Source organism: Terribacillus aidingensis, from assembly GCF_040703035.1.
Classification (GTDB): Bacteria; Bacillota; Bacilli; order Bacillales; family Amphibacillaceae; genus Terribacillus.
On the sequence record NZ_CP159996.1, the window covers coordinates 803,112 to 917,855 of the forward strand.

General features: G+C 42.8%; 109 protein-coding genes, 27 tRNA genes, 4 rRNA genes, 1 pseudogene and 3 riboswitches (2 of these 144 running past the window's edge). Of the genes and pseudogenes, 109 read left to right on the plus strand and 32 right to left on the minus strand.

Annotated elements, in window-relative coordinates; translation table 11 throughout:
- A protein-coding gene (locus ABXS78_RS04340; RefSeq protein WP_366249088.1) for a glycosyltransferase family 8 protein crosses the window boundary here: on the minus strand, positions 1-131 show its beginning. It extends 721 nt beyond the left edge of the window; the window shows 131 of its 852 coding nt (coding positions 1-131); it begins with the start codon at positions 129-131; the stop codon falls past the left edge of the window.
- Between the two features lie 91 nt (positions 132-222).
- Positions 223-804, minus strand: a complete 582-nt coding sequence (locus tag ABXS78_RS04345; RefSeq protein WP_366249089.1) for a GNAT family protein — start codon at positions 802-804, stop codon at positions 223-225.
- A 126-nt stretch (positions 805-930) separates the two neighbouring features.
- On the opposite strand from ABXS78_RS04345, the gene ABXS78_RS04350 reads away from it, so the two are divergent.
- A complete protein-coding gene (locus ABXS78_RS04350) occupies positions 931-1,824 on the plus strand; it encodes a ComEC/Rec2 family competence protein (protein WP_366249090.1) in 894 nt (297 codons plus the stop codon).
- Positions 1,825-1,858: 34 nt separating this feature from the next.
- Here ABXS78_RS04350 and ABXS78_RS04355 read toward each other — a convergent pair whose 3' ends face one another.
- From ABXS78_RS04355 to ABXS78_RS04365, 3 genes are all read right to left on the minus strand, one after another.
- Positions 1,859-2,167, minus strand: a complete 309-nt coding sequence (locus ABXS78_RS04355) for a DUF3243 domain-containing protein (RefSeq protein WP_366249091.1) — start codon at positions 2,165-2,167, stop codon at positions 1,859-1,861.
- A gap of 101 nt (positions 2,168-2,268) precedes the next feature.
- Positions 2,269-2,661 carry a GNAT family N-acetyltransferase gene (locus tag ABXS78_RS04360; RefSeq protein WP_366249092.1) on the minus strand — a complete coding sequence of 131 codons (393 nt, stop codon included), beginning with the start codon at positions 2,659-2,661 and terminating at the stop codon, positions 2,269-2,271.
- On the minus strand, positions 2,658-2,837 hold the full coding sequence (locus ABXS78_RS04365) for a hypothetical protein (protein WP_366249093.1): 180 nt from the start codon (positions 2,835-2,837) through the stop codon (positions 2,658-2,660). The genes ABXS78_RS04360 and ABXS78_RS04365 overlap by 4 nt, the downstream gene beginning before the upstream one ends.
- 138 nt (positions 2,838-2,975) lie before the next feature.
- Here ABXS78_RS04365 and ABXS78_RS04370 point away from each other — a divergent pair, with 138 nt between their 5' ends.
- The 3 genes from ABXS78_RS04370 (at position 2,976) to ABXS78_RS04380 (ending at position 5,430) form a co-directional block, all read left to right on the plus strand.
- Entirely contained in the window at positions 2,976-4,400 is a 1,425-nt protein-coding gene (locus tag ABXS78_RS04370; protein WP_366249094.1) for an alanine/glycine:cation symporter family protein, read from the plus strand.
- 112 nt (positions 4,401-4,512) lie between these two features.
- Positions 4,513-4,743: a DUF4190 domain-containing protein gene (locus ABXS78_RS04375; RefSeq protein ID WP_366249095.1), complete on the plus strand. Its 231-nt coding sequence runs from the start codon at positions 4,513-4,515 to the stop codon at positions 4,741-4,743.
- A 102-nt stretch (positions 4,744-4,845) separates the two neighbouring features.
- Positions 4,846-5,430, plus strand: coding sequence for an NAD(P)H-dependent oxidoreductase (locus tag ABXS78_RS04380; RefSeq protein WP_366249096.1), 585 nt, complete (start codon positions 4,846-4,848; stop codon positions 5,428-5,430).
- Here the strand turns inward: ABXS78_RS04380 and ABXS78_RS04385 are convergent.
- Positions 5,423-5,683: a hypothetical protein gene (locus ABXS78_RS04385; protein WP_366249097.1), complete on the minus strand. Its 261-nt coding sequence runs from the start codon at positions 5,681-5,683 to the stop codon at positions 5,423-5,425. The genes ABXS78_RS04380 and ABXS78_RS04385 overlap by 8 nt on opposite strands.
- Positions 5,684-5,769: 86 nt before the next feature.
- Here ABXS78_RS04385 and ABXS78_RS04390 point away from each other — a divergent pair, with 86 nt between their 5' ends.
- From ABXS78_RS04390 to ABXS78_RS04415, 6 genes are all read left to right on the plus strand, one after another.
- Complete coding sequence (locus ABXS78_RS04390; protein ID WP_095223568.1) at positions 5,770-6,006, plus strand: hypothetical protein; 237 nt, start codon at positions 5,770-5,772, stop codon at positions 6,004-6,006.
- Between the two features lie 114 nt (positions 6,007-6,120).
- Positions 6,121-6,897, plus strand: coding sequence for an NUDIX hydrolase (locus ABXS78_RS04395; protein ID WP_366249098.1), 777 nt, complete (start codon positions 6,121-6,123; stop codon positions 6,895-6,897).
- Between the two features lie 18 nt (positions 6,898-6,915).
- Entirely contained in the window at positions 6,916-7,476 is a 561-nt protein-coding gene (locus tag ABXS78_RS04400) for an isochorismatase family cysteine hydrolase (RefSeq protein ID WP_366249099.1), read from the plus strand.
- Positions 7,476-8,936, plus strand: a complete 1,461-nt coding sequence (locus ABXS78_RS04405; protein WP_366249873.1) for a nicotinate phosphoribosyltransferase — start codon at positions 7,476-7,478, stop codon at positions 8,934-8,936. Before ABXS78_RS04400 ends, ABXS78_RS04405 begins: the two co-directional genes overlap by 1 nt.
- A 1-nt stretch (position 8,937) precedes the next feature.
- Positions 8,938-9,552, plus strand: a complete 615-nt coding sequence (gene nadD / locus ABXS78_RS04410; RefSeq protein WP_366249101.1) for a nicotinate (nicotinamide) nucleotide adenylyltransferase — start codon at positions 8,938-8,940, stop codon at positions 9,550-9,552.
- Positions 9,553-9,699: 147 nt separating this feature from the next.
- Entirely contained in the window at positions 9,700-12,231 is a 2,532-nt protein-coding gene (locus tag ABXS78_RS04415) for a hypothetical protein (RefSeq protein ID WP_366249102.1), read from the plus strand.
- Positions 12,232-12,263: 32 nt separating this feature from the next.
- On the opposite strand, the gene ABXS78_RS04420 is transcribed toward ABXS78_RS04415, so the two are convergent.
- A tRNA-Ala gene (locus ABXS78_RS04420) sits at positions 12,264-12,336 on the minus strand.
- A 140-nt stretch (positions 12,337-12,476) separates the two neighbouring features.
- Between ABXS78_RS04420 and ABXS78_RS04425 the strand changes: the two genes are divergently transcribed.
- The 4 genes from ABXS78_RS04425 to ABXS78_RS04440 all read left to right on the plus strand — a co-directional run bounded on the left by ABXS78_RS04425 (position 12,477) and on the right by ABXS78_RS04440 (position 15,790).
- The gene (locus ABXS78_RS04425) at positions 12,477-13,364 is read left to right on the plus strand and encodes an exonuclease domain-containing protein (RefSeq protein ID WP_366249103.1); all 888 of its coding nucleotides are present in this window, start codon (positions 12,477-12,479) and stop codon (positions 13,362-13,364) included.
- A gap of 44 nt (positions 13,365-13,408) precedes the next feature.
- Positions 13,409-13,648 (plus strand): hypothetical protein, encoded by a 240-nt coding sequence (locus ABXS78_RS04430; RefSeq protein WP_366249104.1) that lies wholly within the window; start codon positions 13,409-13,411, stop codon positions 13,646-13,648.
- Positions 13,649-13,839: 191 nt separating this feature from the next.
- On the plus strand, positions 13,840-15,597 hold the full coding sequence (locus tag ABXS78_RS04435; protein WP_366249105.1) for an ABC transporter ATP-binding protein: 1,758 nt from the start codon (positions 13,840-13,842) through the stop codon (positions 15,595-15,597).
- A gap of 43 nt (positions 15,598-15,640) precedes the next feature.
- Positions 15,641-15,790: a hypothetical protein gene (locus ABXS78_RS04440; protein ID WP_176465768.1), complete on the plus strand. Its 150-nt coding sequence runs from the start codon at positions 15,641-15,643 to the stop codon at positions 15,788-15,790.
- 41 nt (positions 15,791-15,831) lie between these two features.
- Here the strand turns inward: ABXS78_RS04440 and ABXS78_RS04445 are convergent, their stop codons facing one another.
- The 4 genes from ABXS78_RS04445 to ABXS78_RS04460 all read right to left on the minus strand — a co-directional run bounded on the left by ABXS78_RS04445 (position 15,832) and on the right by ABXS78_RS04460 (position 19,761).
- The gene (locus ABXS78_RS04445) at positions 15,832-16,773 is read right to left on the minus strand and encodes an AEC family transporter (RefSeq protein WP_366249106.1); all 942 of its coding nucleotides are present in this window, start codon (positions 16,771-16,773) and stop codon (positions 15,832-15,834) included.
- Between the two features lie 195 nt (positions 16,774-16,968).
- Entirely contained in the window at positions 16,969-18,900 is a 1,932-nt protein-coding gene (locus ABXS78_RS04450) for an LTA synthase family protein (RefSeq protein WP_366249107.1), read from the minus strand.
- Positions 18,901-19,101: 201 nt separating this feature from the next.
- Positions 19,102-19,515 carry a YkvA family protein gene (locus ABXS78_RS04455; protein ID WP_366249108.1) on the minus strand — a complete coding sequence of 138 codons (414 nt, stop codon included), beginning with the start codon at positions 19,513-19,515 and terminating at the stop codon, positions 19,102-19,104.
- 72 nt (positions 19,516-19,587) lie between these two features.
- Positions 19,588-19,761, minus strand: a complete 174-nt coding sequence (locus ABXS78_RS04460; RefSeq protein ID WP_366249109.1) for a hypothetical protein — start codon at positions 19,759-19,761, stop codon at positions 19,588-19,590.
- A gap of 426 nt (positions 19,762-20,187) precedes the next feature.
- On the opposite strand from ABXS78_RS04460, the gene ABXS78_RS04465 reads away from it, so the two are divergent.
- Complete coding sequence (locus ABXS78_RS04465; protein ID WP_366249110.1) at positions 20,188-21,327, plus strand: alcohol dehydrogenase catalytic domain-containing protein; 1,140 nt, start codon at positions 20,188-20,190, stop codon at positions 21,325-21,327.
- A gap of 32 nt (positions 21,328-21,359) precedes the next feature.
- Here the strand turns inward: ABXS78_RS04465 and ABXS78_RS04470 are convergent, their stop codons facing one another.
- Complete coding sequence (locus ABXS78_RS04470; RefSeq protein ID WP_366249111.1) at positions 21,360-22,511, minus strand: AI-2E family transporter; 1,152 nt, start codon at positions 22,509-22,511, stop codon at positions 21,360-21,362.
- Positions 22,512-22,803: 292 nt separating this feature from the next.
- Positions 22,804-23,700, minus strand: coding sequence for a TIGR01777 family oxidoreductase (locus ABXS78_RS04475; RefSeq protein ID WP_366249112.1), 897 nt, complete (start codon positions 23,698-23,700; stop codon positions 22,804-22,806).
- Between the two features lie 86 nt (positions 23,701-23,786).
- On the opposite strand from ABXS78_RS04475, the gene recX reads away from it, so the two are divergent.
- Both recX and ABXS78_RS04485 read left to right on the plus strand, forming a co-directional pair.
- Positions 23,787-24,614, plus strand: a complete 828-nt coding sequence (gene recX, locus ABXS78_RS04480; protein ID WP_095223583.1) for a recombination regulator RecX — start codon at positions 23,787-23,789, stop codon at positions 24,612-24,614.
- A 19-nt stretch (positions 24,615-24,633) separates the two neighbouring features.
- Positions 24,634-24,963 carry a YfhH family protein gene (locus ABXS78_RS04485; RefSeq protein WP_095223584.1) on the plus strand — a complete coding sequence of 110 codons (330 nt, stop codon included), beginning with the start codon at positions 24,634-24,636 and terminating at the stop codon, positions 24,961-24,963.
- Positions 24,964-24,992: 29 nt separating this feature from the next.
- On the opposite strand, the gene ABXS78_RS04490 is transcribed toward ABXS78_RS04485, so the two are convergent.
- Positions 24,993-25,157: a YpzG family protein gene (locus ABXS78_RS04490; protein ID WP_095230634.1), complete on the minus strand. Its 165-nt coding sequence runs from the start codon at positions 25,155-25,157 to the stop codon at positions 24,993-24,995.
- 104 nt (positions 25,158-25,261) lie between these two features.
- Between ABXS78_RS04490 and ABXS78_RS04495 the strand changes: the two genes are divergently transcribed.
- Positions 25,262-25,525, plus strand: a complete 264-nt coding sequence (locus ABXS78_RS04495; RefSeq protein WP_366249113.1) for a YfhJ family protein — start codon at positions 25,262-25,264, stop codon at positions 25,523-25,525.
- Between the two features lie 28 nt (positions 25,526-25,553).
- Here ABXS78_RS04495 and ABXS78_RS04500 read toward each other — a convergent pair whose 3' ends face one another.
- Positions 25,554-26,549, minus strand: coding sequence for a metal-dependent hydrolase (locus ABXS78_RS04500; protein ID WP_366249114.1), 996 nt, complete (start codon positions 26,547-26,549; stop codon positions 25,554-25,556).
- Positions 26,550-26,621: 72 nt separating this feature from the next.
- Between ABXS78_RS04500 and mutY the strand changes: the two genes are divergently transcribed.
- From mutY to ABXS78_RS04520, 4 genes are all read left to right on the plus strand, one after another.
- Positions 26,622-27,707, plus strand: a complete 1,086-nt coding sequence (mutY, locus tag ABXS78_RS04505) for an A/G-specific adenine glycosylase (RefSeq protein ID WP_366249115.1) — start codon at positions 26,622-26,624, stop codon at positions 27,705-27,707.
- Positions 27,708-27,781: 74 nt separating this feature from the next.
- On the plus strand, positions 27,782-28,036 hold the full coding sequence (locus ABXS78_RS04510) for a gamma-type small acid-soluble spore protein (protein ID WP_095223623.1): 255 nt from the start codon (positions 27,782-27,784) through the stop codon (positions 28,034-28,036).
- A gap of 183 nt (positions 28,037-28,219) precedes the next feature.
- Entirely contained in the window at positions 28,220-28,747 is a 528-nt protein-coding gene (locus ABXS78_RS04515) for a DUF402 domain-containing protein (protein ID WP_366249116.1), read from the plus strand.
- Between the two features lie 73 nt (positions 28,748-28,820).
- Entirely contained in the window at positions 28,821-30,599 is a 1,779-nt protein-coding gene (locus ABXS78_RS04520) for an ABC transporter ATP-binding protein (protein WP_366249117.1), read from the plus strand.
- A 157-nt stretch (positions 30,600-30,756) separates the two neighbouring features.
- On the opposite strand, the gene ABXS78_RS04525 is transcribed toward ABXS78_RS04520, so the two are convergent.
- Both ABXS78_RS04525 and ABXS78_RS04530 read right to left on the minus strand, forming a co-directional pair.
- Positions 30,757-31,824 (minus strand): aromatic acid exporter family protein, encoded by a 1,068-nt coding sequence (locus ABXS78_RS04525; RefSeq protein WP_095223589.1) that lies wholly within the window; start codon positions 31,822-31,824, stop codon positions 30,757-30,759.
- A 143-nt stretch (positions 31,825-31,967) separates the two neighbouring features.
- Positions 31,968-33,257, minus strand: coding sequence for a glutamate-1-semialdehyde 2,1-aminomutase (locus ABXS78_RS04530; RefSeq protein WP_366249118.1), 1,290 nt, complete (start codon positions 33,255-33,257; stop codon positions 31,968-31,970).
- Positions 33,258-33,504: 247 nt separating this feature from the next.
- Here ABXS78_RS04530 and ABXS78_RS04535 point away from each other — a divergent pair, with 247 nt between their 5' ends.
- From ABXS78_RS04535 to ABXS78_RS04750, 44 genes are all read left to right on the plus strand, one after another.
- Positions 33,505-33,930, plus strand: a complete 426-nt coding sequence (locus tag ABXS78_RS04535) for an ion channel (RefSeq protein ID WP_366249119.1) — start codon at positions 33,505-33,507, stop codon at positions 33,928-33,930.
- Positions 33,931-33,992: 62 nt separating this feature from the next.
- Positions 33,993-34,460 (plus strand): thioredoxin-dependent thiol peroxidase, encoded by a 468-nt coding sequence (gene bcp / locus ABXS78_RS04540; protein WP_366249120.1) that lies wholly within the window; start codon positions 33,993-33,995, stop codon positions 34,458-34,460.
- A gap of 74 nt (positions 34,461-34,534) precedes the next feature.
- Positions 34,535-35,632 carry an aminopeptidase gene (locus tag ABXS78_RS04545; protein WP_366249121.1) on the plus strand — a complete coding sequence of 366 codons (1,098 nt, stop codon included), beginning with the start codon at positions 34,535-34,537 and terminating at the stop codon, positions 35,630-35,632.
- Between the two features lie 181 nt (positions 35,633-35,813).
- On the plus strand, positions 35,814-36,770 hold the full coding sequence (locus ABXS78_RS04550; protein ID WP_366249122.1) for a D-2-hydroxyacid dehydrogenase: 957 nt from the start codon (positions 35,814-35,816) through the stop codon (positions 36,768-36,770).
- Positions 36,770-37,315: a cob(I)yrinic acid a,c-diamide adenosyltransferase gene (locus ABXS78_RS04555; RefSeq protein ID WP_366249123.1), complete on the plus strand. Its 546-nt coding sequence runs from the start codon at positions 36,770-36,772 to the stop codon at positions 37,313-37,315. Before ABXS78_RS04550 ends, ABXS78_RS04555 begins: the two co-directional genes overlap by 1 nt.
- 126 nt (positions 37,316-37,441) lie before the next feature.
- Positions 37,442-37,879, plus strand: a complete 438-nt coding sequence (gene perR, locus ABXS78_RS04560) for a peroxide-responsive transcriptional repressor PerR (protein WP_366249124.1) — start codon at positions 37,442-37,444, stop codon at positions 37,877-37,879.
- 142 nt (positions 37,880-38,021) lie between these two features.
- Complete coding sequence (locus ABXS78_RS04565) at positions 38,022-38,894, plus strand: nucleotidyltransferase-like protein (protein WP_366249125.1); 873 nt, start codon at positions 38,022-38,024, stop codon at positions 38,892-38,894.
- Between the two features lie 392 nt (positions 38,895-39,286).
- Positions 39,287-40,848 (plus strand): 16S ribosomal RNA (locus ABXS78_RS04570).
- 178 nt (positions 40,849-41,026) lie between these two features.
- A 23S ribosomal RNA gene (locus ABXS78_RS04575) occupies positions 41,027-43,951 on the plus strand.
- 235 nt (positions 43,952-44,186) lie between these two features.
- A 5S ribosomal RNA gene (gene rrf / locus ABXS78_RS04580) occupies positions 44,187-44,299 on the plus strand.
- The 16S, 23S and 5S rRNA genes sit together here with 13 tRNA genes alongside, the layout of an rRNA operon.
- 12 nt (positions 44,300-44,311) lie before the next feature.
- Positions 44,312-44,386 (plus strand) — tRNA-Asn (locus ABXS78_RS04585).
- A 1-nt stretch (position 44,387) separates the two neighbouring features.
- A tRNA-Ser gene (locus tag ABXS78_RS04590) sits at positions 44,388-44,479 on the plus strand.
- A 21-nt stretch (positions 44,480-44,500) separates the two neighbouring features.
- Positions 44,501-44,575 (plus strand) — tRNA-Glu (locus tag ABXS78_RS04595).
- A 20-nt stretch (positions 44,576-44,595) separates the two neighbouring features.
- Positions 44,596-44,671, plus strand: a tRNA-Val gene (locus ABXS78_RS04600).
- 36 nt (positions 44,672-44,707) lie between these two features.
- Positions 44,708-44,782: transfer RNA gene (locus ABXS78_RS04605), tRNA-Met, on the plus strand.
- 89 nt (positions 44,783-44,871) lie between these two features.
- Positions 44,872-44,948 (plus strand) — tRNA-Asp (locus ABXS78_RS04610).
- Between the two features lie 20 nt (positions 44,949-44,968).
- Positions 44,969-45,041: transfer RNA gene (locus tag ABXS78_RS04615), tRNA-Phe, on the plus strand.
- A gap of 8 nt (positions 45,042-45,049) precedes the next feature.
- Positions 45,050-45,135 (plus strand) — tRNA-Tyr (locus ABXS78_RS04620).
- A 1-nt stretch (position 45,136) separates the two neighbouring features.
- Positions 45,137-45,210, plus strand: a tRNA-Trp gene (locus ABXS78_RS04625).
- Between the two features lie 16 nt (positions 45,211-45,226).
- Positions 45,227-45,299: transfer RNA gene (locus ABXS78_RS04630), tRNA-His, on the plus strand.
- 73 nt (positions 45,300-45,372) lie between these two features.
- Positions 45,373-45,447, plus strand: a tRNA-Gly gene (locus tag ABXS78_RS04635).
- 5 nt (positions 45,448-45,452) lie between these two features.
- A tRNA-Cys gene (locus ABXS78_RS04640) sits at positions 45,453-45,526 on the plus strand.
- A 16-nt stretch (positions 45,527-45,542) separates the two neighbouring features.
- A tRNA-Leu gene (locus ABXS78_RS04645) sits at positions 45,543-45,624 on the plus strand.
- 407 nt (positions 45,625-46,031) lie between these two features.
- Positions 46,032-46,967, plus strand: coding sequence for an NADP-dependent oxidoreductase (locus tag ABXS78_RS04650; protein WP_366249126.1), 936 nt, complete (start codon positions 46,032-46,034; stop codon positions 46,965-46,967).
- Positions 46,968-47,203: 236 nt separating this feature from the next.
- The gene (locus ABXS78_RS04655; RefSeq protein WP_366249127.1) at positions 47,204-47,908 is read left to right on the plus strand and encodes a response regulator transcription factor; all 705 of its coding nucleotides are present in this window, start codon (positions 47,204-47,206) and stop codon (positions 47,906-47,908) included.
- Positions 47,905-48,906 (plus strand): sensor histidine kinase, encoded by a 1,002-nt coding sequence (locus ABXS78_RS04660; RefSeq protein ID WP_366249128.1) that lies wholly within the window; start codon positions 47,905-47,907, stop codon positions 48,904-48,906. The genes ABXS78_RS04655 and ABXS78_RS04660 overlap by 4 nt, the downstream gene beginning before the upstream one ends.
- 81 nt (positions 48,907-48,987) lie before the next feature.
- On the plus strand, positions 48,988-49,752 hold the full coding sequence (locus ABXS78_RS04665; protein ID WP_366249129.1) for an ABC transporter ATP-binding protein: 765 nt from the start codon (positions 48,988-48,990) through the stop codon (positions 49,750-49,752).
- Complete coding sequence (locus ABXS78_RS04670; protein ID WP_366249130.1) at positions 49,727-51,622, plus strand: ABC transporter permease; 1,896 nt, start codon at positions 49,727-49,729, stop codon at positions 51,620-51,622. Before ABXS78_RS04665 ends, ABXS78_RS04670 begins: the two co-directional genes overlap by 26 nt.
- A gap of 144 nt (positions 51,623-51,766) precedes the next feature.
- Positions 51,767-51,895: a hypothetical protein gene (locus ABXS78_RS04675; protein ID WP_366249131.1), complete on the plus strand. Its 129-nt coding sequence runs from the start codon at positions 51,767-51,769 to the stop codon at positions 51,893-51,895.
- A gap of 175 nt (positions 51,896-52,070) precedes the next feature.
- Positions 52,071-52,183: ribosomal RNA gene (rrf, locus tag ABXS78_RS04680) — 5S ribosomal RNA — on the plus strand.
- Between the two features lie 11 nt (positions 52,184-52,194).
- Positions 52,195-52,269: transfer RNA gene (locus ABXS78_RS04685), tRNA-Asn, on the plus strand.
- A 1-nt stretch (position 52,270) separates the two neighbouring features.
- Positions 52,271-52,362: transfer RNA gene (locus ABXS78_RS04690), tRNA-Ser, on the plus strand.
- A 21-nt stretch (positions 52,363-52,383) separates the two neighbouring features.
- Positions 52,384-52,458: transfer RNA gene (locus ABXS78_RS04695), tRNA-Glu, on the plus strand.
- A 20-nt stretch (positions 52,459-52,478) separates the two neighbouring features.
- Positions 52,479-52,554, plus strand: a tRNA-Val gene (locus tag ABXS78_RS04700).
- A 36-nt stretch (positions 52,555-52,590) separates the two neighbouring features.
- Positions 52,591-52,665, plus strand: a tRNA-Met gene (locus ABXS78_RS04705).
- An 89-nt stretch (positions 52,666-52,754) separates the two neighbouring features.
- Positions 52,755-52,831: transfer RNA gene (locus ABXS78_RS04710), tRNA-Asp, on the plus strand.
- 28 nt (positions 52,832-52,859) lie between these two features.
- Positions 52,860-52,932: transfer RNA gene (locus ABXS78_RS04715), tRNA-Phe, on the plus strand.
- Between the two features lie 8 nt (positions 52,933-52,940).
- A tRNA-Tyr gene (locus tag ABXS78_RS04720) sits at positions 52,941-53,026 on the plus strand.
- A 1-nt stretch (position 53,027) separates the two neighbouring features.
- Positions 53,028-53,101, plus strand: a tRNA-Trp gene (locus tag ABXS78_RS04725).
- A 15-nt stretch (positions 53,102-53,116) separates the two neighbouring features.
- Positions 53,117-53,191 (plus strand) — tRNA-His (locus ABXS78_RS04730).
- Between the two features lie 73 nt (positions 53,192-53,264).
- Positions 53,265-53,339: transfer RNA gene (locus ABXS78_RS04735), tRNA-Gly, on the plus strand.
- Between the two features lie 7 nt (positions 53,340-53,346).
- Positions 53,347-53,420: transfer RNA gene (locus ABXS78_RS04740), tRNA-Cys, on the plus strand.
- 16 nt (positions 53,421-53,436) lie between these two features.
- Positions 53,437-53,518 (plus strand) — tRNA-Leu (locus ABXS78_RS04745).
- A 111-nt stretch (positions 53,519-53,629) separates the two neighbouring features.
- Complete coding sequence (locus ABXS78_RS04750) at positions 53,630-54,256, plus strand: hypothetical protein (RefSeq protein WP_366249132.1); 627 nt, start codon at positions 53,630-53,632, stop codon at positions 54,254-54,256.
- 176 nt (positions 54,257-54,432) lie between these two features.
- Here the strand turns inward: ABXS78_RS04750 and ABXS78_RS04755 are convergent, their stop codons facing one another.
- Entirely contained in the window at positions 54,433-55,503 is a 1,071-nt protein-coding gene (locus ABXS78_RS04755) for an aldo/keto reductase (RefSeq protein WP_366249133.1), read from the minus strand.
- A gap of 344 nt (positions 55,504-55,847) precedes the next feature.
- Here ABXS78_RS04755 and ABXS78_RS04760 point away from each other — a divergent pair, with 344 nt between their 5' ends.
- From ABXS78_RS04760 to ABXS78_RS04780, 5 genes are all read left to right on the plus strand, one after another.
- Complete coding sequence (locus ABXS78_RS04760) at positions 55,848-57,041, plus strand: hypothetical protein (protein WP_366249134.1); 1,194 nt, start codon at positions 55,848-55,850, stop codon at positions 57,039-57,041.
- 15 nt (positions 57,042-57,056) lie between these two features.
- The gene (locus tag ABXS78_RS04765) at positions 57,057-58,286 is read left to right on the plus strand and encodes a Zn-dependent hydrolase (RefSeq protein WP_366249135.1); all 1,230 of its coding nucleotides are present in this window, start codon (positions 57,057-57,059) and stop codon (positions 58,284-58,286) included.
- A 206-nt stretch (positions 58,287-58,492) separates the two neighbouring features.
- Complete coding sequence (locus ABXS78_RS04770; protein ID WP_366249136.1) at positions 58,493-60,574, plus strand: 5'-nucleotidase C-terminal domain-containing protein; 2,082 nt, start codon at positions 58,493-58,495, stop codon at positions 60,572-60,574.
- A 389-nt stretch (positions 60,575-60,963) separates the two neighbouring features.
- Entirely contained in the window at positions 60,964-61,989 is a 1,026-nt protein-coding gene (locus ABXS78_RS04775; protein WP_366249137.1) for a helix-turn-helix domain-containing protein, read from the plus strand.
- A 2-nt stretch (positions 61,990-61,991) separates the two neighbouring features.
- Positions 61,992-62,786, plus strand: coding sequence for an SDR family oxidoreductase (locus ABXS78_RS04780; RefSeq protein ID WP_366249138.1), 795 nt, complete (start codon positions 61,992-61,994; stop codon positions 62,784-62,786).
- A 64-nt stretch (positions 62,787-62,850) separates the two neighbouring features.
- On the opposite strand, the gene ABXS78_RS04785 is transcribed toward ABXS78_RS04780, so the two are convergent.
- Together ABXS78_RS04785 and ABXS78_RS04790 are read right to left on the minus strand one after the other, a co-directional pair.
- Entirely contained in the window at positions 62,851-64,035 is a 1,185-nt protein-coding gene (locus tag ABXS78_RS04785) for a DUF4317 domain-containing protein (RefSeq protein ID WP_366249139.1), read from the minus strand.
- A 499-nt stretch (positions 64,036-64,534) separates the two neighbouring features.
- Complete coding sequence (locus ABXS78_RS04790) at positions 64,535-64,789, minus strand: hypothetical protein (protein WP_366249140.1); 255 nt, start codon at positions 64,787-64,789, stop codon at positions 64,535-64,537.
- A 399-nt stretch (positions 64,790-65,188) separates the two neighbouring features.
- On the opposite strand from ABXS78_RS04790, the gene ABXS78_RS04795 reads away from it, so the two are divergent.
- The 11 genes and pseudogenes from ABXS78_RS04795 to ABXS78_RS04845 all read left to right on the plus strand — a co-directional run bounded on the left by ABXS78_RS04795 (position 65,189) and on the right by ABXS78_RS04845 (position 76,318).
- Positions 65,189-65,602: a Fur family transcriptional regulator gene (locus tag ABXS78_RS04795; RefSeq protein ID WP_366249141.1), complete on the plus strand. Its 414-nt coding sequence runs from the start codon at positions 65,189-65,191 to the stop codon at positions 65,600-65,602.
- 478 nt (positions 65,603-66,080) lie between these two features.
- Complete coding sequence (locus tag ABXS78_RS04800; protein WP_366249142.1) at positions 66,081-67,031, plus strand: metal-binding protein ZinT; 951 nt, start codon at positions 66,081-66,083, stop codon at positions 67,029-67,031.
- Between the two features lie 85 nt (positions 67,032-67,116).
- Complete coding sequence (locus tag ABXS78_RS04805; protein ID WP_366249143.1) at positions 67,117-68,643, plus strand: zinc ABC transporter substrate-binding protein; 1,527 nt, start codon at positions 67,117-67,119, stop codon at positions 68,641-68,643.
- Between the two features lie 196 nt (positions 68,644-68,839).
- Entirely contained in the window at positions 68,840-69,556 is a 717-nt protein-coding gene (locus tag ABXS78_RS04810) for a metal ABC transporter ATP-binding protein (protein WP_366249144.1), read from the plus strand.
- Positions 69,493-70,320 (plus strand): metal ABC transporter permease, encoded by an 828-nt coding sequence (locus ABXS78_RS04815; RefSeq protein ID WP_366249145.1) that lies wholly within the window; start codon positions 69,493-69,495, stop codon positions 70,318-70,320. The genes ABXS78_RS04810 and ABXS78_RS04815 overlap by 64 nt, the downstream gene beginning before the upstream one ends.
- 65 nt (positions 70,321-70,385) lie before the next feature.
- A riboswitch (SAM riboswitch) is annotated at positions 70,386-70,490 on the minus strand.
- 127 nt (positions 70,491-70,617) lie between these two features.
- Positions 70,618-72,360: a dihydroxyacetone kinase subunit DhaK gene (dhaK, locus tag ABXS78_RS04820; RefSeq protein ID WP_366249146.1), complete on the plus strand. Its 1,743-nt coding sequence runs from the start codon at positions 70,618-70,620 to the stop codon at positions 72,358-72,360.
- A gap of 214 nt (positions 72,361-72,574) precedes the next feature.
- Entirely contained in the window at positions 72,575-73,378 is an 804-nt protein-coding gene (locus tag ABXS78_RS04825) for a zinc-dependent metalloprotease (protein ID WP_366249147.1), read from the plus strand.
- A gap of 122 nt (positions 73,379-73,500) precedes the next feature.
- A complete protein-coding gene (locus ABXS78_RS04830) occupies positions 73,501-73,983 on the plus strand; it encodes a VOC family protein (protein ID WP_366249148.1) in 483 nt (160 codons plus the stop codon).
- A 16-nt stretch (positions 73,984-73,999) separates the two neighbouring features.
- A complete protein-coding gene (locus ABXS78_RS04835) occupies positions 74,000-75,055 on the plus strand; it encodes a nitronate monooxygenase (protein WP_366249149.1) in 1,056 nt (351 codons plus the stop codon).
- Positions 75,056-75,079: 24 nt separating this feature from the next.
- Positions 75,080-75,700: an NUDIX hydrolase gene (locus tag ABXS78_RS04840; protein ID WP_366249874.1), complete on the plus strand. Its 621-nt coding sequence runs from the start codon at positions 75,080-75,082 to the stop codon at positions 75,698-75,700.
- 51 nt (positions 75,701-75,751) lie between these two features.
- A pseudogene (locus ABXS78_RS04845) lies at positions 75,752-76,318 on the plus strand (histidine phosphatase family protein).
- Between the two features lie 40 nt (positions 76,319-76,358).
- On the opposite strand, the gene ABXS78_RS04850 reads toward ABXS78_RS04845, so the two are convergent.
- The 6 genes from ABXS78_RS04850 to ABXS78_RS04875 all read right to left on the minus strand — a co-directional run bounded on the left by ABXS78_RS04850 (position 76,359) and on the right by ABXS78_RS04875 (position 83,066).
- Positions 76,359-77,360 carry an oligopeptide/dipeptide ABC transporter ATP-binding protein gene (locus tag ABXS78_RS04850; RefSeq protein WP_366249150.1) on the minus strand — a complete coding sequence of 334 codons (1,002 nt, stop codon included), beginning with the start codon at positions 77,358-77,360 and terminating at the stop codon, positions 76,359-76,361.
- Positions 77,357-78,373, minus strand: coding sequence for an ABC transporter ATP-binding protein (locus ABXS78_RS04855; RefSeq protein WP_366249151.1), 1,017 nt, complete (start codon positions 78,371-78,373; stop codon positions 77,357-77,359). The genes ABXS78_RS04850 and ABXS78_RS04855 overlap by 4 nt, the downstream gene beginning before the upstream one ends.
- Before the next feature lie 13 nt (positions 78,374-78,386).
- Entirely contained in the window at positions 78,387-79,235 is an 849-nt protein-coding gene (locus tag ABXS78_RS04860) for an ABC transporter permease (RefSeq protein WP_366249152.1), read from the minus strand.
- A 21-nt stretch (positions 79,236-79,256) separates the two neighbouring features.
- Positions 79,257-80,201: an ABC transporter permease gene (locus tag ABXS78_RS04865; protein ID WP_366249153.1), complete on the minus strand. Its 945-nt coding sequence runs from the start codon at positions 80,199-80,201 to the stop codon at positions 79,257-79,259.
- A gap of 69 nt (positions 80,202-80,270) precedes the next feature.
- Positions 80,271-81,857 (minus strand): ABC transporter substrate-binding protein, encoded by a 1,587-nt coding sequence (locus tag ABXS78_RS04870; protein ID WP_366249154.1) that lies wholly within the window; start codon positions 81,855-81,857, stop codon positions 80,271-80,273.
- Positions 81,858-81,869: 12 nt separating this feature from the next.
- Positions 81,870-83,066, minus strand: coding sequence for a M20 family metallopeptidase (locus ABXS78_RS04875; RefSeq protein ID WP_366249155.1), 1,197 nt, complete (start codon positions 83,064-83,066; stop codon positions 81,870-81,872).
- A 110-nt stretch (positions 83,067-83,176) separates the two neighbouring features.
- Positions 83,177-83,280, minus strand: a riboswitch (SAM riboswitch).
- Between the two features lie 198 nt (positions 83,281-83,478).
- Positions 83,479-83,582: riboswitch (SAM riboswitch) on the plus strand.
- A gap of 80 nt (positions 83,583-83,662) precedes the next feature.
- Between ABXS78_RS04875 and ABXS78_RS04880 the strand changes: the two genes are divergently transcribed.
- The 5 genes from ABXS78_RS04880 to lipA all read left to right on the plus strand — a co-directional run bounded on the left by ABXS78_RS04880 (position 83,663) and on the right by lipA (position 89,020).
- On the plus strand, positions 83,663-84,763 hold the full coding sequence (locus ABXS78_RS04880; RefSeq protein ID WP_366249156.1) for a methionine biosynthesis PLP-dependent protein: 1,101 nt from the start codon (positions 83,663-83,665) through the stop codon (positions 84,761-84,763).
- An 11-nt stretch (positions 84,764-84,774) separates the two neighbouring features.
- Positions 84,775-85,947: an aminotransferase class I/II-fold pyridoxal phosphate-dependent enzyme gene (locus ABXS78_RS04885; protein WP_366249157.1), complete on the plus strand. Its 1,173-nt coding sequence runs from the start codon at positions 84,775-84,777 to the stop codon at positions 85,945-85,947.
- 16 nt (positions 85,948-85,963) lie between these two features.
- Positions 85,964-87,070, plus strand: coding sequence for a 5-methyltetrahydropteroyltriglutamate--homocysteine S-methyltransferase (locus tag ABXS78_RS04890; RefSeq protein WP_366249158.1), 1,107 nt, complete (start codon positions 85,964-85,966; stop codon positions 87,068-87,070).
- A gap of 207 nt (positions 87,071-87,277) precedes the next feature.
- The gene (locus tag ABXS78_RS04895) at positions 87,278-88,087 is read left to right on the plus strand and encodes a biotin/lipoate A/B protein ligase family protein (protein ID WP_366249159.1); all 810 of its coding nucleotides are present in this window, start codon (positions 87,278-87,280) and stop codon (positions 88,085-88,087) included.
- Between the two features lie 12 nt (positions 88,088-88,099).
- A complete protein-coding gene (lipA, locus tag ABXS78_RS04900; RefSeq protein ID WP_366249160.1) occupies positions 88,100-89,020 on the plus strand; it encodes a lipoyl synthase in 921 nt (306 codons plus the stop codon).
- A gap of 787 nt (positions 89,021-89,807) precedes the next feature.
- On the opposite strand, the gene ABXS78_RS04905 is transcribed toward lipA, so the two are convergent.
- Both ABXS78_RS04905 and ABXS78_RS04910 read right to left on the minus strand, forming a co-directional pair.
- The gene (locus ABXS78_RS04905; protein WP_366249161.1) at positions 89,808-90,818 is read right to left on the minus strand and encodes an ABC transporter permease; all 1,011 of its coding nucleotides are present in this window, start codon (positions 90,816-90,818) and stop codon (positions 89,808-89,810) included.
- Complete coding sequence (locus ABXS78_RS04910; protein WP_366249163.1) at positions 90,815-91,516, minus strand: ABC transporter ATP-binding protein; 702 nt, start codon at positions 91,514-91,516, stop codon at positions 90,815-90,817. The genes ABXS78_RS04905 and ABXS78_RS04910 overlap by 4 nt, the downstream gene beginning before the upstream one ends.
- Positions 91,517-91,669: 153 nt before the next feature.
- Between ABXS78_RS04910 and ABXS78_RS04915 the strand changes: the two genes are divergently transcribed.
- The 8 genes from ABXS78_RS04915 to pdxT all read left to right on the plus strand — a co-directional run bounded on the left by ABXS78_RS04915 (position 91,670) and on the right by pdxT (position 100,015).
- The gene (locus ABXS78_RS04915; protein ID WP_366249164.1) at positions 91,670-92,272 is read left to right on the plus strand and encodes a TetR/AcrR family transcriptional regulator C-terminal domain-containing protein; all 603 of its coding nucleotides are present in this window, start codon (positions 91,670-91,672) and stop codon (positions 92,270-92,272) included.
- Between the two features lie 658 nt (positions 92,273-92,930).
- The gene (locus ABXS78_RS04920; protein WP_366249875.1) at positions 92,931-93,281 is read left to right on the plus strand and encodes a GNAT family N-acetyltransferase; all 351 of its coding nucleotides are present in this window, start codon (positions 92,931-92,933) and stop codon (positions 93,279-93,281) included.
- A gap of 45 nt (positions 93,282-93,326) precedes the next feature.
- Positions 93,327-94,229, plus strand: a complete 903-nt coding sequence (locus tag ABXS78_RS04925) for a DMT family transporter (RefSeq protein WP_366249165.1) — start codon at positions 93,327-93,329, stop codon at positions 94,227-94,229.
- 583 nt (positions 94,230-94,812) lie between these two features.
- Positions 94,813-96,273: an aldehyde dehydrogenase gene (gene aldA, locus ABXS78_RS04930; RefSeq protein ID WP_366249166.1), complete on the plus strand. Its 1,461-nt coding sequence runs from the start codon at positions 94,813-94,815 to the stop codon at positions 96,271-96,273.
- A gap of 185 nt (positions 96,274-96,458) precedes the next feature.
- Positions 96,459-97,631: a lactaldehyde reductase gene (gene fucO, locus ABXS78_RS04935; protein ID WP_366249167.1), complete on the plus strand. Its 1,173-nt coding sequence runs from the start codon at positions 96,459-96,461 to the stop codon at positions 97,629-97,631.
- Positions 97,632-97,872: 241 nt separating this feature from the next.
- Positions 97,873-98,226: a hypothetical protein gene (locus tag ABXS78_RS04940; protein WP_366249168.1), complete on the plus strand. Its 354-nt coding sequence runs from the start codon at positions 97,873-97,875 to the stop codon at positions 98,224-98,226.
- 303 nt (positions 98,227-98,529) lie between these two features.
- Positions 98,530-99,414: a pyridoxal 5'-phosphate synthase lyase subunit PdxS gene (gene pdxS, locus ABXS78_RS04945; protein WP_366249169.1), complete on the plus strand. Its 885-nt coding sequence runs from the start codon at positions 98,530-98,532 to the stop codon at positions 99,412-99,414.
- Between the two features lie 19 nt (positions 99,415-99,433).
- A complete protein-coding gene (gene pdxT, locus ABXS78_RS04950) occupies positions 99,434-100,015 on the plus strand; it encodes a pyridoxal 5'-phosphate synthase glutaminase subunit PdxT (RefSeq protein WP_366249170.1) in 582 nt (193 codons plus the stop codon).
- Between the two features lie 214 nt (positions 100,016-100,229).
- On the opposite strand, the gene ABXS78_RS04955 is transcribed toward pdxT, so the two are convergent.
- Positions 100,230-101,690, minus strand: a complete 1,461-nt coding sequence (locus ABXS78_RS04955) for a PLP-dependent aminotransferase family protein (RefSeq protein ID WP_366249171.1) — start codon at positions 101,688-101,690, stop codon at positions 100,230-100,232.
- 101 nt (positions 101,691-101,791) lie between these two features.
- Between ABXS78_RS04955 and ABXS78_RS04960 the strand changes: the two genes are divergently transcribed.
- Positions 101,792-102,316 (plus strand): hypothetical protein, encoded by a 525-nt coding sequence (locus ABXS78_RS04960; RefSeq protein ID WP_366249172.1) that lies wholly within the window; start codon positions 101,792-101,794, stop codon positions 102,314-102,316.
- 232 nt (positions 102,317-102,548) lie between these two features.
- Positions 102,549-102,875 (plus strand): hypothetical protein, encoded by a 327-nt coding sequence (locus tag ABXS78_RS04965; RefSeq protein WP_366249173.1) that lies wholly within the window; start codon positions 102,549-102,551, stop codon positions 102,873-102,875.
- A 70-nt stretch (positions 102,876-102,945) separates the two neighbouring features.
- Here the strand turns inward: ABXS78_RS04965 and ABXS78_RS04970 are convergent, their stop codons facing one another.
- Complete coding sequence (locus tag ABXS78_RS04970; RefSeq protein ID WP_366249174.1) at positions 102,946-103,773, minus strand: dihydrodipicolinate synthase family protein; 828 nt, start codon at positions 103,771-103,773, stop codon at positions 102,946-102,948.
- Positions 103,774-103,926: 153 nt separating this feature from the next.
- On the opposite strand from ABXS78_RS04970, the gene celB reads away from it, so the two are divergent.
- From celB to ABXS78_RS04995, 5 genes are all read left to right on the plus strand, one after another.
- On the plus strand, positions 103,927-105,240 hold the full coding sequence (celB, locus tag ABXS78_RS04975; RefSeq protein ID WP_366249175.1) for a PTS cellobiose transporter subunit IIC: 1,314 nt from the start codon (positions 103,927-103,929) through the stop codon (positions 105,238-105,240).
- Positions 105,241-105,408: 168 nt separating this feature from the next.
- On the plus strand, positions 105,409-105,993 hold the full coding sequence (locus ABXS78_RS04980; protein WP_095223664.1) for a hypothetical protein: 585 nt from the start codon (positions 105,409-105,411) through the stop codon (positions 105,991-105,993).
- An 84-nt stretch (positions 105,994-106,077) separates the two neighbouring features.
- A complete protein-coding gene (locus ABXS78_RS04985; RefSeq protein WP_095223665.1) occupies positions 106,078-106,365 on the plus strand; it encodes a hypothetical protein in 288 nt (95 codons plus the stop codon).
- Between the two features lie 219 nt (positions 106,366-106,584).
- On the plus strand, positions 106,585-106,746 hold the full coding sequence (locus ABXS78_RS04990; RefSeq protein ID WP_366249176.1) for a hypothetical protein: 162 nt from the start codon (positions 106,585-106,587) through the stop codon (positions 106,744-106,746).
- Positions 106,743-107,222, plus strand: a complete 480-nt coding sequence (locus ABXS78_RS04995; RefSeq protein WP_366249177.1) for a GNAT family protein — start codon at positions 106,743-106,745, stop codon at positions 107,220-107,222. Before ABXS78_RS04990 ends, ABXS78_RS04995 begins: the two co-directional genes overlap by 4 nt.
- 18 nt (positions 107,223-107,240) lie before the next feature.
- On the opposite strand, the gene ABXS78_RS05000 is transcribed toward ABXS78_RS04995, so the two are convergent.
- Positions 107,241-108,251, minus strand: a complete 1,011-nt coding sequence (locus ABXS78_RS05000; protein ID WP_366249178.1) for an STAS domain-containing protein — start codon at positions 108,249-108,251, stop codon at positions 107,241-107,243.
- Positions 108,252-108,534: 283 nt separating this feature from the next.
- The gene (locus ABXS78_RS05005) at positions 108,535-109,383 is read right to left on the minus strand and encodes a YitT family protein (RefSeq protein WP_366249179.1); all 849 of its coding nucleotides are present in this window, start codon (positions 109,381-109,383) and stop codon (positions 108,535-108,537) included.
- A 231-nt stretch (positions 109,384-109,614) separates the two neighbouring features.
- Here ABXS78_RS05005 and ABXS78_RS05010 point away from each other — a divergent pair, with 231 nt between their 5' ends.
- The 7 genes from ABXS78_RS05010 to ABXS78_RS05040 form a co-directional block, all read left to right on the plus strand.
- Positions 109,615-110,613, plus strand: coding sequence for an acryloyl-CoA reductase (locus tag ABXS78_RS05010; RefSeq protein WP_366249180.1), 999 nt, complete (start codon positions 109,615-109,617; stop codon positions 110,611-110,613).
- A 116-nt stretch (positions 110,614-110,729) separates the two neighbouring features.
- A complete protein-coding gene (locus ABXS78_RS05015) occupies positions 110,730-110,870 on the plus strand; it encodes a hypothetical protein (RefSeq protein WP_366249181.1) in 141 nt (46 codons plus the stop codon).
- Between the two features lie 143 nt (positions 110,871-111,013).
- On the plus strand, positions 111,014-111,880 hold the full coding sequence (locus ABXS78_RS05020; protein WP_366249182.1) for a GAF domain-containing protein: 867 nt from the start codon (positions 111,014-111,016) through the stop codon (positions 111,878-111,880).
- A 315-nt stretch (positions 111,881-112,195) separates the two neighbouring features.
- Positions 112,196-112,321 (plus strand): hypothetical protein, encoded by a 126-nt coding sequence (locus ABXS78_RS05025; RefSeq protein ID WP_366249183.1) that lies wholly within the window; start codon positions 112,196-112,198, stop codon positions 112,319-112,321.
- Positions 112,318-112,788: a GNAT family N-acetyltransferase gene (locus ABXS78_RS05030; RefSeq protein ID WP_366249184.1), complete on the plus strand. Its 471-nt coding sequence runs from the start codon at positions 112,318-112,320 to the stop codon at positions 112,786-112,788. Before ABXS78_RS05025 ends, ABXS78_RS05030 begins: the two co-directional genes overlap by 4 nt.
- 23 nt (positions 112,789-112,811) lie before the next feature.
- On the plus strand, positions 112,812-113,348 hold the full coding sequence (locus ABXS78_RS05035) for a hypothetical protein (RefSeq protein WP_366249185.1): 537 nt from the start codon (positions 112,812-112,814) through the stop codon (positions 113,346-113,348).
- A 226-nt stretch (positions 113,349-113,574) separates the two neighbouring features.
- On the plus strand, positions 113,575-114,744 hold the 5' portion of the coding sequence (locus tag ABXS78_RS05040; RefSeq protein ID WP_366249186.1) for a cytochrome ubiquinol oxidase subunit I. It continues 231 nt past the right edge of the window; 1,170 of the gene's 1,401 nt are visible here — the first part of the coding sequence; it begins with the start codon at positions 113,575-113,577; its stop codon lies beyond the right edge, outside the window.

Below are 114,744 nucleotides of genomic sequence, written 5' to 3' on the forward strand. Positions count from 1 at the left end.
CCTCCATCGATGATTGAAATGACAAAATCCTCAGGGTTTGAAGTGTTTTCAAGTAGAGAACTCAATGTCATACCCAAGTGCTGTGCGTAGTTGTCATCTGTCGATGATACAATATGCATTTTCTTTTCCATTGTTCTTCTCATCTCCTTAGTGTTTATATAGCCGGTTGGAGACGAGACTAAACGCATGTAATGGAATTGTAATTAATTTGGTAAGAAATGCTTATCCATTTACCTCATCATCGTTTGTCTTACTGTTTTCTTTTGCTTCCCATTCTTCCAAGAGCATACCGTAAACATTGTGATTCACGTAACCATAGACAAGCTTTTCTGCTTGGCGGATTGTTCCTTCATGGGTGAAGTTAAGCTTCTCCGGAATTCTTCTGCTGCGTACATTTCCGATTGCCGAACGGATTTCGACTCTGTTCAATCGAAGTTCAAGGAAGGCATAATCCAAGGATTTGCTGACAGCTTTCTGCATAAGACCAAGACCAGTATACTCTTCTCCCAGCCAATAACCCAAGCTGGTAGAACGATTCTGCCAGTCAATTTTATGGAAGCCGATTACTCCTGCTAAAGCCCCTTGATACCAAATGCCAGCTGTAAATCCATCATTGGCTGCAAACTGCGCCAAAGTATGCTGGATGAATTGTCTGCTATGCTCGACAGTCGTATTCTGATCTACCCAAGGAAGCCATTGGCGCAGGTGCTCGCGGGAACTGTCGATCAGCTGGAACAGTTTATCACTGTCCTGAGGTTCCAAAAGCTTCATATAAGTGGCTGAGTCAATGCGATGTGTAAACATGATTCGTCGCTCCTTTCAATTGCTAATAGTATAGCATGTCCAATCGATTGTTAAAATTAGGAGCTGCATCTTGGTGCATATGAATAGGAAGCGGACTGCATCCTATGGAAAAGGAGGCGGAACGCAATGAAGAAGTGGGTGTTTTTATTTTGTCTCTGCTTGATGCTTGGTTTCCCGATGAATACAGCAGCAGAAAGCGGAAGCGGCATATGGGACTATATTTTTTCACAAACCGACGAATCAGGGAAGCTGCAGGTACATTTTCTTGATGTTGGCCAAGGTGACAGCATACTGATACAAACACCATCTCATTATAATATTCTTGTGGATGGAGGAGACGCGGAATCAGGGGATAAGGTAATATCTGAGCTTTCTGCCAGGGGAGTAAAGAAATTGGATCTGTTAGTTGCTACTCATCCGGATATCGATCATATCGGCGGACTTCTTCCGGTACTCGAGAAATTCAAGGTGAGCCAAGTGCTCGATAGCGGTAAGCTGTATACGACAAGGACATATCAGCGTTACACAGAAATTCTGGCGGAAAAACAAATCCCGGTGACTATCGCCAAAGAAGGTTCCTATATATCGGTAGACCCGCTTTTATCTATTCAAGTATTAAATGCCAATCATCCTAAAGCCACGAATAATCAGGCATCTATCGTACTGAGGCTAACGTATCGGACGGTGGATTTTCTGTTTATGAGTGACGCTGAATCCCAGCAGGAATATAAGATGAAACATAATTATGAAGTGGAATCGGAGGTCTATAAAGTTGCGCACCACGGTTCCCGTACGAGCAATACACTTTCCTTCCTTAAAAAAGTAAAGCCTGATTTTGCAGTCGTTTCCTACGGAAGAGATAATCAGTTAGGACATCCTACCAAGGAAGTCGTTCGAAATCTTAGGAAAGTGGGAGCTGTGCTTTATGCAACAGCCAAGGGAGGTACAATCAGTATTGAAACGAATGGGCTTTCCTGTCAGATCAGCAGTGATAGACCGGAGCCGATCTATAGTAAATAAAAAAAGCGAATCCAATCCGGATCCGCTTTTTTCGTTAGTTTGTTTGATTTGCTAGCTTCACAAGTGTATTCGCAAGGGGCTTCTTGTTTTCCTCATCGGCAGCCAGCCACAGCTGTTTAAGCAAATACTCTTCACGGTTGCGAGGTTCCTCTTTGTCTGCCAAATAGTCAGCAACACGCTTAGCAGCTTTAGTCAAAGCTTCTTCGCTCAAGCCAAGGCGCTCACCTTGTTGTACCTTGTTACCTAAATAATCTTGGAAGTTCTGGAAATTGTTCAGAATCTCGTTCTTATCTTCCTGTGAAAGATTTTCCACAGCATTCTGTGCGCGATCTTCATGTGCCATCTTCATTACCTCCTCTTGTTGAGTTAGTAATGTATTCCCAATATGAACATTAACAAACAATATATCGAAAAAACATATCATATGTACTAGAATGAGAGGCTTTACTCCGCATATGTTTTTCGAAAACCATAAAAAGACCGGAACTTTTTCTGTTCGTAATACGATCTTGATGTACTTGTCGCCAGCATCTCCATCCGTGTCGTAGGAAAGAGGTCATGTACTGCTTGAAGCAGCTTGCCGCCTACTCCTTGTCCGCGCAGTTTTCTGTCGACGAGCAGTTCTGCCACATGAAGGGTAATGACTTGGTCTGTGATACAACGAATATAGCCGCATATTTCTCCGTCACACAGTGCAACGAGAGCAGGATCCGAGCCTTTCATAGCTTGATCGAAACCATCAGGATCAGCTGCGAGGGTAGTCCAGCTTTCTTCTTTCAGCAGTTCCATTATTGCCGAAAGATCTTCTGTCTTGTATGGGCGTATCGTTAGCATCATTTTTTCTCCTTTTTCGTCCCTTTAGGCATTGTACCGAAAACGATGCCTAACATACATCCTGCAGCCAGTCCGACAGTAGGGCTTTGAAAGGCGATTCCAAATAGTATAGCTGTTATGATACCCACCGAGATTGCCAAAGGATAACGGAAGGGCTTTTTCTCATTAGATTGTTTCAATTCATATCCCACCTTGTCTTAGTAAACACCAGTATATCACGGATGATAGGTTGCTATGGAAGGAATAAACATTGCGTATCATGTTAGATTTTGTTACATTAGTTTACATCGTGTATTTTTTTATGGGGAGAGAAAGAGATGGATATATTATTAAAAATAATTCAGTCTACCAGTGATTTTATGTGGACTTATATTATGATGGGACTATTACTCCTAGTCGGTCTTTATTTTACACTGAAACTTAAACTAACTACATTCACGCAAATACCACACATGTTTAAATTAATTGGTGAAAAGACCACTGATGGAAAAGGCGTCAGCTCATTTCAGGCTTTTTGTATCAGTGCCGCGGCACGTGTAGGTACTGGTAACTTGGCTGGTGTAGCACTGGCTATTTCTGTCGGGGGCCCAGGAGCGGTATTCTGGATGTGGCTGATGGCTTTTCTTGGTGCTGCTTCCGGATTTGTTGAAGCAACACTTGCACAGATTTATAAAACACGTGACGGTGAAGCTTCATTCCGAGGTGGTCCAGCTTACTATATGCAGAAAGCATTGGGACAGCGTTGGTTAGGCGTCACTTTTGCAGTTATCATTACTTTGACATTCGGTTTAGCGTTTAACTCTGTACAAGCGAATACAATTGTTAGCGCATTTCATAGTTCTTTTGGTATCAGCAAAGAACTTATGGCAGTTATTATGACAGTGATCAGTGCGCTTATCATCTTTGGCGGAACAAAGGTAATCGTCAAAGTATCTGAAATTATCGTACCAGTGATGGCGGGAGGATATATCCTTTTAGCTATTGGAATTATTATCTTCAACATTTCCGAGATACCCCATGCATTCACTATCATTTTCCAGGATGCATTTGGTATTAAAGAGATTGCCGGCGGAGCTGTTGGTGTCGCGATGATGCAAGGTATTAAACGTGGTATGTTCTCGAATGAAGCAGGTATGGGTAGTGCGCCACAAGCCGCGGCCACTGCTAATGTATCCCACCCGGTTAAACAAGGATTTATCCAATCACTAGGGGTATATGTAGACACATTTGGCGTATGTACAGCTACAGCATTTATCGTTATTCTTTCAGGTCTTTATACAAGTTCAGAATCCGATGGTATCGTCCTTACGCAAAATGCACTTGAATCCCTTGTTGGATCCTGGGCAGGTATATTCATTGCCTTAATCGTATTCCTGTTTGCTTTCTCTTCTGTAGTAGGTAACTATTTCTACGGCGAATCAAATATTAACTTCATCAAGCATAGCAAAACATGGCTGTTTATCTACCGAGTGGCAGTGGTTGCTATGGTAGCCGTTGGGTCTCTGGCAAGCCTTGAATTTGTTTGGGGTATAGCAGATTTATTCATGGCACTTATGGCATTCATCAACTTGATTGCTATCGTGCTGCTTGGAAGAATTGCCTTCCGTGCTCTGAAAGACTATATGGATCAAAAGCGCGCAGGAAAAAATCCACAATTTTATGCAGACAGCGTAGCGGGCATCCCGAATGTCGATGAAGATGTTTGGGCAAAGAAGGCTGTTAATGAAAAGGTATCCTCTTAAGAGGATGCCTTTTTAGTTTAGGATAATATAGTTTAGAAAAGTTAAGAAACGGGACAGCAGGAATATGTAGAGATACAATAGAGTCAGAACTTGGAAGAAGGAGTTGTGATCCATGCAGAAAACAGCACTCATATCGCTCGTATTCGGGGTCATCAGTTTGTTTCTTTCTTTATACGGAATTTTCTTTGGCGTTATCGGATTTGTCCTGGCTTTACATACGATAAGAAAAGCCGATAACCGGGAAAGGACAGGAAAAGGTATGGCAATCGGAGGGTTGGCGACAAGTGTCATTGGAGCCGGCTATCAGATAGTAGCTATACTCATTCTTGTCCTGACAGCTTGAATAGAAGTAAAAAGAATGCTGCATAAATCGCTGCATTCTTTTTTTGTAACCTTATTAATTTCTTTCCGTATAAGTAGATATCTTACGCACAGGAGGAAATCGATGAACGCATTGTTAGTATATGCCCATCCAAATCATGCATCTCTCAACTATGCCTTTTTCCGTGCAGTGCAGGAAGGTATCGAACAAAATCCTGCCATCAGCGGAGTGGAAACAATCGATTTGTATGCCGAAGAGTTTGATCCAGCATTGGTTTTCCATGAAAAAAAGCGTCGTCGTGATATGCATACCGATCCGCATTTTAAAGCGTATCGGGAGAAAATTAAGCGAGCTGATCTGCTTGTGTTCATTTATCCTATTTTCTGGGGAAGGCCGCCGGCTATGCTGCTCGGATTCATCGATCAGAACTTTTCAGCCAATTTTGCTTATCAGCACGAAGGTTTGCTGCCGGAAGGATTGCTGAAAGGCAAGCAAGCGGTTTGTGTTTCCACCATGAAAGGCCCAGGGTTTTACAGCCGCTTTTATTTAGGGAATGCACATAAGATTTTAATGAAGCGAGCGCTGTTCCGATTTGTAGGTATCCGTAAAGTGAAAATCTTCGAGTTCGGCGGCATGGAAAAAAAGAACGGAAAACAGAAAAAGTACCTGAACCGTGTTGAAGCATACTTTCGCCATCGGGTTAAATAGGCAGCTGTTCCAATTCGTAATATTTGTTTCGCACATCCTGTATGTCATTGACAGCTAGACTCTGGCTGATTTGTTTCAGTAAGGAAGCAAATGTGTCATCATCAATACGAACAGCTTGCTGCGCTATGCGGGCAGAACCGGCTTCCAAAACCGCTTCGGAAATGTTACCTATCTCATATATGCGGAAGTATTTCTGGATCTCCCGGATGGCAGTCTCTTTATACGTCACTTGCCATTCATCATAAGTTGGCATAATACATACAACCTTTCTATTCAACAAGGAGCTATGTCCTGTTATACTGTCTATGGTATCATGCGACTTGGAAGGGAAGAAAGCAAATGTTACGTAAAATAAATGCTCTGCTCGCTATCATTGTCATTGCAATTGGTGTCTATCGATATATCGACCGGGATTACGAAGTGAATCCTCAGCTGATGCTGCCACTTTTGTCCATAATGTTTCTGTTATTTTCAGTTGAGTCTATCTTAAATAAGAAAAAGCTCATGACAGGAGTCTATTTGATTGTCTTCGTTATTGCAGCAAGTGCAACCGTCATGATCTTTACACAGACTTAAAAGTCTTCTCCTTATAGGAGGAGGCTTTTTTGTTTATTATTGACATAGAGTGGTAATCTCGCATATAATACAATTAACAATTAACATAATGTTAATTAAAAGGAGATTAACATATTGAAGTCGAATAATAAAAAGATACCTTATGATGTGAGTCGCTACCGGACACCTGATGGGTATACATCGGATATAGCTGTATTTACCATTACCTCCGAAAAGACCAAAGCATATGCTCCGCCAAAAATGAAACTCAAGTTGATGCTCATCAAGCGTGCCGAGAAGGATACGGAAGGAAATCCGAATATCGAAGCAGGGAAGTGGGCATTGCCCGGAGGTTTCGTTACACCGGAAGAAACGGCCATCGAGGCAGCCAGCCGGGAATTGGAAGAGGAGACGGGAATAGCAGGAATACATTTGAAACACTTTGGTGTATACGATGACCCAGGACGTGATCCGCGCGGGTGGATCATCTCGAATGCGCATTATGCTATTGTCCCGGAACACAGATTATTTGAGAGAAAAGCGAATGATGATGCCGCAGAAGTGGAACTGTTCCCTGTACAAGATCTAGAGCAGCATCTTTTAGCATTTGATCACGCCAGTATAATCCGTCATGCTATTACTCATATAACACGAGATTTACTGCAAACTACAGTAGCAAAGCAATTCTTGCCAGAGCTGTTCACTTACTCGGAACTGCAGGCAGTCTTGCTGACGATAACGGATGATAAAGCAATTCAAAATGAGCAAGCTTTTGCACGTAAAATTAAAACATTGCCTTTCATCGTAGCAGTTGAAGGGCAGAAGACACAGCGAACATCCAAGCTGCCAACTCAGCTTTATCGGTTCATTGATGCGGAAGTGAAGCAATCGATTTATACAGCTCGTCATTAATCCAGAGGAGGATGAAAGATGAAAGCATTGATAAATATCGATTATACGAATGACTTTGTAGCAGAAGATGGGGCACTGACTTGCGGGGTGCCAGGACGGGAGATCGAGGAACGGCTTACGGCGATTACCTCTGAATTCATTAAGAACGGTGACTATGTTGTTTTTGCAATTGATAAGCATGAGGAGAAGGATGCATATCATCCAGAAACCAAGCTGTATCCACCGCACAATATAGATGGGACAGAGGGACGTGCACTTTATGGCAAGCTGTCGGATGCATATGAATCTGCCAAGCATGAATTGAATGTCTATTATATGGATAAAACAAGATACAGTGCTTTTGCAGGGACCGATTTGCTGCAGCGGCTAAATGAGCGTGGTATCAAGGAGATTCATGCTGTTGGTGTAGCAACAGATATTTGTGTTTTCCATACACTGGTCGATGCATATAATTATGGCTTCAAAATCGTTGTTCACGCAGATGCTGTTGCTAGTTTCAACCAAGAGGGGCATACATACGCCCTGCATCACTTTAAAAGCGCGTTAGGAGCAGAGATTACAGAAGGAGGAGCGGAATGATGACACATTATCAGGATGATAGCACGGCATTGCACACAGACCTTTATCAAATCAATATGGCACAGACGTATTGGAAGGATGGAAAGCATAATCGCAAAGCAGTATTCGAGCTGTTTTTCCGTAAACAGCCCTTCGGTAATGGATTTGCTGTTTTCGCTGGCTTGGAGCGAGTCATCGATTATTTGAAAGAATTCCGTTTCTCGAATTCAGATCTGGAGTATCTTGAGCAGGAACTGGGATATGAGAAGGAGTTCATCGCCTACCTGCGCGACCTGCGCTTTACTGGGGATTTGTACAGCATGAAGGAAGGAGAGCTTGTCTTCGGTACCGAGCCGATCATCCGGGTAGAAGCTCCGCTTGCTCAAGCACAGCTGATCGAAACAGCACTGCTGAATATCGTGAACTACCAGACACTCATCGCTACAAAGGCTGCTCGTATCATGCATGTATTGGATGAGGGAGATACAGCGATGGAATTCGGCTCCAGGCGGGCCCAGGAGATGGATGCGGCTATTTGGGGGACAAGAGCTGCTTATATCGGCGGCTTTCATGCAACGTCCAATGTGCGGGCAGGCAAAAAGTTCGGCATACCGGTTGCTGGAACCCACGCGCATGCGCTAGTGCAAGCCTATCGTGACGAGTATGAAGCATTTCATAAGTATGCGGAAACTCATGTGGATTGCACGTTTCTCGTCGATACGTACGATACACTGAAGTCTGGTGTACCAAATGCAATCAGGGTCGCAAAAGAAATGGGTGATAAGATCCGTTTTAACGCTATTCGTCTGGACAGCGGCGATTTAGCCTACTTATCCAAGCGGGCACGGGAAATGCTTGATGAAGCAGGCTTTACGGAAACGAAAATTACCGCATCCAACGATTTGGATGAGGAAACGATTGGTGCTCTGAAGGCTCAGGGAGCCAAAATCGACAACTGGGGTATCGGGACGAAGCTTATTACTGCTTTTGATCAGCCAGCATTAGGGGCGGTGTATAAGATAGTTTCCATTGAAGATGACAATGGAAATATGGCCGATACAATCAAAATCAGCGCCAATCCTGAAAAGGTTTCTACCCCTGGTCTTAAACGGGTCTATCGGATTATCAATCGAGCAAACCAAAAATCAGAAGGAGATTATATTGCGCTTGCCCATGAAAATCCGGAGGAAGAACCACGACTCAAAATGTTCCATCCAACCTATCCGTACATTAGTAAATTTGTAACAGATTTTGAAGCGAAGGAGCTTCAGCAGCCTGTTTTTCAAAAGGGTGAACTCGTGTACAAACTGCCATCTTTAGAGGAGACACGGAACTACGTCACACACAGCCTCACATTCTTATGGGATGAATATAAGCGGACTCATAATCCAGAAGCTTATCCTGTCGATTTAAGCACAGCTTGCTGGGATAATAAAATGGAATTGATCGAGCGCATCAAATCACAGCTGGAGGAGAAGTAGCATGGGAAAAATCGGAATTTATGGCTCATCATTCGATCCTGTTACAAATGTCCATTTATGGACTGCCAGTACGGTCGCTCACCGTTGTAAGCTGGATAAGGTCATTTTCCTGCCATGCTCCAGTAAGCGAAAAGACAAACAGCTTCATACGACAGACGAACATCGCTGGCAGATGGTGCAGATGGCAATAAAGGATAATGACTGCTATATTGCAGATGATTATGAGATGAAGCAGGAAGCTTGGAATGTTTATACCGAGCAGACACTAACGCATTTTAAAGAAGTCTATCCCGATGATGAGGTCTACTTCATTATGGGAGCTGACCTGCTAGAGGATATCGGCGCTGGAAAATGGGGGAACAGTGAAGCACTTGTTCGCGATAACCGATTTATAGTCATGGCTCGTAACGATATTGATATGCTGAAGGTAATCAGCCATTCTCCGCTGCTGCGAAATCATGATGACGGACAAACATTCCATTTGATTGATAAAGGACTGGCGATGGAGATCAGCTCCACATATATCCGCGACGAGTTTGCTGTTGGAGGAGAGCCGCGGTATTTGCTTCCAGAAAGCTGTTATCAGTATATTAAGGAGCATCAGATATATAAATAGAACTAATTAAAATATGGATAATCGGTCTTTGAGGACTAATTGTCCATATTTTTGTGGTTATATTTAACAATAGATTAAATATTTTTAACTATGAAAATAAACTATATGTTAACATTAATACTATTAAGTTAAACGGGGGTAAATTCAATGTTAACTAATATAGATGGTTACAAAAAGATTTTTTTCTTAGAAAATCTTTTAAGAGAATACCTGGTAGATTATGTTGATAAAAGTGATTTAAATGTTACATTTGTAGAGAAAATGGAAGCAATGGCAAGTGAAAATGGCGAGATGGAAACTAATCAACTAGATAAGTTGGTTTTATATTCTCATATCGGTGAATTAGCGGATGTCATAAAAAGTAAAGCTTTTATTAGAAAAAAACCGAATCAAATTAGTAAAATAAATGTTCAAATACTAATAAGGCATAGAAATAATATAATGCATTCTCGATCTATATCTTTAGAAGAAATGGAAGAAATTGAACGTGTATGTGATAAAGTTATTGTATATTTAAATGATGTAGATTACCAACAAAAATGGAATGAATTTAAAATAAACGATATTGATAACTTTAAAATACCGGAAGTCTTTATTGAATATCCAATAGGGAAGAATTTTGACCGTCTAATTGGACGAGGAAAAGAACTAAAAGATTTGAAATTCGAAATAACCAAACCTATACCTGTTTCAATTGTAGGTCATGGGGGCTTAGGTAAGACAGCATTAGTTCTTCAGCTTATAGAAGATTATATATATTCACCGAGTCAACCTTTTGAGAACATTTATTTTATGAGTTTTAAAAATTCAGTCTTTGAGAATGGAAAAATCCGTAGACTTGATAAGTCAATAACAAATCATAAAGATCTAATATTAAAACTTGCTTCGTATATGAAATTTGATTTAAGTTCCGATTTAAAGTTATTAGAGGAAAAAGTTTGGACCGAGATATTTAATACAAGGTCTTTACTTATTTTGGATAATTTAGAGACAGAGATAGTAAACTCAAATTTAGGTGAATTTAGAGAAATAGCTAGGGATTTTACAAATAATTTTACAAAGCCATCCAGGTTAATAATCACCAGCAGATATGGATTGGGAGATAGGGAAGCAAAACTCCCCTTATTTCAATTTGATTTAGAAAATACTAAGAAGCTAATGGAAAATTATCTGAATGCAGATCTTTTATTAGAAAAGGATATTCGAGAAGAAGATTGGCGTTGGATCCAAAGTTATACACAGGGTAATCCAGGGCTAATTATAGCCTTTAGTAATACGCTTAAGACAACTGGTAAAAAGCTTTTAGATTTAAGAGTAGAATATGACACAAAATATACTGCTGAATCAAGAGATTTACACAATCAGCTAGAAGAATTCCTGATTTTTTGCTTTGAGAATACTATAGAAAGTATGAATAAAGAGTCACAAATCTTCCTCGCTATTTTATGCTATATCTGTTCAGAAGCAGATATACAAGAAATTAATGAGGGTATGATAACATACCTAAAAGACGAAGTGGGGTTAAAGAAACTTGGTGAAGAAAATCTAAGAGCTCAAATTTTCACTAATATTGGATTTTTACAACCTATTCCTAATTCCAATAAATACTACGTAAACGAATTGTATATTCAGTATTTAGACGGTAATTACTCTGACAATATTTATAATGTCTTTCGATTGAAAGGTTCTGAATGGTATTCCAAATTGGAAGAATTGAAGAATCAAATCAATGAAATTCAGTTTAATGAAGAATTATCGTTAAGTACATTGTTATCAGAACTCTATATGTCCAAATATAAGATTAAAAATGACAGAAAGTATCTTATTAATGCATTCTATTGCGAGCCTACACTAAATAAACTAATACAGATATATCAAAAATCAAGTAAAACTGAAGTGATTGAGAATTTTGTCTTATTAGATAAGCTACAAGTTGAACTTAAAGACAATAGAAAAGTTGATAAACAAAATAGAGTGATTGAGTTAATTTTAAAAGCTTTAACTAATATAAATAGAGAGATATTAAAGAGAAATATAAATACTATAAAACAACGAGATTTACATGAAATTTACAAGCAATTGATGGATAAAATTCCTATCTTAAGGGATGGAACGGTTAGTTTACCAGTGAAGAAATTGGCTTGTCCATTACTGATTACATTTAAAGATTATTCAGAAGTTCAAAAATTAATTAAGAATGAGTCAAAATTGATAACCGAAAGATTTAACCTTTATTTAAAACAATTGGGTGATCTATCGGGTAGTAATAACGAAGAGTGTATTACTTATATTGAGGAGTGTAAGGAAATTATTAAGTTACATCCAGATAAAATTTCATTATTCTTAGTAGCGCAATATAAATTATACTCATCTAGATATTTTAAGAAAAATGATCCTGAAGAAGCTCTAAAAATACTTGAGAATTTTGAAGCGTATTTTGATCAGAATAATATAAAAATGTTTGTATTTTCTTTAGAATCTTTATTGATTAGAATGGAATGTTTACTAAAAGTAAATGGGGATTTTAACAAAGTTAATAGTTTAAAAGGTATTTTTGAGAAATATCAAAGTTTACCGCAGTATAAAAATTTATTTAAAGACAAAAGAGTTAACCTTGAACAAAACTATAGGCGTACAGTACAAAAATATCAAAATAAAATTAAGTATAAAGTGAAATAAACAGCCATCAATGATGGCTGTTTATTTTTTAGTGGAGCATAGCGGGCTCGAACCGCTGACCTCTTCGCTGCCAGCGAAGCGCTCTCCCAGCTGAGCTAATGCCCCGTATGTAGTTTATACGTCACAAAAACATTATAGCGCTTCTCTCAATTACTGGCAACTATTTTTTACAAGCACGATGATCGGACTCTATCGGCTGCTGTGATATAATCTACTTAACAAAAGTCGATTTGGAGGACGATGCAGTGCGGTTTGTAAGTATAGATTTCGAGACGGCGAATCGGTATTGGTCAAGTGCTTGTTCGGTAGGTGTTGCTGTAGCGGATGAGTCAGGTGTGATTGATGAGTGGTATACATTGATCAATCCATTGATGGATTTTGAAGAACAGAATATCCAGGTGCATGGGATTCTTCCGCGGGACGTGGAGGATGCGCCGACGTTCAAGGAAATCTGGCCGAAGTTAAGCAGTTATTTGGCCGGTAATGTCGTAATCGCGCATAATGCGAGTTTTGATATGGGCGTCATTCGTAAGGCGGTAGCACGATACGGATTGGAAATGCCGGATTTTGATTATTTATGTACACGGATCATCGGCAAGAAGGTGTGGCCGGATATGGAGAACCATCGGCTGAATACGTTAGCTGCCAGCAAGGAGATCATGTTCGAGCACCATAATGCCATGGAGGATGCACGAGTTGCAGCAAATATTTTCCTGCATGCGATGGCGGATTCTGGAGTACAGAGTATAGAGGAACTAACAAAAACATTAAAGGTTAGTCGGAAGAGCATCCATGATACAAGTTCTTCGGGAAGCAGATCTAGATACGGTGATATCAAGCCGCAGACAGATCAATTTGATCCTGCACACCCGTTCTACCGGAAACAGGTGATGTTCACGGGGACGATGAAGAGTTTGAAGCGGAAGGATGCAATCCAAAGACTCGTCAATGTAGGCGGCGTGCACACAGATAAAATGGACACGTCTACCCGCTATCTCGTTGTTGGCGCAAGAGACTATGAGAAATTTGCTGCCGGCAAGAAAACGAGTAAGCTAGTCCAAGCGGAACGGATGATCGAGAACGGACGGCCTTTGCATATCATCTCAGAAGAAAAATTCCTCTCATTAGTGTAAGAAGTTCTCGGTAGGAGAACTTCTTTTTTTATGGAGGGCACACGATGTATCAATTAAAGGAAACCGATTTATCTAAAGAGGCGTATAGACAGATGCTGGAGAGATTATTTGATGTTTGTGACACAGTCAGTTTCGCCGTGCTTCCTAAAAAGATGATGGGACAAAAGCAAACGCTGCATAGGTTGCTGCAAGATCTGGAGCCGTATTTGCAGGAAACAGTCCTTGATAATGGTACAAAAGCTAACCTTTTTGATGCCCATATATCTGTATCGAATTATTATTAACGTATTTGTCCAAGATTTAAGCAGGTAATCTTAAAGGCAGCGGATAGTCTTTTCCATTGGCAGCAGCCCGCACTTCCAGAGGATTTATCCTTTTTGAAGAAGGGAGAAGAATATTTAGTGACCAATGCTCATGAAGGTTATGCAATGCTCTTTGCAGAAGATAAACAATTAATAGAACTTGGGGGAACAAAATGGAGCAGAATCGAATAGAAACGAAAAAATTTGATTGGCGATTATTTCTGGCGCTAGTTAAAGGTACTAAACCACCTAAGTTGATGGTCATTGTTGCATTGGTGATGAGTTTATTGACGACAGGAGTCGGGTTCACTGTACCATTGTTCACGAAGAATTTAGTGGATGGCTTCTCTGGGCAATCAATTACTGGCGTCCAAATTGCTATTTTAGTTATCGCTTTTGTCCTGCAAGCATTAGCTAGTGGATTATCCATCTACTTGCTGGCGAAAATCGGCCACCATGTTGTCGCTAAACTGCGCGAACGATTGTGGGATAAGCTTTTGCATCTGCCAATCAGATTTCATCATGATAATGAAACAGGAGAGACGCTCAGCCGAGTGACGAATGACACAGCGGTTGTAAAAGAGCTGATTACGGATCATCTGACCAGCTTCGTTACAGGTATTATCTCCATTGTCGGATCGATTATCATTCTGCTTGTACTTGACTGGAAGATGACGATTGTCATGCTGCTAGCAGTTCCGATTGCAATCGGAATCATCATGATACTTGGGCGCAGGATGTACCGGGTATCTAAAATAATGCAGGAGGAGACAGCGAAGTTCACTGCAGTTTTGAACCAGGTATTGCCGGAAATGAAGCTTGTCAAAGCCTCGAATGCAGAACATGTAGAGCTGGAACGAGGTAACAAAGGTATTCGAACTTTATTTACGTATGGGCTGAAGGAAGCTAAAATTCAAGCGCTGTTGTCGCCGCTCATGCTCTTTATCATGATGCTTTTGCTTGTGACTATTATCGGGTACGGTGGTGTGCGTGTTGCATCAGGAGCATTATCCGCAGGCGACATGGTAGCTTTCATCCTGTATCTGTTCCAGATCATCATGCCGATGACGCAGCTGTCCATGTTCTTTACCCATCTTCAGAAGGCGATGGGAGCAACAGAGCGTATCTATGATGTACTTGGAGAAGATACAGAGGATAGCGATAAAGGAGAAGCGATACATCGCGTGGACGGGGATTTGCATATAAACAATCTTAGTTTTGCTTATCAAGCAGAACAAGTACTGCATGATCTCAGTTTTACAGCGCCCGCTGGGAAGGTAACCGCCATTGCCGGCCCGAGTGGCGGCGGAAAATCCACTCTATTCGGTTTGCTTGAACGGTATTACGAGCCGACTAGCGGTACAATCCAACTGGGTAAGACACCTATCCAAGACTTTAAATTGCATGACTGGCGCCGCCAAATTGGCTACGTGGCACAGGAGACGGCTCTATTATCCGGCACGATTCGTGAAAATATCTGCTATGGCTTGGAAAGGGAAATATCACAGGAAGAACTGGAACGTGTATCTGAAATGGCGTATGCGAAACAGTTCATAGAAGAATTGCCTGACAGATATGAAACGAAGGTTGGCGAACGAGGAGTGAAGCTATCAGGAGGACAGCGGCAGCGTATTGCTATCGCAAGAGCGCTTTTACGTGATCCACAAATCCTGATGCTGGATGAAGCAACCTCAAGTCTTGATAGCAGTTCAGAGATTTACGTTCAGCAAGCACTGCAGAATTTGATGCAGAATCGAACTACCTTCGTGATAGCACACCGGCTATCAACAATTGTGGATGCTGATCAGATTGTATTTATTGAAAAAGGGCGAATCACTGGTATCGGGACGCACGAGGAGTTGTTCGTACGTCACGATCTATACCGGGAATTCGCATCCCAGCAGCAGCTGCTTGCGGGTAAAATGGAATAAATAGAGTCCTTCTTCGCATACTAGGCGAAAAGGGGGTTCTATCATGCCAAAGAAAAAGCCCAATAATGATCATCAATTTAAAGAAAACAAAAATCATGGCGAAAAAAGGAACGGTCGATTGAGCCAGTTCAAGAATAACGTCAATGGACCAGGACAAGCGGAAAACGAATATATTTCCGTTAAGGAAGACTAAAAAAGCTTCTGCCTCATTATATGAGGCAGAAGCTTTTTTTTTCAATTCATCCAATTGACGAGGACGAACAAGATCGGCAAGACAACAATTAACGAAGATGTCGCAACAATCCAATTGGAGTTGGCCAATTCCATGTCGAGATTGTACAGCCGCGGCGGTACGAGAGAAGCAACTGCCGGCGGCATGGCGGACATAATGAGAAGTACCTGTAATAATATACCGTCATACAAGCTGCCAAGACCAAGCAAATAAGCACTGCCAGTAATGACAAGCGGCACAGCAAGGAACTTGATTGGAATCAGCCAGATACTAAGCTTCCAATACTTTTTCACAGAAGCAATACGCATGCTGAATCCGATTGGGATCAGAAGCAGGATGGATGCCAGTGCAACAAGTGTTGAATTGCTTGCTCCCAGCCATTCGAATCTGTCTATTGGTGATAAGTTCAGTACAGCACCAATGATGATAGAACAGAAGGTGATCATGATGAATGGATCCTTGATAATACGCATCACACGCGATCCTGAAGCATTCTCTTCGATTGTACCGTATGATTTTGCGATTGGATAAATGATCGTATAGTAAGTGAATTCCTCAAGCAGGCGGAACATTGCAGCGTACGCGACTGCTTGCTCCCCAATGAAGAGCACACAGAAGAGTAGTCCGAAGCTACCAAGGTTCAGGAATGCGCCAGAAACGAACATGGACCCAATCTGGTCTTTCGGCAGCTTCTGCCATTTGGAAAACAGCAGAGCGAGAATTGCACCGAGAAAGATAGTTGCGATTCCGAAAATTGGTAAGTAGATGAGCCTGGCATTGGTCAAGTCAGCTGACCAAAAGGCACTAATAAGAATAATTGGATTCAGTACAAGCAGGACAACACGAATCAATGCATTCATAAAATAATTGAGGGAGAACCATTCCGGCAGCCGATATTTCTCAGCGACGATCCGGATAGCCCTTCCGATGATAAGTCCGATCAATATAATGGATATAGCATAAATAAAGCTTGCGATAAGGCTGTACCTCCTTCTGCTGACAGCTACATGATGTATTCCCTATTTTCTATTATATACAGCATTCTTAATTGTAACGATATTGCAGGTCATTGTCTAAAAAAATTAATAAAATGGGCTTGCACAAAAAAACACCTGCGGCATTAGGCAGGTGTTCCGAAATTATTCTTCTTCTGATTCTGAACGGTTATTATAGTCATAATCGCTCGCTTTTACCGGTGTCCAGCCTTCCGGATCGTAGAAGCGGAGCAGGTCACCATATAGGATCTTATCGTTGAGGCTTAGCTTCTTAGCTAATTCCTCTTTTTCTTTCTTGATTTCTTCAATCTGGGCTTCATCTTCGATTACTTCGCCAGTGTCAGTGTCATAATACGTATCTCCTAGCACTGTGTAATCTTTACTGATGAAATCACCATTTCGTAATCCGACTACACCGTTGTGCTCCTCGGACAATAGATCTGTACCGAATTGGATATACTTAGATGAATCGATACCAAGCAAGTGTTCAAGTGTCGGCAGGACGTCCAGCTCACCGCCGTACGTGTGGTTCACGCCGCCTTCAAGACCTGGAGCCTTGATCATAAGCGGTACTCGCTGCATTTGTGCATTTTGATAGTCTGTCATTTCTTTGCCGGTAATCTCTTCCATAGCACGGTTATGGTTTGTAGAGATACCATAGTGGTCTCCGTAAAGCAGGATGACAGAGTTATCATACATGCCTGATTCTTTCAGGTCTTTGAAGAACTGTTCCAATGCTTCATCCAGGTAGCGTGCTGTCTGGAAGTAGTTATCCACTGTAGCATCTCCAGTTGTAGCTTTATCGATCGTTGCGTCTTCTGGATCAAGTGTGAACGGATAATGGTTCGTCAGTGTGATCAGATGCGCATAGAATGGCTGATCAAGTGATTCAAGCAATGGCATGGATTCTTCGAAGAAAGGTTTATCTTTCAAACCGTAGTTAACCGAGTTTTCCATGTTGTAATAAGTGGAATCGAAGAAATGATCGACTCCGAATTGCTTGTAAATTTCATCACGGTTCCAGAATGTTTTCTCGTCACCGTGGAATACAGCACTTGTATAGCCTTGCTCCTGATTCAGGATGGCAGGTGCTGCTTGATATGTGTTCGTGCCTTTTACAGAGAAGGCAGATCCTTGTGGCAGGCCGTATAGGGAGTTATCCATTAACAGCTCTGCGTCTGCGGTTTTACCTTGTTCTGTTTGGTGGAAGAAGTTATCAAAGTACGTTATTTGCTTATCATTCACAAGTGAATTCAAGAACGGTGTAACTTCTTCGCCATCCAATTTGTAATTGATCAGAAAGCTCTGGAAGCTTTCCAAATGGATTTTGATGACGTTCATGCCCTCTGCGTTACCAAAGTACTTCTCATTCGGTTCAGCATAGTTTTCCTTCGTGAATTCCGTTACTTCAGATAAGTCACTCGGACTAGCCATAACTCGCTGAGTGGAAGTCTTCGCATTTTGAACTGCGTCATAGATAGTATAGTTGTACGGTCCAAGATACTTTACCAAGTATGTGCGGTCGAATGTACGCTGCAGAAGCTGCGGGCGATCGACTTCAGCCAGTCCAAGGTTTACTGCGAATAGAGCCACACCGGAGATGATGACCATAGCCGTCTTCCGGAAAGCAAGACGTTCGATACTCCAGTTCTTTCTTGTGTAGATATACAAAACGATCAGCAAAATGAAATCCAGGAAGTAGATAAAATCATAGCCTTCCATCAATCCAAAGATGCTGCCGCCCATTCCGGAACTTAAATTATCTGTTTGCTTTAATGTTGGCAAGGTAATAAAGTCATTAAAGAAGCGATAGTACAGGACATTGGCGTAAAGCAGGAAGCTCATTATGAAATCAATGATTAAAAGCCAGATTCCCATCCTTCTGCCCTTTGCCAGGAAAGCGAGTCCTAGGAATACGATGCTCGCACTCAATGGGTTTATTACCAGCAGGAATTCCTGCATGCTATTTGTTATATCCAGGTTGAATTCCTGTTTATAGGAAAAATACGTTTTGGCCCATAAGAAAATAACGGCCAGCGCAAAAAATCCTTTTTTTGAAGCCAGAAGCTTCTTCATTATCTTTCACCTCTTCATTTTCTTATCAGGCGTCATATTGAGTTGAACAACGACATTGATTCTATCAATTTATCATCTAAAAAACAACTAAGACCCAAAACGGAATTTGGGCTCATAATCTATAAATATAACAGATTCTGCTGAAAAAGCAAAATGGGAAATTTCTCCGTAAAAAAAAGAGTGCAAGTTGCACTCTTTTTTTTACGAAGCACCAGTTTCAATCGGCTGATGATGTTTCCATTGTTTATATGCGGCTACATCCTGCTGTATCTGCTTAAAGGTGAAAGCGATGAGAGCAACGTCATCAAGCAATCCGCCAGGAATGAAATCCGGGACAAAGTCGATTGGGCTTAAGAAATATAGGAAGGTTGCTGCAATCATAAGCAGCGACTTTTTCGGCAGCTGGCTGTAAGCACCTTTGCGCCAATCGCGGAGCATGTCCACCATCAGCTGCAAATCTGACCAGATTTCTGCAAGCTTTCCTTTATTGTCCGTTGCTTTAGTTGATACATTAGCTAGGAGCTCCTTCGATTTTTCCTTATCCTGCAGCAATGCTTTTGCTTTTGGGGTGTAAGCATGCCGTTTCTCCAGGAGCTGTGATAGGTTCCATTTCATAAGGTGTGCCTCCTTGTATCCTTCTGATTTCTATTATGAGGAACATTTGCCTGTCATGCAAGAAAGGGGACTTCAGTCGATTTTCTTTACAAGAACTCGGTATCGTTCCGGTAGTGTATCTTTTGCCTTCACATGCTGCATGAAGGATTCTGCTTCTTCGTATGTGTCAAAAGTGTATACTTCTCCGTCCGTTCCGACGAATTCAAGTTTCACTTGGTTTGAGTCGATTGCGATGACTTTGAACATAATGCTCTCCTTTCATATGCTGACAGCACCATGTGGCAGCTGGCAGAAAGAGCTGAGGTTACGCAGGATTTCCAGCTCAGATGACTCAAGATGATATAAATTTACTAGAGGAAAATGAAATATAAAAATAGTTCACTTATCTATTATAGAGAAGTTAAGCGGTGAGAGGAAGCAGTAAGTCAATAAATGGGGAAAAGCAGGCAGCGGGGGCTGCCTGCTTTTCTGTTGTTGTTAGAAATAAGTGTGGTGAGACGAAAGAAATATGTGGGAGGTAATGTTGTTAGAAAACATATTTTATCGTCCTCAGTTATAAAGACGTGTGTCGTTACCTAATGGTTTCATTTTTTTGAGGAAAGTTTAGAAAGGTTTAGGTTCATTTGGCAAAAGGTATAGTCCTTCAACTACTGTATAAGGGAGATTGGTACCATGCAAGCAGTCACTTTTCAAGGTAAGGAAAATATTGAAGTTAAGTCTGTAGAGGCACCCTCGATCGAGAAATCTACCGATATGATCGTAAGAATTACAGCTACTGGTATCTGTGGTTCTGATTTGCATTTGTATCATGGAGGAATCACGCCAGAGAAGGATTATATAATTGGACACGAGCCGATGGGCATTGTAGAAGAAGTGGGACCGGATGTAAAAAACCTAAAAAAAGGGGATCGGGTTGTCATCCCATTCAATATTGGCTGCGGCGAATGCTATTATTGTAACCACCAGATGGAAAGTCAATGTGATAACTCGAACGGCAATCCGCATACCGATGCAGGTGGATTATTCGGTTTTGCAGATCAGTTCGGTGACTATCCCGGGGGACAGGCAGAGTATCTGAGAGTACCATTTGCTAATTTCACTTCTTTTAAAGTACCAGAATCAAGTGAATTAAAGGACGAAAGTGTCGTGTTCCTATCCGATGTCATACCGACAGCTTATTGGAGTGTAGAAAACAGCGGTGTCAAAAAAGGAGATACTGTCATCATCCTGGGAGCTGGTCCAATTGGTCAGATGGCGCAGAAGTTCGCTTGGCTGAAAGGTGCAGAGCGTGTCATAGCAGTAGATAACGTGCCGCATCGACTGGAGCATGCTAAGCGGATGAATAATGTAGAGACATATGACTTTTCCAATAATCCTGAAATTGGTTCCTTGCTTCATAGTGATACGAATGGTGGAGCTGATGTTGTAATTGATTGTGTCGGTATGGATGGAACAGTGCCGGAAGGTGTATCATTCGGTTCTGAACATGACAATCAATTTGGTACAATTCAGCCAATCATTACAGCTAGTGAAGCAGTCGCTAAATTCGGAACTGTTCAGCTGACTGGCGTATATGGAACAGAAGCAAATGGATTCCCAATTGGTGATTTCTTCACGCGGAACGTGACGCTTACAATGGGACAGGCTCCGGTTATCCATTTGATGCCGAAGCTATATCAGATGGTAGAGGAAGGGGTATTTGATCCGACAGATATCATCACGCATACAATGAAAATCAGTGAAGCGAAGGAAGCATACAAGATATTCGATGAAAAGTCCGATAATAATATCAAAGTACTATTGAAACCATAATAAAACAGGAGCTGCGATATGCAGCTCCTGTTTTAGTTGGTTTTGGTCGTTTCCTCATATAGATGAGATCTCTTTTTGAACCAATGGAAGGTGTGAGTGACGATGACCTTCAAAATCGCATATCCCGGAACAGCAAGTATTACGCCGACAACGCCGAATAGATTTCCGGCTGTCAAGATAACGAATATGATTGTGATTGGGTGAACACGAATGTTCCGCCCCATTATCTGTGGTGTGATCAACTTTCCTTCAACTAGCTGCACAACAGTCCAAACAATGATCAGCTTTAAGAGCATGAACGGCGATGTAACAATAGCGATGATGATCGCAGGTGTAATGGCTATCGCTGGACCAAGATACGGAACCACACTCGTGAACGCCGCAATGACGGCGAGTACTGGTGCGTATTCAAGACCAATGATCAAATACCCGATATACAGCAGGACGCCAATGACAAAGCTGACGATAATCTGACCGCGTATGTAGGAACTGATTTGATGGTTCATCTCTGACATTACTTCATATGTTTGACTGCGAAAGCGTACTGGAAGTAACTTCAAAATATAGACTGGCAGTTTCTTGCCATCCTTCAGTAAATAGAAGAGGATGAAAGGCACTGTTACGATAGCAATGATCACTTCTGTCACTGCACCGACAAAGCTTGTTAAGTTAGAGAACAAATTGTTGAGCATGGTAGTACCGCGAGTCTGCAGCTCATTCAGGATTTGGTTGAAATCAAAATTGCCTGAGGCTTGAATCTGATTGACCACGTTACTGCCTGTTATGGACTGGACAACATCGATCCCTTGCTCGAAATAGTCGGTACTATTCTCAATCAAGCTTAATGTCTGCTCCTTCAATACAGGAATGACCAAGCTGATGAGAATAGTCAGTATTCCAATGATAACAAGGTAAAGGACGATAATGGAGTAGACGCGTTTTACTCGCTTTTTCTCTAGGTAATTGACGATCGGCACTGTCAGGTAATAGACAACCCCAGTCAAAATGATAGGCAGTATGATTGTTTTCACGATGACCACAATGGGTGTGAAAATAAATGATACGCTGGAATAAACAAGTATGTTCAGCCCGATGATGAAAAGAATCAGCATCGCGATGACAAATTTATTATTCAGGAAAAATTTGCTGAACTTTCCCTGCTTGTTGCGTTGTAGATCTGGCATGGCAATCCTCTCCTCTTTGGCCCGCTGTTCCGTAATTCTATCGTTCTATCATTATAGCCTAATATAATGGCGTATAACCGTTATGTTTATTTTAATCTTATGTACGGAATTTATCTACTCAAGTACTCGAGATAAAGTGAGAATCAGGATTAATAATTTTATTGGATCATTTATCAACAACATTATCAACAGTATCGTTATTGTAAAATAAACGAAAAACAGACTTATGCACATTATCCACAGACCTAAGTCCGTTAATTGTGCACAAGTCAGTTGGGTTATCCATAAAACATTATAAAGCCTGTTCAAGCGCTTCGGATAAAGCAGGGAAGCGGAATTGATACCCGTTGTCGAGCGCTTTCTTTGGATATACGCATTGTCCTTCAAGCACCAAAGTACTCATTTCACCTAAAGCCTTCTGGATTACCGGGGCAGGTGCTGCAGTCCAATAAGGTCGATGCAGCGTTTTGGCAAGTGTCTTGCTGAAATCCTTATTCCGTCTCGGGGAGGGAGCAGTGACGTTAAGCGGTCCTTTGATTGATTCTTGTTCGATTGCATAAGCAATCAGCCCCGCTGCATCTTGAACATGGATCCAGGAAAGCCATTGCTCGCCGCTCCCTATTTTCCCGCCTGCGAAATAACGGAAAGGCAGCTGCATGAGCGGAAGAGCTCCTTTATCACCCAAAACGATGCCAAAGCGTGCAAGTACAGTTCGGACTCCCATTCCTTTTGCTTGCTTGGCTGTTTCTTCCCACTCATACGTCACATCTGCCAGAAAATCCTGCCCGCGCTTCGTTGTTTCTTCAGTGAAGGCGTCCTGTTCGCTCGTACCATAATACCCAACAGCAGAACCGCTGACGAAGACTTTCGGCTTCTTCGGCATTTTTTCAATCATATCAACAAGTGTTTCGGTAGCTTCCAACCTACTGCTCCTGATATTTTCCTTTTTCTCCTTGGTCCACTTGCCGAATAGACTAGTTCCGGCCAAATTGACGACTGCGTCAATCTCCGGCAGCTGGGAAAGGGGATTGAAACCTTTTTTCAGCCAGCCGATATACGTGACTTGCTTGGTATCTAATTTCTTTTCTGGTGATCGAGTTAGAATATAGACATGGTGCCCCTTCTCAATCAATGTTTCTGCCAGCTGCTTTCCGACGAAGCCTGTTCCGCCGCTAATGACGATATTCATGATTACTTCCTCCTTCTATATTGGGTGAGCTTACAATTTTGTATGGTGTCATTTCGTGTTAGAATAAAGACATAGAGGTGTCGAAAATGGTGAAAATCACGAAGATCACAACTCAAAAAAATAATATCGGGCGCTATAATATCTTTCTCGACTATGGTAAAGGCGAGAAGTTTGGCTTCGGTCTTGATGAAGATGTCCTGATTACAAGCGGTATCACCAAAGGACAGGAACTATCCGAGGAAGCTTTGCAGTCCATTATCGAAAAAGATGCTGCACATAAGTGTTTTACCCTAGCTTTACAATATCTAAGCTACCGGATGCGTTCCAAAAAAGAAATAAAAACGTATTTGCTGAAGAAGGAGCAAAATCCGACACATATCGAAGAGACCTTGACAAGGCTTGAAGAACAGGGGTATACCGATGATGCAGCTTTTGCCGGTGCATTTGTTCGGACGAAAGTGAATACGACAAGTAAAGGTCCACTCGTCATCCGGAAGGAATTGCAGGAAAAAGGTATTACCGGTGCAGCGGCAGATCAAGCGATGACATACTACTCGTACGAAAAAGAGCTGGAAAAAGCTGTCAAGCTTGCTGGATCGAAGCTGCAGACTAAAGCAAAGAAATCTCATCAGGAGAAGATCCAGCTTGCACAGCAGCAGCTGCTTTCAAAAGGCTTCTCAAGTGCTGCTGCAAAGGAAGCTGTTTCATTGGCACTCTCGGATACCGATCAGGATACAAATGCTGAGCTGGACGCTGTCCGATATCAGGGAGATAAGCTTTTGCGCAAATACGCGCAAAAAGCGGAAGGCTATGAGCTTAACCAGAAAATCAAGATGGCTCTTTATCGTAAGGGATTTTCGATGGAACTGATTCAGAAGTATATAGAGGAAGCGAAAGAAAAAGACCTTTATTAGCGGAAAGCAGGGTGCGAAGATGCAATTACGTTATAGTGACTTAACAGTGGAGCAACTGAAGGAAGAAATGAAACAGCTGAAGATTCAGCAGCAGAAGGCCGAGCAGATGGGTAACTTCAGTGAATATCAGATTATTGAGCGTAAACGGCAGATGGCCAAAGCTTATACGATGAATCCGGATGAATTCAAACCAGGTGCAACGTATGAAATCAAGGGTGATCGGTCGCATGTGTTTACGATTGATTATCTAAATGGTGTCTTCGCCTGGGGCTACCGACGCCAGGGCAGTGAAAAAGGACAAGAGCTGGAAGCTTTACCGATCAGTGTTCTCGGCAGGACGACTATGTAATTGCCTCGGCTGTAAAGCCGAGGTATATTTTATCTGCGGTTTTTCTTTACTGCTTGAGTACGGATGATGATATCAGTCTGTGTTTGCTGTGTTTCTCCATTCACCTGGTTATTCGCATGCTTCGCTGTAGTGCGGGGGGATTGAATAACGGAATTGATGGTGCCTGTCTTAGAAAAACGATCAAACTTGGACATTTTATCTGCCTCCTCGAGCAAGGATTGGATGCGCCGCAGTGCTAATAGCTTGTGCGTATTTTTCACGAATATGTTGGGATTTTGATGGAAGGGATGAAAAATGAATGGAAAATAAATTCCGTGAACTTGCTGCACTTTTGCAGCAGCAAAACGATCGATTGACAATAGATGAGGCTCGGACATGGGTAGAGATTCTATGGGAGGATTTTGAGGCAACACGCGCAAAGGCTGGCCGTAAATACCAGGGGCAGGAAATGACAGAGGCGATTGTGCGTCAGTGGATTCAGCATTATGGTCCAAGACTGGATGAATTCCTTGAAAGTAATCCGAAGTACCATTATTTATTCATGGAACGAAGACAACAATAAAAAACCTGGAGAGAGTGATCTCCAGGTTTTATAATGCAGACGGATTGTCATCTGTGACCAGTTTTCGCTGCAGTTTCTGTTCGGAAAAAATCCACCCGGTATAGGAACTCATCACCTGATGATTATCATCAATCTGAACGACAGCCTTGAATGGATAATGCTGTGCGCTATTATGATAGCGCAAATCAATCAGACGCAATTCCGTGAAATCATCATACATGTTTACTTCCCATGTGAAGACTGGTGAGAAGCTGAGGAATGCCGCTATATTCTTATCCTCTCTAGCAACCTCCATGAGCTCGTTATCTGGTAATGGCTTCCGTTCAAATTCGTCGATCATGCGGAGCTGCCAATTTTCCACCTTCCCGACATAAAAACGATCGGGAGCTGTGACGGCAACGCGCCAAAATGCTTGTTTCATTGTTGGTGAAGTAGCGATGATTTGAGCATCAGGTATTTTTTCTTTCACTTGTTTGATGATCCGACGTTTATCCAAATAACGTTTCACATAGTACAGGATAAGGATCGTGTAAATAACAAAGAAGGTCAGACCTGGCTCAAGACCAATCAGCCAAAGTGCAATACCGATCACATGCATCGTGAAGATGAAAGGATCAAATGTGTTAATGAAGCCGTAAGCAACCCATCGGCGGGTGAACGGCCGGTACGCCTGTGTGCCGTATGCGTTGAAAACATCGACAAATACATGGAGTACAACTGCTCCAAATGTCCAAAGCCATAGATGCAGGAAGTTGATTTCTGGTACTAACACGTACAGCAGCAGGGAAATAGCTAATCCCCATAATATGACAGCGGGGATTGAATGCGTGATTCCCCGGTGGTTTCGTAAATAAGAAGCATTGTTACGTAATTTCAGTACTGTATCAAAGTCGGGTGCCTGTGAACCAAGGATCGTGCCTGCAAGTACTGCATTGAACAATACAGGATCTTGGTGAACAGCAGGATCGAGTGTGGCAAGCCCGCCGAGGGCTATCCCCATGACGATATGGGTACCAGTGTCCATCTTAATGTCCTCCTTCTGATGAAACCAAACCACCTAATACTTTTAATATTGTAACACGGAGCGTGAGTGATTTTGCAATTAGACGATCTACATGTTAAGTTTCAGCATTTTTCGATTGATTTATTTCAAGATGATTTGATTAATTGGTTCCAGCAGGAAAAACGTACACTACCTTGGCGTGAAAACCAGGATCCTTATCGGATCTGGGTTTCGGAAATCATGCTCCAGCAGACGAAGGTGGATACGGTTATTCCTTACTTTCATCGTTTCATGGAGCGCTTTCCGACAATCCAGGCATTAGCCGAAGCCGATGAGCAGGACGTTTTAAAAGCGTGGGAAGGGTTAGGTTACTATTCCCGAGCTCGAAATCTTCAAAACGCCGTTCGTGAGGTGGCAGAAGCCTACGACGGCAAGGTGCCCAACACGGTGGAAGAGCTGGGTAAACTTAAGGGTGTCGGACCGTATACAAAGGGTGCCATTCTTAGTATCGCTTACGGAATACCGCAGCCGGCAGTCGATGGGAATGTCATGCGGGTTCTATCCAGAATTCTATTGATAACCGAAGACATCGCCAAGCCGAAAGCGAGAAAGATTTTTGAAGCGGCTGTTGAGGAGATGATCTCACATGAAAATCCTTCTGCCTTCAACCAAGGATTGATGGAACTCGGTGCGCTCATTTGTACGCCGAAAAAGCCTGCTTGTTTATTATGTCCAGTGCAGTCGCATTGTACAGCTTTCAAGCAGGGACTGCAGGAAGAACTCCCGATCAAATCAAAGGGCAAGAAGCAAAAGACAATGCCGTATCTCTCTGTTATCGTAGAGAACGAACAAGGAGAGATACTCATTGAGAAAAGGCCGGAGACCGGGTTGCTTGCGAATCTGTGGCAGTTCCCGATGGCAGATGCGACGGAGGTTTCCTTAGAGCAGCTGGTATATTGGTTCAAGCTTGAATATGGGATTGACATCATTTTAGAGGAAACATTGCAGCCTGTTCGGCATATCTTTTCCCATATTATTTGGGAGATGATTGTCTTGCGTGCGAAAACAAAAGACAAAGCAACCGAAGTGGGCAGATTTGTTGCTATGTCTGATATAGATGATTATCCATTTCCAGTTCCGCATCAGAAAATCCTGCAGCAAGTTCATGTACCAGAATAAACCAATTTCTTTTTGCGCTTTTTTGGATAACAACGTCACATTCAGGAGAAAGTAATGTGGCGGAGGTGATAACAATGAACAGAAAAACACAATCTGGTACTGATGTAAATCAGGTTAAACAACAAAACCAGCAGTCCCGTCAAGGTGGTTCTAGCCAACAGTTCGGTACTGAATTTGCTTCTGAAACAGACGTACAGCAGGTTCAACAGCAGAACCAGCAGTCTCGTCAGAAAGCAACTGGCGGTTCCAGCCAGCAATTCGGTACTGAATTTGCTTCTGAAACAGACGTACAGCAAGTTCAGCAGCAAAACCAACAGTCCCGCAAGTAAAAAGACGGACATCGTCCTAACTGTTACTTTCGTATGAACGGAGCCCTTCAGCACTCGCTGGAGGGCTCTTTTATCTATGCTTGGGCAACAATCAGCGTTTTTCATTTCCATTGTGTCTGAAATATCTTTATAATATAAAGAAACCATCTTACATAGGACAATAACAAAGGAAGGAAGATTCGCATGGCTGGCCCAGAGGCAGGAACGAAAATTCAGATACACAGCTATAAGCATAACGGCCAGCTCCATCGGGTATGGGAAAGCAGCACAGTATTGAAGAGTACGGCAGAAATCCTGATTGGTGCTAATGATCGGACGATGGTCACGGAAAGCGACGGACGGACGTGGATCACGCGTGAACCAGCCATTGTTTATTTTCATGCGAAGTACTGGTTCAATATAATCGGTATGCTGCGGACAGATGGCATTTATTATTATTGCAATATCAGTTCCCCGTATGTTTATGATGGGGAAGCGCTGAAGTATATCGATTATGACTTGGATATCAAAATCTATCCTGATATGACATTTACGCTGCTGGATGAAGATGAATTCAATATACACAAGCGTCTAATGAATTATCCTCCCGAAATCGAACGAATCCTGTGGAACCAGGTCGACATTCTGATCAGCTGGATCAGGCAAGGAAAAGGACCGTTTTCACCCGATTTCATCGATACATGGTATGAGCTGTTCCTAACCTACAGATAAATAACATAAGCTATGAATCCTTGCCGGAAGCGGCAGGGATTTATCATTGTGCACAACAGAGAGGTGATATGTGTTGAGCAGTACGAGACGGTATTTACAATTTGTAAAGCCGTACAAATGGAAAATTATATTCACGATTCTTATTGGTATTATTAAATTCGCGATACCTTTGCTTATTCCATTGATTTTGGGATATGTGGTCGATCATGTCGTCAATGCGGATTTACCGACATCTGATAAAGTGAGTCGGCTGTTCTGGCTGCTTGGCGGCTCTTTAATTGTCTTTGTCATCGTACGTCCGCCGATTGAGTACTATCGGCAATACCTGGCGCAATGGACAGGAAACCGGGTGCTCTATGATATCCGTAACCAGCTTTTTGATCATATTCAGCGCCTTAGTCTTCGCTATTATTCTCAGACAAAAACCGGAGAAATTATCTCCCGCGTCATCAATGACGTAGAACAGACAAAAAACTTCATTATGACAGGTTTAATGAATGTATGGCTTGATTTGGCTACGATTGTCATTGCAGTCGGCATCATGTTCACGATGGATGTGTCACTCACACTGGTGGCAATAGTCCTGTTTCCTGTATACGGTGTAGCGATCAAGTATTTCTACGAACGTCTCCGCAGTCTTACAAGGCAACGTTCGCAGGCCTTGGCCGAAGTGCAGGGGCATCTGCATGAACGAGTACAGGGCATCCCTGTTACACGAAGCTTTGCGCTTGAGGATTATGAACAAAAGCAGTTTGATACGCAAAACCGTAATTTTCTAGAGAGCGCCATCCAGCATACGACCTGGAACGCCAAAACCTTTGCGGTAACGAATACGATTACGGACTTGGCGCCGCTGCTCGTTATTGGATATGCTGCATATGAAGTTATACAAGGTAATCTTACATTAGGTACGATGGTTGCCTTTGCAGGCTTCATGGATCGTGTTTACAGCCCGCTCCGCCGACTGGTGAACTCTTCTACAACCTTGACGCAAGCAGTCGCATCAATGGATCGGGTCTTTGAATTTATTGATGAGAAATATGATATTGAAGATAAGCCGGCAGCAGATAAGCTGACAAAGGTCGATGGTCATGTATCTTTCGAAAATGTTTCCTTCCGTTATAGCGAAGGTGAAGAGCTTGTGCTCAAGGATATCTCGCTTGATGTGAAAAAAGGAGAGACAATCGCTTTTGTCGGAATGAGCGGAGGCGGTAAATCGACTATCGTCAGTTTGATTCCGCGTTTTTATGATGTGACGAGCGGACGGATAACTATTGACGGTACAGATATCCGCGATGTGCAGTCCCGTTCCTTACGGGATAAGATCGGGATGGTGCTGCAGGATAATATTCTATTCAGTGAATCGGTAGAAATGAATATCAAACTCGGAAGACCTGAAGCAACGCATGAAGAGGTGGTTGCTGCTGCAAAAGCAGCCAATGCCCATGACTTTATCGAGCATCTAACCGATGGATACGAAACGCTCGTAGGAGAACGCGGCGTTAAGCTGTCTGGCGGGCAAAAACAACGAATTGCTATTGCGCGTATTTTCTTGAAGAATCCGCCGATCCTTATTCTGGACGAAGCAACATCTGCGCTTGATCTGGAAAGTGAACATCTGATACAGGAAGCACTGGAGAAGCTTGCATCAGATCGAACTACCTTTATCGTTGCGCATCGACTAGCAACAATTACGCATGCAGACCGAATCGTGGTCGTACAGGATGGACAGATTGTGGAACAAGGATCTCACGTTGATCTGATGACACTACAAGGCAACTACTTTAATCTTTATCAGATACAGCATCTGGATGAGGATTCAGGTACATTGAGTACAACTGAAAAAGGATAGGTGGCAGGGGAGCCCTGCTCATCTATCTTTTTTGTTGTCTCTGAAAAGATGCTCTGTACGTAATTTAAATGCCCGCGCAATAGTGGCCCTCTCATTTATACTATAACTTTCTTTGATGGATATAAAAAAAGTACATCACTCACTTGAGTGATGTACTTTATTCCTTCGGCATGACAACCGTGGAATCCTCGTTATGGTATTTCAAATAGCTGTTTAATAGTCGCTTTAGTCTGTCTAGTTCCCGATGATATTCCATCAGACGGGAAGCGAGCGGCAGGAAGAGCATTTTCTCTTCGTTTTCCTTGTTCTCGAATACATGGATAAGCAGGTCGACAAGTGCTGGGATATCCGGATCGAGCGTTTCACGGAAATTGCTGTCTTCCTGCTGGTGCTTGATTCGTCCCATGGCGCTCAGGATGAGTTTTTCATGTGACATGATTGCTTTATCGAGTTCTTCGACGAATGTGTCACTTGAGCGTGTCGGAAGCTCGGTCATCTTATCTCCAAGGTCATAGACTTCCTTTAAGATACCGTGTGATTGTTTTAAGGTCGTGATGAGCTGACGAAAGACGACTAGCTTTCGGGCCTTCACGAGTTTTTGTTTTTGCGTGTATGTTCTTTCTTCTGTGAAACGCGTATAGATATCGTCTATTTTCTGGATTTCTGATTCTATCCTGCTTATTTCGTCCTTCAGTGCCGGCTGGTCGGACCAGCTGCGGGTAGCAACTCGGAGCCATTGCAGAATCTCGGTACTGAATTGATCTATCTTCTGCAGCAGGACGACTTCATACTTCGGCGGAAGAAAGACGAGATTCACAAAGAAAGCGGACAGGATACCTAACGTCAATGTCGAGAACCGCAGCAGTGCGAAAGGAAGGAAATCCATATCGCTCGTATTCTCCATTACTGAAACGAGTGATACAATCGCAATGACGCTTTCGCGAATTTTCAGGCTTACACATAGTCCGATTGTCAGGATGGCGGAAACACCAATAATGATCGGTTCGGTTCCGAATGTATAGAACATTGCAATGGCAACAACCAAACCAACTACATTCCCCTTCACCTGATCCATGAGTCCGATATAGGATTGATAAACGGACTGCCGCATCGAAAAGGCAGCTCCGATTGCAGCAAATACCGGCGCTAAGCCAAGTAAGGTCGCTGCATATAAGGCAAGTGTGATTGCCACGCCAGTTTTAAGCATTCTGGCACCAAGTTTCATAGTCTTGGATCCTCCGTTCTTTCCTTAAAAACTATACCTTATGATGTTACACGAATGCCCTGAGATAATAAAGTATTTACTGAAGAAATATTTCAGACCAAAAAAAGGCATCAGCGAAAGTGCTGATGCCTTTTAGCATACCCTTATTTCATTTGTTCGAAGCTTGTTTTAACAGCTTCTAATGTACGATCGATATCTTCTTCTGTATGAGCTGTAGTGATGAACCATGCTTCATATTTAGAAGGAGCCAAGTTGATGCCTTGCTCCAGCATAAGCTGGAAGAATTGCGCGAACTTTTCGCCGTCAGAGGCGGAAGCTTGGACATAATTGGTTACTTTCTCATCAGTGAAGTACACGGCAAGCGCACCCTTCAAACGATTGACAGTGATTGTCACGCCTGTATCTTTAGCGTGCTGCTTGATACCAGCTTCCAGTTTCGCTCCGAGTTCCTCAAAGCGATCATACACACCTGGCTGCTGCAGTACTTCCAGACAAGCGATACCAGCTGCCATAGAGGCAGGATTTCCGGCCATTGTTCCAGCCTGGTAAGCAGGGCCGAGCGGAGCTACTTGATCCATGATTTCTTTTTTACCGCCATAAGCGCCAATCGGCAGACCGCCGCCGATGATTTTGCCCATTGCAGTCAAATCCGGCTCAACACCAAGGAGCTGCTGGGCGCTGCCGTATGTGAAGCGGAATGCTGTGATGACTTCATCGTAAATGACAAGTGCGCCCTTCGCATGCGCATATTCATTTACTTTTTCAAGGAAGCCTGGCTCCGGTGTCACGATACCGAAGTTGCCGACAATCGGTTCGACAAGGATACCGGCAATTTGATCGCCCCATTTTTCCAAAGCGTCGTACAATGCTTCAGGATCATTAAATGGAACAGTGATCATGTCTGCTGCGATTGATGCCGGCACACCAGCGGAATCAGGTGTTCCCAATGTAGATGGACCGGAGCCTGCTTCTACGAGTACTGGATCAGAATGTCCGTGATAGCAGCCGGCAAACTTGATCAGCTTATTGCGGCCGGTATAGGCGCGGGCAACTCGGATCGTCGTCATGACAGCCTCTGTACCAGAATTAGTGAAACGGACTTTATGCAAGGAAGGGATAGCTTCTTTCAACATTTGCGCAAACTGGTTTTCCAGGCGGGTCGGTGTTCCGTACAATACGCCGTTATGGGCAGCCTTTGTGATGGCTTCTGTAATATGCGGATGTGCATGTCCAGTGATGATCGGGCCATATGCAGCTAGAAAGTCAATGTACTTGTTGCCATCTACATCCCAGAAATAAGCACCCTCTGCTTTTTCCATATAAACAGGAGAACCGCCGCCAACTGCTTTGAAGGAACGGGATGGGGAATTGACGCCACCGACAATATGCTCCTGTGCTTCTTTATGTAATTGTTCTGATTTGGTCTTATTCATATAGGTAAACCTCCGTAAATTTCTCTCATCCAGTATAGCATATGCGTTGCGCACCATCGAAAAAAGCGTCTTGCTGCACATAGTCGGGACATGCCGCTCGTAAACTAATAACTAACTAGGAAAGTGGAGAAAGCCGTTTAGGAACGTAAGGATAAAAAGGAAGCACGAAGTGGGTGTACTCCTCATGGAGAAATTCTTTGCTTATCCTCTAGTTCCTGGCTTTTGCAGCTGGACCGGAGGGATGGAAATGGTGTTTGTATTGGTGATTGTGATATTCTTTGCCCTGATCGGCTGTATGTATTCTTTTTTCAAACATGAGGTAAGAGGCTCCTCGATATTTTCCGTTGATTTGTTTTTATCTTTGTTATTTCTATATATAAGTGTCATGCTCGCGTTCGGTTTGATTTATTTTATCCTGTCAATCGAAGGTATCGTGCTTGCAGAGGGAGGCGACTTGATCGATTCGTCTCTTGCTGGTTCCTTGATGCACTCTATCTATTTCAGCGGCGTTACGCTGCTTACGGTTGGATATGGTGATATTCTTCCTGTAGGAATTGGGCGTTTCCTTGCTTTGATTGAAGCATTGATCGGATACCTTCTGCCATCGGGACTGGTATTGAAAGTGTGGCAACACACAGTTGTAAGGCAGAAGATGAATGGGGAAGGAGATTAGTTGTGCTCCTTGGCTAAATCGGATAGGCTAGGGTTATATCCGTATTTTGAGGAGGCCTATTCATGACAATAGAAATTGGTAAAGCAGCACCTAGCTTCACATTGCCGGCGACAAACGGGGAAATCGTATCGCTGCAGGATTTCAAAGGGAAAAATATCGTACTGTACTTCTATCCAAAAGATAATACACCAGGCTGTACAACAGAAGCATGCAGCTTCCGTGATAACCATGATAAATTTACAGATTTGAATGCAGTCATCATCGGAGTCAGCCCTGACCCAGTTGAAAGCCATGAGAAATTCATGAACAAATTCGACTTGCCATTTCTTTTGCTTGCAGATGTAGACCATGCTGTGGCTGAAGATTACGAATGCTGGAAGCTGAAAAAGAACTTCGGTAAAGAATACTACGGGATTGAACGTTCTACGTTCATAATCGATAAAGAGGGAAATCTTCAGAAGGAATTCCGTAAAGTAAAGGTTGATGGACATACGGAAGAAGCCCTGGAGTTCATCCGGGAAAACCTGTAATAAAAATCTGCGATCCAATGTGCATACATTGGGTCGTTTTTTTGTTATTATGGAAAATAAAGGGAGATGATACTGTGAAAGATCCGCGTCTGAATAAATTGGCCAAGCTGTTATTATCCCATTCTTTAAAGCTTGGTGAAAAAGAGAAGGTAATTATTAGCGCCATTCCATCCAGCAAACCTCTTGTGAAGGAAATTTTGAAGGAAGCATATACTCTTGGTGCTATTCCGTTTCTTGTTTGGCAAGAGGAAGAAACAAATCGGATAATGATAGAGCATGCTCCAGATGAACAGTTCCGCTTAATGGATAAATGGTTTCTAGAGCAGTTTAAAGATGCCGATGCTTTTCTTGCCATCCAGGGAGAAGAAAATGATGCGGAGTTTGGCGGTATTCCAAGTGATCAATTCGTTAAAAAAGGGAAGTTAATGAAGGCTTCTGATGATTATCTGCATGCTAATCTCAAATGGGTACTGTTCGACTACCCAACACCTAGTGCGGCGCAGAAGGCGAAAATGAACGTTGACCAATTTTACGATTACGTACTTGATGTAAGCACGGTCGACTATGTTGCAATGCATCAAGCGCAGCAGCCGCTGAGGGATCTGATGGAACGGACAGATCGAGTTCGTATTGTTGGTCCTGGAACGGATATTGCATTTTCCATAAAAGATATTCCTGCAGTTATCTGTGCGGGGACGCATAATGTGCCGGATGGAGAAGTATATACCGCACCTGTTAAAGACAGTGTGAATGGTACAATTACATATAATACGCCAAGCCCTTACCAGGGTGTTGTCCATCAAAATGTATCTTTGACATTCAAAGACGGGAAGATTATCGAGGCTGTTTCCGATCATACGGATAAACTGAATGAGGTGCTGGATACGGACGAAGGAGCACGTTTCATCGGTGAATTTGCATTAGGTTTAAACCCTGTAATCAAGGAGCCGATGGGAAATATCCTCTTCGATGAAAAGATTGCTGGGAGCTTGCATTTCACACCGGGGGATTCCTATGAAGAAACCGAAAACGGCAACAGCTCTTCTGTCCATTGGGATATGGTCCTTATTCAGCGCCCGGAATACGGCGGTGGAGAGATTTATTTTGATGATGTACTTATACGTAAGGATGGTTTATTCGTGCTGGAAGAATTGAAAGGGCTCAATCCATGACAAATGCTTATACTGGGTGCTGCGTACGTGCATATAGTACAGTATGAAACCTCCCCTACATGAAAATTGGCTCAGGCGTTTATCGTCTGAGCTTTTTTTAATGAAGGATGTCGCTTTTCGTGCCGAATGGAAAAGAGTTATAGTAGAAGAAGGTAAACAAACTTTCTTGGAGGGGATACATATGCAAGTATTAGTAGCGGTGAAATTAGATCAGAAAATGAAACAGCATTTCGAAAGCTCTTATCCAGATGTGACATTCCACTTCAGTTCTTCAAAGGAAGAAACAGAGAAAATGGTGAAGGAAGCGGAAGTTTTGGTTACTGGCGGAAATGGAGCGGATGAAGCATCACTCCGTACAGCGGATAAACTGAAGTGGATCATGGTAATTTCAGCAGGAGTCGATTACCTGCCGCTGGATATTATTGCCGAGAAAGGTATCATGCTTACGAATGCAAATGGTATCCATCGAATTCAGATGGCGGAATATGCGATTTCGTCCATCCTTGCGGTTGCACGAAATGAACGAGCTTTCCTTAAGAAGCAGGAGCAGCATGTATGGGATAAGAATCTTATGATAGATGAGATTACCGCGAAAAAGCTTGTCGTTGTCGGAGCTGGTGCTATTGGCCAAGAAGTGGCGCGTTTGGGGAAAGCGTTCCGCATGCACACAATCGGAGTGAGCCGCAGCGGATCTCCGAAAGAGCATTTCGATGAGATGTATAAACAAACAGATATTGAGACAGTTCTGCCTCATGCTGATTATCTGATTTCTATCCTTCCAAGTACGAAAGAAACGAAGTATTTCTATAAAGAGAATCACTTTGATCTTATGCCAAAACATGGAGTATTCCTTAATATGGGTCGAGGAGATGCAGTAGCGACAGATGTATTGCTGGATGCCCTGAATAAAGAAAAAATAAAAGCAGCAGTGCTGGATGTCTTTGAGGAAGAGCCGCTTCCGGAGGATCATCCATTCTGGGACCATGAACGAGTGATACTAACTCCGCATATGGCAGGTAAAACTCCTTATTATACAGAACGAGCAATGGATGTCTTTGAAAAGAACCTAGCGGTATATACAGATGAGGAAACTGAAAAACAGTATATAAATAAAATTGATTTAGACAGAGGATACTAATGAAGATTTATACGAAAACAGGAGATAAGGGGGAAACTTCGCTTATCTATGGTTCACGAGTACCGAAAGATCATCCCCGTGTCGAAGCTTATGGCACACTGGATGAAGCAAATGCTGCAATAGGGACAGCAATTAGCCTTCTTGCGGCAGAAAACAATGCTTTTAAGAAATCATTGCAACGTGTTCAAACATTGCTGTTTCATGCCGGGGCTGAACTCGCAACACCACCTGAAAAGAAAGTACAATGGAAGTTGGAGCCGAAACACACAAACGATATGGAGACTGAGATAGATCGATGGACAGCAGAACTTCCGCCGCTGAAGCAATTTATTCTGCCGGGAGGCTGTCCAAGCGCGGCTGCCCTGCATCAGGCGCGGACTATCGTAAGACGATCCGAAAGATTGATCGTTGCCATGATGGAGGAGAATCGGAACGGTGAAGTATTGCGGTTCATCAATCGTTTATCGGACTATTTATTTGTTGCAGCCAGATATGCAAATCTTCTCCATAAGACAGAAGAAGTACTGCTCGTCCCGGATATTTGAAGGAAACGATGGTTTTTTATTGACAAGGTAAGGGAGACCCCTTTACAATTTAGAAGAAGTATAATGTAATAATAGTCATCGTTTAGACAAATGTTTTATTTACAAGTGAAAGCGAGGTGCATGACGGTGTCTGAACAGAGATTACAAGCAGCAGTGGAGCGATTAAAAGAATCCGGAGTCAGAATTACACCACAGCGTCATGCGGTGCTTGAGTTCTTGCTGAATTCCAAGATCCATCCTACCGCTGATGATATATATCGAGCGCTAGAGGATAAGTTTCCAAATATGAGCGTAGCGACAGTCTATAACAACCTTCGCGTATTCCGTGAGAACGGTTTGGTACGAGAGTTGACATATGGAGATTCTTCCAGCCGATTCGATTGTGATACAGATGAACACTACCACTTGATTTGCGATTCATGTGGCAAGATTGTCGATTTCCATTATCCAAGCCTTTATGAAGTAGAGAAGCTCGCTGCCCAGGTTTCAAACTTCGATGTGACCCATCATCGTTTGGAATTATACGGGACGTGCCCGGATTGTCAGCAAACAACCAAGCATTAACCTCAGCGGAACTCTTCTATAGATAGAAAAGCCTTTGTCACATTGTGATGAAGGTTTTTCTTTTGTCAGATAAAAAAGGATTTTGGGGAAATATGTTGAATTACTACTAAAATATATAGAATTACATTGCGGAGGGATCGCCTTGGAGAACATTCTTCGTCCGATTTATCAGGAACGTGCAAGTATGCCGAATACATTGGGTATCATCTTAGTAGAAAAGACGAGGCCGGTGAGCCCGACAACAGATAACTTCGATGTGATCCTACTAGTGATTGTCAAACATTCGGAAGAGCCATGGTTTACGAAGCATTATAGTTATGAAGGGAAAATTGCTGCGATGCATATCGTCGAAGAGACGCTTCTTCATTACTGGATTGATACTAGTACATATCGGCGAGCAGTTGAATGGATCTTCGAGGGGAAGGTCGTCTTTGATCGGAATGAATATATCGAGAATCTGAAAAATGAATTGGCCGGTTTTCCTTACGAAAAGCGTAAGCTGAAAATGACGATTGAATTCGCGAAGCTTATTCGTTCCTATGCAGAAACGAAGGATCTTCATGACAGTGGCCAATATCTCGATGCTTATACGCGAATGGTACGATGTCTGCATTACTTGGCACGGCTGTCTATAATCGAAAAAGGACATCATCCAGAAGTCACCGTTTGGAATCAGGTGCGTAGAATAGATTCGGAAGTATATAAGCTTTGTGAAGAATTCATTCAAAGTAAGGAAGAAACAGATCAGCGTGTGCAGCTTATGCTTCTTGCCGTCAATGTTGCCATCAACGCTAGATCGCACTCTGCAGCTGAGCATCTTCTCCGTGTTATGCGTATGAAAGATGGTGCTTGGACATTTGGGGAATTGAAAAACAGACCGGAAGTGGAAGCATATGCAGCAGATTTGAGCGCACTCCTCAATTATTTGGAGGAGAAGGAAATCATTGAAGCAGTACTGACAGAAACAAAGGGCAGGGCATTGTATCATCGGGAATATCGAATCAAAGAATTATGATAAAGATATGAGAGGGCAGCAGTTTGTGTAATGCACGCCGTCCTCTCAGAAAAACCGGTGTTGATGTGGTATTTGGAGAGGTACTATGATACGCTGTTCTGGCTGTGTTCAGAATATCTGTTATTGAATTTGAATTTTTTATCAAAAAGTGTTGACGGTGAATTGGCGGCATGTTATATTTATATGCGTCGCCAGTGAGCAACAACGGCTGACAAACAAGGAATTAAAAATACATGTTGACAACGAAAGTTAAAACATGATATGATGTTCTAGTCGCCAAATGAGCGATGGAACAAAATTGATCTTTGAAAACTGAACAAAACAACCAATTACGAACTAAACGACATGATCGCAAGATCAACGTCAGCTCTAACGAGCAATGCATCAAAACTTTCATGGAGAGTTTGATCTTGGCTCAGGACGAACGCTGGCGGCGTGCCTAATACATGCAAGTCGAGCGCAGGAAACCAGTTGACCCCTTCGGGGTGATTCTGGTGGAATGAGCGGCGGACGGGTGAGTAACACGTGGGCAACCTGCCTGTAAGACTGGGATAACTTCGGGAAACCGGAGCTAATACCGGATAGTATTTCCTTTCTCCTGATTGGAAATGGAAAGACGGTTTCGGCTGTCACTTACAGATGGGCCCGCGGTGCATTAGCTAGTTGGCGGGGTAATGGCCCACCAAGGCGACGATGCATAGCCGACCTGAGAGGGTGATCGGCCACACTGGGACTGAGACACGGCCCAGACTCCTACGGGAGGCAGCAGTAGGGAATCTTCCGCAATGGACGAAAGTCTGACGGAGCAACGCCGCGTGAGCGATGAAGGCCTTCGGGTCGTAAAGCTCTGTTGTTAGGGAAGAACAAGTACGAGAGTAACTGCTCGTACCTTGACGGTACCTAACCAGAAAGCCCCGGCTAACTACGTGCCAGCAGCCGCGGTAATACGTAGGGGGCAAGCGTTGTCCGGAATTATTGGGCGTAAAGGGCTCGTAGGCGGTTTCTTAAGTCTGATGTGAAAGCCCACAGCTCAACTGTGGAGGGTCATTGGAAACTGGGGAACTTGAGTGCAGAAGAGGAGAGTGGAATTCCACGTGTAGCGGTGAAATGCGTAGATATGTGGAGGAACACCAGTGGCGAAGGCGACTCTCTGGTCTGTAACTGACGCTGAGGAGCGAAAGCGTGGGGAGCAAACAGGATTAGATACCCTGGTAGTCCACGCCGTAAACGATGAGTGCTAGGTGTTAGGGGGTTTCCGCCCCTTAGTGCTGAAGTTAACGCATTAAGCACTCCGCCTGGGGAGTACGGCCGCAAGGCTGAAACTCAAAAGAATTGACGGGGGCCCGCACAAGCGGTGGAGCATGTGGTTTAATTCGAAGCAACGCGAAGAACCTTACCAGGTCTTGACATCCGCTGACAACTCTGGAGACAGAGCGTTCCCTTCGGGGACAGCGTGACAGGTGGTGCATGGTTGTCGTCAGCTCGTGTCGTGAGATGTTGGGTTAAGTCCCGCAACGAGCGCAACCCTTGATTCTAGTTGCCAGCATTCAGTTGGGCACTCTAGAGTGACTGCCGGTGACAAACCGGAGGAAGGTGGGGATGACGTCAAATCATCATGCCCCTTATGACCTGGGCTACACACGTGCTACAATGGATGGTACAAAGGGCAGCAAAGCCGCGAGGCTAAGCGAATCCCATAAAACCATTCTCAGTTCGGATTGCAGGCTGCAACTCGCCTGCATGAAGCCGGAATCGCTAGTAATCGCGGATCAGCATGCCGCGGTGAATACGTTCCCGGGCCTTGTACACACCGCCCGTCACACCACGAGAGTTGGTAACACCCGAAGTCGGTGAGGTAACCTTTTGGAGCCAGCCGCCGAAGGTGGGATCAATGATTGGGGTGAAGTCGTAACAAGGTAGCCGTATCGGAAGGTGCGGCTGGATCACCTCCTTTCTAAGGATAATTGGAACTACTACTTCGTAGTAGACATCGTAATTGGTTGTTTGTTCAGTTTTGAGAGATCAATCTCTCTTGTGAACCTTGAAAACTAGATAAGAAACAACATGCCAGAACATCAAACTTTAAAGCCGACAATTTATTGTCGCGATTTATAGATTTATCATGCGTTATTAGTTAAGTGAAGAAGGGCGCACGGTGGATGCCTTGGCACTAGGAGCCGATGAAGGACGGGACTAACACCGATATGCTTCGGGGAGCTGTAAGTAAGCTTTGATCCGAAGATTTCCGAATGGGGGAACCCGCTATCCGTTATTGGATAGTACGTATCACTGAATACATAGGTGATACGAGGCAGACCCGGGGAACTGAAACATCTCATTACCCGGAGGAAGAGAAAGCAAATGCGATTTCCTGAGTAGCGGCGAGCGAAACGGAATTAGCCCAAACCAGAAGGCAAGCCTTCTGGGGTTGTAGGACACTCCTTTGGAGTTACAAAGAAACCATATAGACGAAGCGGCTTGGAATGGCCCGCCATAGAAGGTAAGAGCCCTGTATTTGAAATGTGGTTTCCTCCGGAGTGTATCCTGAGTACGGCGGAACACGTGAAATTCCGTCGGAATCCGGGAGGACCATCTCCCAAGGCTAAATACTCCCTAGTGACCGATAGTGAACCAGTACCGTGAGGGAAAGGTGAAAAGCACCCCGGAAGGGGAGTGAAATAGATCCTGAAACCGTGTGCCTACAAGTAGTCGAAGCCCGTTAATGGGTGACGGCGTACCTTTTGTAGAATGGACCGGCGAGTTACGATCCCCTGCAAGGTTAAGTTGTATAGACGGAGCCGCAGCGAAAGCGAGTCTGAATAGGGCGATATAGTAGGTGGTCGTAGACCCGAAACCGTGTGATCTACCCATGTCCAGGGTGAAGGTCAGGTAACACTGACTGGAGGCCCGAACCCACGCACGTTGAAAAGTGCGGGGATGAGGTGTGGGTAGGGGTGAAATGCCAATCGAACACGGAGATAGCTGGTTCTCTCCGAAATAGCTTTAGGGCTAGCCTCAAAGGATGATGGTTGGAGGTAGAGCACTGATTGGACTAGGGGCCCTCATCGGGTTACCGAATTCAGTCAAACTCCGAATGCCAATCAATCTACTTTGGGAGTCAGACTATGGGTGATAAGGTTCATGGTCGAAAGGGAAACAGCCCAGACCGCCAGCTAAGGTCCCAAAGTGTGTGTTAAGTGGAAAAGGATGTGGCGTTGCTTAGACAACCAGGATGTTGGCTTAGAAGCAGCCATCATTGAAAGAGTGCGTAATAGCTCACTGGTCGAGTGACGCTGCGCCGAAAATATACCGGGGCTAAACACACCACCGAAGCTGCGGATTGACATCTACGATGTCAGTGGTAGGAGAGCGTTCTAAGGGCAGTGAAGGTCGATCGTGAGGACGGCTGGAGCGCTTAGAAGTGAGAATGCCGGTATGAGTAGCGAAAAAAGAGTGAGAATCTCTTTCATCGAAAGCCCAAGGTTTCCTGAGGAAGGCTCGTCCGCTCAGGGTTAGTCGGGGCCTAAGCCGAGGCCGAAAGGCGTAGGCGATGGACAACAGGTTGATATTCCTGTACCACCTAAATCCGCTTGAACGATGGGGGGACGCAGGAGGATAGGGAAAGCGCGCTGCTGGTTATGCGCGTCCAAGCCGTGAGGAAGTTGAGCAGGCAAATCCACTCAACACTATTCCAGGCGGTTATGGGGAGGGAAATTTAGTACCGAAGTTCCTGATTTCACACTGCCAAGAAAAGCCTCTAGTGAGGAAATAGGTGCCCGTACCGCAAACCGACACAGGTAGGCACGGTGAGTAACCGAAGATGATCGGGAGAACTCTCGTTAAGGAACTCGGCAAAATGACCCCGTAACTTCGGGAGAAGGGGTGCTTCTTTTAAGGAGAAGCCGCAGTGAAAAGGCCCAAGCGACTGTTTAGCAAAAACACAGGTCTCTGCAAAGCCGTAAGGCGAAGTATAGGGGCTGACACCTGCCCGGTGCTGGAAGGTTAAGGGGAATGGTTAGGGACTTCGTCCCGAAGCTGTGAACCGAAGCCCCAGTAAACGGCGGCCGTAACTATAACGGTCCTAAGGTAGCGAAATTCCTTGTCGGGTAAGTTCCGACCCGCACGAAAGGTGCAACGACTTGGGCACTGTCTCAACGAGAGACCCGGTGAAATTATACTATGCGTGAAGATGCGCATTACCCGCGACAGGACGGAAAGACCCCGTGGAGCTTTACTGTAGCCTGATATGGAATGTTGGTACAGCTTGTACAGGATAGGTGGGAGCCTTAGAAGCCGGAGCGCCAGCTTCGGTGGAGGCATCCGTGGGATACCACCCTGGCTGTATTGACATTCTAACCCAGAACCGTTATCCGGTTCGGAGACAGTGTCAGGTGGGCAGTTTGACTGGGGCGGTCGCCTCCCAAAGAGTAACGGAGGCGCCCAAAGGTTCCCTCAGAATGGTTGGAAATCATTCGTAGCGTGCAAAGGCAGAAGGGAGCTTGACTGCGAGACCTACAAGTCGAGCAGGGACGAAAGTCGGGCTTAGTGATCCGGCGGTGCCGTATGGAAGGGCCGTCGCTCAACGGATAAAAGCTACCCCGGGGATAACAGGCTTATCTCCCCCAAGAGTCCACATCGACGGGGAGGTTTGGCACCTCGATGTCGGCTCATCGCATCCTGGGGCTGTAGTCGGTCCCAAGGGTTGGGCTGTTCGCCCATTAAAGCGGTACGCGAGCTGGGTTCAGAACGTCGTGAGACAGTTCGGTCCCTATCCGTCGTGGGCGTTAGAAGTTTGAGAGGAGCTGTCCTTAGTACGAGAGGACCGGGATGGACGCACCGCTGGTGCACCAGTTGTTCCGCCAGGAGCATAGCTGGGTAGCTACGTGCGGAAGGGATAAGTGCTGAAAGCATCTAAGCATGAAGCCCCCCTCAAGATGAGACTTCTCATCATTTTAAATGAGTAAGATCCCTCAGAGACGATGAGGTAGATAGGTTCGAGGTGGAAGCGTGGTGACACGTGCAGCTGACGAATACTAATCGATCGAGGACTTAACTAAAACGAAAAGCGAAGGGAGCCGCATAGAAACGCAAGAATAAGTGAAAGGCCGGAAAGGGTGGTTTTACCCTTGCAGGGCTATCGCTTAGACTGGAGTTTCTGGTTCCCGGAGCTGGATCTGACGAGTAAGTCAACGCCAAAGTCCAAGCACTCCGGTGCTTGGCCGCATGAAATGTCTGGCAAGACATGTTTCTTATCTAGTTTTGAGGGTTCATTCCAATTGAATTCTTGCATTGTCTGGTGGTAATAGCGAAGAGGTCACACCTGTTCCCATGCCGAACACAGCAGTTAAGCTCTTCAGCGCCGATGGTAGTTGGGTTCGCCCTGCGAGAGTAGGACGCTGCCAGGCAATCACGATTATTCCACAGTAGCTCAGTGGTAGAGCTATCGGCTGTTAACCGATCGGTCGCAGGTTCGAATCCTGCCTGTGGAGCCACGGAGAGCTGTCCGAGAGGTCGAAGGAGCACGATTGGAAATCGTGTAGGCTGCTACAGCGGTCTCGAGGGTTCGAATCCCTCGCTCTCCGCCATCACAAAATTACATAATAGATGGCCCGTTGGTCAAGCGGTTAAGACACCGCCCTTTCACGGCGGTAACACGGGTTCGAATCCCGTACGGGTCACCATTTATTTTCAAGACCAATCCGGAGGATTAGCTCAGCTGGGAGAGCATCTGCCTTACAAGCAGAGGGTCGGCGGTTCGAGCCCGTCATCCTCCACCATCTTTATCAGTTTCATAGAAAATACCTTTTTATTATCGCGGGGTGGAGCAGGGGTAGCTCGTCGGGCTCATAACCCGAAGGTCGCAGGTTCAAATCCTGCCCCCGCAACCATAATATTTCACTTACTACGTCGAGTTTTCTTCTTGTATAGTGAAAAATGGGAGTACCCGAAGGGTGCAACTAAAATCCCATTATAAAGTGGTCCGGTAGTTCAGTTGGTTAGAATGCCTGCCTGTCACGCAGGAGGTCGCGGGTTCGAGTCCCGTCCGGACCGCCACTTTTTAACTTAATACATATGGCTCGGTAGCTCAGTCGGTAGAGCAACGGACTGAAAATCCGTGTGTCGGCGGTTCGATTCCGTCCCGAGCCACTCTCATTGGAGGGATAGCGAAGTTGGCCAAACGCGGCGGACTGTAAATCCGCTCCCATCGGGTTCGTAGGTTCGAGTCCTACTCCCTCCACCATAGGGGTATAGTTCAATGGTAGAGCAACGGTCTCCAAAACCGTAAATGTGGGTTCAAATCCTGCTACCCCTGCCATAACATACTCATCATGGCGGTCGTGGCGAAGTGGTTAACGCACCGGATTGTGGCTCCGGCATTCGTGGGTTCGATTCCCATCGATCGCCCTCTATATAGCTTAGGCTATAGCCAAGTAAACAGGCTGGGATTCCTAAGGAATCCATAAAGCCTGACTTGTATGCGGAAGTAGTTCAGTGGTAGAACATCACCTTGCCAAGGTGGGGGTCGCGGGTTCGAATCCCGTCTTCCGCTCCAATATTGGCGGCATAGCCAAGTGGTAAGGCAAAGGTCTGCAACACCTTGATCACCGGTTCAAATCCGGTTGCCGCCTCCATAGATACTTTTAACATGCCGGTGTGGCGGAATTGGCAGACGCGCACGACTCAAAATCGTGTTCCGTAAGGAGTGCCGGTTCGACCCCGGCCACCGGTATCACAGGCAGTATGCCAAAGCTGTCAAATCAAGACTCTAACGTAAAGTTAGGGTCTTTTTTGTATGTTATCTATATGAATACTTAGGGCTTACATAATGGCGACTAAATTTTAGTAACAATAGCTATGGCATGTTTAAGAGGATAAGCATAAGGAAAATAGTTGGACTTAAATATATAACGTCATCAAAGAGGCTAAATAGCGAATTGTTTTCTATAATGTAACTTTATAAATTTCATCTATAAGCAGTTCAGTTTGATTTAAAGATAATAGAAGTTAAAATATATCCTGTATTACCCATGATATAGAAAACGTTTTTTAGCAAGCTCTGATAAGAAGGTATGACTTTTTAGGTAAGAACGAAGAATAGAGCTTAAAAATATAGTTGATAAAAAGGGAGTGTTATTCATGCGTGCAGTTATAATTAATGAATACGGCGATAAAAATGTATTAGTAGAGAAGGAATTGCCGAAACCTAAAATAAAACCAAATCAAGTGCTTGTTGAGGTGTATGCCACTTCAGTTAATCCGATTGATTGGAAGCTTCGTGCAGGTTACTTAAAGCAGATGCTCGATTGGTCATTTCCGATTATCCTTGGCTGGGATGTTGCAGGTAAGATAGTTGAGATTGGAAGTGAAGTGAAGAATTATCAGGTTGGGGATGAAGTATTCGCGCGACCTGATACTACCGCTGCGGGTACTTATGCGGAATTTACGGCTGTGGATGATGAATTGCTTGCGAAAAAGCCTAGCAACCTCACATTTGAAGAAGCTGCCTCTATTCCGTTAGCTGGGTTAACCGCTTGGCAGTGTCTAGTGGACAATACAAAGGTCAAGAAAGGTGATAAAGTACTGATCCAAGCTGGAGCTGGTGGTGTAGGAAGTATGGCAATTCAAATGGCAAAACATTTGGGTGCCTATGTTGCGACAACTGCAAGTGAAAAAAATGAAGCATATGTAAAAGAGTTAGGTGCTGATGAATGCATTAATTACCGAACGCAGCAATTTGAAGACGAATTAAGTGATTATGATGCAGTCATCGATACAATGGGCGGCGAGATCTTAAACAAGAGCTTCCAAGTTCTAAAGCGCGGCGGCAGACTAGTAACAATTGCCGGACAACCTGATGAGGCATTGGCAGAGAAGCATCAAGTAACGGCAAGCTCATATTGGTTAACGCCAAATGGTAAGCAATTAGGTGAATTAGGAGAATTACTTGAGAAAGGAATAATTAAGCCTCAAGTAGGCCATGTATTCGATTTTTCAGCAGAAGCTTTACAAGAAGCACATGAATTAAGTGAAACACACCATGCCAAAGGTAAGATTGTGATAAAAGTTAAATAAGCGCAGGAAGCAATAAAAAAAGCCATCATCTTCTAATGGTATTAGATGATGGCTTTTTTGCATTTAGCCAACGCAGTGAAGGGGAATAGTGCTTATCCAATTACATATAAATAGGAAAAAATCAAGGATTCTAACAAAAGTTCCCCTTTAAAGATGGATCGAGTTATTAGGTTTAACATTCGTACAGATTCAGATGGTAAAATTAAGCTAAATAAATAGCTAAGGAGAAATAACTTATGGAGCGAATCATGATTGTGGAAGATGACATGAAAATTGCTGAATATTTGAGTTCACACATAGAAAAGTACAGGTATGACGTGACTATAGCTAAAGATTTCGAAAAAATAATGGATACATTCCTAGATGTACAGCCTAAGCTTATCTTACTGGATATCAACCTGCCTAGTTTTGATGGCTATTATTGGTGCAGGCAAATAAGGAAAGTATCTATTTGCCCGGTAATTTTTATTTCCGCTCGAACTGGAGAAATGGATCAAGTGATGGCGATCGAAAATGGCGGCGATGACTTTATCACAAAACCATTCAACCCGGATATTGTCATGGCGAAAATCAGAAGCCAAATGCGTCGTGCTTATGGTGAATATGCAGCAAAGTTAGAGGAAAGAGTGCTGATCCAGGAAGGTTTGCACTTTTATCCGGAAAGATTGGAGCTGCGATTTGAGAATAAATCAACTCAATTGACTAAAAAAGAAACAGACATTATCGAAAGCTTGCTGGAGCGTTATCCACGGGTTGCTGGGCGGCAAGACTTGTTGGAGAAGTTGTGGGATGATCAAGTTTATGTGGACGAAAATACCTTGAATGTGAATATAACTCGTGTCCGTAATAAGTTCCAGGAGATAGGAATTGAAGATGCTGTAGAAACGATCAGAGGAACTGGATATCGATTGCGCATTACATGGAAAGAGGAGAAAGCATGAGATTATTCTTTCGCGAGCATGTGATGCTCATTTTGGTACAGCTCTTCCAAGCTGTAATGATTCCGATACTATTTTGGCTGGATGGCTACCGGGATGTTGGCGTTAGTCTATATGCATTTTTCCTATCGTTGCTTCTAATAACCGTAGTCCTCTGTTATCGATACTTCAGCCGTAGGAATTTTTATCAGCGATTACAGCATTCTTTCACAGCGCTCGATCAATCTTTAGAGACAACCGAACGTGCACCTGTTTCAGAAGCGCTCGATCAATTGCTTGCTGCCCAGTACCGCTTATATCAGGAAGAACTGCTGAAAGGAGAAGATAGACAGGACGAGCATTTGATGTTTATGGATCGTTGGGTCCATCAAATGAAGACACCACTCTCTGTCATCGAATTAACGGCTCAAACGCTGGACGAACCAGAATCGTCAAGTCTACGGGAGGAAACGGACCGGATGCGGGAAGGATTGAATACAGTTCTCTATCTAGCGAGACTTCGTACTATTACAGAAGATTTTCATATCAAGCCTGTTGTCCTTTCCAAGCTGATCCAGGAAGTCAATCAAGAAAACAAGCGATTTTACATTCGTAATGAAGTATATCCAGTACTGAAAGAAGAGAAAGCAGGGGCAATGGTGGAGACGGATGAAAAATGGTTATTCTTCCTGTTGGCACAGCTAATACATAATGCCGTCAAATACTCTGCTGGAAAATCAAATCAGCTTATTCTTTCTGTCTATGAAAGGTTAGGGGAATTGGTGCTGGAAGTGAAAGACTTTGGAATTGGTATTCCTGTTGTGGATCAGAAACGTATTTTCAATAAGTTTTATACTGGTGAAAATGGCAGGAAATATCGCGAGTCTACAGGAATGGGGCTCTATTTAGTAAAAGAGGTCACTGAAAAACTAGAGCACCGTCTGGAGATGGAATCAAACGTAGGGAAAGGGACAACATTTCGGATAATTTTCTCGAAGACACAAAACCTTACATCAATGTAAGATTCGTGAAAGCATAATCGATGGTAGGACTTGTACTGCTCAGGCTATGCTTAGATTAAGCATTAGAGAGGAGAATGGATTATGCTCAAGCTTACAAAAGTCAGTAAAATTTATGAAGGTAAGGTAGCTTATCGAGCCCTTACAGATATCGATCTAGAAGTAGAAAAGGGTGAATTCGTGGCCATTATGGGCCCGTCGGGTAGCGGAAAAACAACCCTTTTGAATATCATTTCCACAAATGATGCACCGACAACGGGGCAGGTAGAAATCAATGGACAACAGCCGCATCTGCTAAAGAAAAATGCATTGGCTAAATTCCGCCGTAACGAACTCGGATTTATCTTTCAGGATTTCAACTTACTGCACACTCTTACGGTTCAGGAAAATATCATTTTGCCCCTTACATTAGATGGTGTCCGAGCAGGAGAGATGCAGCAGAAAGCACAGCAGATAGCGAAGAGTCTTGGTATCCAACCAATTATGAATAAGCGCACATATGAGATTTCCGGCGGGCAGGCGCAGCGAGTAGCTATTGCCAGGGCGATGATCCATGAGCCGAAATTACTGTTAGCGGATGAGCCAACAGGAAACCTTGATTCAAAAGCTGCTAAGGATGTCATGAAGATGCTGGTATCCATCAACGAGAGAAATAAAACAAGCTTGCTGATGGTAACGCATGATCCACAAGCTGCCAGTTACTCGGATCGTGTTGTGTTTATTCGGGACGGGAAGCTGCACTCCGAGATTCATCGGGGAGAGAGCAGGCAAGCCTTCTTCCAGAAGATAATTGATATGCTTTCACTGATGGGAGGAGAGGGCAATGACTTTTCGTCAGTTCGCGTTTAGGAATGTCCTGCGCAATAAACGGCTGTATATTGCGTACTTCCTTAGCAGCATGTTTACGGTGATGGTATTTTTCACATTTGCGATCTTTGCTTTCCATCCAGCTTTTTCAGAGGGATCCGTTAATAAGTATGCACTATTTGGAATGGCTGTCGCTGGAGGAATCATCTATGTATTTTCTTTCTTCTTTATTCTGTATTCGATGAGTTCTTTCTTACAATCGAGGAAAAAGGAATTCGGCTTGTTGATTACTTTAGGAGCTTCTGATAAGCAAATAAGGCTTATGGTATTTTTAGAGAATATTTTAATAGGTTTTTTTGCAACAGCTGGCGGAATTTTAATTGGACTAGTATTCGCAAAATCCATCCTCTTAATTGCAGAGAATATATTGATTATTGATGCATCACTTGATTTTTATTTCCCATTACTGGCGATTGCCATAACATTTGTCAGTTTCATCTTTCTCTTTTTCTGCATATCCGTTTTTGTTGCGTTCATTTTACGGACAAATAGGCTGGTAGATTTAATTAAAGGCGATAAGCAGTCCAAAGGGGAACCAAAAGCTTCGATTATTCTATCCATCCTGGCGGTTATTCTATTAATTACAGGATATGGTACGGCACTTTATGTAAAAGGTGCCAGTGTTATCTTTGTGATGATTCCGGTTATTATCGTAGTGACAGTGGGAACATACGTCTTGTTTACGCAGCTAAGTGTGTATTGCATCCGTCTGCTGAAAAGAAATAAAACGATTTTTTGGCGAAAGACCAATATGCTGCTTTTCGGTGACTTATCATTTCGAATGAAAGATAATGCTAGAACCTTTTTTATGGTAGCGATTATATCAACCGTTGCTTTTAGTGCCATCGGGTCATTATATGGTTTTCAATCTTATCTTACAAAAGGGATAAAAGAGGTAAATCCATACACGTATACGTATAGTCCTTTTTTAGATGAGAGTGACGAAGTGATTGAGCAAGATATGCAGCAGATCGATGCCATCTTAGATGAAGAGAAAATCAACGCAGACATGGAATCAACGGACTTGGCATTTTATGATACATCTGTGGAAGAATCGCCTGTATTGATAGTGAAAGCCTCTGATTATAACCGATTCGCGGCATTAATAGATGAGAAGGAACTGCACCCAGAGGAAAATAAAGCAATCGTAATAGAACAAAGTAATGCGGTAATCACGGATGGGCAGAAAGCTAGTGACATATTGATGACATCCAGCGTTCAGCTGGAAAACGGGCAAGAAATTCAACCGAGTAACACAGTAGAGTCTGCAGTAGGGTTAGGGTTAACTGGTTATTATGTTGTCAACGATAGTACTTATACTAAACTTGGAACACCAATAAGGACGGATTTCACGGCTGCATGGAATGTAGCTGAAGGAAACGATAATCAATTAATTGAAGCTGGTAAAAAGTTAGAGGATCAAGTAGAACATAAGGTGTTTTCTGTTGATTATACGCTTTATGAAATCAATAAAGCATATGGACCGATTTTATTTATCGGCTTGTTTATCGGCATTGTGTTCTTTGTCTCTGCTGGTAGCTTTCTTTACTTTCGATTGTTCACGGATATCGATGGGGAAAAGCGCAAATTCCAGTCGATTGCCAAAATTGGTCTGACACAATCGGAATTGAAAAAAGTCGTGAATCGGCAGATTGCTATTTTGTTTTTCTCGCCGATTGTAATAGCACTTGTACATGGCACGGTAGCTCTTACTGCTTTATCGCGTTTGTTTAACTACAATTTGACAGCTGAATCTGCCCTTGTTTTGGGAAGCTTTGCGGTTATTCAAGTACTTTACTTCTTGGTTGTACGATTTATTTATATGAAACAGGTAATAAGATCGGTATTTTAATTAGGATCGTTGTTTAAGGGTTGGCAAGAAACCGATTATGAAAATCGAAAACTGCTGGATCAGGTGATCCGGCAGTTTTTATGGTTGTGTCATATAATCAACAACAGCATGTTTTCCTTTTAAAGTTAATAGGGGCAAGGTACCGTGACTTTAGCTATCCGCTTAAAGAAGGAGATTGATGACATAGAAGCATTATATTATTACTTGCTTTATGCGGGTTTAAAAGTAATTCTGTCGCTAGTTGCCAAATTGCTTTCTATTCATGTAAAATAAGAGTTGCGGATTTATTGAAGAGACCTTAAATCTTTGATGAGTTAGCTATTAAATTTTATGGTAAAAGAAAGTAACGCAAAAAAATCTAGTTATTTTTAAATATTGTATTGCTTTTTGTTTCTGTAGCATATATAATCTAACTTGTCCTTAAGAAAAGGGCAGCATACATAAGAGGTCTGGTGGTAATAGCGAAGAGGTCACACCTGTTCCCATGCCGAACACAGTAGTTAAGCTCTTCAGCGCCGATGGTAGTTGGGTTCGCCCTGCGAGAGTAGGACGCTGCCAGGCATTACGATTATTCCACAGTAGCTCAGTGGTAGAGCTATCGGCTGTTAACCGATCGGTCGCAGGTTCGAATCCTGCCTGTGGAGCCACGGAGAGCTGTCCGAGTGGTCGAAGGAGCACGATTGGAAATCGTGTAGGCTGCTACAGCGGTCTCGAGGGTTCGAATCCCTCGCTCTCCGCCATACAAACTTTCATACATAGATGGCCCGTTGGTCAAGCGGTTAAGACACCGCCCTTTCACGGCGGTAACACGGGTTCGAATCCCGTACGGGTCACCATTTATTTTCAAGACCAATCCGGAGGATTAGCTCAGCTGGGAGAGCATCTGCCTTACAAGCAGAGGGTCGGCGGTTCGAGCCCGTCATCCTCCACCATCTTTATCAGTTTCATAGAAAATACCTTTTTATTATCGCGGGGTGGAGCAGGGGTAGCTCGTCGGGCTCATAACCCGAAGGTCGCAGGTTCAAATCCTGCCCCCGCAACCATAATATTTCACTTACTACGTCGAGTTTTCTTCTTGTATAGTGAAAAATGGGAGTACCCGAAGTGTGCAACTAAAATCCCATTATAAAGTGGTCCGGTAGTTCAGTTGGTTAGAATGCCTGCCTGTCACGCAGGAGGTCGCGGGTTCGAGTCCCGTCCGGACCGCCACTTTTTACAACATTGTATGTTACATAATGGCTCGGTAGCTCAGTCGGTAGAGCAACGGACTGAAAATCCGTGTGTCGGCGGTTCGATTCCGTCCCGAGCCACTCTCATCGGAGGGATAGCGAAGTTGGCCAAACGCGGCGGACTGTAAATCCGCTCCCATCGGGTTCGTAGGTTCGAGTCCTACTCCCTCCACCACAGGGGTATAGTTTAATGGTAGAACAACGGTCTCCAAAACCGTCGGTGTGGGTTCAACTCCTACTACCCCTGCCATAACATATGTATCATGGCGGTCGTGGCGAAGGGGTTAACGCACCGGATTGTGGCTCCGGCATTCGTGGGTTCAATTCCCATCGATCGCCCTCCATATAGCTTTAGGCTATAGCCAAGTAAACAGGCTGGGATTCCTATGGAATCCTTTTAGCCTGACTTGTATGCGAAAGTAGTTCAGTGGTAGAACACCACCTTGCCAAGGTGGGGGTCGCGGGTTCGAATCCCGTCTTTCGCTCCATTTAATTGGCGGCATAGCCAAGTGGTAAGGCAAAGGTCTGCAACACCTTGATCACCGGTTCAAATCCGGTTGCCGCCTCCATAGATACTTTTAACATGCCGGTGTGGCGGAATTGGCAGACGCGCACGACTCAAAATCGTGTTCCGTAAGGAGTGCCGGTTCGACCCCGGCCACCGGTATCACACAGATCATCGTATTGCCAAGCGATGATAAAGGACTTCAGAATTTCTGAAGTCTTTTTTTGTGGAAAAAAAGATTTTAGTAAAGATAAAACGATGGGAGAAACACAGATGAAAAAAACGGCTTATATTCTTTTCTTATTATTACTTACCTTTCTTGCAGCGTGCTCATCAAATGATGATACTGCGAACAGATCAGAGAAGGAAACAGCAAAAGCTTCAGCAAGTGAGGCAAGTGATGAAGAAGGTGGCGTTGAAGTGGATAAAAATCTGCTTAGCGTTGAAGTATCCTTGCCGGCTTCGTTTTTTGAAGGGCAAAGCGCTGAAGATGTTATAGCAGATGCAAAAGAAGAGGGAATAGAAGTAACAGCAAATGACGATGGGTCTTATACATATAAGATGTCTAAATCAGAACATAAAAAATTGATGGACGAAATGAGTGCTGAACTTGATAAATCCACTGCTGAGATGGTATCAAGCGGTGACTATCCATCAATTAAAGATATCAGCTATAACAAAGATTTCTCAGAATTTACTATGGTAGTGGATAAAGAAGCTTATGAGAATAGCATGGATGGATTTGCTAGTTTAGGGTTAGGTATGTCCGGAATGATGTACCAGCTATTTAACGGAGCTGATCCTGATGAATATTCTATAACGATTTCTGTAGAAGATGAAGCAAGCGGCGAAGTTATTGGTGAAGTTGTGTATCCAGATGCAATGGAAGATGTGGAATAAATAATAGACTACCTACAGCACTATGACTTTTTGTCATAGTGCTGTTTCTTTATATTATAGATGATAGGAAATAGTCAGTGCCAATCAGTATTACGATAAAGTAATTTGCGTTGAAAAGCGTCAGTACAAATAAAGAGATCCCAGCTTTAGAGCTGAGATCTCTATGTTAGGACTAGCTATCCAATCAATCCCATCGACTGCTTATACCCCTGCAAATAAGTCATTTCCGCTGGGCTTCCTTTTTCAAAGCTGCTCATAGCGCGGTGCCAGAGCGGGTATATTGGTACTGGACGGGCTGCTGATTCAATAAGGTCATGCTCTTCTTGTGTTAGTTTTATTTCGAATGAAGCAATGTTTTCCTTCAATTGTTCTTCATTGCGAGCTGCAATAACAATCGGTCCTACGTTTGGACGGTCTCTGACCCATGCGTAAGCGATTTGCGGCACAGAAGCATTATGATTTGCTGCTACTTCTTCCAGTGCATCAATCACCTTATAAAGTCGTTCCTGATCCTTCACATAAGGCTCTGACCAACCGGCGCCTTGGCGGGTGTTTTCGGGTGCAGTTTTATTCCGTCCGATCTTACCGTTTAGCAGTCCTTCACCGAGCGGACTCCAAATCATGTTGCCAATGCCGAGTTCCGTTCCTGCTGGAAGCAGCTCATATTCTGATTCACGAGCTTCTGGTGTGTAATAGATTTGCTGCGTGATTGGCGTGATATACCCAGGCTGCTGAGCAACAGTGAAAGTTCTCGCAAGTGCCCAGCCGCTGTAGTTAGAAACACCCCAATATCGGATTTTTCCTTTTCTAATGAGGTTCGTCATCGTTTCAATCGTTTCCTCGACTGGTGTCTGTCCGTCCCATAGATGGACAAAATACAAGTCAAGATAATCCGTACCAAGTCTTTGCAGCGATCGATCGATGCTTGCTTCAATATTAATGCGCGAAGCCCCTCCATTGTTTGGGCCATCTCCTAGTTGGAAGCCCGTCTTCGAATTAATTAGAACTTCGTCCCGGCGTCCCTTGATAGCAGCACCTAGTACGCGTTCTGAATCTCCCTCAGAATAAAGGTTCGCGGTATCAAACATATTGATCCCAGCCTCTAAGGACATATCCACCATTCTGCGTGCTTCATCTTCTTTTACATTACCGGCAGCTTCAAAGCCATTCGTACCGCTGAATGGGATCATTCCGAGTATATACTTTGGAACTCGAAGACCGGAGTTTCCTAAATTAATATATTCCATGGTTGCCTCCTCATTAAAAGTTGTTTAATATCATGCATCTTAGCTACAATACCCGACCTCCAATTTAGTAAAACTATCCAATGACTAGTGTATATAACTCTCCATTATGCTGAGAATTCGTGCATGCTGTCCTTTCATAATAGGGAAAGAGAAATCCAGAAAAAAGTGTTGTTAGGAACAATGATACGGAAAGACTCAAATTGTAAAAGGGTATCCAAAAATAATGAAAAGAATAATTTAAATTGACTGAAAACTTGAAATATATTATCATTCATACATGTCTTTATTTGAATATTAACTATTCAATTGTTTTAAAAATACAGCAAGAAGATAGGAGACCCCTCATGTCACAAATGCTAGCGTTAGTCATACTTACCCTTATTTTATTTATTGGTGATTTAGTTGCGGTTCGGACGAAGGCTTGGGTGCCATCTATATTCATTTGTGCAATTTTATTTCTTGTAGGTTATTGGACCTTCTTCCCTGCAGATATCGTGGCAGTGGCTGGTGTTCCTCCAGTTGTGGCGACGATGATGATGTACCTTTTGATTACCAATATGGGGACATTGCTGTCAGTTAAAGAATTGAAAGCGCAGTGGAAAACGATTGTGATTGCACTGTCTGGTATTTTGGGAATCGTTGTTTTGCTGCTATCGGTTGGAACACTTATTTATGGCTTTGAAACAATGGTCGTAGCGATTCCGCCTTTAGTCGGCGGAGTAGTTTCTGCCCTGATCATGTCTGATGCAGCTAGTGCGGCAGGTCTTTCGTCGTTAGCGGTGTTTGCTATCGTCATTTACGTGATGCAAGGGTTTGCCGGCTATCCGATTACATCTTTTGTATTGAAGAAAGAAGGGAAAAGACTGTTGAAGCTTTACCGGAATGGAGAGCTTCAGGTGGACGTGACTGATAAAGCAAAAGAAGAAATAGCTGCTACTGTGGAAACAGCACCATCCAAATGGAGATTGCCTGAAAAATACAACACGGATTTCCTTAAGTTCTTCAAGCTGGCACTAGTTTCTTATGCAGCCTATCTTGTATCAACTCTGGTGGCACCATTGTTCGCAGTCAGTCCATTCGTCCTTTGTTTGTTGTTCGGAGTTATTGCCTCTAGTGTCGGTTTCCTTGAGAAACAGGCATTGCAAAAGGCAAATGGATTTGGAATTGCAATCTTAGTGCTGATGCTCTTCATATTTGACGGATTGAACCAGGCTACACCAAGCATGATGCTTCAGATCTTGTATCCGCTGGTTGGAACTATCGTTATCGGAGTTATTGGCATGTACATCTTCTCCTTTATTGCAGGTAAAATTTTAGGAGTAAGCAAGAATATGGCATTTGCGGTTTCCTTGACGGCTCTTTACGGTTTCCCAGCTGATTACATTATCACAAACGAAGTTATCAAGTCCTTGACCGAAGATGAAAAAGAAAGAGAAGTATTAACAAGTCGGATGCTGCCGCCAATGCTTGTCGGGGGCTTTATCACAGTAACCATCGTGTCAGTCATACTAGCAGGAATCTTTGTTGGTTTCTTGTAATAGGGAGAGAATAGCTTGAGTAAAACAAAAGAACGTATCGAACAGCATATAGCAGCATTAGAAAAGTTTACAGCAACACCTGGAAATGGTACGACTCGGCTCACATACAGCCAGGAAGATTTAAAGGCTCGCAACTATATTAAAGACCAAATGAAAGCATCAGGATTGACTATAGCCGAAGATGGATTCGGCAATATATTCGGAAAGCTGGAAGGCAGTGCAGGGGATGCTCCCAGTGTGATGATTGGTTCTCACTTCGATTCTGTGCCAAACGGAGGAGCGTATGACGGACCTGCTGGAGTGGTCGTGGCGCTGGAAGTAGCGAACCTTTTCCAAAAGAATGATGTAAAGCCAAAGTATCCGCTGGAAATCGTAGCTTTGGTGGAGGAAGAAGGTTCCCGTTTTGGCGGAGGGCTCATGGGTTCACGAGGAATCACTGGTGTTTTGAGTGAAGCTGATTTCACCAGCCTAAAAGATAGGGATGGCGTCTCTACAGTAGAAGCGATGCAAAAGATAGGCTTGGACCCATCACTTCCAAAAGGCAGAGATCCAAAAACGATGAAGGCTTTTCTTGAATTGCACATAGAACAAGGACCAATCTTAGAAGAAAAAAACATTCCGATTGGTATAGTAGAGGCAATCGTTGGTTTAACGCAATATGAAGTGACAGTCAAAGGGCAGGCAGGCCATGCAGGGACCACTCCTATGGACCGACGTGCAGATGCTTTGATAGCAGCAGCCAAAATCATCAGTCAATTGCCAGAACTTGCTGTGGAAGAAGGGAACGGCACGGTTCTCACTATAGGGCGGCTGAATGTGTTTCCAAATGGAGCTAATGTGATTCCTGACAAAGTTGTATTCACAGTCGATTTAAGGTCAGGGAAAGAAGAACATGTACAGAATGTGATTGAGAAGATGAAGGAATGCTTAAACACGCATCAAATGAATGGGATTGAGATATTGGCTGAAGAGCAGTTGTATATCCAGCCTAAAGCATTAAATGAAAATATCCGTAATCTTCTAGAAAATAAGAGCAGAGAAAGTAATGTATCATATTGCTCCATCAATAGCGGCGCGGGACATGATGCAATGATCTTTTCTGACTTTACAGATGTTGGCATGCTATTCATACCGAGTCGGGCGGGGCTAAGTCACTGTCCTGAAGAATGGTCTGATTCAGAACACATTGCAAAAGCAACCGAAATCTTCTACGAAGCAGCGAAGGAGTTAACGGAGGCTGAATAAACTTCTATTTATGAGCTAGAAGCCACGAAGCGTCTAGCTTTTTATTTTATAAACATAAAACTTAGAAATTATATATATTATTCACAATATTTTAATGATAAATTAATAGTATACTTCTACAATTATGTAGAAGAGTCGACAATCTTGCATGGTGGATAAGTGTGTATATTGTCGGGGATTCACTAAAAATTTGGGGGTATCTATTTATGAAAGGTAAGAAGCGTTTCCGTTTTCCACTGCGTACTGCCGCAATTATTGCTATTCTATCATCAATAGTTCTACCGACTAGTACATACGCAGCTGATGAAAATGGAGAAGATTTTTCTTTGACGATCATGCATATGAATGATACACACGCGCGGGTAGAGCCGCTGGCGAATATGGTGACAGCGGTAAAAGAAGTTCGGGAAAATAAGCCAGGGGCTTTGTTATTTAATGCCGGAGATGTTTTTTCTGGGACACTTTATTTCAACCAATTCCAAGGGCAAGCGGATTTGGCGCTTTTAAACATGATGGATATCGATGCAATGACATTCGGTAATCATGAGTTCGATCTTGGTTCCAGTGAGAACGGTCATGCTTCTTTGAATAAATTTATTGAAGGTGCGAACTTCCCATTTGTGTCTGCGAACGTAGACTTATCTGCTGATCCTTTTGTCGGTGGCCGAGTGAGCAGCACATTTACAGAAGATGCGCAGGATAGCACTGTATACGATGGAATGGTGAAAGAAATAAACGGAGAGAAGATTGGTATCTTCGGACTCACTACGGAAGAGACTTTGATGACATCCAGCCCAGGTGCTGCAAAGATTACGAATTATGCAGCCGAAGCAGAGCGGGCAGTTGCAGCGTTTGAAGACATGGGAGTTAATAAAATCGTTGCTATCTCTCACCTTGGCTATGACAGCAACCCTTCAGTCGGTAATGATTTGATGCTGGCAGAGCAGGTTGACGGGATTGATGTCATTGTTGGCGGTCATTCTCATACACAGTTAAACGAGCCGACTGTCGTTACGACGGATGAAAATGGTGCTGCAAAAGATCCGACAGTTATTGTACAAGCATATCAGTATGCGCAATATCTAGGAGAGCTTGATGTAAACTTTAACGAGCAAGGGGTTGTAACCGGCTCCTCTGGCCATTTGATCGATGTAACACAGAAACAAGCTGATCCAGAAGCACTTAACACACTTAGTGCTTATAAATCGGAAGTTGATCAGTTATCTAATCAAGAGACAGGTGCAGTAGCACAAAAACCTCTTACCAACCCAAGACTTACTGACAGTGATGTCAGTGTGCGTGCAAACGAAACGGAACTAGGTAACTTAATTACAGATGCAATGCTCACTAAGGCACAGGAAAGAATGCCGGAAGTATCCATTGCTATGCAAAATGGCGGCGGAATTCGGGCAGCAATCGATCAAGGGCCAATTACAGTCGGTGAAGTTATTACAGTTTTACCGTTTGGAAATGACCCAGCAGTTGTGCAATTGACTGGAGATGAAATCAAACAGATTCTGGAGTACAGTGTTCGCCTGGCACCGGAAGAAAGCGGAGGTTTCCTGCAGGTTTCCGGTATGAAATTTGCTTATGACAGCACGAAGGAAGCAGGTTCCCGTGTTGTAAGCATGCAAGTGAAAAATGGTGAGGAATATGTGGATATCAATCCTGACCAAACCTATTTGGTAACAACCAATAACTTCACTGCCAAAGGCGGGGACGGTTATGAGGTATTCGCCCAAGCGTATGCAGAGGGACGTGTACAGGATCTTGGTGAAATCGATTGGGAACAATTCCGTGACTACATGGTGGAAGATTTGAATGGTGTGGTTGATCCTGTCATCGAAGGTCGTATTACTGATTTATTAGGAGCTGATCCAGCACCGACAGAACCTCCGGCCGAAGATCCGAATGATGAAACACCAGAGGATCCAGGAACTCCAGTAACCCCTGATCCAAATGATGATGGTAATGATCAAGATGAGAATCCAGAGGACAAACCACAGGAAGATCCTAAAGATGATAATAAACCTTCAGACGAAGATAAAGATAATCCAGACGATAAAGACAGCACACCACCGCCGAGCAGTCAAAATAATGGCGGTAACGGCAGCAACTCAGGTGGCAGTATTGTAAAAGTTACTGATGACAAAACTAGCCCGATCAGCAGTGGAAGTAAGCTTCCAAAAACCGCTACGAATATGTATACGTACATGCTGGCGGGAGCAGTGTTGCTTGCAGCAGGTGCAGTTCTCTTTATCTTTAAGAGAAAGAAAGCAAAAGCTTAATTAATACAAACAAGGATGCTGCAACGCGCAGCATCCTTGTTTGTATTAATAAGGACACTATTCATGATTGCTGTGACTGTTGCTGAGCGTCAGCTTAGGTTTACAACCATTGAGAGTATCTTGTTTGGAACTAAAGGATCAAAGTCTATTCTCACTAAACAACACGCATCTAAAATAACACAGAAATTCATCCTTTTAATAAAGTACACTTATTTAGAAAGGTAACCATTTATGTGTAGCGTAATATTGACGTCTATTACAAGTGTATTGTCGCTGAATGCTAATTACTTAACTAGATAATATATTTAAAATAAAAATTGCTATCCCCTTAACTAATCATGCTGATTAACTTTCTGCAATAATGGGTTGATAGATAGAGAGGTACATATATGACTTTACACAGTTATATTAGGATTCCGGATGGACTCTGGGCAGGATTTACACAGCTTGGGATTTCGGCTCAAGAGGTAGTTAGAAAAGCCAAAATGCCACTCACTGTGATCACAGATTCAGAGGTGACTACGGAACAATATATCGCTATATGGAGAGCTTTTTCTGACATTATGGGGGACAAAGAAGATGGAATGCTTATGTTTCCCCAAGTCATTGAAACTTCTCAATATCCACCACCTGTCCTGGCAGCTTATCATGCTCGTGACTACAGAGATGCTCTTAACAGGATGGCCCGTTACAAAAAAATGTGCCCTCCGGAAAATATTCTAATTGTAGAAGAAGGAAGGCAATGCACGATTGAAGTTGGTTGGCAGAACACCGATCAACCTATTCCGCTAGTACTGATTGGAACATTACTTGTATTTCTGCTGGAACTAGGACGTCGCGGCACTGGTTTACCTATAAAAGCAACTTCAGTAGAATTTACACACTCAATGATTCACGTACAAGTGCTTGAGAATTACTTTGGTTGTCCTATTCAAGTGGGGGCAGAACGTAACCGATTAATACTGGATAGAAGAGAACTTGATCATCCATTTGTTTCTTACAATGATGAATTACTGAAGATTTTAACTCCTGTATTGGACGAAACATTAAAAAAGCATAGACGCAGTAACTCTTTGAAGGAAATAGTTAAGTGGATTTTAGAACGCAGCTTAACGAAGGAAAAACTAGACTTACAAGATGTAGCAGGTGAGTTAGGTATGAGCGAACGAACCTTACAACGGCGGCTGACTGATGAACAAACCAGCTTTAAAGAACTATTAAGAGATGTGCGCCACGATCAGGCAAGAGAATATTTAGCAGATCCATCTTTAGATCTTAAAGAGGTAGCTTTTCTTTTAGGTTATAAAGATCAAAGCTCATTCTATCGGGCATTCCGTTTCTGGGAAGGAAATACACCCTTGAATTGGCGAGCTGAACATATGAAACAGCTTAAAATGATATCAAAGGAGAAATAAAAATGGAAATGGGATTAAACAATAAAACTGCATTAGTTACTGGTTCTACAAAAGGAATAGGGAAGGCAATTGCATTAGAATTGGCTAAGGAAGGAGTAAACGTCCTTGTAAATGGTCGGAATAACGAAGAAGCAGAACAAATAGTCAAGGGAATCAAATCAGCTTATCCCACAACTTCTCCGCAAAATGCTGCAGCCGACATCGTTGATATGCAACAAAGAGAAGCATTATTAGAAAAGTTTCCTTATGTAGATATTTTAATTAACAACATGGGTATCTATGAAATTATGCAATACGAAGATATAACCGATGAAATATGGGAGAAATACTTCCGTACCAACGTATTAGCTGCAAATAGCTTGTCTAAATATTATTTGCCAAAAATGTTGGAAAAGAATGATGGCCGCATTATCTTCATAGCAAGTGAGGAAGCCATAATGCCTTCGGGGCTGATGCCTCAATATGGTATGACAAAATCTATGCTTTTATCATTAGCTAAAAGCATATCAATGCTGACAAAAGGATCCGAAGTTACAATTAATACAATTATGCCAGGGCCTACTCTTTCTGAAAATGTGCAACAAATTATCGAGGGAATATACGCTAATGAAGAGATGACGTTTGCAGAAAAAGAAAAACATTTTATGATCCATAATCAACCCCAAACTGCCATACAGCGATTTATCAGACCAACCGAGGTAGGAAGACTAGCTGCTTTCTTGTGCAGTCCATATGCTTCTGCTTTTAAGGGATCACCAATCCGTATGGATGGAGGAATGATTCCGACTATTTATTGATAGGAAAGAGCAACTATATGAACGCTAATAGCAAAACAAAAAGCAGAGTTCTAATGAACTCTGCTTATTCTTCATTTACTTTGTTGACCAAAGCTTCCTCCGCCATCTTAAACCCTTCAATAACAGTGTCTTCCTCAACCTCAATCATAATACAGCGTTTGTTATTGAAAACAACTTGCCGTACATAACGCAGATCTTCTGGGCTTATTGCGATATTGGCAACCTTCGTTTTGATTTTAATGGATTTGGAATTGTACTTCGGCAATACACTGGTTGCCTTCATTTCATATTTCTCATCATCGATTACCTTTTGATAAGCAGTTTCCACTTTTTCTGGAGTCACATCTTCTACGCCACTCATTGTCAGGACGCGCTGGATATCCTGTTTATCAAGCTTTGGTGCTTCATCTTCTTCATTTTCTTCTACTACACGATTAATTTCCTCATATACACTAGCAAGGGCAGAGGTATTAAGCTGATCGCCAGTGATATCTTTGACTATCTCTTCAAAGACACTTTTATCATCTCTTGCTGTCATGATTTCTTCAGCATTTAAAACATCCTCGATAAAGGCAGTGTCTGGCTCGAATGCTTTTGCTGTAGAGTAGAGCACATGATTCACATCAGCGGCGCTGTCGTTGAAGCATGGGAACAAGAATCCTGATAGTGGTGCTTGCAGATTGATAACAGGATTTACTGTGACATTGTACTTGAATTCTCTTTCCACATAATCAAATTCCAATTCTTTTTTCGGTTCCTGTGTCTTGTTAATACTGCACAGCAGGAAGGAGTGGGAGTACATTGTATCATTGGCGCTTTCCTCTGGATCATCACCCTGGCGTTTCTGGGCTTTCAGGTATTCTGCCTTGATGAATGAGATGACCACATCATGCTCATACTGTCTGTCTTCTAGCATCTTAGCAACAAGCTTCAGCATGTCGTTCGTCCATTCTTCTACATCATTTGTTAGTAAGCCGCGGTGCAGGATAAATTGGCTGCTGTCCTCCACATCCCGTTTAAATCTCAGTTCAAATAGTTTCTCATCAGGCTGACCGGCTAGTACTTTTTTGAAATTGCCTAAGAACAGCTCCTGTTGATCTTCATCCAGCATGCCAAACGGCATACTTTCGTGATGATAGATGTCACTGGATTCTTTCATGATATATACGTTGAAAATATCAGAGATTTTAAGTTTATCATTGCCTTTTTTAAATTGCCTGCGAATCGTTGCGATGTCCTTTTTATTCATATCGTTTCCCGTTCCTTATTGATAGAGTGAAAGCATGTTCACTTATTTTAACATAGAGACTGCCTGAGAAACGTCACTTTTTATGTAGGGTTTTGAATTATATTGAACTAATTTTAGTGGTGATTTATTAAATTAATACAAAGAGTACTTCTAGTAAAGGAGATAGAGAGAGCTGTTAGTAAGAGGCTGGAATAGGAAGAAATGACGTTTCGTACGACGGAAAACAGTCCATATCAAGTGGCTGTTTTAAATTTGTCAAAACTTCTTCTTATTCTCTTATAAGAGGAATCCTCACGGCCGAAGGCACCAAAATTTTCTAATGGAAGTGGACAGTCAGGAGAAGCATCCAGTGTAATATCTTAACTAGTTTAAATTACCATCACTTTTCTGTTTAGAATGAAAATGATTTTTTATCAAAATTTTACTGCCAGCTGACAAAAGGTAAGTATTGCTACTAATTAAGGAGAGAGAACAATTAAGAAAAGGAGTCAGGTTGCAATCATGCATCTATATTAACTGTAATATACATTGCGGCCATATGAGATAAAAATTGGTGAATATTATCTTGAGAAGGTTCCATTCTTTTTAAGATATCTAAAATTGTGTAAAGCTCATCATCAGAAGCATCAAGTAGCTCTGTAACAATAAATTGGCTATCCATAATATGAAAAATATTATTATGTACTAAAGTATAACTTCGAGTAGTGGTTAAATGCTGTGTTAAGAAATCGGAACAATCTTTCTTTAAACTCATATTCATATCCCATCCTTAAATCATAATTATCAAAAATAAACCCAAAATATTAAATGGAGTAAAGAAGAATTATTTTACTCGCAATAAAATTCCTGATATAAAATAAAGCTTTGTATAAAGCATTTTTTTAGAAAAAAAAGTTGACTAAATTTTTATTAGAAGATATGCTGTACCCAACTCAAAGTGTAATCATTACGTTTTATAAAGGGCGAATTCTAATATACACTTTCAATTCGGTATATGCAAGAAAAGGGAGTTTTAGACAGGAGAAGATTCGTAGGGATTTGATTGACAATATTAAGTTCGATAACATAGGAAAATTACATATCTGTTTCTGTTTATCAATATTTTGGACGTACGTCAGGACATTCAATCTTTATACGTCAGGAATGAAGTGTTGTGAATAGAAAAAAAGCCCTAGAAATCTTAAAAGACAATGGTTATAGACAAACAGTACAGAGAGATAAGTTACTTCAGATATTTGAAAGGAACTCAGATTATACTGCTGCTATTGTTGTATGGAAAGAGTTCAATTTAAAGTTTGCAGGAGCAAGTTATAATACTCTTTATCGCAATCTTTATACCATGGTAGAAATCGGTATCTTAGAAATGGCTACTATAGATGGTTTGAAGCACTTTAGATTCCATTGTAATGCTGAAGGGCATAACCATTATTTTATTTGTAATAAATGTGGACATACTAAATCAATTGAAGTTTGTTTATTAAAAAGTGTTCGGAATGTGTTACCGAAGGATTACACAATAGACAACCACCGTTTTGAAGTTTACGGAACATGTCCTGCATGTAAATGATTGAGGAAATAGATAGGTTTTTCCTAAGTACAATCTTACCTGTAATGGAATTTAATGTTTCACCTATATAATTTGATGCTAAGTCCATTAAGAAATTACTACAATGTTTTAATCCACGATTTACTTCTTCACAGTGATACCTTTCCAAGTATCGAATAAAATTTTTTGGTCTATATTTATCTAAAATAATAATGCTAACACTATCTATATCTGGATATTTACCTGAAACCGTGTGCGTATTGAACGAAACCATCTTTGATGCGTCAAGCTTGTCCTCATAACATTCTAAGCTCCTTTTGATTACGTGTATCTTATCTTTTTCCCTATACTTTTCAATCTCCATTTGCCCCATATTATCTGATTTATGATGGAGTTGGGAAAATTTATATTTAATCTTGACAATTGGTAAAAGTGCGTATAGTCTTTAAAGCGTAAAGATTACGATTTAAATACCATTATGGAGAGAGGAAGAACACACTTGAAGAAATTATCTTTGTTTATTAGTTTATTAGCTTTAAGCGCGATATTAGTAGCTTGCCAAGATTCAGAAGAAGAAGCAGCTACTAATAATGCCTCAGAGACCGAAGTACAGGAGGCAGGAGAAATTACGGTAGAAGGTTTAGGTGATCATTATCATACCGGAGATACGATTGAATTAACTGCTGTACTTAGTGAAGATGTTGATTATGACCACTGGCATTGGTACATAAAAGAAAGTGAGCAAACGGAATGGGAAGCGGCTTCTGGTCAAGAGAGTCAAACCTTTACAGGGGAAGCAACTACAGATGGCTTAGAAATTAAAGCTACACTTTACGATGATAATCATGAAGTGTATGCAGAGTCCGAGCCAGTTACCATCGTGATCGACGACCACCATGGTCATGATGAAGAAAGCAGTAACATTTATGAAGGTATCTTTGAAGATGAACAAGTAAAGAATCGTGAATTATCTGACTGGGAAGGAGATTGGCAGTCTGTATATCCTTACCTTTTAGATGGTGACTTAGACGAAGTGTTTGAACACAAAGCAGAAGAAGGCGATATGACAGTGGAAGAATACAAAGAATACTATACAACTGGATATGAAACAGATGTAGAACGCATCATTATTGATAATGGGAATGTAACGTTTTTCCGTAATGGACAAGAATCCCAAGGTGACTATGAATACGATGGATACGAGATTCTAACTTACGAAGCGGGTAATCGAGGCGTACGCTTTATTTATAAGCTTGTGGGCGAAAATGATGACATGCCAAACTATATTCAATTCAGTGACCACAACATTTTTCCAACGGATTCACATCACTACCATTTATATTGGGGAGATGATCGTGAAGAATTATTAGAAGAGGTTACACATTGGCCAACTTATTATCCTTCTGATTTAGACGCAGATGATATAGTTCGTGACCAATTAGCGCATTAAGCAGAGAGGAGAAGAGAAGCAAATTGCTTTTCTTCTCCCTGCTTTTGTCTGATTTCTTTTTTAATATAGCAAAGGAGAGTTTATAGTGAATCCAAAAATGCTCCGAACCATATTAGTTCTTTTTACTGTAACAGCTGTTCTTTTCGGTTGTCAGTCACAAGACACCCAAGAATCCCCGAACAACGAAGAAACCAAAATTTCCGTTATAGCTTCCTTTTTACCTATGTATGAATTTACTAAAAACATTGCTGGGGACAGAGCGGATGTGCAGCTAATGGTCTCCGAAGGACAGGATGCCCATCACTATGAACCTAGTGCACAAGATGTAGCAGCTGTAAACGAAGCTGACGTATTTGTCTACAGCAGTGAAGAAATGGAATTTTGGGTAAAAAGCTTATTTAATACCGTAGAAAATGACAACCTTATCATTGCACGATCTGCAGACAGACCGGGTAAATCAGACACAGGTAGCGTACAAATTGATGGTGTGACTGAACACTATCACACTGGAGATGAGATTGCGCTAACGGCAAAGTTAACAGGAGATGAAGATTATGAACACTGGCATTGGTATCAGCGAGCAAATGCTGATGAAGAATGGGTAGCTATTTCTGGACAAGGATCAGAAACATTTACCTATGAGGCTCCGGAAGAAAGTTTTGAAGTCAAAGCAGTTGTTTATGATAACAATCATAATGTTCATGCAGAATCTGAACCTGTAGAACTTAATATTGATAATCATGATACCCCTGTGCAGGAAGAGGAAGAGCACGAAGGACATGAACATGAAAATCACAGTGATGCACAAGCAGGAGAAGAAGTAACGGTTGCGGGCTTGGCAGACCATTATCATACAGGTGATGTTGTTACACTTGTTGCCGAGAGTGAAGAGGCAGATTATGAGAACTGGAAATGGTTCATAAGAGAAGATGCAAACCAAGATTGGGAAACCGTACCAGATCAAGAGACTGAACGTTTTGAATATAAAACAACAGGAGAAAGCTTTGAAGCCAAGGCTGTACTTTATGATGACGACCAAAATGTTCATGCGGAATCAAGTCCAGTTTCTGTGTTGATTGATGACCATGAGAATCAAGATCCACATATATGGCTTGATCCGGTATTGGCGCAAGATCAAGTCCTTGCTATTCGCAATGCTTTAATAGAGGCTGATCCAGAAGGAAAAGAAATTTATAAAGAGAATGCTGAAGCTTTTGTGAAAGAGCTTAAAGCGTTAGATGAAGAATATCGAACTACATTGGAAGGTGCAGAAAACCGAGCCTTCGTCGTACAGCACCAAGCATTCGGCTACCTTGCAGAACGTTATGACTTAGAACAAATTGCAATTGGGGGACTATCTACTGAAGTAGAACCAAGCCCATCCCGAATTGCTGAAATTGGTGAGTTAGTTCAAGAACACAATGTTCCTGTTATTTATTACCAACAAGGGGCTAGCTCGTCTATCGCTCAAACTGTAGCTAATGAAACAGGGACAGAAACGGCTGTCTTATATGATTTAGAAGTGCTTTCTGAAGAATTACTAGCAAACGATTTAGGATATTTGGAAGCAATGCGTCATAACCTAGAAGCATTACAAGCTAGCATCAATTAAATAAGTAAAAAGAGGAACAGGCTCTATAAAATGAGGTGGACCATTGATGCCTTATTGGTGGTTAACCAAGCTCATCTCAGTGTCCGGAGTATCCGTTTGTCTAGTATAGTGGAGCGGAGTTCGTAAGGACATTATATTCTATAGAGTTTGTTCCCTTTTTCATTGAAAAAGAATAGAAAGGTAGATATATATAAACATGTACTATATTAAAGTAGATGAACTTGCTTTTCATTATGAAAGGGAACCTGTTCTAACAAATATTTCATTTGAATTAAACCCAGGGGACTTTATTATGCTGACAGGAGAAAATGGGGCTGCTAAAAGCACCTTAATACGTAACATCTTAGGCTTGCTTAAGCCCACAACCGGAAAAGTTAGCTTATCGTCCAATAATAGTTTCGGAGAGAAGTTAGTGGTTGGATATGTCCCTCAACAAGTGGCTTCGTTTAATGTTGGCTTCCCCAGTACTGTATTGGAATTAGTTCAGTCTGGTCGTTATCAAAGAGGCAAATGGTTTAGGAACTTAAATAAAGACGATAAAGAACAAGTTAGACGTGCCCTTGAATCAGTAGGCATGTGGGATATGCGTTACAAAAAGATAGGCGAATTGTCGGGGGGACAAAAACAGAGAATTTCTTTAGCTCGTGTCTTTGCGACAGATCCGGATCTGTTTGTATTAGATGAACCTACCACAGGAATGGATACAGAATCACGTGAGGAATTTTACAAGTTGTTAAAGCATAAAAGCGATGTGCATGGGAAGGGAATTTTGATGGTCTCACATGACCATGAAGAACTTCGAAATTACTGCAATAAACATATCGAACTTATACGGAAGGAGGGATTGCCTTGGAGATGTTTCTCTATGGATTCATGCAAAGAGCTTTCCAAGCCTCACTTCTTATCTCATTGATTGCTCCATTTTTAGGGTTATTTCTCATATTACGTAGGCAGTCACTTATGGCAGACACTCTAGCTCACGTCTCCTTAGCCGGAGTGGCATTAGGACTATTAGTCAGCATCAACCCAACCTGGACAAATATTTTGATGGTGATATTTATTGCAGTTTTACTGGAATATATACGTATGTTATATCGAACATATTCTGAGGTTTCTATTGCTATCTTGATGTCAGCTGGAATGGCTTTAGCATTGTTTCTAATGAGTTTGAATCAGGGTGGTACAACACTGAATATCAACCAGTTTTTATTTGGATCAATCGTAACAATTAGTAAGGGGCAGGTTTGGATACTTTATCTATTGGCAGGTACCATTCTATGCTTATATCTAATATTTCGTAAGGCAATGTATGTAATGATCTTTGATGAAGAAACGGCATTTACTGCTGGATTGCCTATAAAGACTATGTCAATCTTATTCAATGTGTTAACTGGTATCACAATTGCTATTATTATGCCTATTGTAGGTGCATTATTAGTGTCAGCAATTTTAATTTTACCTGCAGCCATTTCTATGCGCTTGAGCAGAAGCTTTTCGAGCACTATATTGATTGGGATACCTATTACGTTAGCTAGTATGTTAAGCGGATTAGTAACTTCTTATGAGTATGGTACTCCACCGGGTGCAACCATTACCTTGATCCTTGTTGCAGTCCTAGCAATTATAACTATCCTTAAAAGATTAGCAAAGGTATTCAAAATGAACAAAAGTTTTTAAGAAGCGGACCTAAAATATCGAGATATCTATTAGTAGAGCAGACTCCTAACACCATTCGTTCACGCTTCTTATCTTCAGGATCTATCATCCTTCTGAATTTGGCACAGTGCTAGTAACAGTCGGTTGCCGAGGCTTCACTGGGTCCGTCGTTTCACCTCTCTTGATAAAGAACAAGTATACCTTTGTGAATGCATTTAAAGTATTCAGACTTGTCATCCTAGTTTGTGCAATTCCTGAATTGTTCTGTTAAGCTGGAGGAAGAAAGACACTTTTGCTTGTATAAGAGGAGGATAACCGATGAAAAAAATCATTAACCGACCAGAGGATGTTGTCCTGGAGATGTGTCACGGATTGGTATTGGCTCACCCGGAACTCGAATTTTTGAAGAAGTATAAAGTGATCAAACGAAAACAATTACAGACAAATAAGGTTACCTTAATCAGTGGGGGAGGCAGCGGGCATGAGCCTTCTCATGCAGGCTTTGTCGGGGAAGGTATGCTGGATGCAGCGGTATGTGGCGATATGTTTGCTTCGCCTTCTCAAATTCAAGTGTATCAAGCTATCAAGGAGACGGCAGGTGAGAAGGGAACTCTGCTGATCATTAAGAATTACAGCGGGGATATTATGAACTTCAAGAACGCAGCACACCTTGCTAAAGAGGATGGTCTGGAAGTCGATTATGTGAAGGTCGATGATGATATCGCTGTGGAGGATAGTCTTTATACAGTTGGAAGACGCGGTGTAGCTGGAGTCGTGCTTGTACATAAGGTCGCCGGAGCAGCTGCAGCCGAAGGCCGTGACTTACAGCAGGTGAAGGTGGTAGCGGAAAAAGCTGTATCTAGAACCCGCAGTATCGGTGTGGCCTTGACATCCTGCACATTGCCAGGAGGTGAACCGACATTTAAGCTGGCTGAGGATGAGATGGAGTATGGTGTCGGGATCCATGGAGAACCTGGTATTCGACGGGAAAAAGTTCTTTCAGCTGACGAACTTGCTAAACGGATGGTCGAGGATCTGTTGAAGGAAGGACAGCCAGAGGAAGATGCGGCTTTATTGATTAACGGATTTGGCGGAACACCATTACAAGAATTGTATCTGTTCAATCAATCTGTCAATCGTGAACTAGCTGAACGGAATATTAAAATAAACCGGATATTCGTAGGCAACTATATGACTAGTATCGATATGGCAGGTGTGTCGGTAACGATTATGTCACTTGATGATGAGCTGCGCACACTGCTCTCCAGTGAATCAGATACACCAGCTCTCAAGATTGACGGACCTGTAGAGCAGCCAGCGTTTTCCAGTTTTAAGGAAGCAGCAGACAATGCGGATGTTTCTTATCAGGTAGAAACGGACAGCGCGTATGCACAAGTAAAAGAGGACTCTATTACACTGGAAAACATAATCTACTTAGTGGATAAAATGAGCGAGATTATCATTGAAAATGAAGCTGCCTTCAACAAGCTTGATACACATGCTGGAGATGGGGATTTCGGTAATAGTGTGGCAAAAGGCTTCCGTCAATTGAAACGGGAATGGAAACATATTCTCGATGAAGACAACCTTACGATTGGCAGCTTCCTTAATGACTCTTCCATGGTGATCATGGAGCATTGCGGTGGTGCTTCAGGACCAATTTGGGGTGGCGCGTTCCGTGCTGCCGGAAAAGCAGCTGGTGAGAAGAAAGAGCTCACTGTGACAGAATTCGCAGATATCCTGCAGCGTGTCGTAACGGCAATCCAGGATATTGGAGAACGCTCCTTTGGTCGCGGAGCTGAGGTCGGGGATAAGACATTGATTGATGCACTCGCACCATGTGCGGATAGCTGGAAGCAGAGTGCTGCAGCTAATGAAGATGTGAAGACAGCCTTCAAAAAAGGCGCAGAGGCTGCAGTTACTGGTGCGGAGAAGACGAAGGAAATCGTTGCACGGATGGGACGTGCTGGAACGGTAGGAGAGCGCAGTCTTGGTTATCCGGATGCAGGCGCGCATGCACTGGGTGTCATTTTTACTAAATTAGCTGCTGCATTGAAATAATCCTATGCAGCAGAGAGTGAGTTTCCTAGATTAGTTCAGGTTTTGGATTGCTTTGGTTAGTAAGTAGTATATCTTTGTCAAAAACCTTGTAAAGGGAAGGTGACAAAAGCTGTCTTTTCCCGACAAACTAGGCCTTTCTTTCCCAATCCAGATAGACAGGAATCTGACAGAAAATCATAGAATTCTACTTTAAATCTATTTAAGGAGGATTCATATGAAAAAGAAATCGATTCTTGCTGGAGCTCTGCTTATCACGTCCTTATTATCAGTCCCTTCTGTATCGTTAGCTGACGAAGTGCATGATCATGGGCATAACCATGAAACAGTCGGTTTTGACCATATTGGAGACAAGCTCCCTAAAGCAGGGGATTTCAAAGACTTGGAGTCTGCACCGTCTATTGAGCAATCAACGGAAGTAGTCGAGTTTAACAGTAGAGGAAAAGAAGTGGAAAAACACCGGACAGAAAGTAATACAGGCGGATTTAGTATAGCGGATACAGGCAGCCAAAAGGTGACAGTCCTGGCTGTTGCCGATGAAGAATATCGAGCTGCTTATCCGGATTGGCAGCAAAGGATTATTTCAATTGTGGAACAAGCAGACAATGCTTTCAACCGTGATCATGATGTGGACTACGTCGTCGAGGCTGTTGGACAATGGTCGTCCAGCGGATCAAATAGCTCTGCTTTGCTGCAGGACTTACAGCGTGACTGGGATGGACGCGGGTATGATTTTGTTGCTGGTTTTACAAGAGACAGCCGATTTGATGCAGGTGGTATTGCATATGTATATAGCGGAGCACCTTCCGGAAGTGCGATTAGTGTAAACCTTGATCAAGGAACAAGAAATACTGCATACGCAGCACAGCATGAATTTACGCATAACTATGGCATCGGTCACGATGCGCAGGGAAGCGGAATCCGCTGCATCATGAACTATGATTATTCATACACAGTAGACTACTGGGATGAAGGTCATGATCGTGTGCTGTCACAAAATAAATTCTGGTACGGATCTTAAGAAAAGCGGCGGCCGATATGGCCGCTTTTTTTATTTTCTATTTTCAGAAAATACTTTCAATCTATTTTTATAATGGATTTTTTGTTATATATTGGTAGTGAAGCGAGGGAGGAGCGGAACTAATGATAGAAGGTTTGTACGAAGCACATCTCCCAGTTAGTAATTTGCAAAAATCTATTACATTTTATCAGGGGTTAGGTATAGAGCTATCACATATTCATGAAGATAGGCTAGCTTTCTTTTGGATTAAAAAGGACCATAGCTGGCTTGGTCTCTGGGAATCGGATAAAGCGGAGCTTGCCTATCATCCATCCATAAGACATGTCGCATTTCAAGTGAGTTTGGAAAATCTAAAAGGTGCATCCGGATGGTTAAGAGATAGAGGCTATCAGCCGAGAGAGGCTTTCGGTTTTGGGCCTTATGAACCTTTTGTGATGGCGCATGATGGAATGGCACATGCTAAGATTCATTTCAATGATCCAGATGGAAACAGTCTGGAGCTGATTACGAAGATAGACAACCCAAACAATGTCACTTCCAGGATGTATTTGAGTGAATGGGAGAAAGAGAACGCTAATAAGCAGAGTAGGGATAGAAGTTTGTGAAGGGAGAAATCAGAGAATGGCAAATCGTTTATTTGAAGCTTTATCTATTACTCATCCAATTATTCAGGCACCTATGGCGGGAGGAATAACAACAGCAGAATTAGTGATAGCTGTATCTGAAGCAGGCGGATTAGGCATGATTGGTGCTGGTTATCTAAATGCAGAAAGTACCCGCAATCAAATACAAGAAGTAAAGGCTGGAACAGATAAATCCTTTGGTATCAATTTATTTGTACCAAATCCTTACAAAGAAGAGGAGGATGTCATTCATCGAGCACAAGTATCACTTCAGCCGTTTCTGGAGAAACTGGGCTCTTCAGGTGCAGAGAGTGAATTCCTGTCTTATGAACAGACCTTAGGAATATTCCTTGAGCAGGTAAAAGTCGTCATACAAGAAAAGGTACCAGTTTGTTCGTTCACATTTGGAATTCCTTCTTCCGATGTCATCCACTTTTTGAAACAAGCGGGCGTATACACCATTGGTACAGCAACTACTTTGGCAGAGGCGCAGGCAATTGAAGCAGCTGGAATGGACGCGGTTGTCCTGCAGGGGAGCGAGGCAGGAGGTCATCGGGGGAACTTCCTAGCGGAAGTGGAACAAAGTATGATTGGACTGATGGCACTGATACCGCAAACTGTCGATAAGGTGAATATTCCGGTCATTGCTGCTGGAGGTATAATGGATCGACGCGGGGTCAAGGCGGCTCGCTGTTTAGGCGCACAAGCAGCGCAGCTCGGCACCGCATTTTTAACGTGTAAAGAAAGCGGTGCAAACCCATTACATAAGCAAGCAATTCTGGAGGGACAGCAAGTAGACAAGACAACATTAACGAAAGCTTTCTCTGGCAAGGCGGCCAGAGGCATCGAAAATGATTTTATCCGTGAAATGCGGGAAGTTGAGACGGAACTGCCGGACTTTCCTATCCAGAATACATTGACAAAGCCTATTCGATCCGCTGCTGCACAAAACAATGATAGAAACATGATGTCCTTATGGTGCGGGCAAAACCCAAATTTAGCAGAGCCTATCACTGCTAAGGAACTGGTGCATAAACTAGTAGACGAGGAATAAAATACGATAACGGGATAATAGGTGATAGTCTTGGAAAAATGGCTCGAATGGGCAAGAAGAATACAGGCAATCTCCCAAGCTGGGTTGCATTTCTCAAAGGATGTATTCGATCGGGAGAGATACGAGGAACTGCAGCAGCTCAGTGCGGAAATTATCGCTAACTATACGAAGCAGTCGGCAGAGGACGTTGAGAAGACACTTGCAGCAGAAAAAGGGTACCCTACCCCGAAGCTGGATATCCGCGGTGTTGTTTTCCGGGAAGGGAAGCTGCTGTTAGTGAAAGAGAAGATGGATGAACGGTGGTCACTGCCGGGCGGTTTTTGTGAGGTAGGGCTGTCGGCCAGTGAGAATGCTGTAAAGGAAATCAAAGAGGAGTCGGGGTACGATGTTGTACCTAAGAAACTTTTAGCGGTGCTCGATTCGGATAAGCATACCGACAAGCCGCAAATGTTTCACTACTACAAGATTTTCCTGCAATGCGAGCTTGTCGGCGGAGGAGCACAGGAAAGTGTGGAGACGAGTGAGATCGGCTTTTTTGGAGAAACAGAGTTGCCGCCATTGTCGTTGAAAAGAAATACAGCAACTCAAATCAAGATGCTGTTCGAAGCTCTGCGCAATCCTAGGAAAGAGAGTGTATTTGATTAAGTGAATTCTGCCCTGGAGCTGAAAAGTTATTTAAAGATTGGAGGTGCAAACATAACTACTATAATTTATTTGGTTAGACATGGTGAATCGCCTAAGGAAGGTAATGAAAGAACAAGAGCTTTGACTGAAAAAGGAAAGCAGGATGCTTTAAAAATTGCCGAATCTTTAAAGGGCGAAGGGATAGAGGTCTTTGCTTCAAGTCCTTACAACGCGTGCAGTTGAAACAATCCAAGGCTTGGCAGAACATGCGGGAAAAGAAGTAGATGAAATCGAAGATCTGCGGGAGCGCGTCTTTGTTTCCGGTGATGCGCGGATTTCTGATAAGGAGCTATTACCTTTGTTGAAGAAATCTTTTGCTGATCCAAACTTCTGTTTACCAGGAGGCGAGTCGAATGCTGCTTGTCAAAAGAGGGCTATAGCAGTATTGGAGGATTTATTGAAAACCTATCAGGGATCTAAAATAGCGATAGGTACACATGGTGCTATTATGACCGTCAGTATGGTTTGGATTTCTTATTACAATCGTCTAAGCCGGATTTATATAGGATGGAGTTCAATGGTTATAAACTGACAGGGGTAGAAAGATTATGGATGAATCCAGGGAAGAATGGTTTATAGTACATAAAAAGCAACCTGCCAACGCAGGTTGCTTTTCAATTTATAACGTAATTCTCGCTTTCTCCTCCGCTCCAACAGGAAAGAAACAAGCCACTTCCTGTCCAGGTACACCTCGTTCTTCCGGAATGGGGACGTTGGTCTTACAGAACTCCGCGGCTTTCGGACAGCGAGTGTGGAATACGCAGCCCGATGGCGGATTAGCAGGGGAGGGAAGTTCTCCTTTCAGGACGATGCGTTCTCGCGCGCGTTCTTTGTCTGGATCTGGCAGCGGCACAGCGGAAAGCAATGCATTTGTATAAGGATGCTGCGCATGTGTCTGGAATGATTCTCGATTGGATCTTTCCATCACTTTGCCAAGATACATGACGGCGACACGGTCAGCAATGTGATTAATGACGGAAAGGTCGTGTGCAATGAATACATACGTCAGATCCAACTTCTTCTGAAGATCCTGGAATAAGTTGATCACTTGGGCCTGGACGGATACATCAAGCGCACTGACTGGTTCGTCACAGACGATCAGCTGCGGCTCCAGAGCAATAGCGCGGGCAATACCAATCCGCTGACGCTGACCGCCTGAGAATTCATGAGGCAGTCGGTTATAATGGTCATCTGGATTCAAACCAACTAGCTCCATCAGCTCTTTCACGCGCGATTCCAGGTTTTTGGTCTTTTTGTACGCTTTAAGAGGAGCAGCGATACTCTCGCTCACTTTCATGCGCGGATTCAAGCTTGTATACGGATCCTGGAACACCATTTGCATATTTCGTCGCAGCTCGTAAAGCTCCTTGGCAGATGCGTCTGTATATGTGTTTCCTTCAAAAAGAATGTCTCCAGAAGTAGGCTTTTGCAGTCCGACGATGCTTCGGGCAAGTGTGCTTTTCCCGCAGCCGGATTCGCCTACAATACCTAGTATCTCCCCTTTTTTTACTGTCAAATCTATGCCATTCAAGGCTTTTACATGACCTGTTGTCCTTTGTAAAACACCGTTCTTAATTGAGAAATGGACGTGAAGATCCTTTATTTCCAATAATGCAGTCATGACAGCAGCACTCCTTTCCGTTCGGCTACAGCTCGTTTTTCTTTATTGAATTCGGGCTTACTGAGTATACACGCAGCCAAATGGTTTGTTCCGCGTTCCGAGAGCGGCGGGGCAGTCTGAAGGCAAGCATCTCTCGCAAATGGACAGCGAGGATGGAAGTTGCAGCCTTTTGGCGGGTGAATCAGATTCGGCGGATGCCCCTCGATATGGAGCAGCCTCTCGGGAGCCCCTGCATCAAGTCTTGGAATCGAGCGCAGTAGCGACCATGTATACGGCATTGCAGTGTCATAGAAAATATCAGCTGTACTGCCAGATTCAACAATTTTACCGGCATACATGACGAGGATCCTGTCTGCTAGATTTGCCACAACGCCTAAATCATGGGTGATCATTATTATTGCGGTACCATATTTCTGCTGAATGCTTTTCAATAACTCGATGATTTGAGCTTGGATTGTTACATCCAATGCTGTTGTCGGCTCATCAGCTATAAGCAGTTTTGGTCTTGCTGCCAGTGCAATAGCGATCAGAACGCGCTGGCGCATCCCGCCGGAAAATTGGTGCGGATAATTTTGCATCCGGCGTTCGGGATCCGGGATGCCGACATCTGTCAGCAGCTCAATTGCTTTTTGTCGAGCTTCTTTTTTGGAAAGCTTCTGGTGCGTCTGAATTGCTTCCATCAGCTGTCTGCCGATCTTGAAAACTGGGTTGAGGCTTGACATCGGATCTTGAAAGATCATGGCAATTTCTTTCCCGCGCAAATTACGAAGGCGCTTTTTATCCATTGTCAGGATGTTCTCGCCTTCGAACAGAATTTCGCCCTTTGGATACGTTGCGGGCGGTTCTGGATTAAGTTTCGTCAGCGAGTGGGCGAGTACACTTTTTCCACTGCCGGATTCCCCGACAATGCCGATTGTCTGCCCGGCTTTTAGCCGGAAGGATACACCATTAACTGCTTTGACGAGGCCAGCTGGTGTATCCAGGTGTACATGCAGATCATTTACTTCTAGCATAATGAAACCTCCTCTAGGCAGCTGGTGCTGTTTGCTTTGGTTTGCGTTTTCGTTTTTTCTTGACGCTATGCGGATCAAAAGCATCCCGTAGCCCGTCACCAAGTATGTTCAACGACAAAACGGTAATGACGATCGCGATACCAGGGAAAATCGAGAACCATGGAGCAATCGTGATATAAATTTGTGATTCCTGCAGCATATTGCCCCATGTCGGTGTGGACGGATTCACTCCGACACCTAGAAAGCTTAGTGCAGCTTCTGCCAGGATTGCTTTAGCAAAGATGAATGTACTTTGCACAATAATTGGAGAGAGTACATTCGGCAGGATATACCGGAAGATGATCACCACATTATTCGTTCCTGTCGTTTTTGCAGCTTCAATGTATTGTGCGTTTTTTATTTGCAGCACGGCAGAGCGTACGACTCGAGCCATGACTGGGAAGAAGGCAATTGTCAGGGCAATGACGATATTTGTAATGCTTCCACCTAAAGCTGCAACTAGTGCTAATGCAAGCAGAAGGGCAGGGAAGGCGAGAAAGCCATCCACAATCCGCATCAGAATGAAATCTGTCTTACGGAAATAGCCGGATACGAGTCCAATCAGTGTGCCAATCACAGTTGCTACGACGGCTACTATGACGCCGACAGCCAGTGACACGCGTGCAGCCACAATAACCCGTGCAAAGATGTCCCGGCCAAAATCATCTGTACCAAACCAATGGGTGCCAGATGGTGCAAGCAGACGCTGGTTGGCATCTATCGCCGCAGGGGAGACCGGCAGCCACAGATTTGCCGTTATGGTTGCCAATGCAACGAGTAAGAAAATAGTAAGTGCAATAATATTCCTCTTCTTTGACATCATCGTTAATGTACCTCCTTCGGTTCAGTCATAGCGGATTCTCGGATCAAGGAATGCATACAAAAGATCGACGATCAAGTTGACCAGGACATAGATTGCGGAGATGAATAGCACGACGCCTTGAATCACAGGGTAATCACGTCGGTGAATCGAGTCGATCAGCAGCTGTCCGATCCCAGGGATGGTGAAAAGTGTTTCAATAATAACCGTTCCGCCAAGCAGACCTGCCACTGTGGCACCTAGAACAGTTGTTGTCGGGATAAGCGCATTGGAGAATACGTGCTTCATCAATACATCACGTTCACGGACGCCTTTCGCTCGTGCTGTTTTTGTATAATCCTGGTTCACGGAATCAAGCATGCTGTCGCGTAGCATTCGGGCAATGATGCCGATTTCCACTAATGCCAGCACAAAAGCAGGCAGCAGCAAATGATAAATCCATGGACCAAAGCCTTCCGCAAGCGGCATATAGCCTGCAACCGGGAAAATCGGGAATGTTACGCCAAACACGAGTACAAGCAAAATCGCAAGCCAGAATTCCGGAATGGATACACCTAGAAGGGAAGCGTTAGTAAATAACGGATCCAGAATTGTTTTACGCAAGGACACAATCAGGATCGCAAGCGGAATGGAGATGACCAAAATAAAGAGCAGGGACAATACCATCAAGCTGATTGTCGGTCCAAAGTTGCCAAAGATCAGTTCCGTTACTGGCTGGGCAGAATAGACACTCGTACCGAGGTCGCCGGTAATGACTTGTTTAAGCCAATCGAAGAATTGGATATACAAAGGCTCATTCAATCCAAGCTGCTCTTCCAGCTGTGCAATAGCCTCAGGAGAAGCGTCTTCACCAAGGATGATGAAGGCTGGATTTCCTGGCGTCAGGTGAACGAGCAGGAATACAATGATGCTGACGACTAGCATAACCGGTATAACAGATAACAGTCTTCGGATCGTGTAACTAAGCACATGCGTCACTCCTTTATTTAGAAATGGAAGAAAATCGCCAGCGGTAACGCAGGCGATTTTCTCGGGGCATTACTGTGATTTCCATGTATTCCAGAAGCGAGGACCATACCAATCATCATAATCCTCAAGCTTGGAAGTTCGTGCATCCAATGTGGAAAGGTTGCTTACTTTTTCAAATGGAAGCTCGTCATAGATCGTCTTGTTCAGCTCAGCGAGGATTTCTTGCTGAGCGCCCTCATCTTCCGCTTCACCCCACTGGGCAATCAGTTCCTGCCAGCGTTCGCTGTTGTACCAGCCGCTGCTGTTGGAATCCTGGCTCACTACACCGGCTTGGTTCGGCGAGAAGAAAGGAGACCAGCCGACTACGACCATATCCCAGTTAGCGCCATCGCTCCATTTTTCCAGGTAAGTTGCCCATTCATAGGACTCCAGCTCGACGTTGAAACCAACTGCTTCAAGCTGCTGTTCTGCGATTTCGGCAATTTTCTTATACTCTGCATGGTCATTGGAGAAGATGATCTTCACCGGCTGACCGTCATAGGAGCTGTCTTCAAGCAGCTTTTTAGCTTCATCTTGGTCAAAAGCATCGAAGTTATCAATGTTTTGATCTGAGTAAAGAGCTGTCTGATCTGGTGTGAACAAGGCGCCGTCCAGATTATAAAATTCGCTGTTGCCATATGTTGCTTTCGCAATGGCTTCTTTATCTAGTGCAGCATGCAGTGCTTCTCTGACCTTGATGTCATCGAAAGGTGCTTCTGATTTATCCGGGGTAATGACGGAATAGCCATTGCTGGAAATAGCCGGTTCAACATTCGGTGTCGTATCAACTACATCATATAAATCAAGCGGAATGGACTGTACATAATCATAAAGATCTGTCTTCAGACCATTGAGCATTACTTGCGGGTCTTTTACAATCTTGAAATGAATTGTATCCAGGTATGCAGTTTTCTTACCTGTCAAACCGCCCCAGTCTTCTTCTTCACGAGATTGATAGTCTTCGAATTTTGATAGGACAATCTCATTCCCGCGCTTCCATGAATCAAATTTGAATGGACCTGTACCGATTAGCTGCTCGTTTGTCAGCGGTTGTTCACCTGCAGCTTCCGCAATGTCAGCTGGAAGGATTACAGCAGATGCTTTTGGTGCAGACATATCAGTAAGCAAAGCGGTATACGGATCGTTAAGTGTAATGACCAATGTCAGGTCATCCGTTGCTTCTATGGAATCAACATGCGTTGCAGTGATCTTACCGACAGAGGAGACCTTCAGCCAGCGGTCGATAGATGCTTTTGCGTCTTCCGCTGTTACGTCTTGCCCGTTATGGAACTTAAGTCCGTCACGAAGCGTGATCGTATAGGTTTTCTTATCATCACTAACGGTATAATCATCGGCAAGCAAAGGGCGTACTTGATAATCATGATCTAGTGCAAATAAACCTTCGTAAATATGCCAGCCAATTTTTCTGGTAGCACTTTCTCCGGAATACATCCAGTCAAGCGTATCAGGATCGGCAGTCATGGCAACGTTCAAGTCGCCTCCTTCCACAGGTTCTCCGCCGCTTGCGTCGGAACTGCTGCTGGAACTGCTGGAGCACCCGAACAGGGCGATGGTGGCCATCAGGCCGAATAATATAAGTGCAAGCTTCTTATTCAATATACTTCCTCCTTAGCTTCCCAATAACGAGAATACGATTTTCGTGAATGCTTTTTCCGTGATGAGCAAAGCACGCTCATCGATGTCGAACTTAGGGTGGTGATGCGGATAATGGGTGCCTGTATCTTCATTGCGGGAGCCGACTTTAAAGAAGCTTCCCGGTTTCTCTTGTAAGTAATAAGCGAAATCCTCTGCTCCCATCCCGGTTTCCAGCGGGATAACTTGATCTTCACCGAATTCCTCGGCAAAAAGACGCTGCAGAAGTGCAGTTTCTTCTGGATGGTTGTAAAGAGCAGGGTAGCCATGTAAATAATCGATTGAATAGGTTGCGCCGAAACCGGTTGCAATACCGGCTACAATGGACTCTATTTGTTTTCTCACCTGCTGGCGGATGTCAGCATTGAATGTCCGTACTGTTCCTTCCAATCTGGCAGTATCCGGAATAACATTGAATGCTTGGCCAGATTGAAATACACCAAGTGTCACAACTGCGGATTCAAGCGGGTTGACTCTGCGGCTGACAATCTTTTGCAGGGCGCTGACGATATCACTTCCGATGACAATTGGATCGACAGCCTCATGAGGAGCTGCGCCATGACCGCCTTTTCCTTGGATAGTAATCGCGAATTTATCTACTGCTGCCATCTTGAAGCCTTCGCCAACACCGATCTTTCCGATAGGAGCGGCCGAATTAAGGTGAGCACCGTAGACATAGTCAACACCATCAAGTGCACCATCTTCAATCATCGCTTTTGCACCGCCTGGAGGTACTTCTTCAGCCGGCTGGAACAAAAAGACCACTTTACCTTTCAGACTATCCTTATGTTTGATCAGTGATTTGGCAGTTCCAAGGAGTGCTGCGGTATGGCCGTCATGACCGCAAGCATGCATTACGCCAGGAGTCTTGGATCGATAGGCTGTTTCTTTTTCATCTTCTATCGGAAGGGCATCGAAATCTGCTCGCAGTGCAATTGTTGGTCCTGCTGCCTTACCTGATAGGGTAGCGACGATGCCATATCCGCCAATATTTGTCTGGATATCTTCATAGCCGAAGCTGCGCAGCTTGTCGGCGATAAAACGGGCGGTCTCTGTCTCCTGGAAACTTAATTCAGGATGCTGATGCAAATAACGTCTCCACTCCACGACTTCTGCGAAATTATCTTCCAGCTCCGTATGTACTACCGCAAGTGTCTGCTTGATCTGTTCCATTTTCAAACCTCCTGTAACAATCTTGATATTTCCAATGAAAATAATCGGGATTAAGTTCAAAAAAAGACCCTCTTCCAGACAGAAGAGGGTCTTTTAAAGATTTTCCGCTCTTCTTATCTTCAGTGTTAAACACCTGGAATTAGCACAGTACTGCGGCTTGCAGCCTGTTGCTTTGGTTTCGTTGGGCCATTCCCTCCACCAATCTCGATAAGAAATATCAGTTGTAAGGAAAAGGATAGACCGAAAAGTTCTAGGTGTCAATCCTATTTTTTGTCGCTATTTTTCCTGATCGGCATGACTACGCCAAAAAATCCATTAGTAAAAGATTCATTTGGCAGAAAATTTTAAATAATGCTTGACTGTACATTCTTTTGTGATAACATAGCTTTAATATAAAAATTATATAGAACTTTTCTTATCAAGAGAGACGGAGGGACTTGGCCCAGTGATGTCTCAGCAACCAGTCTGAGAAGACACGGTGCTAAATCCAAAAGGTATCCGCCTTAAAGATAAGAAGCTGATTCGGTCATGACTGAACCTTCTTCCTTTTTGGGGAGAAGGTTCTTTTTTTGTTGAAGAGGAGGGTGAGAAGCGGTATGGGATATAGTTTAGAAACAGCATTTGTGCAGCTTGGAAATCACAGTGATGGAGTAACTGGGGCAGTTAATCCTCCAGTTTATCTGTCCACGGCTTATGCGCATAGTGGAATCGGAGAATCTACCGGCTATGATTATTCACGGACGAAGAACCCCACTCGATCAGTTCTGGAAGAAGGGTTTGCAAAGCTGGAAAAAGGCGATCAGGCATTTGCATGCAGCTCAGGCATGGCAGCAATCCAGCTTGTATTGTCACTTTTCCGTTCGAGCGATTCCCTGCTAGTGCCGGAGGATATTTATGGAGGCACCTATCGGCTGTTTGATTTCTATTCAGATGCCTATGACGTCTCGCCAATTTATGCGCCATTTCATTCCGTCGAAGAGACTGCGATATTGATAACGGACGATACAAAAGCAATTTTCCTTGAAACACCGACAAACCCGCTCATGCAGGAAATTGATATTGCTGCCTATGCGCAATTGGCAAAAGCATATGACCTGCTGTTAATTGTGGATAATACGTTTCTGACACCTTATTACCAGCAGCCGCTTACAGAAGGAGCAGATATCGTCATCCATAGTGCGACGAAATATATCGGCGGCCATAACGATGTTTTAGCCGGACTTGTTGTGAGTAAAGGCAGTGAGCTATCAGATCGGTTAGCTGTATTGCATAACGGTACGGGAGCTGTCTTGTCTCCGCTCGATTCCTGGCTTCTCATCCGAGGCTTGAAGACACTGCCGCTTCGAATGCGGCAGCATCAAGCAAATGCTGAGCGCATCGCAAGTTATCTTGCAGAGGAGCCGAAAGTGAAAGACGTCCTGTATACAGGAAAAGGCGGCATGCTTTCCTTCCGTGTTCAGGAAAGCAGCTGGGTCGATCCATTCCTTCGCAGCCTGGAAATCATCACCTTTGCCGAAAGTCTTGGCGGAGTGGAAAGCTTTATCACATATCCTACAACACAGACACATGCGGATATCCCTTTAGAGGAACGGGAAGCCAGAGGAATTTGCGATTGTTTGCTCCGTTTCTCGGTCGGGATAGAAGAAGCGGAGGATTTGATTCATGATTTACAGCAAGCATTCGCCAAACTGTATTAGGAGGTCAACATATGGGAGAACAACAAGCGGAAACAACGTGTATCCGGGGATCATATAAAGAGCAGCGGACAGGTGCTGTTAACGTCCCGATCTACCTATCGTCAACCTTTCACCAGGAGAGCTTTGATGATTTCGGTCCATTCGACTATAGTCGTTCCGGCAATCCGACACGAAAAGCACTGGAGCAAAAGGCTGCTGAACTAGAGGGAGGGAGAGACGCGTTAGCATTTTCATCTGGCATGGCAGCAATTTCCTCCGCATTCATGCTGCTGTCAGCGGGGGATCATGTGATAGTGACCGAGGGTGTGTACGGCGGAACGTATCGTTTCGTAACAGAAATCCTTCCAAAATTCCAGATTAGTCATTCCTTTGTTGACCTAACCGATTTGGATGCTATAGAAGCAGCTGTACGGCCAAACACGAAGGTCATTTACTTGGAAACACCGTCCAATCCGTGTTTGAAGGTGACTGACATTCGGGCCGTGGTCCGGATAGCAAAGCAACATGATTGTTTAACTTTCTTGGACAACACATTTTTGACGCCGCTGTATCAACAGCCATTGGCACTAGGTATAGATGTGGTCATCCACAGTGCCACCAAGTTTCTGTCAGGGCACAGTGATATTATCGCCGGACTGCTGATCACAAAGGATACAGAACTGGGAGAACGACTGGCTTTTATCCAGAATACGTTTGGTGCCATTCTAGGTGCCCAGGATAGCTATTTGTTGCTACAAGGAATAAAGACGTTAGGTACAAGATTACGTCAGTCATCGGAAACGGCGGAGAGGATAGCTTTGTTCCTGCTTGATCATCCGTTAGTGGAAGATGTCTTCTACCCTGGCTTGCCTACCCATAATGGACATGACATACATACCGGTCAAGCCATTGGAAATGGAGCAGTACTATCGTTCGCCCTGCCGAGCAGGGAGCACGCAAAGATTTTTGTTGAACAGCTTCGCATACCGATCTTTGCTGTCAGTCTCGGCGCGGTAGAATCCATTCTTTCGTACCCGGCTACGATGTCACATGCTGCCATGCCGGAAGCAGAACGTAAGAAACGAGGTATATCAGATGGACTCTTGCGGTTATCTGTTGGCCTGGAGCATGTGGAGGATCTCATTGGAGATCTGCAGCAAGCCTTAAAGGCTGCTGAAAGAGTAATAGAAAAAGTAAAAAACTAAAATGGGAGAGATGAACATGACAACGAAAACAAAAACGGCACCATTCAGAGCAGATCACGTAGGGAGCTTGCTTCGTCCAGATGTTCTGCACAAAGCCAGACAGCAATTTAAAGAAGGCCTGATCAGCAAACAAGATCTTCGTGATATCGAAACAACAGAAATCAAAAGAATTGTCGACAAACAGATTGAAGTCGGATTGGAGCTGGTAACAGACGGAGAATTCCGGAGAAGATTTTGGCATACAGATTTTCTGGAGCATCTTAACGGCATCACAGGTTATGTTCCGGATACCGGCTATTTGTTCAAAGGGGAAGAGACAGAACGGTATAACATAAAAAATACTGGCAAGGTTTCGTTCAATCCTGATCACCCATTTATCGAGGATTATAAAGTATTCCAAGACATCGTCGCTGGCAGGGCAGTGGCTAAACAGACAATTCCGAGTCCGAATCAGCTCTTCCATACAGATATTCGTGATCATTCGATTTATCCAGATATCGAGGACTTTGCAGCTGACGTCATTCAGACTTACAAAGATGCCATCCAAGCATTTTATGATGCAGGGGTACGCTATTTGCAGCTAGATGATGTTTACATTGCTACACTATCTTCTCCTGATGCGAAATTCGATGGAGAGCACTCCAGAGAGTTCTTGATCGATTTGGCACGCCGGGTGATCAATGGTGTATTGGAAGGTAAGCCGGAGGATCTTACTGTGACGACGCATCTCTGTCGAGGAAACTATCGCTCCACATATATGTTCGGGGGCAGCTATGACTTGATTGCAAAGGATCTGTTAGCGAAAGAGAAAGTCGATGGTTTCTTCCTAGAGTATGATGATGAGCGATCTGGTACATTCGAACCGCTTCAGTATATCCCGCAGGATGGTCCAAGAGTCGTGCTAGGCGTTGTAACTTCGAAATTTGGGGAACTGGAAGATAAGGATGCTGTAATCAGCCGGATTGAAGAAGCAACAAATTATATCCCTCTTGATCAGATTTGCTTAAGCCCGCAATGTGGCTTTGCCTCCACACATCATGGCAATAAATTGACTGAAGAAGAACAATGGGAGAAACTGCGCTTCATCGTCGATGTTGCAAAGACAGTTTGGCCGCAAGCGTAAGAAAAAGCCGTCCATTTTGACGGCTTTTTTACTTGCCATTAAGATCCTCACAGTTAAGTAAGTACTCTGGTAATTGGTAAGAAATTGGGAGTATTTAATCCTAGTAGGAAAGTAGGCTTTTGAGAAAGCGGTTGCTTCACCGTCTTGCCGTTCGTTAGAATTGAATTGTTAATATTATTTGAACTTTGTAAATAAGAAGGTGACAGTGTGCGGAAATGGGTTTTCTGGGACGACGGTGATCATTCGCCTGCCTTTAATATGGCGGCGGATGAAATGCTTATGCAGTGGCATCGTGAGGGACGGATCGCCCCAGTGTTACGTTTTTACGGTTGGAATCCTGGCGGGTTTTCCGTTGGGTATTTCCAGAAGACAAAAAAATTCAACTTAGAAGAAATTGAGAAGCGAGGATTTGAACTAGTCCGACGGCCTACTGGCGGCCAAGCAGTACTGCATCATCAGGAACTGACGTATAGCATTATCGTATCGGAGGATTATCCAGGAGTACCATCGACTATTAAAGATGCGTACAAGGTGTTATCACAAGGGCTGCTGATCGGCTTTGAAAACCTGGGCATCAAAGCGGAGTTCGCCTTACCTGCTGACTCGAAACCGAAGGGCACAGCCAATTGCTTTGAGGAAGCTTCTTGGTATGAGATCAATGTGGACGGTAAGAAAGCGGCCGGAAGTGCGCAGACAAGACAGAAAGGTGTTATACTCCAGCACGGATCGATTCCAATCTGGCTGAAGCAAGAGGATTTGCTGGAATTGTTCCTATACCCAAGTGACCGTGTCAAAGAGCGTGCTTACAAGAGCTTTATGGACAAAGCTGCCAGTCTGCAGGAGTTTATCTCTGTGCAGACTACTATGAAAGATATAAGAGGTGCCTTTTATGATGGTTTTCAAAAGGGATTAGGTGTAACATTCGAAAGACTTGAACTGGATGAAGTACAACTAAAAACAATCGAAGAACTTGCCAAAGAGAAATACCAAAATCACGAATTCTTATATGCACGTTAAGGAGGAACGAAAATGGTAAAAAAAACGATGGCGCAACGTCGGGAAGGTATGCTCCGTAAGCCCGAGTGGCTGAAGATTGATTTCAACACGAATGAAGACTATATGGATTTGAAGAAAATGATGCGGGAAATGAATTTACATACTGTATGTGAAGAGGCGAAATGCCCGAATATCTATGAGTGCTGGTCGGTACGGAAAACGGCAACATTCATGATACTCGGTTCTATTTGTACAAGAGGCTGCCGCTTTTGTGCGGTTACTTCAGGCAAGCCGACAGAACTGGACTGGGCAGAACCAGAGCGCGTCGCGGATTCTGTTGCTAAGATGGGACTGCGTCATGCCGTTGTCACAGCTGTTGCCAGAGATGACTTGGAAGATGGAGGTTCAGCAGTATTTGCGGAAACAGTACGTGCCATTCACCGCAGGATGCCAAATACAACGGTAGAGGTACTGCCGTCCGATATGAAAGGAACGTATGAAAGCATCAAGACACTGATGGATGCCAAGCCGGATATTTTCAACCATAATATCGAGACAGTACGACGATTAACTCCTTCTGTCCGTCATCGTGCAACATATGACCGCTCACTCGAATTACTTGACCGTGTCAAAACAATCTCTCCGGACACACCAACAAAATCAAGCATCATGCTAGGCTTGGGAGAGACAAAAGAAGAGATTGTGCAAGCAATGAATGATCTGCTGGAGCATCGTGTGGATATTATGACGATCGGCCAGTACTTGCAGCCATCATTTAAGCATCTGAAAGTACAGAAGTATTACCATCCGGATGAATTTGCCGAACTGAAGGAAATAGCCCTGCAGAAGGGCTTCCGTCATTGTGAATCAGGCCCAATGGTCCGCTCCTCCTATCACGCGGACGAACAAGTGAATCCAGAAGCCAGACAGCGCCAGTTTGGCGGCTGTTCTTAAGCCGGAAGAGGTCATGCTGATCAGGCATGACCTTTTTTCTTTTAAAAACCATTGATTATAAACGAAAAAAATCGGGAGTATGAATGATTTTCGGTTTATTGACAGAGATAAGTTACAGAATCAGATTTACTATTAGAACAAGCTCAGGAAATAGACAATCATGTCAGTGTTCCTATCGAAATGCAGATTTTAAGCAATGTAGAAGACCGACGTAAATGAAAAGATGTCTGTGAGTTTGGCGTCTAAACTTTATAATTACTCATGATTTCCAGGATCTCGGGTATGAATTTGCGGAAAAGAAATTGAAGTTGCGGAATCCGGTAGCGAAGAATTTTTATCCAAGATGTATATATACGTAAGAGAACGGGGGAGATGACAGTTTATGTAGCTTATAGCGAAGATTTCGATGTGACGGACGATGAAACTGGTTATTTCAATACTGACAAGCTCTATAAAGAGATATTCTGCAAGTTATAAAAAGTATGATGTAGTGAAGGAGGGGAAATATTCGTAAAGGATTGCGAGCTGTTAGAGGAAGACCGCGCTTGCTCCAAAGCATTCAACTGGCACGAAAGCCAACAAAGTCAAAGTAAATGAGTATTTCACGCTGCATACCAACAAAAAACGTTGGTATGCAGCGGCAAGCACGTATAGAAGAAACAATCGTTTCTTTTTATGAAAAGCAGGCATCGAGCCTGCTTGGCTGCTCCAGTAGCAGCCTTAAAGATCAATACCTTAATAGCTTCGCTCATGCAGCCGTATTTATTTGTTATTGAAACTACTCTTCTTAATATGGACGCTCTTTTCGTAGCATAATGAAGTTGGCAATAATAAAGATCAAAATGAAACTACAGAGTATAAGTAAGTCACTCCATATCCAATATATATCTTCACCACGTAACATAATTGCATTTAGCGCACGGGTAGAGTATGAAAGAGGCATAATGTTGGCCAACCCTCTTACCCATTGCTCACCGCCGGCTAAATCAAATAATCCGCTAAATAAAATTTGGGGTACCAAAAGAATTGGAATGAATTGAATAAGTTGAAATTCATTCTTCGCAAAGACCGATAACAGTAATCCTAAGGCAAGAGCAATACAAGCAATAATCAAGGAAACAATGGTCAAAAGTAGTAGGTCCCCTTCAAGTGGAACATTCAAAATGTAAATAGTAAACACCTCCATGGTGAAAGCCTGGAACGCAACAAAGGGTAAGTAGCCTAAAAAGTACCCAGTCAACATATAAGATCTTCTGATGGAGGTTGCTAAACTGCGTTCTAATGTACCAAATGTACGTTCACGTAAAAAGCTCACTCCGGAAGTAATGAAGACGTATAGAAAGATAAAGAATCCCATTATCGCAGGACCGACTTCTTCGAATGCTGTTAGATTGTCACCACCGTACATATAGTCTGTATGAACAGGGATATTTTGATTCTTGGTTTTGTTTTGTTGTTCAAGATTGTCCGTAATTATATGATAAGTAGCGTTCCTTTTCGCATTTTCCGTACCTTCAATAATAATTTCATATGCATTTTCTTCTGGTATAACAAATGCGTCTAGCTTTCCTTTTCTCATCTCATTCAAGGCAGGAGTCTTTGAACTGTACTGTTCCCAACCCTCTATCTCTAAAGTTTCATCCCCTACAATTCCAATTTGAATCTCTGAACTCCCTGCATTCAATACACTATATAGCAAAAACAGTACAAGCAATGGAGCTACAAACATCATCATTAGCGTACGTTTATCTCTTAATAGTTGCATCCCAATACGCTTCGCTATCATGAAGGATCTCATTCTTGTGCCTCCTTCAAGAAAGCATTATCAACAGAACCATAATGTTGAATTAATTTCTCGGGAGTACCAGCGTCAGATAGCCTTCCATTTCGCATAAATAATAATCGATCACAAGCTTCGGCTTCGTCCATCAAATGGGTGGAAAGTAAAAGTGTTTTGCCGGATTTTTTAAGGCGTTTGAATTCCTGCCAAAACTCTATTTTTAACTTTGGATCAATACCAACTGTCGGTTCATCTAAAAGCAGAATTTCTGGGGCATGTATAAGTGCAATGGCCAAGCTTAATCTTCGTTTCATTCCTCCAGAAAAGAGAGAGATTTTACGTTTTCTGACGTGATATAAGTCAACAAAAGTAAGAAGTTGATCTACTCTACCCCTTAGTTCTTTTCCTTTTATCCTATGAAGAGATCCGAAATAAAGTAAGTTTTCCTCGGCTGTCAATTCACCGTAAAGAGCATCATTTTGTGCCATATAACCTATATATTTGCTTACTTCTAACGTTGGTTGTAACTTGTCTTTTATCTTTATCTCACCAGATTGAACTTTGGTTATGCCGGCAAGTGCTCGAAACATTGTTGTTTTGCCAGAACCACTTGGACCAATTAATCCAACTAATTCTCCTTTCTTAACTGTACAAGAGATATCAGTTAAAATGTGATGCTTTCCTTTTCCTATTGTTACTTCCTTTAAGGTAATCATAACGCTCCTCCTCGCACAACAGTTGTCGTATAAATTACATTTGTTTCATGTATAATTATGGAACAGATAAAGGAGAGCTTCAATTTGCAAAAAAAGGGTAACTGTTTAAAAAACAACAAATTAAAAAAAATGTCTAATTAGGAGTGATAATAAATGTCTAATACTGATTTGAGAGTAAAGAAAACTTTATTAGGAATTGAAAGCAGCTTTCTTGACCTTTTAAATATAAAGGATTTTAGTAAGATAACCATTCAACAAATTGCAGATCGAGCTACAATCAATAGAGCTACATTTTACTTACATTACACTGACAAATTCGATCTTTTAGAAAAGTTGATTCAGAAACGCATGGATAGGATACTTAACATATATCGCCCTGCAGTCCATCTTACAGAGGGTGTTTTATATAAAGATTGCTATATAAACACAATAAAGTATGTTTTTCAACTTGTTGAAGAAGACACTGAATTCTATGAAGTACTTATAAAACGGGATGAGGTAAAGAACTTAAAACACAGATTTGAATCGGCTATCCTACATGTCTTTCAAGAACGTTTCCACGAACTCTTCGGTCAAGTAGCTTTACCTTTGCCTAAAGATATTTTACTGACCTTCTTGAGTGCTGCTATCAGCAGTATGCTATATTGGTGGGTAGCAAATGATAAGCCTTATACACCAGAAGAGATGGCTTCATTTATTGTTCAATTAAGTACCAAGGGTCCTATCAGTGGGCTAGGTCTTGAATTAGCTCCTTAAAATTCATGTACATAAGTAATGCTCATACTGTTGGCCTAAACCTATCGCCTCCATTCCGTAGGTTTTGATGCATTGTCATTCTGACCGCACCCCACGAGCCGAAAACCACCAAAACCATAAGAACAGAGCTGCTTGAAAATCAGACCAGGGACAAACACCCTGGTCTTTTTTTTATTTGATTTCATTTTTCTCCTTTGGCTTCCGAATTGCACAGCTTGGAAACGAGACTTGGATTGGAACAGGGCAGGTACCGTATACCATCCCCTGTTCCAATCCAAGTCTCGTCAGTCTGGTATCAAGGGCAAAAACTTTTTAGAAAACTGGTCCGCTGCTCTCCCAAAGTGCTTTTCCAAAAAAACTTAGCTCAGATCACCCTTGAACTGTTCGTATGTGTTGGGTCCTGCAATTCCAACAGCTCTTTTCACGACTTTTATCGGTGGTTTTAAGCTAGATTTGTTCCTGAACCAAAGATGCCGTCAATTTGAAGGATTTTTTACTTTTTTATGGTATCATTTATAAAAATTACAGGATGAGAGGATTGCTTTGACTAAAAGAATTGACATTCGTAATATTAAGTGTGCTACCGATGTTTTAAACATACAAATACCATATATAAGGTGGAGGCAGAAATTATTGGATCATATGATGATATACCGCCATTAAAAGACACGGTTTACAACATTGTGAAGAAAATTTCTATGGTTATTATGAAAATGAAAAATTATGCGGAGTAGTATCTATAAAAGTAGACGATGATGTAGTTGATATACATAGGTTAATCGTACATCCATACCATTTTAGAAAAGGCATTGCCCAGTTACTTTTAAATTTCATTGAGACTAAGTTCCAGGTTGAAACAATAAAAGTAGCAACAGGATCTAAAAATACTCCAGCTGTTAGTTTTTATAAAAAGAATGGATTTCAAAATATTAACGAAGTCTTAGTAAATGAACAACTAACCTTAACTTTTTTGAAAAGAAAGTATCAAAGTAAAGGTTGCCTTAATTGAACAATAGTAAAACCGCAGCCTTTTGTAAACGAGAAGGGGCCTTATATGAAACAAAATCAAACTGCCATTTTATTAGTTATATCCATCGTCGCCATTTCTTTCGCGGCCATCTTCGTCAAATGGTCTGATGCACCGGCTACTATCCTCAGTATGAACCGAATGTATTTAGCGTGTCTTTTGCTGGCTCCGATTGTATGGATAAAAAGAAAAGAGTTTAAAAAGATTGGAAGAAGAGAAGCGCTGGCCTTCATATTATCAGGTGCATGTCTTGCAGCGCATTTTGCTCTCTGGTTCACTTCCTTAAAACTGACAACTGTGGCCAGCTCTACGATCATTCTTTCTCTCCAACCGATTGTGGCGATGGTAGGAGGATTCTTGATTTATAGAGAAAGAGCGTCAAAAGCTGTAATCTTAACTATCGGTATCTCCATAATTGGAGTTGTCATGGTTGGCTGGGGAGATTTCGGATTACAGACGCCATCCGTTCTGATCGGAGATCTATTGTCCTTTTTATGTGTAATTGCTGTCGTTGGTTACTTATTAATCGGGCAAAATAATGTAAAAAAAGTATCACATTGGATATACAGTTTCTGTGTCTTTCTTTCAGCAGCTGTATGGCTCTATATCTATAATCTAGTGACCGGGGTTCCTGTTCGCGGTTATGACTTCGATGAGTGGAAGATATTCCTGCTGTTAGCTATTTTCCCGACAGTAGCGCATGTTATATTCAATATGCTCTTGAACTATGTGAATTCGACCACGATTTCGATGAGTGTTTTGGGTGAACCGGTAGGTGCTACACTCCTTGCAGTCTGGTTATTAGGGGAGAAGCTAAGCACGCTGCAAATTGTTGGAGGGGCTATTGCGTTGATAGGGGTTCTTCTGTTTTTGGTTCGGCAGAATAGTGAGTATCGTGTGGTGGAGGAAAGTAAACAGGAAGTACGTTAACAGTTAATAAGAGAGGAAGCACTCATAAGAATGGGACTGCTTCCTCTTTATTTGTATTGGTTAATAAGTAGACACTAAAGAGGAAGTTTTCAGATTTAAGTTTCATAGGGAATTTACTAGATTATAAATTGACAAATATATCTAGTTGATGTTTAAATAACATTAGACATTGAGTCATCTGATGACTGGATGATTAGATGTCAAAAAAAGGAAGGGTGGTTAAAGCCGATATTGAGAATGAAACTATAGTACGTGACTTATTTTGCCTCCTCACAAAGTAAATCTTTCTGATTGAAGTAATTTAGAAGGAACTATGTACATTTTCTCCTGACCCCTTAGATGAATTTGACATACGCATTTTTCATCTTAACTTCCTGGATTAGTACAGAATCGCTAAGCGAAGATAGCAGTACTTTATAAATTCCGGCTTCTAAAAGGACGTTACTCCTGTCCATATTCCCAACATCTTAGATGATTTAACTATATCAGTTAGTTAGAAAGAATGAATGATACTTAAAATGATAGCGCTTGCATTGGTGGGCTGTTTTTCATAGTGCTTACGATACTTGAAAGGAGAAAAATTATGGAGATTACTACGAAGAAGTATCAAATGTTCATAGATGGTGAATTTGTAGACTCTAGTTCCCAGGAAACACTAAACGTTGTGAATCCTGCTACTGAGGAAATTATTTCAGAGATTCCTCGAGGAACTGTTGCAGATGTAAGAGCAGCAATTGACTCAGCTAAGCATGCACAGAAAAAGTGGAAGAAAATACCCGCCTTTGAAAGAGGGAATTACTTACTGGAAATTTCTAAAGAGATACGTAACAACGAAGAAATCTTAGCACAAACAATATCAGAGGAAATGGGAAAAACGCTGGCTCTAGCTAAAACAGAGGTAAACTTTACAGCCGATTACATCGATTATATGGCTGGGTGGGCAAGACGCTATGAAGGAGAAATTGTCCAAAGTGATCGACCAAATGAACAGATATTTGTTCATAAAGAGCCTATTGGAGTTATTGCCGGTATTTTACCTTGGAATTTTCCTTTTTTCCTAGTTGCTCGTAAAGCAGCGCCTGCTTTAGTCACGGGGAATACAATTGTCTTGAAGCCAAGTGATTTATCCCCTAATAATGCTTTGGAGTTTGCAAAGATTATTGAGAAAGTGGGTCTGCCTAAAGGCGTTATCAATATCGTAACAGGCAGTGGACGTACCGTTGGTCAAGAATTGGCGAAAAATGAAGATATAGGCATGGTTAGTTTGACAGGAAGTTATAATGCTGGAGCAGCTGTGATGCGTGCTGCGGCAGATAATATTACAAAAGTATCGTTGGAATTGGGAGGAAAAGCGCCAGCGATTGTTATGGATGATGCAGATCTGGATCTAGCGGTGCGTTCCGTTATCGATTCTCGCATCATTAATACAGGGCAGGTATGTAACTGTACGGAACGTGTATATGTTCATGAAAATATTGCCGAAGCGTTTATCTCAAAGGTAACAAAAGCAATGGCAGAAGTAAGCTATGGTAACCCATTAGTTGATGGTGATATTGATATGGGACCTCTTATTAGCAGTGATGCGCTTGAATCTGTAGATCGAATGGTACAAGAAGCAGTAGCTGACGGTGCCAAGATTTTGACAGGCGGTAAACGTGCTGCGCGAGATAAAGGGTACTTCTATGAACCAACTGTTCTCGTAAATGTAACCAATGAGATGAACATTATGCAGCAAGAAATTTTCGGTCCTGTTCTTCCTATTGCGACATTCAAGGATTTAGACGATGCCTTAAAACAGGCAAACGATTGTGAATTTGGCTTAACGTCATCTATCTATACACAAAACCTTGATGTAACCATGCGTGCAAGCAAGGAATTGGAGTTTGGAGAGACATATGTCAATCGTGAAAACTTTGAAGCAATACAAGGATTCCATGCCGGATGGAAAAAATCCGGTATTGGCGGTGCTGATGGAAAACACGGACTAGACGAGTACCTGCAAACACATGTTGTGTATCTGCAGTATAACCAAGAAAAGAAATAAAAAAGAATATCTAGATTCTTCTTCGTTATCCGCAAGAATCATGGTCTTAGACAAACCATATTAAGTGTAATTTAAAAGCCCTTTATGGCGAATTAAGTACGCGTAGTATATATACACATAGCTTTACGAAGCAACTAAAAGGAATCAACCAGTCTCTTAAAATAATAAAATGGAGGTCTTTGAAAATGGCTTATCGTTTTATCTTGAATGAAACTAGTTACCATGGTGCTGGAGCTATTAACGAAATCGTTGGTGAAGTGCAAAATCGCGGATTCCAAAAGGCATTGATTGTTACGGACGCTGATTTAGTTAAGTTCGGTGTAGTTAAAAAGGTAACTGATTTACTAGATGACGCTAACCTGCCATATGACATCTTTGACCAAGTGAAGGCTAATCCGACTGTTGCTATCGTCAAAGCTGGTGTCGAGGCCTTTAAAAATGCGGGTGCCGACTATATTATCGCTATTGGGGGAGGATCTCCTCAGGATACTGGTAAAGGTATCGGTATCATCATCAATAACCCGGAGTTTGCTGATGTAGTTTCCTTGGAAGGCACTGCCCCAACAAAAAACAAAGCAGTTCCGATGATTGCGGTTGCTACAACAGCTGGTACAGCTGCTGAAACTACTATCAACTACGTTATTACAGATGAAGAGAAACGCCGGAAGTTTGTTTGTGTCGACCCGCACGATATTCCAATCGTTGCAGTCGTTGATCCTAACATGATGTCCTCCATGCCGCATGGGTTATCTGCTGCCACTGGGATGGATGCGCTGACACATGCTATTGAAGGATATACGACACAAGCTGCTTGGGAGCTTGCTGATACGTTAAACTTAAAGGCTATCGAATTGATTTCCCGTTCACTTCGGGATGCTGTCAATAACGATCCAAAGGGCCGCGAAGACATGGCACTTGGTCAATATATGACAGGTATGGCTTTCTCTAACGTAGGTCTTGGCGTGGTGCACGGTATGGCTCATCCATTAGGCGCATTCTATAATACGCCTCACGGTATAGCCAATGCTGTACTGCTGCCATATGTTTTGGAATTCAACAAGGATTACACTGGTGAAAAGTACAAGGAAATCGCTCGTGCAATGGGGGTTGAAGGAGTTGATGATATGACGCAAGACGAATATCGTCAGGCTGCTATCGAAGCTGTCCGTCAATTATCCATTGACCTTAATATTCCTCAAACATTGGACGAGATTGGTGTAAAAGAGGAAGATCTCGATGCGTTAGCAGAAGCTGCTATGGCTGATGTATGTACAGGAGGTAATCCACGTCCATGTACAAAAGAGTCGATTCTTGAAGTTTATAAAACTGCCTTCTCACTTCCTGTAAAAAATAATTGATTTCTGCTTGGTCGAATTGAATGGTAAAGAAAAGGTATCTGTAAACGCAAGTGTTTACGGATACCTTTTTCTGTTGCGAAGTTCATGTACACTTATTAAATATTGTAGAAAAAATTATAATAGATTTATATCCGGATACATATATAAACTGTTCAGCGCTTTTCTCTGCTGCTGCACCCTAAATCAGAATATGATGATTGCATGTTTTGTCTGGCACTGAAGGAATAACAATATGTAAGGCATGGAGGAGAAGAAAATAACTGTATTTAACTTCAAGATAGAAACACAATATTGGCTTTCCAATGAGGAAGAAGATTTATGCTCGCATGGAGAGATACATTTGGAAGTGGATGGTACTGTCATTACACAAGCTGGCAGGGGAGAAGAATGGGGAATTAGTGAATCAGCTCTAGCTTTACTTCGGACATTGAATGCGGACTATATTAGTCATCCAGAGTGTGAGGAAGGGTTAATTCTCCATGGTTGTGGGGCGATGCTGATGTCTGGATGTCCAATCTCTTCCACTGGTCAGTTCAGCACAGAGGCGGCGAGGTATTTCTGTCAGATTTCGTTAAATTTACAAGCGCTAGTCTGATAGAAGGAAAGGTCGTATACCAAGATGTAAGTGTATCTGTTAAGAAAACTTTGTATAAACAAAAGATCTTGCAGTTTGCAAAACAAGCAAAAGCATTATTCGAGAGTTCGCAGGAGAAAAAGATAGACGAGGAGTTCGACCTGGAAATGTATGAAGATTTCTGGAAAGAATATAACCACCTTCTGCAAAAGCATTCAACAGACTGAATTGTTATACTCCAACCTTGCGTGTTATACCCTGATGATATGTACAATACTCCTATCAAACTTTTCCGACAACGGAAGAGAAATAGGAGGAGTCAACATGGCGAAAACAGGAACAGACTTAGTAAAACGTGGTATGGCGGAAATGCAAAAGGGCGGCGTTATCATGGATGTCGTAAATGCAGAACAGGCAAAGATTGCTGAAGAGGCTGGTGCAGTAGCTGTTATGGCACTTGAGCGTGTGCCTTCTGATATTCGTGCTGCTGGCGGCGTTGCGCGAATGGCGGATCCGACTATTACAGAAGAGGTATTGAATGCTGTTTCTATCCCGGTCATGGCTAAGGCTCGAATCGGACATATTGTGGAAGCTCGTGTGCTGGAAGCGATGGGCGTCGATTATATAGATGAAAGTGAAGTGCTAACACCGGCAGATGAAGAGTTTCACTTGAACAAGCGGGAATTCACTGTACCGTTCGTATGCGGAAGCCGCGATCTTGGTGAAGCTGCCCGCCGTATCGGGGAAGGTGCTTCTATGCTTCGTACAAAAGGAGAACCCGGAACAGGTAATATCGTAGAAGCTGTACGTCATATGCGTAAGGTGCAATCCCAAGTACGCAAACTAATATCCATGGATTTGGATGAAGTAATGACATTCGCCAAAGATCTTGGTGCACCATATGATGTATTGCTACAAATTCGTGAAGCAGGCAAGCTTCCGGTCGTAAACTTTGCTGCTGGCGGTGTGGCGACTCCTGCAGATGCCGCACTAATGATGCAGCTTGGAGCGGATGGCGTCTTTGTTGGTTCCGGTATCTTTAAGTCCGATAACCCAGCGAAATTTGCAAAGGCTATCGTTGAAGCAACAACACATTATCAGGATTATAAACTGATTGCTGAGCTTTCCAAAGGACTTGGCACACCGATGAAAGGAATCGACATCGCAAGCCTATCTCCAGAAAATAGAATGCAAGAACGCGGCTGGTAAAGGAAAGGGGATCTGCTCAATGAAAATTGGTGTGTTGGCACTTCAAGGTGCAGTGCAGGAGCATGCGCGGACAGTAGAAGCCGTCGGAGCAGAAGCTATTCTCGTCAAGCGCGTGGAACAGCTGGCAGAATTGGACGGTTTGATTTTGCCAGGCGGTGAGAGTACTGCCATGCGCAGATTGATAGATCGCTACGATTTCCTAGAGCCTTTAAGAGCTTTTGGTGCAGCTGGAAAGCCAATCTTCGGTACGTGTGCGGGTATGATTCTTCTAGCAAAACGGATTAACAATCAAGAGACGAGTCATCTTGGCTTGATGGATGTGACAGTGGAACGAAATGCTTTTGGCCGTCAGGTGGACAGCTTTGAAACGGATCTTGAAATTAGAGGCGTGGCAGAGGATTTTCCCGCGGTATTTATCCGTGCACCGTATATTCTTGAGGCAGGACCTGGTGTGGAAGTGCTGAGTGAAGATACTAGGCGTATTGTAGCTGCGAGGGATGGGCATTATCTGGCTACGGCATTTCATCCGGAGCTTACTGGAGATACTAGATTAATGGGGTATTTCCTTGAGATGGTAAAAGACGCTGCCGTAAAAGCTTAAATTGCATTCAAATTAAACGAAGATCGCTTTGCGATCTTCGTTTTTTTGCTATTTGTATCTCTGTAATCTGTAGTATATAAAAATTTTTTTCTCATTGGATACTTTGATATATCAGAATGAACTGGGGAATTTGAATATAATCCTTGGTTAAAAAGCTATCCCAATCGGATAGCTTTTTTTATCACTACAAGGAGATGGGCTGCCTCCACTGCTTTCAAAAAGAAGGCGAAGAAGAGCTTGCTGGCTGCATTGCTTGCATAATGTCGCAGAGAATCATAACGCCTTCCCGTAATAGCTTTTCATTAGCATACGAGTAGCTGAGACGGAATGTGCTATGTTCATTTTCAATGGCAAAGCAAGCTGAACCGGTCAGGAAGGAGACATGACGCTTGGTCGCTTCATATAAAAGGACATTACTGTCCAGCCACGCGGGCAGCTGGATCCAGACATTCAAGCCGCCTTTTGGAATATGCCATGTTACACCAGATGGTGCCTGCTCTGACAGTACTGCCAGCACGGTATCACGACGTCTTTTCAAAGCAGCCCGCAGCCGTTTTAAGTGCTGTTCCATCTTGGTTGAGTCCACTAATGGAAGAATTACTTTTTGAGGCAGGAGCGGACTGCCCAAATCCATGTTTGCTTTTGCGGCATATAGTCGTTTGAAGATTGATCCTGAAGCTGCAATAAGGCCGATCCGGCATCCAGGTGCAATTGTTTTACTTAAGCCTTTTAAGTAGATGACATGTCCTGTTTTATCCATACTTTTGATTGGCAACGGGGGCTTGCGGTCAAAGTAGATATCACTGAATGGATCATCCTCCATGATCAGGCAATGATGGCTCTCTGCGATGTCGAGCAATACTTTACGACGCTGCAGCGGCATGATAGTTCCAGTCGGGTTATGGAATGTTGGTGTTGTGTAAATCAGTTTTGGTTTGTGTTTTTCACATAAGCTATGGAGCATATCTACGCGCATGCCATTTTCATCAACCGGAACTGTAAGGATTGTTGCGCCGCGGCTGCGGAAAACATCAATGGCACCTGGATAGGTCGGTGCTTCCATGATGACAACATCCCCAGGGCCGATAAACGTACGGGCCACAAGGTCGATACCTTGCTGGGATCCGCTTGTGATCAGCAAATTTTCTGGCGTGGTTATGATTTTGGATTTCTCCATGTTTTGAACCATTTTCTCACGTAGTGCCAGATCTCCTTGTATGCCGCCGTACTGCGATAGAATACGGGGATTTTGCATAAATACTTGTGCAATCAACTGATCCATGTATTGATTCGGAAATAAAGCTGGATCTATCATAGAGGAAGAGAAATGATAACTCGCATCCGAATCCTGAAAACGAGCATATTGGGAACGGTGCAAATAATCGGGTATGCTCAGCTGCCAGTCAAAATCCTGTCCAGGTATACTTGGTTCTGATTGCTGCTGTGTTTTTACATACGTGCCTTTTCCCTTGCTTAATTCCAGAAATCCATCTTCTTCAAGCTGTTTATACGCCTTCATAACCGTGACGAGACTTACCTCAAGATCTTTAGACAGCTGTCTGACAGTTGGCAGCTTTGTTCCGCCTGATAATAAACCAGAACGGATTTTATCTACGAAAGAAACATATATCTGTTTGGAAAGCGGGATAGCTTCATTTTTATTGATTGTAATCATTTAGATTGCCCCTATGTGTTATAGCTTGTTATAGTGTGCTGTTAGTATAACATGTTTCTTATATACTAGGTGATAGACGAACAAGAGGGCAGGTGGACGACATGACAGAAAAACATTATCTAGCCGCAAATAAAAGATTCAAGCAAGGTGAATATGGAAGCAATCCATTGTGGGTCCTTGCGGAAGAAATAGATGAAGCTGAGTTGGAAAATGCCTATTTCAGACAGGTACATGAGTGCATGGGGCAGAAATACTGGCTTATTTATAAGACGAAAGAGGATTGTCTTGGTATAACGATAGAACGTCGAAAGGAACTTATCCTACCGCATGTTACCAATAAGTTTGTGTATGAATTGGAATGTGCTGACGAAAGGCTTTCTTATGAAGCTCTTTTCCGCTTTGTGGATGAGCAACTCGGTTATGGAGAGAAGGTAGAGCTATATACTTGCTGGGATGGGGAAGAAGATGCTGACCGTCTTACAGTTTTTGATACTGTGATTAATTTGACTGCTGGTCTATATATTTCCGGTGGAGCGTCTTTTGCGATACGCAAAGAAAATCAGATAGCTGATCTGGCTCGGAAATTCAGATGGTATGATCGGCAGTATGTTGTGATACAACGTTGATAGAGAATTACTTTTTTTATTAAGAATTGTGTTCATTGGACTTAATAAATGCGCAGATAATGTTTCTATGGCCTGAGCTTCATCTGTACCATCTGCTGTCACTTAAAAGATTTATGTTATATATACTTAAAAAAGAGAAAGAGCATCAGCCTTTCTCTCTTTCGCATTCACTTCTTTAGAGCTGAACTAGGAAGGGCATCTATGATCATTGACGCGACGGCTAGGGAGACTCTTGCAAGTCACTGGAAAGCGTGTGTGTGGAGATACAAGAACAATCGCGATGGATTTTTGGGCAAGTCTTGAACACAAAATATACTATAAATATGAGAAAGATATACCCAACCGGCTGGCAAGCGAATTAAAAGCAGCCGCTGATTCTGCGTCCGCATTGGATGATAAGATGGAGAAAATCCATAATGAAGTGAAAGAGCTTAAGAATGAAAGCTTAAGCGAACAATTAGATGAAGTTCTCGATTTAAGCAGTTTGACTGCAACCCGGGACAAGATTATGCAGGGAATACTGCAGCAGCTAATAGATAAGCCAAAGAAACTAAACTAATTGCACAGGTAAGAAAAAGGTCCGTTCATGTAATGATGAATGGATCTTTTCTTTACTTGTATTAAAATGATTAACTATTTCCGAGAGGTTTTCTGCATGTACCTAAAGTAGTGCCTTGATGACCCAATTCCCTCTTTACATTAACAATGGGGGAACCATTGTAGATGGCGTTTAAGGTGACAGTTATATTATCCATTTCTTCCTGTTGTATTGTGTTTCCTGACAACAGATTTTCAAACCATGATTGAATTTTAATAGGAGCTATGTTGCCGGCAATAGAGGATAGACGCGTAAAGCCATATTGTATCTTTTGCAAAAGATCCCGCTCTCCTCCAGCGTAAATATAAAACGTTTTTTCTGATAGGTTATGCAATATATCGGAAGCTTTGTTTGGATTGCCCGCTTCTTTTAAGCCAATCACTGATTCTAATCGTGCAAGTTCAAGTACACTTTCAATGGATAAATCAAAGCCTGTACGAGCGGGGTTATTGTACAAGATTACTGGTTTCTCGGCCAAAGAAATAATACTTTTCGAATACGTTAGCGCTTCGTGCTGAGTAGGTAAGAGGTAGGGAGGATAGCCTAAAAGAATGGCAGCAATATTGGTTTTACTGATTTCTTTAGCCAGTACTTCAGCTTCAGACTGTCTGATGGATGAAATACCGAAGATAATTTCCATTTTATGAATGAGTACTTCTTCGTTTTCTAACGCTGTTAAAAGCTCGATTTTTTCATTCAGACTAAGGCTATGCTGCTCACCAGTAGAGCCGCAAACTAGTACAGATCGTATACCTTGATCATATAGTCGTCTTATGTGATTAAGGGTATTTTTTGTGTCTAGTGTTTCGTCGTCTTGAAATGCAGTAGGTACAGCGATATGATAGTTTTCCTTCAACATGGGCTTAACTCCTCCTGATAAATTATAAGGATCTGCTGCTCCACCATAACCTAGTTTATCAAGATTTGTATAGAAGATAATTGGGCAGAAAAAATTTCATCATTTTGAAAGCGTTTACATAAACTGCTGTAAATCCGCTGAGGAGGTACAGTCATGAGTAAAGTGAATCAGTTCCTGGAGGAGAAAGTAATGCCAGTTGCTGCGAAGGTAGCGCAGCAGCGACACTTGAATGCACTCCGTGATGGACTTATTTTATCAATGCCTCTTATCATCATCGGTTCTTTCTTTTTAATTCTTGCCAATTTCCCGATACAACCGTATATGGATTTCCTAGCTGAACGGCCGCAGCTCAAGGAGGGCTTATTGTACCCATATCGCGGCACGTTTGAATTGATGACTTTGATTGCCGTTTTTGGGATCGGCTATCGTTTGGCTGAGTCATATAAAGTGGACCCTCTTGCGGCTGGTGCTGTATCTTTATCAGCATATTTCGTCGGCACACCATATGTAACGTATATAATAGGCAAGACACCAGAAGGTGTGGATATTACCGAGACAGCTTATCAGACAGCGATGTTCACAAGTAAAGGACTATTCGTGGGGATGCTGATTGCGCTGCTTTGTACAGAAATTTATCGATTCATTGTACAGCGCAATTTGGTCATCAAGCTGCCAGACGGAGTACCGCCGGCAGTCGCTCGCTCTTTTACCGCTTTGATACCAGGCTTTTTTGCGATCATTGCTATCTGGGTCATCCGCTTACTCGTGGAAAACGTCGGTTCCTTCGGCAGTATCCACAACGTCATTACTGTGCTGCTTCAAAAACCGCTCACATCCATCGGAACGAGTCTTGCTGGTACACTAATTATTTTCTTATTGATCACATTGCTTTGGAGTACTGGTTTACATGGAGCGACAATTGTCGGGGCAGTAACAGGGCCAATTTGGCTGACGTTGACAGCAGAGAACGCCAAATCCTTCGAGCTTGGCGAACCTGTTCAGCATATCGTCACGAACGAAATCAATGATATTGTCTTTATCGGAGGTTCTGGAACAACCCTGGGCCTTGTGCTGGCAATGCTATTGTTCGCGAAAAGTCAGCAGATGAAGCAGCTTGGCAGACTAAGTATAGGACCTGGTATATTCAATATCAATGAACCGGTACTATTCGGGATGCCTATCGTCATGAACCCGCTCCTGATTGTACCCTTTATATTAACACCTCTCATCTCGGTACTGATTACGTATTTGGCTATGGACTGGGGAATCGTTGCAAAGCCAATCGGAATCGTACCTCCGTGGACAATGCCGCCTATATTACAAGGCTATTTGATTACGGGCAGCATATCCGGGGCAATTCTGCAGATTGTCATTCTTATTCTATCATTCCTTATTTATTACCCATTTTTCCGACTGTGGGATAAACAAAAAGCAGCGGAAGAAAGAGCAGGAGGAGAAGAGCAGTAACTGCTCTTCTTGTTACATAGAAAACCTTAAATCTGAAGAAGGTGTGAAAAGATAAGGATCGTGGAATGGTAACTTAGGGAATCTTTCAATATAGAAAAATTGAAATATTTGCAGGAAATAGCACAATCAATCGAGAAACAAGTAGAAAAAGGCTATAGGAGGGGAATTATGACGACGTCGTACGAGGCATTAGTGGCAGAGATGGAACGCATTTCGACAGTGATACAGAAGTTTCCGGAAAATCTGCAAGGCAAGGTTTTCGACATAATGGTAAAGAGCTATCTTGGGGAGCAAGGTTTTGGATATGAAGCGGCAGCAGCAGAGGAACCAGAAACAGAAACAGTACAGCACATATCGGTCGTCGACTCCAATCGAGTCCAATCAATCAAGAAGCGTCCGATCCGCCGGAACAAGGACTCCTATAGCATGGTGAAAGATCTTGACCTGCTAGGTAAAAGCGGTGTGGAACCATTCCGTGATTTCCTAGAGCGATATGAAGTGAATTCCAATATCAAGTTCAATACAGTGGCAGTCTACTATTTGAAGAATGTCCTGCATATACCGGATGTGACAATCGATCACATCTATACATGCTATAAAAATGGCGAGCGGAAGGTGCCAGGAAATCTCAGGCAAAGTATTACAGATACTTCCAGTTCTAAATATGGCTATATCAACATGAGTGACAATCATATTACGCTCAGTGTCCTAGGAGAAAATCTTGTGGAGTTCGAACTGAAGCAGGAAGCATAATTCTAGTTTGAAGAAAGCGCAAACAAGGAATATATAATCAGAGCGTTACTGAATCATCACAAATGAGTGGAGGGAAGTAACAAGATGAAGAAAACAAATATTGGATGGATTGCAGGAGGAACAGTCGCAGTAGCCGCAGCAGCAGGTACCTTTTCTTATTTAAAACGCAAGAAGGATGATCCGGACGTGACTGGCTCGAATTTGCAGGGTAAAGAGCGAGAGGATAAGATTCCTAGTCCGGATGCTGAAAAAGATGACGCAGAGAAAGGCTTGACTGCATTGGACCACCATTATCGGGAAGAGTGGGTGGCTAATACAATCACACCAACTGAAGAAGAGATTAAAGCAGCAGAAGAAAAAGTGAACAAATGATCCAAAGCCGGCTATGAACATCTCATAGCTGGTTTTTTGTGTGCATATGAACTACAAAGATATTGTGTGACGGTTTGGAATTTTTTTAAGCTATCCTTCCTATCTAGTCAGATTAATCCCTGTAACTATACGAAGCTATTAGTTGTAAGATGTTCTTGGTTTTCCATATGTTTTATATCTATAATGGAATTAAATTTGAAATAGAGAGGTTAAAATACCATGACAGCAATATCCTTTTATACTGTTGCCATCATTGCGCTTATTCTGCTGATTGTGATAGGTGTTATCACTGGTATCTATCTAGTATTTAGAACGTACAACCGAAGACGGCAGCAGGCTTATATGGCAGAATGGCAAGCAGCTCGGAGGCAGCGAGAATGACAAAGTATTCGATTGTACCTATGACACAATTACAGGCAGAATCGATTGCGAACACATGGAGATATGAAGGTATTTATGCTTTTTATGATATGGACCAAGATGAAGAAGACATGGCTGAATTCCTCGATCCTGCAGCCAGAGAAGGAAAAGTTTTTGTGGTGACACAGATGGAAGAGGTCATCGGCTTTTGCAGTATCGAATCAGAAAATGAGGAAGTAGAAATTGGATTTGGTATGCGGCCAGATCTGACCGGGAAAGGCAACGGGCAAGATTTTGTGTCATTTCTGCTTGATTACATCACAAAAGTATATCATCCGAAAAAGATCTGTCTTGCCGTAGCTGGTTTCAACAAGCGGGCTATTACGTTGTACGAGCGAATTGGTTTCCGCCTTACTGAAAGTTTCGATCAGCAGACAAATGGTTCGGTATACCCATTTATTATGATGGTGCTGGAAGTGAAAAACCTCTCCAATTAATGGAGAGGTTTGTTATTTTCATATAATCTGTTTACCCATTTGCCCTAAAGCATAATGAATCCCGTGCTGCAATGTTTGGAAACAGTCGAATGTTGCAAGTGAGATGCCGGAGTTGGTAATTTGCAAGCCAAGCTCTGGTGAAATTCCGACAAGTAATGTCTGCGTACCAATCAAGGATGAAGCCGATCCAACCTTGCTGATAAGGTTCGCGGTATACTGGCTGACGTCCTTATCCAGTCCTGTCAAATCGAGGAGCAGGTATCTTGCTTTATATGCAGGCAAATTCTCGAGCGTTTTAAATAGCAGTTCCTCGGATCGCTCTTCGTCATATTTTCCAATTAAGGGAACGACAACAACATGATCAAGTACAGGAATGATCGGGGATGATAAATCACGCACCAGCTTTTTCAATTCCCTTGTCTTATCTTCGACAGTCGCTTCCAATTCCATGATTTTCTGTGATTCTTTTTTCCGTGCTAACTGATGGATATTCTCTGAAACTGTAACATCTGAAGGGAAGTAATGGATGATGGTGCTTTGATAGCCTTCCAATTGATAATGCTCCACCTTGTACCATACATTTATTCCGAACATACCGCTGAAGATGCCAGCGTAATGGGCTGGCAAGAAGCGGCCGCCTTCGGTTTTTCCTTGAGAAACATTTATTTTATGTTCCCAGCTGTCAACCAGCTCTGCTGTCAATGTATGTTTTTCGGGATCAAGATCCTTGATTATAGTCCTTCCCCAGCCTGCAGAAGCATACGTGTTTGTAATGAGTTCCGCAGCTTTATGGATTCCAACATCAGGTTTATTTTGGAAATACTCTCCAACAACAATTCCTTGCCGATATCCTGTTGTTTCAAAAACAAGGTTGGAAACCTCTTCTCCGGAAATCTCCTCTATCGTATCAAAAAATTCACGCATAGCACTGGAAATCCAAAATAGTACTGCATCTTGTTCTTCATATATGAATCTGCCTTTATCCAGTTCCCAACCAAACTGGAGGCCGCCAACTTCTATCTTGTCCAATGGTTCCGTACTCCTTTTTCGGGCGAATTATAGTCCAAGTATCATTATAAATTTTATGTAGATACAATGCCAGTTCTTTGCGGTCACGCAGTAAGTCTTATACTATCATTTCTCTATATCGGGCCAATATACTAACAATAGCACATATTATGGATGGTTGCTGGAATGCAATCCATAATTCTCAATACGATTTACTAGTAATATACGTACGGTAATTACCGTTGGCTAACTGCACAGGAGATATGTATAAAATAAGAGCGTGCCGAATGGACACGCCCTTGTCTCATTTTGTAATATCCATAAATCCTTCACCGAAAACGTCTCGTACGTCGTATAATGTAATAAATGCTTTTGTATCGATAGAGCGGACTATTTTCTTCAATGGAAGCAGTTCCTGCTTATTGATGACAACATACAGAATTTCTTTCTGGTTCTGTGTATAGTACCCACGTCCTTCCAGCAGCGTAACACCTCTGTCGAGCTGTGTGGAAATTGTTTTGGCGATCGTATCTTTCTGATTGGAAATGATGAACACAGCTTTCTTTGGATTTAACCCTTCAATCACGAATTCCATTACCTTAGTTGCGATATATAGCATAATTACAGTAATCAAAAGCTTCTCTGTACCGATGATGAACCATGAAGCTGCCACTACGATCAAATCGAAGAACAGCAGGGCAAAGCTTGTGTTCCAATCAAGATACTTATTTGCAAGACGGGCAAGAATTGCAGTGCCTGCTGTCGTGCCGCCTACTTTAAGTACAAGTCCAATGCCGACACCTGCAAATAAACCGCCGAAAACTGCGTTTACTAGTACTTGATCAGAAGCTATTTCCCAGCTCTCTGTTATATGAAGGAAAATAGAATTGAGTATGACGACGATAATTGTATAAAAAACGGTCTGTTTGTCTAGGAATCGATATCCTATGATAAGCAAGAGTCCATTCAAAATTAAGTTCATGATACTCGGAGCCCAGCCAAGAGCATAAAATAAAATTATAGTAACACCTGTTACACCGCCTTCACCCAGCTCACTTGGAATAGCGAAGATATTCACTGCCAGGGCAAATAGAAAGGATCCAGCCATAAGGAATACGAGGTCTTTGAGGAAGTGCTGCTTTATCTGTTTCATCTGATAACCCCCTTTTAAAATGTTGTTTCTTCTCTGATAGACCACGAGATTATATCACACTGCATTATAGCTTGCCATATTACTTGACAAGATTCTAAAAGAATATCTGCCGGTTTCATTGCGGATAAAGAAAGGGTAATTGAATATAAAAAGTGAAATTTTAGCAAAATGCGCATAAATTGTGTCTGATTATGAAAAAGATTAGTATGTAGATAGTAGGAGGGTATGCAGATGAATGAAACATTTAAAGCGTTAATTGCAGATAAACAGGGAGAAGACTTCTCGGTCCAGGTGAGGGAATTGACCGTTGACCAGTTGCCGGAGGGAGAAGTATTAATCAAGGTCCACTATTCTGGCGTCAACTATAAAGATAGCCTAGCAACGATACCAAATGGAAATGTAGTGAAGTCTTACCCGATCGTACCGGGAATAGATTTAGCTGGAGAAGTTGTCACTTCCGAAGATGAGCGATTCCAGCCGGGTGATCAAGTCATTGCCACGAGCTATGAAATCGGGGTTGCTCGTCATGGTGGTTATAGCGAGTACGCAAGGGTGCCGGCCGAATATATTGTCCCATTGCCGGAAGGGATGACGACGAGAGAAGCAATGATCATTGGTACAGCAGGGTTTACAGCTGCACTTTCCGTTCAACGCTTGTTGGAGAATGGTTTGAATAAAGAAAACGGTCCAGTACTTGTTACAGGAGCGACCGGAGGAGTCGGAAGCTTCGCGGTAGCTATATTGTACAAGCTTGGCTTCGAAGTAGAAGCAAGCACAGGTAAACTAGAGGAGCAGGAATACCTCAAGGAGCTTGGAGCTACCCGTATTATTTCGCGTGATGAGGTGTATGACGGCAACCTCAAACAGCTTGCCAGCCAAAAATGGGCAGCAGCAGTCGATCCTGTTGGCGGAGAACCTTTAGCGGCGGTCCTCAGCCAGCTCAAGTATAATGGATCTGCTGCAGTGAGCGGATTGACAGCAGGAGGTAAGGTTCCGACTAGTGTCTTCCCATTCATCCTGCGCGGAATCAACTTACTTGGAATCGATTCGGTCTATTGCCCGAAACCAACTCGCGATAAAGTATGGATGCAGCTGGCAACCGCTTTTAACCCAGGAGATTTGGAACGATTCGTGATAGAAGAGCTGGCATTGGAGCAATTGCCAGATGCATTACCTAATTTATTGCAAGGTCATGCCCGAGGCCGATATCTTGTCCGTATCGAAGAATGAGTGTGACATTTGTGTGTCATAGAATTTGAACTGTTTGTGAACGTCGTCACAAATTGTTTCCCTCTGCGATCAATCATGGCATAATCATAATCAAATGACTATGTGAGGTGCACAAAATGATTTATCTATTAATTGTGTTCGCGGTGGCTTGTGTTGTTGGCTGTTTTGCAACTTGGATGAAGATGGTCAAACAAGACGAAAATCAATTTGCAAATGTGACGGAAACTCAGACAGAAACATATAAAAAGGCTAATTAAATGTAAAAAGCGCGCTGTTCAATCAGCGTGCTTTTTTTATATGACAATATTACTAACTTTTCTTCATAAAATGGGTTATAACATTAGCTGATTAGGGTAAAGGTATGATATTCGAATGATGCTTAAGGAGAAAGGTACTGGAAATGAAAACAGTTGCGGAGATGACCAAAAGTGTAAGTGCTTTTGATAATTTCGATGAAGCGGCACAGGGTGTGCTGGATATTATCAGTGAATTCGTGAAGATTAATACACTATTTATCGCTAAAAATGATAGCGTTCATAATGAAATCATCAAAGTTGTAAATCAGAAAGAGACGCTCCTGCAGGAAGGTGAAAAGCTTCCCTTTAATGAAACATTATGCAAGCTTAGTGTGGATCACGGGAGAGAAATACTAATAATTCCCGACTTGGCGAAAAGCGAACTTTCTCAATCGCTTGAGGTAGCAAAGAATCTTGGAGGCGGCAGCTTTATCGGGATTCCGATCTATTTTGAGAACGGACAGAATTACGGAACCATTTGCGGACTTGACTCGAACTCATTTCCGTTTACAGAGGAACACATCCGACTATTTGAAACGATGGCTTCGCTTATGACTTTTGTACTTGAGCTTGATAATGCAAACAAGCAGATACAAAATTTATCAGCACCATTTGTTCCGATTACTTCTGGGGTAGCAGTGCTTCCGATTATCGGATTCATCAATGAAGATAGAGCAGAAAAAATAATTCAGCTATCTCTGCAGAAGAGTCTGGAGCTGAATTTAGACTATCTTGTCATCGACTTATCTGGTATCTCTCAGATTGATCATGTGGTGAGCAGCTCACTTCTAAAGATAGCCACCTTGCTGAAGCTTATCGGTGTGACCCCAATTCTGACCGGATTCCATCCGGATTTAGCATTGAAAGCATTATCCCTGCAGATGGAATTAAAGGACATTTTTATCGAAGCCAATTTGGAGCGTGCATTGAATAAAATCGGATTAAAATTGGAGAAACGTGATAGTTTGTAAAACTAGACAAAGATATTTGTCTGGTTTTTGTTTTAGGTTTGGCCCAGATTGGAATGGATTTAGCATTTGATGGAAAGGGAGAAGTATAGCGCTGTTAACAAATTTCATGTTAGCTGGGGTTTTTGAGCGTCGGGCTTCTCGGTAAGTCTTATGCATTTGTTTCAGGAGGCATTATCTATCATGCTATCAAGGGACAAATGCAGGAGCAAGGAAGATTAGCGGCGTTTTTGTATTTCTGTATACCTTGTATTCTCTATACATTTGTTTGGATAATGGTAAAATAAGGAGGGTTATCTAAACAGAAGGAAACCCTGCTTGCTGGTCAAAGTAGTGCAGGAGTATGCGCGTTTACATAGTACGAATCAGATCCCGAAGCATGACGGAATGGCTCAAAGTAACGAGCTGATTTTCGAAAGGGAAGCATATGAGGTGGAAGTATGAGAATCAGGGAAATTGAAGAAAAAGATAATCAGCAAGTCGAGCAGCTGATCCGGACTTGCTTAAAGGAGTTCGGTGCCGATAAGCCTGGAACAGCTTGGAGTGATCCAGATTTAGGTCGTTTCTATTCCTTCTATCAGCAGCCTGGTTCGAAGTATTGGGTTGTGGAAGAGGAAGGAACGATTGTTGCCGGATGCGGTATTGGTCCCATCGAAGGACACCCGGAAGTTTGTGAACTCCAGAAGATGTATACAGCCAAGAATACACGCGGGACAGGTATAGCACACGATATGCTGCTAACAGCACTTACTTTTGCTAGCCAGCATTATAGTCGCTGTTACTTGGAAACGCTGAGCAACATGACTGCAGCAAATCGTTTCTATCTGAAGACAGGCTTTCAGCGTTTGGACAGGCCTCTGAGCGAAACAGAACATTATGCTTGTGATGTTTGGTATATCAAGGATTTATAATGTATCGAAAGGAAGGCGAACTCTTGCACGTCAAACCAATCGTAACGCAGCTGGAAGCGAATGAGATTGTTTATGCTGTTGGGGGTTCACTGCTGCTGTACTTAAAAGGGCTGCCAGTTAGTCCAAATGATATGGATATACTAGTAGAGCCTGAGCAGTTTGCCCGTGCAAAAAGAACACTTCAAAACATAGCGGTCATATCGGAAGACAAGCTGCCGCTGGACCGGTTTCAAACGAAGTCATGTACAACCTTCACTATGTCAGATGGTTTACAAGTGGACTTGATGGCAGGTTTTGCCGTTTCCTATGGAGGTAATGTTTTAGAGATGCCTTTTACTGCTGTAAGGGATCAGACAATTGCCGGTGTACTGCCGCTAAGCAGTATGGAGGCATGGTATATTATGTACTGGTTGTTGCCCGGAAAAGAAGGTAAACGTTCTGTAATGGAGCAATACTTCCGCAGAAGCGGGCTAAAGGATCGGCATTATTTACAGCAAGCACTCGAATTTGAATTACCGGAAGGTGCCTCCGCGGCAATTCAAGATTTATTAACAATATGAAGAAACAGAACTCAACTTAAGTCATAATAAATTCATAGTAACTACTTGAAATCCCTTTCTAAAGGGATTTTTTTGTTTGTTAACAAAGCTGTGACGATTACGCCACAAATTGTTCAATATTTCACAATCCCAAATAGGAAGACAGGAGTATACTAAATGTAACAGGACATTGTGACTAATTTCACATAGTTTCCGATAAAATTATGAAAAGAAAGAAGGCGGCAAAATGGATGTTGTAGAGCTTTCGCGTATCCAATTTGCATCAACGACGTTGTTCCACTTCCTATTCGTTCCGTTAAGTATAGGATTGGCATTCATCATTGCAATCATGGAAACATTGTATGTTGTCAAAAAAGACGATAAATATAAAAAAATGGCGAAGTTCTGGGGACATATATTCCTGATCAACTTCGCAGTCGGTGTTGTCACCGGTATATTACAGGAATTCCAATTCGGGATGAACTGGTCGGAATACTCCCGTTTTGTAGGGGATGTTTTCGGTGCACCGCTTGCTATTGAGGCACTGCTGGCATTCTTCATGGAGTCCACTTTCCTTGGTCTGTGGATTTTTGGTTGGGATCGCTTGCCAAAATGGGTGCATGCATTATGTATTTGGCTTGTGTCCCTAGGTACGATTTTCTCCGCATTCTTCATTCTGTCTGCGAACTCATTCATGCAGCATCCAGTCGGAGAAGTATTGCAAAATGGCAGACTTGAGATGAATGACTTCTTGGCAATCATGACAAATGGTCAGCTTTGGGTCGAATTTCCGCATACAGTCTTCGGTTCGTTCGCGACTGGTGCATTATTCATCGTAGGTATTAGTGCTATAGCTCTTTTGCGTAAGAAACATGTGGAATTCTATAAAGGTTCCTTTAAGGTTGCTATTGTTGTCGCTTTGATCAGTGGTATCGGTATCGCATTATCCGGTCACGAGCAGGCATTATATCTTGTGGAAACACAGCCAATGAAAATGGCTGCCAGTGAGGGTCTTTGGGAAGACAGTGCCGATCCTGCACCTTGGACAGTATTTGCCAATATCGATACCGAAGCGAAGGAAAATACAGGAGAACTTAAAATCCCATATGTGTTAAGTTTCTTATCTTATGGTACATTCAGCGGTTCAGTAGAAGGCATGAATTCCTTGCAGGAACGTTATACAGAGCTATACGGACCTGGCAATTACATCCCGCCTGTCAAAACGACATTCTGGAGTTTCCGTGTCATGACAGTACTAGGCGGAGCAGTTCTAGCTCTATCTATCTGGGGTGCTTATCTTTATGCACGTAAAAAACTCGTTAATAGCAAATGGTATCTGCGCTTGATGATCGTTGCAATCAGCTTCCCGTTTATCGGCAACTCTGCGGGTTGGATCATGACTGAAATCGGTCGTCAG

Excerpts from the sequence above, each read along its gene's own strand:
- ABXS78_RS04345 (WP_366249089.1), bottom strand. The coding sequence starts at position 804 with ATGTTTACACATCGCATTGACTCAGCCACTTATATGAAGCTTTTGGAA.
- ABXS78_RS04350 (WP_366249090.1), top strand. The coding sequence starts at position 931 with ATGAAGAAGTGGGTGTTTTTATTTTGTCTCTGCTTGATGCTTGGTTTC.
- ABXS78_RS04355 (WP_366249091.1), bottom strand. The coding sequence starts at position 2,167 with ATGGCACATGAAGATCGCGCACAGAATGCTGTGGAAAATCTTTCACAG.
- ABXS78_RS04360 (WP_366249092.1), bottom strand. The coding sequence starts at position 2,661 with ATGATGCTAACGATACGCCCATACAAGACAGAAGATCTTTCGGCAATA.
- ABXS78_RS04370 (WP_366249094.1), top strand. The coding sequence starts at position 2,976 with ATGGATATATTATTAAAAATAATTCAGTCTACCAGTGATTTTATGTGG.
- ABXS78_RS04375 (WP_366249095.1), top strand. The coding sequence starts at position 4,513 with ATGCAGAAAACAGCACTCATATCGCTCGTATTCGGGGTCATCAGTTTG.
- ABXS78_RS04380 (WP_366249096.1), top strand. The coding sequence starts at position 4,846 with ATGAACGCATTGTTAGTATATGCCCATCCAAATCATGCATCTCTCAAC.
- ABXS78_RS04385 (WP_366249097.1), bottom strand. The coding sequence starts at position 5,683 with ATGCCAACTTATGATGAATGGCAAGTGACGTATAAAGAGACTGCCATC.
- ABXS78_RS04390 (WP_095223568.1), top strand. The coding sequence starts at position 5,770 with ATGTTACGTAAAATAAATGCTCTGCTCGCTATCATTGTCATTGCAATT.
- ABXS78_RS04400 (WP_366249099.1), top strand. The coding sequence starts at position 6,916 with ATGAAAGCATTGATAAATATCGATTATACGAATGACTTTGTAGCAGAA.
- ABXS78_RS04405 (WP_366249873.1), top strand. The coding sequence starts at position 7,476 with ATGACACATTATCAGGATGATAGCACGGCATTGCACACAGACCTTTAT.
- nadD (WP_366249101.1), top strand. The coding sequence starts at position 8,938 with ATGGGAAAAATCGGAATTTATGGCTCATCATTCGATCCTGTTACAAAT.
- ABXS78_RS04415 (WP_366249102.1), top strand. The coding sequence starts at position 9,700 with ATGTTAACTAATATAGATGGTTACAAAAAGATTTTTTTCTTAGAAAAT.
- ABXS78_RS04430 (WP_366249104.1), top strand. The coding sequence starts at position 13,409 with ATGTATCAATTAAAGGAAACCGATTTATCTAAAGAGGCGTATAGACAG.
- ABXS78_RS04435 (WP_366249105.1), top strand. The coding sequence starts at position 13,840 with ATGGAGCAGAATCGAATAGAAACGAAAAAATTTGATTGGCGATTATTT.
- ABXS78_RS04440 (WP_176465768.1), top strand. The coding sequence starts at position 15,641 with ATGCCAAAGAAAAAGCCCAATAATGATCATCAATTTAAAGAAAACAAA.
- ABXS78_RS04450 (WP_366249107.1), bottom strand. The coding sequence starts at position 18,900 with ATGAAGAAGCTTCTGGCTTCAAAAAAAGGATTTTTTGCGCTGGCCGTT.
- ABXS78_RS04455 (WP_366249108.1), bottom strand. The coding sequence starts at position 19,515 with ATGAAATGGAACCTATCACAGCTCCTGGAGAAACGGCATGCTTACACC.
- ABXS78_RS04460 (WP_366249109.1), bottom strand. The coding sequence starts at position 19,761 with ATGTTCAAAGTCATCGCAATCGACTCAAACCAAGTGAAACTTGAATTC.
- ABXS78_RS04465 (WP_366249110.1), top strand. The coding sequence starts at position 20,188 with ATGCAAGCAGTCACTTTTCAAGGTAAGGAAAATATTGAAGTTAAGTCT.
- ABXS78_RS04470 (WP_366249111.1), bottom strand. The coding sequence starts at position 22,511 with ATGCCAGATCTACAACGCAACAAGCAGGGAAAGTTCAGCAAATTTTTC.
- ABXS78_RS04475 (WP_366249112.1), bottom strand. The coding sequence starts at position 23,700 with ATGAATATCGTCATTAGCGGCGGAACAGGCTTCGTCGGAAAGCAGCTG.
- recX (WP_095223583.1), top strand. The coding sequence starts at position 23,787 with ATGGTGAAAATCACGAAGATCACAACTCAAAAAAATAATATCGGGCGC.
- ABXS78_RS04485 (WP_095223584.1), top strand. The coding sequence starts at position 24,634 with ATGCAATTACGTTATAGTGACTTAACAGTGGAGCAACTGAAGGAAGAA.
- ABXS78_RS04490 (WP_095230634.1), bottom strand. The coding sequence starts at position 25,157 with ATGTCCAAGTTTGATCGTTTTTCTAAGACAGGCACCATCAATTCCGTT.
- ABXS78_RS04495 (WP_366249113.1), top strand. The coding sequence starts at position 25,262 with ATGGAAAATAAATTCCGTGAACTTGCTGCACTTTTGCAGCAGCAAAAC.
- ABXS78_RS04500 (WP_366249114.1), bottom strand. The coding sequence starts at position 26,549 with ATGGACACTGGTACCCATATCGTCATGGGGATAGCCCTCGGCGGGCTT.
- ABXS78_RS04510 (WP_095223623.1), top strand. The coding sequence starts at position 27,782 with ATGAACAGAAAAACACAATCTGGTACTGATGTAAATCAGGTTAAACAA.
- ABXS78_RS04515 (WP_366249116.1), top strand. The coding sequence starts at position 28,220 with ATGGCTGGCCCAGAGGCAGGAACGAAAATTCAGATACACAGCTATAAG.
- ABXS78_RS04525 (WP_095223589.1), bottom strand. The coding sequence starts at position 31,824 with ATGAAACTTGGTGCCAGAATGCTTAAAACTGGCGTGGCAATCACACTT.
- ABXS78_RS04530 (WP_366249118.1), bottom strand. The coding sequence starts at position 33,257 with ATGAATAAGACCAAATCAGAACAATTACATAAAGAAGCACAGGAGCAT.
- ABXS78_RS04535 (WP_366249119.1), top strand. The coding sequence starts at position 33,505 with ATGGTGTTTGTATTGGTGATTGTGATATTCTTTGCCCTGATCGGCTGT.
- bcp (WP_366249120.1), top strand. The coding sequence starts at position 33,993 with ATGACAATAGAAATTGGTAAAGCAGCACCTAGCTTCACATTGCCGGCG.
- ABXS78_RS04550 (WP_366249122.1), top strand. The coding sequence starts at position 35,814 with ATGCAAGTATTAGTAGCGGTGAAATTAGATCAGAAAATGAAACAGCAT.
- ABXS78_RS04555 (WP_366249123.1), top strand. The coding sequence starts at position 36,770 with ATGAAGATTTATACGAAAACAGGAGATAAGGGGGAAACTTCGCTTATC.
- ABXS78_RS04650 (WP_366249126.1), top strand. The coding sequence starts at position 46,032 with ATGCGTGCAGTTATAATTAATGAATACGGCGATAAAAATGTATTAGTA.
- ABXS78_RS04655 (WP_366249127.1), top strand. The coding sequence starts at position 47,204 with ATGGAGCGAATCATGATTGTGGAAGATGACATGAAAATTGCTGAATAT.
- ABXS78_RS04660 (WP_366249128.1), top strand. The coding sequence starts at position 47,905 with ATGAGATTATTCTTTCGCGAGCATGTGATGCTCATTTTGGTACAGCTC.
- ABXS78_RS04665 (WP_366249129.1), top strand. The coding sequence starts at position 48,988 with ATGCTCAAGCTTACAAAAGTCAGTAAAATTTATGAAGGTAAGGTAGCT.
- ABXS78_RS04670 (WP_366249130.1), top strand. The coding sequence starts at position 49,727 with ATGACTTTTCGTCAGTTCGCGTTTAGGAATGTCCTGCGCAATAAACGG.
- ABXS78_RS04750 (WP_366249132.1), top strand. The coding sequence starts at position 53,630 with ATGAAAAAAACGGCTTATATTCTTTTCTTATTATTACTTACCTTTCTT.
- ABXS78_RS04755 (WP_366249133.1), bottom strand. The coding sequence starts at position 55,503 with ATGGAATATATTAATTTAGGAAACTCCGGTCTTCGAGTTCCAAAGTAT.
- ABXS78_RS04760 (WP_366249134.1), top strand. The coding sequence starts at position 55,848 with ATGTCACAAATGCTAGCGTTAGTCATACTTACCCTTATTTTATTTATT.
- ABXS78_RS04770 (WP_366249136.1), top strand. The coding sequence starts at position 58,493 with ATGAAAGGTAAGAAGCGTTTCCGTTTTCCACTGCGTACTGCCGCAATT.
- ABXS78_RS04775 (WP_366249137.1), top strand. The coding sequence starts at position 60,964 with ATGACTTTACACAGTTATATTAGGATTCCGGATGGACTCTGGGCAGGA.
- ABXS78_RS04780 (WP_366249138.1), top strand. The coding sequence starts at position 61,992 with ATGGAAATGGGATTAAACAATAAAACTGCATTAGTTACTGGTTCTACA.
- ABXS78_RS04785 (WP_366249139.1), bottom strand. The coding sequence starts at position 64,035 with ATGAATAAAAAGGACATCGCAACGATTCGCAGGCAATTTAAAAAAGGC.
- ABXS78_RS04790 (WP_366249140.1), bottom strand. The coding sequence starts at position 64,789 with ATGAGTTTAAAGAAAGATTGTTCCGATTTCTTAACACAGCATTTAACC.
- ABXS78_RS04810 (WP_366249144.1), top strand. The coding sequence starts at position 68,840 with ATGTACTATATTAAAGTAGATGAACTTGCTTTTCATTATGAAAGGGAA.
- dhaK (WP_366249146.1), top strand. The coding sequence starts at position 70,618 with ATGAAAAAAATCATTAACCGACCAGAGGATGTTGTCCTGGAGATGTGT.
- ABXS78_RS04825 (WP_366249147.1), top strand. The coding sequence starts at position 72,575 with ATGAAAAAGAAATCGATTCTTGCTGGAGCTCTGCTTATCACGTCCTTA.
- ABXS78_RS04830 (WP_366249148.1), top strand. The coding sequence starts at position 73,501 with ATGATAGAAGGTTTGTACGAAGCACATCTCCCAGTTAGTAATTTGCAA.
- ABXS78_RS04835 (WP_366249149.1), top strand. The coding sequence starts at position 74,000 with ATGGCAAATCGTTTATTTGAAGCTTTATCTATTACTCATCCAATTATT.
- ABXS78_RS04850 (WP_366249150.1), bottom strand. The coding sequence starts at position 77,360 with ATGACTGCATTATTGGAAATAAAGGATCTTCACGTCCATTTCTCAATT.
- ABXS78_RS04855 (WP_366249151.1), bottom strand. The coding sequence starts at position 78,373 with ATGCTAGAAGTAAATGATCTGCATGTACACCTGGATACACCAGCTGGC.
- ABXS78_RS04860 (WP_366249152.1), bottom strand. The coding sequence starts at position 79,235 with ATGATGTCAAAGAAGAGGAATATTATTGCACTTACTATTTTCTTACTC.
- ABXS78_RS04875 (WP_366249155.1), bottom strand. The coding sequence starts at position 83,066 with ATGGAACAGATCAAGCAGACACTTGCGGTAGTACATACGGAGCTGGAA.
- ABXS78_RS04880 (WP_366249156.1), top strand. The coding sequence starts at position 83,663 with ATGGGATATAGTTTAGAAACAGCATTTGTGCAGCTTGGAAATCACAGT.
- ABXS78_RS04885 (WP_366249157.1), top strand. The coding sequence starts at position 84,775 with ATGGGAGAACAACAAGCGGAAACAACGTGTATCCGGGGATCATATAAA.
- ABXS78_RS04890 (WP_366249158.1), top strand. The coding sequence starts at position 85,964 with ATGACAACGAAAACAAAAACGGCACCATTCAGAGCAGATCACGTAGGG.
- lipA (WP_366249160.1), top strand. The coding sequence starts at position 88,100 with ATGGTAAAAAAAACGATGGCGCAACGTCGGGAAGGTATGCTCCGTAAG.
- ABXS78_RS04905 (WP_366249161.1), bottom strand. The coding sequence starts at position 90,818 with ATGAGATCCTTCATGATAGCGAAGCGTATTGGGATGCAACTATTAAGA.
- ABXS78_RS04910 (WP_366249163.1), bottom strand. The coding sequence starts at position 91,516 with ATGATTACCTTAAAGGAAGTAACAATAGGAAAAGGAAAGCATCACATT.
- ABXS78_RS04915 (WP_366249164.1), top strand. The coding sequence starts at position 91,670 with ATGTCTAATACTGATTTGAGAGTAAAGAAAACTTTATTAGGAATTGAA.
- ABXS78_RS04925 (WP_366249165.1), top strand. The coding sequence starts at position 93,327 with ATGAAACAAAATCAAACTGCCATTTTATTAGTTATATCCATCGTCGCC.
- aldA (WP_366249166.1), top strand. The coding sequence starts at position 94,813 with ATGGAGATTACTACGAAGAAGTATCAAATGTTCATAGATGGTGAATTT.
- fucO (WP_366249167.1), top strand. The coding sequence starts at position 96,459 with ATGGCTTATCGTTTTATCTTGAATGAAACTAGTTACCATGGTGCTGGA.
- ABXS78_RS04940 (WP_366249168.1), top strand. The coding sequence starts at position 97,873 with ATGGAGGAGAAGAAAATAACTGTATTTAACTTCAAGATAGAAACACAA.
- pdxS (WP_366249169.1), top strand. The coding sequence starts at position 98,530 with ATGGCGAAAACAGGAACAGACTTAGTAAAACGTGGTATGGCGGAAATG.
- pdxT (WP_366249170.1), top strand. The coding sequence starts at position 99,434 with ATGAAAATTGGTGTGTTGGCACTTCAAGGTGCAGTGCAGGAGCATGCG.
- ABXS78_RS04955 (WP_366249171.1), bottom strand. The coding sequence starts at position 101,690 with ATGATTACAATCAATAAAAATGAAGCTATCCCGCTTTCCAAACAGATA.
- ABXS78_RS04960 (WP_366249172.1), top strand. The coding sequence starts at position 101,792 with ATGACAGAAAAACATTATCTAGCCGCAAATAAAAGATTCAAGCAAGGT.
- ABXS78_RS04970 (WP_366249174.1), bottom strand. The coding sequence starts at position 103,773 with ATGTTGAAGGAAAACTATCATATCGCTGTACCTACTGCATTTCAAGAC.
- celB (WP_366249175.1), top strand. The coding sequence starts at position 103,927 with ATGAGTAAAGTGAATCAGTTCCTGGAGGAGAAAGTAATGCCAGTTGCT.
- ABXS78_RS04980 (WP_095223664.1), top strand. The coding sequence starts at position 105,409 with ATGACGACGTCGTACGAGGCATTAGTGGCAGAGATGGAACGCATTTCG.
- ABXS78_RS04985 (WP_095223665.1), top strand. The coding sequence starts at position 106,078 with ATGAAGAAAACAAATATTGGATGGATTGCAGGAGGAACAGTCGCAGTA.
- ABXS78_RS04990 (WP_366249176.1), top strand. The coding sequence starts at position 106,585 with ATGACAGCAATATCCTTTTATACTGTTGCCATCATTGCGCTTATTCTG.
- ABXS78_RS04995 (WP_366249177.1), top strand. The coding sequence starts at position 106,743 with ATGACAAAGTATTCGATTGTACCTATGACACAATTACAGGCAGAATCG.
- ABXS78_RS05005 (WP_366249179.1), bottom strand. The coding sequence starts at position 109,383 with ATGAAACAGATAAAGCAGCACTTCCTCAAAGACCTCGTATTCCTTATG.
- ABXS78_RS05010 (WP_366249180.1), top strand. The coding sequence starts at position 109,615 with ATGAATGAAACATTTAAAGCGTTAATTGCAGATAAACAGGGAGAAGAC.
- ABXS78_RS05015 (WP_366249181.1), top strand. The coding sequence starts at position 110,730 with ATGATTTATCTATTAATTGTGTTCGCGGTGGCTTGTGTTGTTGGCTGT.
- ABXS78_RS05020 (WP_366249182.1), top strand. The coding sequence starts at position 111,014 with ATGAAAACAGTTGCGGAGATGACCAAAAGTGTAAGTGCTTTTGATAAT.
- ABXS78_RS05030 (WP_366249184.1), top strand. The coding sequence starts at position 112,318 with ATGAGAATCAGGGAAATTGAAGAAAAAGATAATCAGCAAGTCGAGCAG.